Source organism: Streptomyces sp. NPDC058576, from assembly GCF_042718715.1.
Lineage (GTDB): Bacteria > Actinomycetota > Actinomycetes > Streptomycetales > Streptomycetaceae > Streptomyces.
Genome location: NZ_JBHXPF010000022.1, coordinates 1 through 103,940, shown reverse-complemented (window position 1 = coordinate 103,940; position 103,940 = coordinate 1). Strand labels below are relative to the sequence as shown.

Below are 103,940 nucleotides of genomic sequence, written 5' to 3'. Positions count from 1 at the left end.
GCGGCGACCAGTACCAGGGCCCGGCCCCCTCCCCGGGGGGGGGGGGGTGGGGGCGCGCGGCGGGTGGTTCCGGCGGCCCGCGCCCCCCCGATCCCCCGCGTCCTCACTGTGCCGTCGCGACCCCCTCCGGCGCGTCGGCTGCTGGAGGACACCTCGCGTACCCCCGGGGTACCGGCCGGGCCGCCGGGTACGACCCCGGTGGTGGGTCCGACCGTCGCCGACGGTGCGCGGGCGGGCGTGCGGCCGTGCATGCGAGAGGCCGCCCTTCCGCCTCGGGGGGTGGCGAAGGGGCGGCCGGGAACCGGCGCCGTGACCGGCGCCGGGGGTCTCACGGACCAGGGGGGGGCAGCAGGCCCCCCACGGGGTTCAGTCTTTCTCGATGACCGTCTTGATGCGCTCGACGGTGGCCTGGATGTCCTCCGACAGCTTGGCGTTCCACTCCTTCACGAACCGCTCGCGATCGGAGCCGTCGAGCCCGGAGAAGATCTTCGACAGCCCTTCGGTGAGCCGGCCGAGCCGGTAGTGGTGGACCAGGAGCGATCCGCCCTCGGCGGGCTCGATCTCGAACGACCACACACTTTCCTGCCGTCCCCGCGCGGAGTTGAGGATCACCCAGCGGAAGGTGCTGCCCGGGACCGCCTCCAGGACCTCGGCCTCGGTCTGCCAGGGCCCCCGGATCACCGGCGCCCAGGCGACCGTGTCCCGGCCGCGCTCGTTGTCGCCGCGGAAGATGGCGCCCACGGTCCCGGGGGCGCCTTCCACCCACTGCCCGCCACGGCACTCGACGCTCCACTCGCCGCTGCGCGTCAAGTCGCTGACGGTGCCGTAGACCTGGCCGGGCGAGGCCGCCACGAAGATCTCGGAGCGGGCCAGGAACGTCGTTCCACTGTCGTCGACATGAGTATTCATGACGTCATCGTCTCCATCCTTCGGAAATGTGCGAGAGCGCGGAAGGCGATATGTCAGGTCGTTCATCCGCTGCGCGTGAAATCACGGTCCCGGTGCAGCCAGTCGATCTTTTCGTACAGTTCTTCCGTCGAGAATCCGGAAAGCATCGCATTCCGTTCCTTGGCCTCGACGCCCGATGCGTGGTAGATCTCCCGGCCTATTCGCCGGGCCACTTGCTGCGCTCTGGCCGTGCGGGACCGGCGCAGGTTGTTGTACGCCGCCAGTCGCTGCGGCAGATCGTCGTCGGGGGCGCTCGTCGATCCGTCGAGAAGGTCACCGAGCAGAACCGCGTCCTCCAGAGCCTGGCAGGCGCCCTGCGCGGCGTACTGGAGCATGGGGTGCGCCGCGTCCCCCATCAGGGCGACCCGTCCGTCCACCCACCGGTCGACCGGATCCCGGTCGCACAGCACCCAGCGCTTCCAGTCCCGGCCCCGTTCGAGCAGGGAGCGCGCCACGGTGCCCAGGGACTCGAAGGCGGCCAGCACCTGGTCGCGCTCCGCGGTCGCCCCGGCCACCGGCACGGTGGCGCCGTCGTCCAGGGTCGCCGCGAGATTCAGCTCACGGCCGCCGCTGATCGGGTAGTGGACGAAGTGCCACTTCGGCCCCGCCCAGAGGGAGACGGCGTTCGACCGCAGCTCCACCGGGACCCGCTCCATGGGGATGACGGACCGGTAGATGGTGTGGCCGGAGACCCGGGGTTCGCCGTCTCCGACCAGCTGGGCCCGGACGGCGGAACGGATGCCGTCGGCCCCCACCAGGGCGTCGGCGGCCGGCAGGCCGTCGATGGCCGGGAGCGCGGTGACCCCGGTGGCGTCCTGTTCGTAGCCGGTGACGGAGCGGCCGGTGAGCAACTCCACCCCCGGAGTGGTCCGGCAGGCCTGGAGCAACGGCATGTACAGGTCCGTACGGTGCACCACCGCGTACGGGTTCCGGTAGCGCTCCCGGTAGCCGCCCGTGAGCGGCAGCGCGGTGATGCGCTCGTCGCTGGTGCCGTCGAACAGCCGCAGTTCGTCGATGAAGACCGCGCGCGCCCGTACCGCGTCGCCCACCCCGAGCCGGTCGAGGGCGTGGAAGGCGTTGGGGGCCAGCTGGATTCCGGCGCCGAGTTCGCTGAAGCTGTCGCGGCGTTCCAGAACCGTCGCGCGGTGCCCGCGCCGGGCGACGGCGAGCGCGGTCGCCAGGCCCCCTATTCCGCCGCCCGCCACAAGGATGTGTGACATGACCTTCCCTTCCCCTCAGTCCCGGTCGTCCAGATCGGGCCGGACGATCAGCCGGATGCCGCGCAGCCCGCCCTTCTCCATCCGGCGGTGTCCCTCCGCCGCCGCGCTCAGCGGCACCCGTTCGGTGCGGCGCGGCCTCAGCCGCCCGGAGGCCACCAGCCGGTTGATCGCGCCTGCGGCGGCGGCGAGTTCGGCGGTCGTGGCATGCGAGATGACGAAGCCGAGGATGGCCGCGTCCTTCATGTAGAACGGCCCGACAGGCAGTACGGGGCGTGCCCCGACACCCGCCAGCAGCACGATCCGGCCGCGGGGAGCCAGCATGTCCACGGCGGCCGTCAGGTCGTTGGTCCCGAAGGTGTCCACGTACACGCCGACTCCGTCGGGGCAGGCTGCCGACACCCTCTCGGCCAGGGCGGGATCGAGGTAGTCGAAGACCTCGGCCGCACCCAGCGACCGCACCCACGCGGCGTCCGCCGCCGAGGCGCTGGCCACCACCCGGGCGCCGGCGTCGACCGCCATGACCACCAGCGCGCTGCCGACGTTCCCGGCGGCCCCGGCCACGAACACCGTCTCGCCGGGCTGTATCCGGGCATGGACGAAGAGCGCCAGATAGGCGGTGGCACCGGGGTGCAGGACGCCGACCGCGATCTCGGGGTCCACGCCCGGCGGCAGCCGGTAGAGCCGGTCGGCGGGCACGACCGCCCGCTCGGCGGCGGCGCCCTGCCGGCCGCCGTGGCCGAGGCTGTTGCACCACACCCGGTCGCCGGGGGCGAAGCCGGTGGTGCCGGGACCGGCCTCGATCACCGTGCCGACCAGATCCCGGCCGACGGCCAGCGGCAGCGGCAGCGCGGTGCGGAAGACTCCGGAACGGACGAAGGTGTCCACGGGATTGACGGTCGTGGCCGTGACGGAGACGAGTACGTCGGTGGGACCCGGTCGGGGGTCGGGCAGTTCACCGAATCGAATCTCGTCCGGTGAACCGATCTGTTCGATATAGGCGGCACGCATGGCCGCAGAATGTATCCCTCTCTTCGAGGAGGCACGCCGATCCGGCGGAATGTGTCAGGTCATCGCCGGAACGCGGATTTCCTGCGGGGAACCTGACGGACCCTGTGGGTATGCGTTGACCGCATCCGACGGGCCGCTGCGAGTATCCAGGGAAATCACCGGCTCGCATAGGAGTGTCCGCATGAGCAGTGAAAGCCTGGAGGTCTGCATCGTCGGCGGCGGCCCGCGTGGACTGTCCGTACTGGAAAGGCTGTGCGTCAACGAGCGTCACGAGCCCTCCGGTGCCGCGGTGGTCGTGCACGTGATCGACGCGGCGGCCCCCGGCGCGGGCCAGGTGTGGCGGGTCGACCAGTCCCGGCATCTGCTGATGAACACGGTCGCTTCGCAGGTCACGGTGTTCACCGACGACAGCGTCACGATCGAGGGCCCGGTCGAGCCGGGACCGAGTCTGTACGAGTGGGCCACCCAGCTCTCCCTGCTTGGGGAGAGCGGCGACTACGACGAGGAGACCCTGGCGGAAGCCCGTGCCCTGGGGCCCGACACGTACCCCACCCGAGCCTTCTACGGTCACTATCTGAGCGAGTGCTTCCGGCGGATCGTGGCCAGGGCGCCCGAGCACGTGACCGCACGCGTGCACCGCTCGCGTGCCGTCGCGATGGCGGACACCCACGGAGTCACCGGCGGCCCGCAGGGCGTCCGGCTCGCCGACGGGACGCGGCTGAACAACCTGGACGCCATCGTGCTGGCCCAGGGCCACAGCCCGACCAGGCTGACACCGCGCCAGGAGCGCACCGCCGCGCTGGCCCGCATCCACTACCTCACCTACATCACCCCCTCGAACCCGGCGGACGTGGACCTCGGGGACATCGCCCCGGGCAGCCCCGTGCTGCTGCGCGGCCTCGGGCTCAACTTCTTCGACTACATGGCGCTGTTCACCCACGGCCGGGGCGGCAGCTTCGTCCGGAACGCCGACGGCTCCCTCACCTACCGCCCGTCGGGCCGCGAACCGAAGATGTACGCCAGCTCTCGCAGGGGTGTGCCGTACCACGCGCGCGGCGAGAACCAGAAGGGCGCCCACGGCCGCTACCTGCCCCGCCTCCTGACCCCCGACCACGTGGCCGGACTGCGGGCCCGGGCGGAGGCGGGGGAGTGGATCCAGCTGAACAAGGACCTCTGGCCGCTGATCCGCCGCGAGACGGAGGGCGTCTACTACGCCACGCTCCTGACGTCGTGGGGCCGCGGGACCGAGGCGGACCTCTTCACCGACCGCTATCTGGCCCTCGTCGGCGAGGCCGACGCCGACGGGACGCTCACCGAGTCCCTGCTGGACGCGTTCGGCATCGCCCCGGCGGACCGCTGGGACTGGGAGCGCCTCACCAACCCCCTCCAGGGCGAGACGATCACGGACCGGCGGACCTTCGGCGTCTGGCTGCGCGACTACCTCGTGCGCGATCTGCGGGAGGCCCGCGCCGGCAACGTGGACGGACCGCTGAAGGCGGCCCTCGACGTCCTGCGGGACCTGCGCAACGAGGTCCGCCTCGCCGTGGACCACGGTGGACTGGAGGGCAACTCCCACCGGGACGAACTCGACGGCTGGTACACCCCGTTGAACGCCTTCCTCTCGATCGGCCCGCCCGCCGCCCGCATTGAGGAGATGATCGCGCTCCTCGACGCCGGAGTCCTCGAACTCACCGGACCCGGCACCGAGATCCGCTTCGACGTCGCGGAGCCGGCCTTCGTGGCCGAGTCCAAGGTCGTACCGGGCCCCCCGATCCGCGCCACCACGCTGATCGAGGCACGGCTGCCCGAACCCGACCTGCGCCGCACGGAGGACGCCCTGATGCGGCACCTCCTCGCCACCGAACAGGCCGTCCCGTACCGGATACCCGGAACGTGCGGCACCAGTTACGAGACCGGCGGTCTGGCGGTCAGCGAGCGCCCCTACCACCTGCTGGACGCCCGCGGCCGCTCCCATCCCCGCCGGTTCGCCTTCGGCGTGCCGACCGAAGCGGTGCACTGGGTGACCGCCGCCGGAATCCGCCCCGGCGTCGACTCCGTCACGCTCGGCGACTCCGATGCGATAGCGCGGGCGATCCTGTCCCTGCCGCCGGTCACGCGGATCCCCAGCGAGGTCCGCGCGGCCTCCTCCGACACGGACCTGACCGGGGTGATCGTGTGACCACCCCCCACACCGAGGCCGCCCGCACGGGCGGCCCCGGTGAGGCCGGCGGAGCCGACTCCGCCGGGGTGGCCGTGAACGACGCGGCCGAGGCGGACACCGGTCTGCTCTCGCCGGTGCGGGTGGGCACGCCCGCCGAGACCGCGACCGGCGACCGGGCCTGGCTCCAGGCGATGCTGGACGCGGAGGCCGCACTGGCCCGCGCCCAGGCCCGGCTCGGGGCGGTCCCCGAACACGCCGCGCTCACCATCACCCGGGCGGCCCGTGCCGAGGCCATCGACCTGCGCGCTCTCGCCCGGGACTCCCGGGAGACGGCCAACCCCGTCGTCAGCCTGGTCCGCCGGTTCACGGCCGTCGTGGCGGCCGAGGACGAGGCGGCGGCCGAGTACGTCCACCGGGGCTCGACCAGTCAGGACGTCTTCGACACGGCCGCCATGCTGGTGGCCGCACGGACACTCCGGCTGATCCGGGCCGATCTCGACCGGTGCGTGTCGGCGCTGACGGACCTGGCCCGCGCGCACCGGGACACCCCGATGGCCGGGCGCACGCTGGCCCTGCACGCCGTTCCCACCGCCTTCGGGCTGAAGGCCGCGGGCTGGCGTCAGCTGCTCCTCGACGCGGACCGGCGGATCGGGGAGCTGCTCGACGCCGGACTCCCGGTCTCGCTGGGCGGAGCCGCCGGCACGCTCGCCGGGTATCTGGAGTACGCCCGGATCGACGGCGTCGCGGACGAGGGCGACGACGGGGAGGGCTATGCGCGGCGCCTCACCGAAGCCTTCGCCGCCGAGACCGGGCTCGTCGCGCCCGTCCTTCCCTGGCACGGGCTGCGCACCCCCCTCGCGGACCTGGCGGCCGCCCTGGCCTTCACGGCGGGCGCCTTCGGCCGGATCGCGGTGGAGGTGCAGTCGCTGACCAGGACCGAGGTCGCGGAAGTGTCCGAACCCGCCGTCGCGGGACGCGGAGGCTCCTCGGCCATGCCGCACAAGCGGAACCCGGTTCTCAGCACCCTGCTGCGCAGCGCGGCCCTCCAGGTTCCGTCGATGGCGGCCGCACTGACGCAGAGCCTGGTGACGGAGGACGAGCGTTCCGGAGGCGTCTGGCACGCCGAATGGCTCCTGCTGCGCGAGTGCCTGCGCCTGGTGGGCGGAGCCGCGTACACCGCGGTCGAACTGACCGAGGGGCTGGAGGTCCACAGCGACCGGATGCGCGCCAACCTCTCCCTCACCGGCGGCCTGGTGGTCTCCGAACGTATCGCCGCCCGGCTGGCCCCCCTGCTCGGCAAGGCCGAGGCCAAGAGCCTCCTGACGCGCATCTCCACCGCCGCCGCCGCATCCGGCCTGCCGCTCGCCGAGGTACTGGCCACGGCCCCCGAACTCGCCGGCCGTCTGGAGGGGGAGGAGCTGGCCGCGCTCTGCGACCCGGTGAACTACCTGGGCGCGGCAGGCACGTTGGTGGACCGCGCCATCGAGAAGTGACGCCCGGTGCCGGTGCCTTTCTCCTCCCGCCACCCCCTCTTCCCCCACCCCCTCTTCCCCCACGCCCCCTTCTTCGCTTCCTTTCCTCTTCCCGTCCGCCGTCCGCCGTCCGCCCCAGCCGAAGGCTTCCGATGACTCCTTTCACCTTTCCCAGCCTGTCGTTCGAGTTCTTCCCACCCAGTAGCGAGGCCGGTACGCAGAGCCTGTGGAGCGGGCTCCGCCGAGTCGAGGCGCTCTCCCCGTCCTTCGTCTCCGTCACGTACGGCGCCGGCGGCTCCTCGCGCGACAACACGATCGACCTGAGCCGCCGCATCGCGACCGAGACCTCGCTGCGCCCCGTGGCCCACCTGACCGCGGTGGACCACTCCGTCACCGAACTCCGCCACATCATCGGCCGGTACGCGGACGCCGGAGTGCAGGACATACTCGCGCTGCGGGGCGACCCCCCGGGCAACCCCCGCGGCCCCTGGAACCGTCACGCCGAGGGCATCACCTACGCCCACGAGCTCGTCGCGCTCATCAAGGAGCTCGGGGAGTTCTCGGTCGGCGTGGCCGCGTTCCCCGAACGGCACCCCCGCTCGTCCGACTGGGACAGCGACATCCGGCATCTGGTCGCCAAGTGCCGGGCGGGCGCCGACTACGCGATCACCCAGATGTTCTTCCACGTCGACGACTACCTGAGGCTCCGGGACCGGGTGGCCGCCGCGGGCTGCGACACCCCGATCGTTCCGCAGATCATGCCGGCCCTGGACGTCCGGCAGATCAGCAGATTCGCCCAGCTCAGCAACGCCGTCTTCCCCGACGAACTGGCCGGGCGCCTGGAGGCGGCCCGCGACAACCCGGCGGAATCGCACCGCATCGGCGTCGCGTACGCCACCGACATGGCCGCCCGCCTGCTCAAGGAGGGCGCCCCCGGCCTGCACTACGTCACGCTCAACCGGGTCTCGGCCGCACTGGAGATCCATCACAACGTCGGCTCCCCGGCGCAGGCTCCCGCCGCCTCCCCGGCTCTGGCGGCCACCCCGTAGGACGACCGGAGCCGCCGTGGCCCCCCGACGGTCGAAACCCCCGCTGCCCCCGGCGGGGGTTTCGACCGTCGGGCCACGCGTCCAGACGCGGGATGAGGCCGTTCGCGGCCGCGAGGGGCCGGCCGGGCGCTTACGCCGCCACGACGCCGCGCTCGCTAGCGTGCCCCTGGGCGACGAGCTCCGCCGGCGAACCCGGCAGACGAACCCGGCAGACGAAAAGGCCCTCCGATGCGGAGGGCCTCACGGTCGTGCGGTCGGTGGCGCCCCCGGCAGGACTCGAACCTGCGGCCAAGCGCTTAGAAGGCGCCTGCTCTATCCACTGAGCTACGGGGGCCGGGAGTCCTGATCGGTGGTTCCGTGGCCGTGCCGGGACAAGGATAGGGCTCCGATCCCCTGGACCCGGTTGCTTCACCTGCGTGGCACGATGTGGAGGTTCGGTGAAGCGAACCGATAATCGCAGGTAGGTGCGATTCCTGCACCGCTTTTCGCTCCCCTCGCGCCGGGTGTTGTGCACTCGTTATGCCCCCGCCCCACTCGTCCCCTCTGTCCTGACTCTGTCCAGAGGGTGGAACCGCCGCGCAGAGGGGTCTATACGCTTCAAAAAGGCTTCAAAATTGGGCATTCTTCGCATGTGGTGACCATGGACGTACGGCCTCAGCTCATCGACGCACTTTCCGCCCTGCGCGACCGTGTCGCCGCCGTGCGTCTCCCACTGCCCCTGCCGGGGGCCGAACGCGCCCGGCAGACCAGGGTCGAACTCCTCGCCCAGCTCGACGACTACCTCCTGCCACGCCTCAAGGACCCCGAGGCGCCGCTGCTCGCCGTGATCGGAGGATCCACCGGAGCCGGGAAGTCCACCCTGGTCAACTCACTGGTGGGGTGCCGGGTCAGCGAGGCCGGGGTACTGCGGCCCACCACCCGGACGCCGGTGCTGGTCTGCCACCCGGACGATCACCACTGGTTCGCCGGCGTACGGGTGCTGCCGCAGCTCACCCGGATCTGGCTGCCGCCGGGGCAGACGCCCGACCCGGACGGGCTTGACGACCTCGCCGCACGCGGGGAGGACGGGGAGACCGCCCTGCGGGTGGAGACCGCGCTCAGCCTCCCCCGCGGACTCGCCCTGCTGGACGCCCCCGACATCGACTCGCTCGTCGTCCGCAACCGCGTCCTCGCCGCCGAACTCGTCTGCGCCGCCGACGTCTGGGTGATGGTCACCACCGCCTCGCGCTATGCCGACGCGGTGCCCTGGCACCTGCTGCGTACCGCGAAGGAGTACGACGCCGCCCTCGTCACCGTCCTCGACCGGGTGCCCCACCAGGTGATCGCCGAGGTGTCGCGGCAGTACGCGGCGCTGTTGACCCGGGCCGGACTCGGGGACGTACCCCGGTTCACCATCCCGGAGCTGCCCGAGTCCACGGGCGGCGGCAGCGGGCTGCTGCCCGCCAGTGCCGTCGCCCCGCTGAGCGCCTGGCTCGCCCATCGCGCCCAGGACCCCGCCGCCCGGCAGCAGGCGGTGGGGCGCACCGCCTCCGGCGTCATCCAGTCGCTCAACGTACGGATGCCCGCACTGGCCTCCGCCGTCGCCGCCCAGTACGCCGCCTCCGTCCGGCTGACCGGGGTGGTCGAGGAGGCGTACGGCAAGGAGGCCGCCCGGATCCGCCGCCGCCTGGGGAGCGGGGCGGTGCTCTCCGGGGACGCGCGGACCCGGTGGCGCGGCTACCCGCTCTACAGCACGCCCGAGGAACTCCTCGAAGCCCTCGTCGACAGCCTGGTGGCCCTGCTCCAGTGCTCGGTCTCCGCCGCCGACGAACAGATCCGCACCCAGTGGTGCCGCGAGCCCGCCGGTGCGCTGTTCCGGTTCGAGGACGCGGGGCGGGAGGCCGGGGGCTGGGGGCCCGCCGAGGACGTCGAGGGGCGGATCGCCGTCGCCGTACGCCGGTGGCGGCGGGTCCTGGAGGAGCTGGCCGAGGAGGAGGTGCGCCAGCTCGACCGCAGCGTCGCGCCCGCTCCCGAGACCGTCGCCGCACTGCTCGCGGCCGCCCTCCTCGGCGGGCGACGCGCCCGTGCTGCGGGGGAGCAGCTCGCCGAACGCATCGGCGCCCAGGGCGCGCTGCGCCTCCGTGACAAGGGCGGGGAGCTGCTGACGGCCTACCTCGACCAGGTCCTCGGCAGCGAACGCGAACGCCGCCTCGCCCCGCTCGACGCGCTCGACGTCACCCCCGAACCCCAGGCCGAGCTGATCGCCGCGCTTTCCGTACTGCAGAAGGAGAGGTGGCAGCGATGACTGCCGTCACGGACGAGGACCAGGGCAACGACAGCGACAGCGGCACAGGGAAGACGGACGGGCGCGAGGGCGGGCGCAAGGACGGACGCTGGGACGACGGGCTCATCGCCCGGCGCGCGGCCGCGGCCGAGGCCCGCGAGGCCGGGGAGCCGGAGTCCCCCGCGCCCGCCGAGGACGACGCGGAGCCGCAGGTCGAGGCGTACGCCCCCGCCGACGGTCCGCTGCCCCCCCGGCTCGACGCCCTGCGCGAACTCGTCGGGCTCTCCCGGGCCCGGCTCGACCGGGACACCCTCGCCGAGGCGGGACGCGTGCTGGACGAGGCCGCCGCCCGGCAGCGGCTCTCCTCGCGGCACACGGTCATCGCCGTCGCGGGAGCCACCGGCAGCGGGAAGTCGACCCTGTTCAACGCGCTCGCCGGGGCCCCGATCTCCGACACCGGGCTGCGCCGGCCCACCACCTCCCAGCCCATCGCGTGCAGCTGGACCGACGGGGCCGCCGGCCTGCTGGACCGCCTCGCCGTCCCGGGCCGGCTGCGCCGCAGGCCCCACCCGGGGCCGGCCGCCTTCGACGAGGCGCTCCAGGGGCTCGTCCTGGTCGACCTGCCCGACCACGACTCGGCGGCCACCGAGCACCGCGCCCAGGTGGACCGGGTCCTGGCCCTGGTCGACGCGGTGATCTGGGTCGTCGACCCGGAGAAGTACGCCGACGCCGCCCTCCACGAGCGTTATCTGCGCCCGCTCGCCGGACACGCGGAGGTCACCTTCGTCGTCCTGAACCAGACCGACCGGCTGCCCGGCGAGGCGGCCGACCTCGTCCTCGACGACCTGCGCCGCCTCCTCGACGAGGACGGCATCGCCCTCGGCGAGCACGGCGAACCCGGCGCCACCGTCATGTCCCTGTCCGCGCTCACCGGCGACGGGGTGCCCGAACTCCGCGAGATGATCGGCCGGTTCGTCCAGGACCGCACCGCCGCGACCCGCCGCCTCTCCGCCGACGTCGACGCGGCGGCGGCACGGCTGCGCCCGGTGTACGTGGCCGAGGGGCGGCCCGGACTCGGCGAGCGGGCCCGCGACGAGTTCACCGACCGGCTGGCCGAGGCCGTCGGCTCTGCGGCCGCCGGACAGGCCGCCGAGCGGGAGTGGCGCCGGAACGCGAGCCGGGCCTGCGGGACGCCGTGGCTGCGGCTCTGGCGCTGGTACGAGAACCGGGGCCTGCCCGGCAGCCTGGACCGGTTGGGCCAGGCGCTCACCCCGCCCGAGGAGGAGCTGACGGCCCGGCAGCGGGTCGAGCAGGCGGTGCGGATCGTCGCGGACGACGCCGCCGACGGACTGCCGGGACCCTGGGCGCAGGCGGTGCGCGAGGCCGCGTTCAACGGGGCTCGGGGGTTGCCCGAGGCGCTGGACGAACTGGCGGTCAAGGCCGGAGCGCCCGGCGCGTCCAAGCGGGGCGGCGGCAGGGAGGAGGGGCGGAGCACGGTCGGCGGCCCCCCGCTCGTCGGCGCCCCGCTCGGTGGCCGGCCGGCCAAGCCGCCCCGGCCGAAGTGGTGGCCGGCCGCGGTGCTGGCCCAGGTGTCGATGACGCTGCTCCAGATCTTCGGCGGCCTGTGGCTGGTCGGCCAGATCATCGGCGTCCTGGAACCGGGGCTCGTCACGCCCGCGCTCATCATGCTGGCGGGCGTCGTCGGCGGCCCACTGGTGGAGTGGGCCTGCGCCGCGGCCATCCGGGGACCGGCCAGGCGGTACGGGCAGGACGCCGAGCGGCGGCTGCGCGAGGCGGCGGCCGGGTGCGGCCGGGCCAGGGTCCTGGACCCGGTCGCGGCTGAGCTGGTGCGCTACCGGGAAGTGCGCGAGCGGTACGTGACGGTGACGGAGTTTTCCACAACCGGCCGGTAGTCCACAGGCCCCGACGCGATTCCCGCCCGGCGTCCACCATGGAGACCGTACGCACAGCGGCGTCACCCGACGCCGCACGGAGCGAGTCGAAGCGGTTTCGGAGCGCTTCGAAGTGGTTCGGAGCGGTTCGAAGCGTCGACAAGGAAAGCGGGGGCGGGAAATGAACGAGACCTTGGTGACCCTGGTGGGTAACGCGGCGACGGCGGTGGACTTCCGGGAGACGGCCACGGGAGGAATGGCGCGATTCCGTTTCGCCGTCACCCCGCGCCGCTGGGACCGCGAGAAACAGCTCTGGGCCGACGGCCGCACCAGCTTCTACACCGTCTGGTCCTGGCGCACGCTCGCCGCGAACCTCGCCGGTTCCGTTTCGGTCGGAGAACCCCTGGTGGTGCACGGCCGGTTGAAGGTCCGCGAGGAGGAACAGGCCGGTCAGCGGCGGACGTTCGTCGATGTGGAGGCCGTCGCCGTCGGCCACGACCTGAGCCGAGGGACGGCCGCTTTCCGCCGGGCAGCCCGAGCGGAACCAGTTCTGACGGAGCGTCCGGAACGGATCACGGACGGCGATACGGACCACCTTCGCACGGACCGGGAACACGTCGGCGAAATGGCGGCGGTGTCCTGAAAAGACTGTTCGCGGCGGTCGACCTGGGCGATAACGATTCCGATTCGGAATGGTTGGCGAAGGGCGGTACGGGGGAATCACCTTCGCCCGTTCTCTAGGATTCCCAGTGCTCACGGGTCACTTGGGTCTGCTGGCGAGGCATTCCCCCACACGCGCACCATGCGCGAGGGCCTCGCCCGGAGGGGAATTCTGTGCTTTCTGTGTCTTCCGCGTCCGCGGCGCCGTCCGGCACGACAGGGGCGCCCCCCGGCCGCGGGATCCGCCGCCCGGTCGCCGCGCTGCTGCTCTCCGGTCTTGTCGGCACCGCCGCACTCGTCGGCGCCGGACCGGCGGCGGCCGACGAGCCGGGCCGGCACCACGGCGGCGCGGCCGCGGTGCTCGACGGACTGAAGACCTTCGACAGCGCCGTGCTCCGCATCGCGGGGAAGGACCGGGCGCCCGACCGGACCCAGGAACTGCCCGCCGGACTCTTCGAGATGACCGTGGACGGCGGCGGAAAGCTCAAGACCTACGGCATCGACCTCCACAACCCCACCCAGGACCAGGCGAAGTACCTGGAGACCCCCTGGGCCGAGACCTCGCTCGGCGGCAACCGGAACGCCGGGAAGATCCGCTGGATCCTCCAGCACTCCTACCCCCAGGTCGACGACCTGGCGGCGCTCGCCGAGGCGGCCGGCACCGGTCCGCTGACCGAGCGGACCGCCGCCGCCGGGACCCAGGTCGCCATCTGGCGCTACTCGGACAACGCCGACGTCACCGCGTCGGACAGGCAGGCGGAGAAGCTCGCCGACTGGCTGCAGCGCAACGCGCGCGCGACGAAGGAGCCCCGGGCCGCTCTGACTTCGGAGCCGGCCGCCGTCTCCGGCCGGGCCGGTGAGCGGATCGGTCCCGTGACCGTCCGCACCGCCGCGGACCAGGTCTCGGTGTCGCCCCCGGTCGACGCGGCGGCCAGCGGCGTCCAGGTCACCGACAAGAAGGGCGCCCCCGTCACCGAGGCGTCGGACGGGGACCGGCTCTACTTCGCCGTGCCGAAGGACACCGCCGACGGAACCGCCTCCCTGACGCTCCAGGCCACCACGTCCGTGCCGGTCGGCCGGGCCTTCGCCGGGACCGGCCGCACCCAGGCCCAGATCCTGGCCGGCTCCAGCGAGTCCACCGTCTCCGCCCGGGCCACCGCCACCTGGGCCGAGACCGGCGCGGTCCCCGCGCTGACCGCGCGGAAGAACTGCGCGAAGGGCGGTGTGGACGTCACCGCCGCCAACCGGGGCGACGACCCCTTCGCCTTCGAGCCGGCCGGCGTCGAGTACACCGTCGCCGCCGGGGAGACCCGTACGGTGACGGTCCCCGTCGCCGAGGACCAGGCGTACGACTTCACCATCACCGGGCCCGCCGGGTTCGGCCGCACCTTCACCGGGACGCTGGACTGCGCCACCAGCGGCAGCGTCCTGGAGAAGGAGAGCGAGGAGGCGGGCGGCGCGGGCAACGACGTGGGCACGCAGAGCGCCCAGCGGTCCGCCCCGGCCACGACCGGCTCCGGTGCGTCGGGGCTGGAGGGCGACCTCGCCGCCACGGGTGGCTCCAGCGCCACCCCGATGCTCGCCGCCGTCGCCATCGGACTGCTCGTCGTGGGTGGCGGCGCGGTCTTCCTGCTCCGCCGGAGGAAGCCGCACACCGACGGTGAGTGAGCACCCGCGCGCATGAGGTGACCGGGGGTCCGGTGCCGGTGGGTGGACGGGTTTCCGTCCGGGGGCGGGTGTCAGGCAAGATGGGTGTATCTGCCCACACCTCTATTGCTGCCGGACGGTTTCTCTTGGCTGAGTACATCTACACCATGCGCAAGACGCGCAAAGCGCACGGCGACAAGGTGATTCTCGATGACGTCAACCTGAACTTCCTGCCCGGCGCGAAGATCGGTGTCGTGGGGCCCAACGGCGCCGGTAAGTCCACGGTGCTGAAGATCATGGCGGGCCTGGAGCAGCCGTCCAACGGTGACGCGTTCCTGTCGCCCGGCTTCAGCGTCGGCATCCTCATGCAGGAGCCGAAGCTGGACGAGGAGAAGACCGTCCTGGAGAACGTCCAGGACGGCGCCGCCGAGATCATGGGCAAGCTCCACCGCTTCAACGAGGTCGCCGAGCTGATGGCGACCGACTACTCCGACGCGCTGATGGAGGAGATGGGCAAGCTCCAAGAGGACCTGGACCACGCGAACGCGTGGGACCTGGACGCTCAGCTGGAGCAGGCCATGGACGCCCTGGGCTGCCCGCCCGGCGACTGGCCCGTCACCAACCTCTCCGGTGGCGAGAAGCGCCGTGTGGCGCTCTGCAAGCTGCTCATCGAGGCCCCGGACCTGCTCCTCCTCGACGAGCCCACCAACCACCTGGACGCCGAGTCGGTGAACTGGCTGGAGCAGCACCTCTCGAAGTACGCGGGCTGCGTCATCGCCGTCACCCACGACCGGTACTTCCTGAACAACGTCGCCGAGTGGATCCTCGAACTCGACCGGGGCCGCGCGATCGCCTACGAGGGCAACTACTCCACGTACCTGGAGAAGAAGCAGACCCGTCTCAAGGTCGAGGGCCGCAAGGACGAGAAGCGCCAGAAGCGGCTCAAGGAAGAGCTGGAGTGGGTCCGGTCCAACGCCAAGGGCCGCCAGACCAAGTCCAAGGCCCGTCTCGCCCGGTACGAGGAGATGGCGGCCGAGGCGGACAAGATGCGGAAGCTGGACTTCGAGGAGATCCAGATTCCGCCGGGCCCGCGGCTCGGTTCCATCGTCGTCGAGGTCGAGAACCTCTCGAAGGCCTTCGGCGACAAGGTCCTCATCGACGACCTGTCGTTCACGCTGCCCCGTAACGGCATCGTCGGCATCATCGGTCCGAACGGCGCGGGCAAGACCACGCTGTTCAAGATGATCCAGGGCCTGGAGACGCCGGACAGCGGCGCCATCAAGGTCGGCGACACGGTCAAGATCTCCTACGTCGACCAGTCCCGCGCCAACATCGACCCGAAGAAGACCCTCTGGGCCGTCGTCTCGGACGAGCTGGACTACATCAACGTCGGCCAGGTCGAGATGCCGTCCCGCGCCTACGTCTCCGCGTTCGGCTTCAAGGGCCCGGACCAGCAGAAGCCGGCCGGCGTCCTGTCCGGTGGTGAGCGCAACCGCCTCAACCTCGCGCTGACGCTCAAGGAGGGCGGCAACCTGCTGCTCCTCGACGAGCCCACCAACGACCTCGACGTCGAGACGCTCTCCTCGCTGGAGAACGCCCTCCTGGAGTTCCCGGGCGCCGCTGTGGTCATCTCCCACGACCGCTGGTTCCTGGACCGCGTCGCCACGCACATCCTCGCCTACGAGGGTGACTCCAAGTGGTACTGGTTCGAGGGCAACTTCGAGTCGTACGAGAAGAACAAGATCGAGCGGCTCGGCGCGGACGCGGCCCGCCCGCACCGTGCCACGTACAAGAAGCTCACGCGAGGCTGATCGTCTTGGCTCGTCATCTCTACAGCTGCCCCCTGCGCTGGTCGGACATGGATGCCTTCGGCCACGTCAACAACGTGGTCTTCCTCCGCTACCTGGAGGAGGCGCGCATCGACTTCATGTTCCGGCTGGCGCCCGGGGACGGTTCGCCGTCGTTCTCGGGCGGGTCCGTCGTGGCCCGTCACGAGATCGACTACGTACGGCCGCTGGTCCACCGGCACGAGCCGGTGACCGTCGAGTCGTGGGTCACGAAGATAGGCGCCGCGTCCCTGACGATCGCCTATGAGATCAAGGACCCCGAGCAGGTGTACGTTCGCGCCTCGACCGTCGTCGTGCCGTACGACCTGGCGGCGGAGCGGCCTCGGCGGATCTCCGCCGAGGAGAAGCTCTTCCTCCAGCAGTACCTGGCAGAGGAGCCCGCCGCGGCATGACCGTGCCCGTGCAGTCGCTGCGCTTCGCCGACCCGAGGGAGGCGGCGGATCTCGCCGCCTTCCTCGGCCGGCTGCTCCACTACGACCGCGCCGCCGCGGTCCGGTTGCAGGCGGGCGGCGGCGACGCACTGGCCGTGTTCGGCCGTCCGCCCTCCTTCGAGGTCCTCGCCATCCGCACCGCCCGCCTGGCCCGCCCCGAGACGCTCGACGTCACGGTGTCGGCCGGGGAGCTGCTGGAGTCCCTCGACGTTTCCGGTGAGGCCGGAGCGGAGGGGCCCGGTGCCGGTGCGGGGGGTTCGCTGCCCGCGCCCGTCACCGGGCCGCCGTGGACCGGGGTCCTGCCGCCCCGGGGGCCCTGGCGGGAGGAGGCCGGTCTGCCCCGGCCGGACGCCCTGCGCACCGCGCTCGACCTGGCCGTCGCCGAATTCCGTACCCGGGACGAGGCGCTGCCCGAGGAGTCGCGCACCCGCGCCGAGCGGGACCGGATCGGCCGCGAGATCTGGTCCCGGCAGGTCGGGGCGACGGGGCTGCCCCTGCGCGCCGTGCACGCCGCCCAGTCGCTCGGCTTCCTGCGCCCCGACCCCGACTTCCCCGTCTCGCTGCTCTCGGCCGGCGGCGCGGGCGGCTGGCTGCGGCTGCGGACGCCCTTCGGCTCCATCGCGCTGCGCCGCGACCCGGCCGGCGGCCTGGGCGGTCCCGGCGGGCTCAGCCTCTCCGTCGGGCACGGCTAGGGCGTTTCCGCCGCCCCTCGGTCAGCCGGAACCGTCCTGCCCGCCCGCTACTCCTTCTCCGGTGCTTCCTGCGAAGGCCCGCCCTGCGAAGGCCCGCCCCGGTTCTCCGGCGCCCCGTGTGCGTCGGGCCAGACGCCGATGTGGTCCTGCTCCAGCTCCAGCAGCACCCGGTGTTCCATGCCCAGCGTCCGCGTGTAGTCCGCGGGCAACTGGAGCCGTCCCGCCCGGTCGAGCATGGCGTACTCCCGGGCCACCTGCGACTCCTGGCCCGTCGCCGCGTCCACCTCCGTGCGGCGCAGCACCTCGGAGGACGTACGGCCGTCGCGGATGGCGACCGTACGGCGCACCTCGCTCGCGACCGCCTGGTCATGGGTGACGATCACGATCGAGGTGCCCAACTCCTCGTTGGCGCGCCGGAACGCGGCGAAGACCTGCTCCCCGGTGGCCGAGTCCAGCTCACCGGTCGGTTCGTCCGCCAGCAGCACCGACGGGTCGTTGGCCAGCGCCACCGCGATGGCCACCCGCTGCTGCTGCCCGCCGGAGAGCTGCTGGGGCCGCCGGTCGCGGCAGTCCGCGATGTCGAGCATGGCGAGCAACGACTCGGCGCGGGACGCCCGTTCACGCTTGCTCCCGCCGCCGCGCAGCTGCATGGGCAGGGTGATGTTCTGGACCGCCGTGAGATACGGGAGCAGATTGCGGGCGGTCTGCTGCCAGACGAACCCGACCACGTCCCGGCGGTAGCGCAGCCGTTCCTTCGGGCCCATCGACAGCAGATCGCAGCCCGCGACCTTCGCCGAGCCGGCCGTCGGCACGTCCAGCCCCGCCAGGATGTTCATCAGCGTCGACTTGCCGCTGCCCGACGCCCCCACCAGAGCCATCAACTCGCCCTCGGTGACCAGCAGATCGAGGCCCTGGAGGGCCTGCACCTCCACCCCGTCCGTGGTGAAGATCCGCACCACCCGGTCGCAGGCGATCAGCGCGTCGTGCCCGTAGGAAGGGCGGTCCCGGCGGGCCGCGGCCCGCTGCTCCAGCTCCGCCAGCGTCGTCTCGGCCGCGCGGGCCGTGCCTGCCGTCTCGGTGGACGAGGTCATCGGGAGTCTCCTGCCCTGAGTTCGGTGATCGATCCGCGGCGGCTCGCCCACCACGCCTGGACGCCCGCGACCGCCGCGGCGAGTGCCACGACCCCGGCGGCCGGCAGCCCCAGCGACCAGAGGTCGGTGCGCAGCGTGACCGGGCTCGTGTCCGCTCCGGCGACGCCCGCGAGCGCCAGCGGCACGAGGTCGATGCCGGGGGAGAGCAGGGCGATGGTCGCCCAGCCGGTGAGCAGTCCGCCGCCCGCCGCCAGCAGCGCCTGCGGTGTCGCCTCGAAGGCCAGCAGCCGCCTGCCCTGTCCGGTGGTGAGCCCCATCGTCCGCAGCCGCGCCAGCAGTGTCCTGCGCTCCGGCGCGGTCTGGAGCAGCGACAGCAGGACGGCCAGCAGGGCGTATCCGGCGCCCGCCGCGACGGCCGCGAGGTAGATCCGCTCGGCCCCCGCCTGCATCGGGGTGTTCACGTACCGCGCGCGCTCCTCGGAACGCAGCTGTACGACGAAGTCCTTGCCGCTCCCGCCGACCGCCGCGCGGAGTTCCCCGGGGTCCGGGGCGCCGGTGAGCAGCAGGGTGGTGGGCGTTTTCTGCTCCAGGGAGGCGGAGTTGACGACCAGGAAGTTCGTGGAGGCGAGCGAGGCCACGCGCGAGACGGTCCCCACGATCCGGACCTTGAAGTCCCCGGACAGTGTGTCGACCGCGTGCGGCTCCGTGCCCAGCCGTGCCGCCACCGCCGGCGAGGCGATGGCCGGCAGCACACGCCCGGGACCGGACTTCGCGCCCTCGGGGAGCGGGGCCGAGGAGCCGGTGGCCCGCAGCCGGCCGACCGGGAAGTCCGGCAGCCCGGTCGTGCGGGCCAGCCGGGTGTACGAGGCCGGGTCGACGCCCACCAGGGCCGCCGTCCTCGCCCCACCCGAGCCGCCCGCGTCTTCGGCGTCGCCGCCGCCCGTTCCCGTACCCGTCCGCGTACCGGCGTCGGAACCGGTGGCGTCCGCGTCGCCGTCACCGGCCGCCCCCTCCGGCAGGGCCACGCCGTACTCGATCCGTAGCGACGCGGCGCTCCGCACCCCGTCCAGGTCGCGCACCGAGCGGTCCAGCTCGCCGGGCAGCGTCGCCCGCTCGCTCCTGCCGCTGATCCGGGCGTCCGCGCCGACGGCCGTCAGCGCCGCGTCGTCCCGAGCCTCCCCGATCCCGGCGACCACCGAGCCGCCGAGCGCCGCCGGGGCCAACGCCAGCAGCAGGGCCAGCAGCGGCAGCGCCCCGCCCGCCGAGGACCGCCCGGCGCGGGCGAGCGAGAGGAAGCCGATCGCCCCGCGCAGCCGGGCCATGGGGCGCGCGGCGAGCCGCAGGGGCAGCGGATAGAGCCGTACGAGCACGAGTGCCGCGATCAGCGCGACCAGCACGGGCGCGGCGCTGACCAGCAGATCGGTGCCGCCCCCGGTCGACGTGCCGCGTCGGCGCAGCGCCGTCACCGCGCCGACCACGAGCACGAGCAGGGTCAGCTCGGCGACGGTCCGCCGACGCGAGGGCCGGGCACTCACCATGTCCTCGCGGGCCCCGTGCAGCGCGGGCCGGATGTGCTGGAGCGTCGTCCGCAGGGGCAGGGCGACGCACACCAGAAGACCGACGCCGGCCGCCGCCAGGGCCCCCGGCCACCAGCGGCCCTCGCCCACGAGCAGCATCGCGAGCAGCAGTCCCAGTGCGCTCGCGGGCAGCACGGTCACCGCGGTCTCCGCGAGCAGCCGCCCGCCGATGCCGCGCAGCGAGCCGCCGCGCGAGCGCATCAGCGCCAGTTCGGCCTTGCGGCGGGCGGCGATCAGGGCGCCCGTCATCACCAGGACGACGGCGGCCACGGAGCCGATGCCGAGGGCGGCGACCGCGATCACGGGGCTGATCGCGTCGCGCATCCGCGCGTTGGCCTCCACGATGTGGCCGAGGCCGGTGGCGACGTCCGCGGTGCCCCCGGCGATCTCCCGCACCTTCAGCAGCCCGGGGCCGCTCTCCAGCGACGCGATGACGGACGTCAGCCGGGCGCCGTCGGGGCCGGTGAGCTCGGAGGCGTCGGGCGGGATGCGCCAGAAGAGTGTCGGTTCGGTGGGCGTGCTCAGCAGCGCGGGCCCGGCGTCCTCGGCCAGCAGGACGGTGCCGGTCCAGTAGTACTGCGGGAAGGGGCTCTCGGGGTCCGGGACCAGGGACGGGGTGCGCAGCAGCGGATCGGCGGACCAGTAGCCGCCGCGCGGGTCACGGGGGGCGACGATGCCCGTGACGGTCACCATGAGCGGACCGCGGGTCGCGGTGGGCAGCTTCAGGGTCGCGCCGACCCTCACCTTCAGCGCCGCCGCCGTCTCCTCCGTCACCGCGCCCTGCACCGCACGGGAGGATGAGGTCACCTCGGCGGGCGTCGCCGGCCAGGCGCCCGAGACCAGGGTGGCGTGCTCCTTCAGCCCCGTCTGCGCCGTGTACGAGAGCCGCGGCGGCACCGTGTCGGGCCTCGGCAGCCAGGGCTCGGTCGCGAGGACCGGCTTCATGGTGCGTATCCCGTACGCGACGGACGGCGTGTCCGCGCGCAACGGCGCGGGCAGGGCTTTCAGCAGCGCCCCGCCGACCCGCGCCAGCCCGGGGCTCCGCACCTCGGCGTCCCGCTGTTCCCGCGGCAGTTCGAGCCCGGGCTGGGGGCGGGAGACCTCCACGGCGCCGCGGCCCGCGTCGGCCGTCCGGATGTCGTGGCGCAGCCCCTTCGTCTCGTACGCGTCCACGGCTCGCGGGAACGCGGCGGCGAGGAACGCCGTCACCAGGACCAGCACCGCCAGGGCCACCGCCGCGCCGGGCGCGGTGCGCAGCCGGGTCCGTATCCAGGGGGCGTTGGCCGCCCGGTTGCCGTCACTCATGTCAGTGGTCCCCCTGGTGGCGCAGTGTGACCGCCGGGTCCCCGCGGCGCAGCGCCATCGTCGCGACGATCAGGAGCGGCAGGGCGGCCACTCCGGCCAGCAGCGCCGCGACCTGCCCGGCCGGCAGCTCGACCAGCACCGGCGGAACGGGCCGGTCGGCCTGCCCGGTCAGCACGATGAGCGGGACGACGGCCCGGGTCAGCACCGTGCCGATGCCGAGCCCGATCAGCAGGGCGAGGGCGATCAGCACGCCCTGTTCGGCGGCGATCATGCGGGCCAGTTGGCGGCGCGGCGCGCCGAGCGCCCGCAACACGCCGAGTTCCGCGGACCGTTCGCGCCGGGACCCCGACGCGCTGACCGCGAAGCCGACCGCCGCCAGCGCGGCGGCGACCACGGCGACGGCCGGCAGCGCCGACTGCGGCCCCGCCCCCAGCGGGTCGTCCACCAGCCGCTGCACGGCCTCCGCCCGGACCAGCACCTGGGCCGGGTCGGTGTCCGGCAGGGCGCGCAGAGCGGCGGCCACCTTCGCGGCGTCCCCCGGGCCCGCGCTCAGCCACCACTCGGTCGCCTCGATCGTGGCGGTCTCCCGGTGGGCCAGGACCTCGGTGACGGCCTTGAGGTCCAGCAGCAGTGCGCCGCCGCCCGCCGTCGGGTCCGTGGCGCCGGACAGCTCGGCGGCCCCGGTGGTCGGCAGCCGCCGCACCGACTCCGCCAGGGTCACCCGGACGGTGTTCCCGGCCAGGGTGAGGTCGATCTCGTCGCCCAGCTTCGCGCTGGTGCTCTTCAGATAGGCGTCCGTCGCGACGGCCTTGACCACCGAGGCCTTCGGCCGGTCGGCGGTGATCCGCAGGGTGCTGGTGGTCTGCTCCCAGACGTCCTCGCTCTCCACGCCGGTGTCGTACGTGAAGTCCGGCAGGCCCGAGGTCCCGTTGCGCACCGGCGGCTTGCCCGGCCGGCTCTCACCGAGCTCGGTGAGAGCCATCGACGCGTCCCAGCGCACCGATCCGGACGCCGGCACCGGGCGTTCCGAGCCGGAGCCGGAGCCGGAGCCGGAGCCCGTGACCACGCGTACGTCGCTCACCGCGACCCGGCGCTTCTGCGCGCGCTCGAACGGCGGTTCGTCGTCCACCTCGAAGCCGGTCACGGCCAGACCACCCGCCGCCGACACCGGCACGGACACCGGGACCGGGCGGCCGTCCACGGGCACGGGGCCGGCCAGGAAACGGTAGGGGAGGCCGTAGCGGTCCTCCAGGAGCACGGTGACCACCGGCGGATCCTCGCCCGGACCCGCGGCGGACCCGGAGCGCTTCGGCGACACCGTCGTGATCCGCAGGTCCAGCTTCAGCCGGGTGCTGTCCTTCGGGAGGACGAGCCCGGGGCGCGCGGCCCGCTCCGGGGCGATCGCCTCGAAGAGCCGACGCGGGCTCTCGTCGGCGAGGTCGGGGCGCATCAGCATCCGCTCGTCCGCGTGGGCGGTGTCCAGGGCGAGGATCTCGGCCGTGCGCCCCCCGGACGCCTCCACGGTCGCCCGGAAGGCGGGGGCCGCCCGGCGTACCCCTTCCAGGCCGCTGTACGCCCCGGCCGTCGCCGGACCGCTGTCCTGCCCGCCCACCAGCCGGACCGAGGCGCCGGAGCCGAAGTCCGCCTGATCGGACTGCGAACGGTTCCACGAGGCGCTCTGCCCGATCGCGAGCATGCCCATCGCGACCGACAGGACGAGCAGCAGCACCGGCCCAGCGCCGCGCAACGGGCGGCGGCTGAACTGCCAGCCCGCCAGGGCCGCGGGCAGCCCCCGGCCCTTGGCCGCACGCCGTTCGGCGAGTTTCGCGGCGGGCGGCAGCAGGCGCAGCGTGAGGACCGTTCCGGCGAGCAGTGCGAGGGCCGGGGCGGTGACCAGCAGGGGGTCGACCCCGAGGTCGCCCGCCCGGTCGCCGGTGAGCGCCCCGCCGCCGGCCTGCCGGTCCAGCTGCCAGTACGCCACCGCCGCGATCAGGAGCAGCCCGAGGTCCGCGCCCGCCCGCACCGGTCCTGGCAGTGCGGCGGCCCGGGTCCCGCGCCCGCCCGCCCCGGCCGTCAGCGACGGGGCCACCACCGCCAGGGCGCAGGCCAGCGCGACGGCCGCGGAGACCAGCCACACGGTCCCGGTCGAGGCCTCGTCGACCTTCAGTCCGATCCGGGACAGGGCGCTGCGCTCGGCCAGCAGCCCGGTCAGCGGTCCCGCGAGCAGCGGGGCGACCACGGCGGCGGGCACGGCGAGCAACAGCGCCTCGATCGCGGCGAACGAGGTGATCCGGCCACGGGAACCGCCCCGGGCCCGCAGCAGCTCGCGCTCCCCGTCCCGCTCGCTGTTCAGCAGCCGGGCCACCAGCAGCAGGGCGTACGCGGCGAGCAGCACCAGCTGCACCGCGACGATCGTCAGCGTGGAACGGGACACCAGCAGCGCCCGGTCGAGCTGGTCGAGCACGGTCGGCAGCGACGTCCGCGCGGTGACGCCGGACGCGAAGTCCGGTGCGGCCTCCAGAGCCTTCGGGGCGCCCGCCGACGCGTCGCGCAGTCCCTCCATGGAGCCGGTGGTCAGCGTGGCGAAGTCGGCGGCCGCCAGCCAGGACGTCTGCCCGTGCGCGAGCGCGTCGGAGGCGAGGACCGAAGGATCGGTGAGCAGGGGGCCGTACGTCGTGAAGGCGAGCTTGCGCACCCCGCGCCCGCCGAGCGGGTCGAGCTGCCAGTACGGGTCGGACCGGTCGGCGGCCTCGTAGACGCCGGTGATCAGGATCCGCTGCTTCTTGTCGTCGCGCAGCCGGTCGGTGACGGTGAGCCGCGCGCCCGGCTTCAGCTTCAGCGCCTCGGCGGCGACGACGGGCAGGGCGACCTGGACGGGGCCGTCGCCGTCGGGGGAAGCGGCGGGCGCCCTGCCCCCGGTGATCCGCACCCGGTCGCGGTCGAGGGCGGCGAAGTGGGTGAGGTCGGGCTCGCCGCGCCGGGCGGCCGGGTCCTGAAGGCCCCGCGGCAGCGCGTACGACCCCGAACTCTCCAGCTTCCCCACCGTCACGGGCAGCCCGTCGAAGGCGTCGCGCGAGGCCTCGCGGACCGCCGCGTCGGCCTCCGCGCGCTCTTCGTGGTCCACCGAGGCCGAGACGACGAGGGCGGCGGAGGCGGCCGACCGGTGGGTGAGCGTGTGGCGCAGGGCCGCGTCGCCCACCGAACCGGAGAACGCGGTGAGCGCGGCCAGGACGGAGGTGGTCAGCAGGACGGCGAGGACGGCCGCGGAGAGCAGCAGGCGATGAGCCCGCACCCGCAGAAGGACGAAACCCGTCACCTGATCCCCCAGCCCCGGAAAACACACCGCGTGCGCACGCCCCCCGACGTACCGGCGATGCTTTCAGAGGCAACCGGGTTTCGGTAACCGCTTGCAGGTGCACCTTGATGCGATCGTGATCGTTATCCGGAGGTGGAACGTCGAATTCCGGAGTCACCCGGTCACGGACCGCCAACCTGCTCGCTCGCGGGCGGTCCGCCGGCGCCCGGAAGCGATCAGTCCGCGGTGTTGACCATGGAGGCGGCGGCGTACGTCAGGTAGTCCCACAACTGCCGTTCGTGCTCGGGCGCGAGCCCCAGCTCGTCCAGCGCGACCCGCATATGGGCGAGCCAGGCGTCATGGGCCGCCCGGTCCACCCGGAACGGCGCGTGCCGCATGCGCAGCCGCGGGTGGCCCCGGTTGTCGCTGTAGGTGCGCGGGCCGCCCCAGTACTGCATCAGGAACAGCGTGAACCGCTCCTCGGCCGGGCCGAGGTCCTCCTCCGGATACATCGGCCGCAGCAGCTCGTCGCCCGCCACGCCCTGGTAGAAGCGGTGGACCAGGCGCCGGAAGGTCGCCTCGCCGCCGACCTGCTCGTAGAAGGTCTGCTCCTGAAGCGTGTCGCGCGGAATCTCAGTCACCCGTCCATGGTCGCAGACGCACCGGCCGAGGACGGGGGTCCTAGGACCAACGGCCGGGACCCGGCCGCACTCCCTCTGGCCCGACCGGCCCCGGCGCAGGACAGTGGAGACATGGGTGCACACCGGCAAGGCCCCTCCCCGTCCGCCACCGAAGCCGAGGCCGACGCGGCGCGGGCCGCCCTCGTGCGGGAGATCGTCGCGCGGGGCGGACTCACCGACCCCGCCTGGCGCACCGCCTTCGCCGAGGTGCCCCGCCATCGGTTCGTGCCGTTCTACTACGTGCACGGAATCCGCGGCTTCGAACGCCTCTGGAGCGAGGACCCCGACCCCGAACGGCGCTCCCGCTGGCTGCGCGGTGTGTACGCGGACGGGCCGCTGGCCACCCGGCTCAAGGACGGCGAACTCGTCTCCTCCTCCAGCCAGCCGTCGCTGATGGCCCTGATGCTCGACGCCCTTGACGTGGCGGACGGACAGACGGTCCTGGAGATCGGCACCGGCCCCGGCTACAACGCGGGGCTGGTCGCCCACCGGCTCGGCGACTCCGCGGTGACCAGCGTCGATCTGGACCCGGAGATCACGGAGTCGGCGCGCGGGCATCTCGCCGCGGCCGGGTACCGCCCGACGGTGGTCACCGGGGACGGGGCCCGGGGCTGTCCGCGGTACGCCCCGTACGACCGGATCATCGCGACCTGCACCCTGCCCTCCGTACCCCGGAGCTGGCCGGAACAGTGCCGTCCGGGGGCGCGGATCCTCGCGCCGCTCGCCACCGGCCTGGTCTCGCTCCAGGTCCGCGCGGCGGCGCACGGCCCGCGCGCCGAGGGGCATTTCCTGCACACCCCGGCGTACTTCGTGCCCCTGCGCGGGGCGCTCCCGCTCCCCGGCGGGCTGCCGCATCTCGGCGGACTGCCGCGCCGGGTGGCCGGGGACGACCTGTTCCGGTTCCTCCTGACGCTGACCGCGGGCACCCTCGATCCGCACGAGGCCCTGTCCCTCTGGGAGCGCGAGGGGCGCCCGCAGCGGGAGAGGTACGGCATCACGGTCGGCCGGGAGGGGCAGTGGGCCTGGCTCGACGACCCGCAGGGCCCGTACACCTGGCCGCTCGCCGCCGGGTGAGGCGGTGTGCGGCCAGGTGCACGGGCCCTGGCGGAATCGGTCCGGGCGGCCTCGGCCTCAGTCCCGGCGGACCGTGATGGTCGTCCATGCCCCGACGTGCACCTGGTCGCCGTCCTGGAGCGGTACGGGAACGTAGGGCTGGATCGGCTCCTCGGCGCCGTTCAGCGTGGTGCCGTTGGTGGAGTTCTGGTCGACGACCGCCCAGCCGCCGTCGGGCTGCTGCACGAGTACCGCGTGCTGGTGCGAGACACCCGGGTCCTCCGGGGGCACCGACAGATCGACGTCGGGGGACTCGCCGGTGCTCTGCCGGCGACGCCCGATGGTGATCTGGCTGCCGGTCAGCGGAAGGCGCTGCTCCGGGGAGTACGCGGGCAGGTTCAGCCCGGTCGCCTCGGGGCCGCTGCGCTGCATCATCGCGAGGAAGTACGCCCGGTCCGGAGCGATCACGGCGGTCCAGGAGGCGGCCTGCTGGGGCCGGCCCTGGCCGGGCACCCCACCGTGCTGCTGACCCTGGTCGTACCCCTGGTCCTGGCTCTGGCCCTGCTGGCCCGGGTGCCCCTGGTGTCCCTGTCCCGGGTGCGCCGGTCCCTGGCCCTGGTGTCCCGGTCCCGGGCCCTGGTGGGGACCCGGCTGCTGGAACTGCTGGGGCGGCTGCGGCGGCTGGGCCTGCGAGGGCGGCGACAGCATCCAGTCGTCCCCGCCGCCGGTGTGCCCCGCCGACTGCGGCGGCGCGGGCGGCGCCGACTGCTGCTGCGCGAAGGGCGAGGCCTGCTGGGGCTCGAACGGCGAATGCGCCGGGGGCGCCGACTGCTGCTGCTCGAACGGCGAATGCGCCGAGGGCGCCGACTGCTGCTGCTCGAACGGCGAGCGCGTCGAGGGCTCTGCCTGCTGCTGCGGCGGGGGGCCCTGCTGCTGGAACGAGGGCGGCGGCGGGGGGCCCTGCTGCTGGAACGAGGGCGGCGGCGGGGGGCCCTGCTGGAACGACGGCGGCGGAGGCCCGCCCTGGCCGCCGCTGCCGTGCGGGCCGTTCTGCTCGGGGGTGAGCGGCTCGGCGGGACGGTTCATCTGCGAGGGGCGCGAGCCCTGGTAGTCGAACGGGTCGCGCTGCTGGGGCGCACCGGGCGGACCGCCCTGCCCACCGGGACCACCGGGGCCGGGCCGGCCGCCGGGGCCGCCCTGCCCGCCGGGGCCGTGCGCCTGGAAGCCGGGCGGCAGGTTGAGGCCGGGCGGCGGGCCGCTGGGCGTGCTGTGCTGCGGGGCCAGCGGGGTGTAGGAGGTCGCCGTGTTCGTGAGGAAGTTCCAGCGGCACTCCTCGCAGTACGGCGCCATCGCCTCACGCGGCGTGCGGCACTGCGGGCAGAGCTCCGCCTGCATGGTGGGCTGTCCGCCGCCGGTGCCGGCGCCCGGCTGCGGGTAGCCGTATCCGGGCGCGGGCGGCGGAGGGGGCGGCGGGGGCACCGCGCCCGCGGGCGCACCGCCGGTCGTCATGCGGTGTCCGCAGACCTCGCACCAGTCCTCGGAACCCGACTGGTGTCCGTTCGGGCAGGTCGGCATGTCGGCGCTTCCCCCTCTCCTCTTCCGGCCGCGGAGGCCGTCATGCTGTCGATCGCGGCGTCGTTGCTCAGCGAATGCGGGTGACTTCTCTGTGTTCACGGCGCGGTGGTCATCGGATGACCGCGCCGTGTTACTTCTTGACGCGAACGGTCTTGGTGGAGCGCGTTTCGAGGGTCATCTCGTCCGCTTCCGCGACCTTCGCCTTCAGTCGCACAGTACCTGTCGCGGCGTCGACGACGTCGACCACCTTCGAAAGCAGTTTCGCGGTGTCCTGGTTCCCGGACGCCGAAGCCAGTTGCACCGCACGCCCCAGTTTCGCCGTCGCGCCGTCGAAGTCGCCCGACTTGCGTGCGTCCAGGCCCTGCTGGATGACTTGTGCCAGTTCCGCCTGACCCGTGTAGTGCGCGACCTGCGGATTGATCGAGGTCGACGCCACCATGTCGTCCGTCCACACGGCCCGTACGAGACCCTGCGACAGCGTCTGCGGGGCGCCCGCGCCCGAGGGGTCGGGCAGGATCAGCGAGACCCGGGCGGCCAGCATCTCCTGGCCGATCCCGGCCTCCGGCACCAGGACGCACACGTGGTAGTCGCGGGACTCGTCGCCCCAGGAGCCGGTCGGGTAGTCCCCGGCCCGGGGGCCCGCCTCGGTGCGCCGCCCGGTCAGGTCCGCCACGGTCGGTGCGACCTGCTTCACGAACCGGATCTCCACCCCCACCGGCGTCCAGAGCCGCAGCGCCACGTCAGCGACCTCCTTGCCCATGGCGTTCTCCATCATCCGCGTGAAGTCCGCGGCCAGGCCGGAGGGGTCGGCGACGATGTCGGCCGTGCCGAGGAGAGCGGCGGCGACGGCGGTGACCTCCTTCACCTCCCAGTCGGTGCCCACCCCGCGGGCGTCGCAGGTGAACCGGCCCGCACAGGAGTCCAGGGCCGCCCGCAGATCCTCCGGGGCCTCGTGCTCGTTGCGGCCGTCGGTCAGCAGGATGCCGTGCCGGATGCCCGGGTCGGCCGTGCCCAGCAGCCGGTCGGCCAGCCGCAGCCAGGTGCCGATCGCGGTGCCCCCGCCCGCGCTCAGCCCCCGCAGGGCGTTCTTGGCCTGGGCCTTCGTCCGCGCGTCGGCGACCGCGAGCAGCCCGTTGCCCGGATAGACGTCCTTGGCCACATGCGTCCCGGCGACCACGGCGAACCGGGTGCCCTCGCGCAGGGTGTCGATGGCCGCCGCCGTCGCGTCGCGCGCGTTGCGCATCTTCGTCGGCGGGTAGTCCATCGAGCCCGAACAGTCGACCATCAGCACCACGGCCGCCCCGGGCCCCGCCCCGTACGCGGGTGAGGCAGGGGAAGAGGGCGCCGAATCGGCGAGCGGTATCCCGCCGGTGGTGCCCCCGCCGGTCGAGGTGACGGTGACGATCGCGTTGACCTCACGTCCGCCCTCGGGCAGGAACGCGTTCTGGTACACCTCGACGGAGAACTGCGGCACGTTCGACTTGGAGAAGTTGGCCATCTGGTCGGCTCCTTGAGGCTCCACAGGGGATCAGGCGAAGAGGGGACGCGGACGGTGGGGGCCCGGGGCGGGAAGGGGGCAACGGGTCCGGGCAAGGGCCGAAAACCGGCTCAAACGGTGTCGCAGGCCGATCCTGCCCCTTGCGGCCGTACGGCGAACGGCAGAAGCGCCACTGTTACGTTGTCGTGGCCCCCGCCGTCGAGCGCGTGTCCGACGAGCACCTGGGCCCCGCGCAGCGGGTGCCGGTGGGCGTCGGCCGGGACGGCGGCGGCCATCTCCTCGGCGGACTCCGCGTAGTTCCACAGGCCGTCCGTGCACACGACCACCAGGCCCGGCCGGTCCGGCTTGAACGCGGCGGTGTGCGGCTCCAGTTCGTACGCGTCGGCGCCGAGCCAGCCCGTGATGGCGTGGGCGCGCTCGTCCGCGTACGCCTCCGCCTCGTTCATCAGGCCGGCCGCCACCATCTGCGCGGCCCAGGAGTCGTCCTCGGTGAGCCGGGCGGTCGGCTGGGTCCGGTCCTCCGGCACCCAGTAGACGCGGCTGTCGCCGACCCAGCCGACGATCAGCAGCTCGCCCGCCATGATCGCGCCGACCAGGGTGCAGGCCGGGGCGTTCTGGTGGCGGTGCGCGTCGTGCTCCATCGCCCCGGCCGGTTCCTGCGCCAGGGCGTTGACCGCTTCGGACGCGGCGACGATCGCCTCGTGCATCGCCTGCTGCGGATGCGTACCGCGCGGCAGGGACTCCAGCAGGGCCTCGTTGGCGGCGCTCGCGGCGGCCGTCGACGCCTCGTCGGGCCGGCTCGCCGAGGAGACGCCGTCGCAGACGATCGCGACGACGGCGGGCGAGCCGTCCGGCAGGGCGGTCGAGGACACCGCGAAGGAGTCCTCGTTGCGGTGGTGGCGCAGGCCCCGGTCGCTCACCGCGGCCACCGCGTCCAGCTCCTGCTCCATGTGGTCGCGCTCACGGGGCTGGGCGTGCCCGCAGTTCTCGCAGTAGCCGTCGGGGTCCACCCGGCCGGAGCGGCAGGCCACACAGACCTTCGCCCCGGCGGCGGGCGCGGCGGGGGTCGCGGCGGCGTGTTCCGCCGTACGGGGGTCGGGCGCGGCCAGCGCGAAGTCACCGGAGTGCTCCGCGCTGTCCGGGGCCGCCCGGTCGTCGTGGCGCACCGGAACGGCCGAGGACTCAGGCCCGACGAACGGTCCCGGCCCCGGCTCGGGCCCGGCTGCCACGCCCTGCCCGGACGCCACGCCTTGCCCGGACGCCACGCCCTGCCCGGACGCCACGCCCTGCGCCGGCACCGGCTCCCGGCCGTGTTCCGGCTCCGTCAGCGGCCTGCCGCCCGAGTCCGTCCCCGGCAGGTCCGCCGGACGGTGCACGGGCGCGGGCACGTCCGAGCTGTCGGTCTCCGCGGCGGCGGGCCACTGCACGGCCTCGGAGGCCGGCGCGGCCGACGCCGCCGGGCCGGCCGCGGGCACGGTGATGGCCATCGTGGGCCGGTCACCGGGGCGCGCCGGAACGGCCGAGAGGTCGTAGCCGCACGCCCCGCAGAACAGGTCGCCCGCGTCCAGCGGTTCCTCGCAGCCGGGGCACTTCGACAGGGCGGGCTGCTGGTGGCTCTGTGACATCTTCACACCCACGTCCGGGGGCGGAAACGGTTGGCCCGCTCCACCAGTTCGATCCTCTCGTCGCCCCGCTGCGCGAGCCGGGCGAGCATCCGGTACGAGCGCTCCAGCCCGAACCGCAGTCCCCGCTCGTTCAGTTCGGCGCCGAGCAGCTTCCGTGCATCCGGCGGCCCGGCAGCCGGGCCACCCGGCCCCGGGACACCGGGACTACCGGAGAGTACCCAGTCCAGCGCCTTGCCCAGTACCTCCGTCGACAACTGCTCGTGCCGCACCGGGTCCAGACCGAAGGCTCCCAGCGCCGCCACCTGGATCCCGGCGGCCGTCAGATCGGCCAGCAGCGGCTCCCGGTGCGAGCGCTCGCGCAGCCGCGCCCGGACGGTGGCGACCCGCGCCGCCGTGTAGTGGATCGAGGCCTCCGGCACCGACTCCAGGGTGCTCACCGCCTCACCCCGCTCCCCGGCGGCGATCTGCACCCGGGCCAGGCCGAACGCTGCGCTGACGAATCCCGGATCGGTCGCCCACACCAGGCGGTAGTACTCGGCGGCGTTGTCCAACTGGCCCAGCACCTCCGCGCAGATCCCGAGCGCCAGCTTGGGCGCCATCTCCCCGGGAAAGGCGTCGTAGACCGCGTCGAAGGAGAGCGCCGCCGTCTCGTGGTCGCCGGTCACCAGCGAGGTGACTCCCCGATACCAGACGACCCGCCAGTCGTCCGCGTGTTCACCCTCCAGGGTGGTCAGCGCACGGGCGGCCGAATCCAGCTCCCGCATCTCCAGCCGGGCCCGCAGCTCCCGCAGCCGGGTCTCCAGCGAGGGGGCCGGGACCGCGTGCACGGCGGTGATCAGCTCCGCCGGGGCGGAGGCCATCAGACCGGCGAGGAAACCGGCGTTCGGGTCCGTCGCGTCGACCCGGGGGACCGGCAGCGCCAACGAGGTGGCCCGGGTGTCGAACAGGGCGAGCCGGACACCCCCCGCAGTCGTTCCGAAGGGGCCGTACGGTCCGGTCGGGACCTGCGATCCGGCCGTGGCGACCGGGTCCCGCTCGGCCGACCGGGGCGCCGGAACAGGGGCGTGCGCCGGGGGAGCGTACGGGTGCGGAGCCCCGCCGCCCGGCACGGAGCCCCGGACATGGGTCGGCGGCGCCGCCAACGGAGCGGCCCCCGCCGGACCCGCCGCGCGAGCCCCCGCGGGACTCGGCTCGCGAGCACCCGCCGGGCCGGGCGGCTGCGCGCCCACCGGCAGCGCCCCGGCCACCGCGGACGTCACGGCCCCCGGCGCGACCGGAGCCGTACCGCCGTGGGCCCGCCATGTGCCGCCCTGCGCCGGAATGCCGGACTGCCCGCCGCCGCGGCCCTTGCGGCGGCCCAGCAGCCCGCCCCGCGCGGCGCCGGTGTCCCGGCCGCCCAGCTGCGAGACGTCGTCCGTCTGCGGAGCGAACAACTCCGTGTCGACCAGGCGGAGTTCCGCGCCGAACAGCGTCGACAGGGCCGGGCGCGGCCGACCGGTCTGCAGCGCCACGACCTCCCGCAGCACCCCCGTCAGCTGCTCGGCCATCTCCGCCGCCGAGGCGAAGCGGCGCGCCGGGTCCGGGTCGGTGGCCCGCACCAGCAGCCGGTAGAACGACTCGTAGGTGCGGAACACCGCGATGCTGTCCGGATCCGGCAGCGAGTCCACGAAGACGTTCGTGTACCCCTGGAAGTCGAAGGTGAGGACCGCCAGCGTCCGGGCCACCGTGTACAGGTCGGAGGCGACCGACGGGCCCACCTCCGCGACCTCGGGGGCCTGGTAGCCGACCGTGCCGTAGATCGCGGACTCCTCGTCGTCCATCCGCCGCACCGCGCCCATGTCGATCAGCTTGAGCTGGTCCTCGGTCTGGATCGCGTTGTCGACCTTGAAGTCGCAGTAGAGCAGATTGCGGCTGTGCAGATGGCCGAGCGCCTCCAGCGCCTCGATCCCGTACGCGCAGGCCTGCTCCACCGGCAGCGGGTCGCGCTTGCCGGCCGGGGTGCGGCGCTCGTTGGCGATCTCCTTGAGCGCCTTGCCGCCGACGTACTCCATGACGATGTAGCCGTCGAGCGAGCCGGTCCGCTGGTCCAGGTGCTCGACGAAGTTGTAGATCCGCACGATGTTGGAGTGCTCGATCTCGGCGAGGAAGCGGCGCTCGGAGATCGCGGCGGCCATCGCGTCCTGGTCGCCGGTGTCCAGCAGACCCTTGAGGACCACCCAGCGGTCGGAGACGGCCCGGTCCACCGCGAGGTACACCCAGCCGAGCCCGCCGTGCGCCAGACAGCCCACGACCTCGTACTGGCCGTGCACGATGTCGCCGCCGGTCAGCTTCGGCACGAAGGAGTACGGGTGGCCGCACTTGGTGCAGAACCCCTCCGTGCGGCCCGGCCGCTCGCCACGCGAACGGCCCACCGGGGCCCCGCAGTCCGAACGGGAGCAGAACCGCTTGCGCTCGGGCACCTCCGCCCGCTCCATCACCGCCGTACGCGGGTCGGGCCGGGGGACGTCCGGGACCTCCACCAGACCCACGCCGAGGCGCCCCCGGGCCGAGGCCGCCGACGTCGAGCCGGAGGAGCGCACCGAGACCGAACGGGAGGTGGACGCCCCGGACAGCGAGCGCGACAGCCGGCCGGAGACCGAACGGCGCGAGGTCGACGAGCGGGACGAGGACCGTGCGGAGGCGCGGGAGCCGGAGCCCTGCGAGGAACTGCCCCGGCTGCTCGCCCGGCCGCCCCCGGCGATCCCGGTCGGCGGCGAGGAGACCATGCCCGTCGGCGAGACGACCGGAGCCAGACCGCAGGTGTCGCAGTACAGCTCACCGCCGCCCATGTCCTCGTAGTTGCCCTCGCACGCGGGGCGCTGGCACTGCGTACTCATCGTGTCTCCCCCTGTTCGCCCGCACCCCGACGCGGCGGCAGCACTTCCGCGACCGCGTGCTGGTAGCGCAGCACGGCCTGCTCGGCGACCCGCAGATCGCACGGCGCACTCCACAGCATGCGGCGCGCCGCGTCGTACCGCTCGATCAGCAGCGGATCCTCCGCCAGACCGTGCCGGGCCACCTTCGCCTTGTACGCGTCGAGCCGGCCGCGCAGCTCGGCGCGGACCGCCAGCGGGGCGGTCACCGAGGTCAACGACTCACGGGCGCGCAGCAGTTCGTCCTCGGCCTCCTGCTCCAGGGACTCCAGCAGCGGCGAGAGCCGGTGCCACTGGGCGTGCCTGCGGTGGTCCGACGCGGCCGCCAGGCGCTCCTGGAGGGCGGTCGGCGGACCGCTGACGGCGGGCACCTCGGAGGCGGCGATCTTCGCCAGCACCTCGCCGCGCGCCGCCCGCGCCTCCGTCAGGGTGCGGTCGGCCCGCGAGAGCACGTCCCGCAACCGCACCAGACGCGCCTCGGCGTCCTGCCGGACCGCGAGCACCGCCTCGATCTCCCGCCGCACGTCCTCCAGGGCGCGGGCCGCCCGGTCGTAGCGCGAGGTGTCGGGGCGGCCGCCGCCGGGCGCGGCGCTGCCGGGACCCGGCAGCCAGAACGCCAGCGGATCCGAGATCACCTGCACCCGCAGGGTGGTCAGCTCCTCGGTGATCTCCGCCAGGTCGTCCCCGGCCGGATGCTCACCGGGCCGCACCCCCACCGAATGCGCCAGCGAACGCGTGCGGTGCAGCTCGGCGGCGAGCAGGTCGATCCGGGCGGGCAGCGCCGACCAGACGGAGTCGGAGGCGACGACCATGTCCAGGGACCTGGCGTACAGCTCGTTCATCCGGGCGACCAGCTCCTGGAGCGAGAACCGCTCGGAGAGCCGGGCCGGACCCGCGAGGGAAGGCGGCGGCACCGCCCCCGGGTTGGCGACGGTGACCGCCTCGCCGCGCAGCAGGTCGGTCAGCGCCGTGAGGTCCTCCCGGTTCGGGTGGCGGCGGCGCGCACGGATCTCCCGTGCCTGGGTCAGAGCGCCCGCGTACGCGTCGAAGTACCCCCACAGCAGGGTGATCGACCGCTCGGTCGTGTCCCAGCGCTCCCGGGTGACGCCGGTCAGCTCGGCGCCCTCCAGGAGCCGGCGGCCGGCATGGTCCTGGAGCGCGAGGAGCGAGGTCTCGATGGCCTCGTGCTCCGCCCCGAGCCGGGCCAGCGCACGGTCAGCCTCCTCCCGGTCCATGACCGGGCCGGGGGGCCTCCCCGCGAAGCCGGGGAAGGATCCCGCGACGCCCATCGATCACCTCTCCGCTCTCCCCGCCGGGCCGGTGGCCCGACGGGATCGGTCTGCTTCGGTCTGCTCGTTCCGGTCCGTACGTCGCTGTGGTGCACGGTGCCGCGGCGCAGATGCCGCGGTGCCAGGGTCAGTCGGTGCGGTACTTGGGCTCGGGCGGTGCGGTGATGCCGGGCAGGCCGGTCGCCAGCCACTTGCCGTAGGACCGCATCCAGGCGCTGCCCTCGCCCCCCGCCCGGTAGTCGACGAGGACCTTGTTGACCCGGGCCACCAGATCGTCGGCGCCCTTCTTCGTGGCGACGCCGTAGTACTCGGTGGTGAACGGCTTCTTCCCCTTGAGCTCCACCGCCGGGTCCTGGGCGGCCTGGCCGGCCGCCAGGGCGTTGTCCGTGACGACCGCGTCGACCTCGCCGAGCTGGAGCCGCACCAGGCAGTCCAGCTGGTTGGGCACGGTCAGCAGGTCCGGGTCGCGCCCTGTGCCGTCGAAGTCGTCCTTGTAGAGCGCCCCGAAGGAATTCTTCTCCAGCGCCTCGTACGCCGTGGAACCCTCGGCCGAGCAGACCCGCTTGCCCTTCAGCGAGGCGTCGTAGCCGGTGATCGTCGACTCCTTCGGAGCGAGCACCTGCTGTCCGACCTCGAAGTACGCGGTGGAGAAGGAGACCTGCTCCAGCCGCTTGCAGTTGATCGTCATCGTCCGCACGACGACGTCGACCCGGTCGTTCTCCAGTGCGGCGATGCGCTGGTTGGTGGGGATCGCCCGGAAGATCACCGCGTCCGGGTCGCCCAGGAGATCCGCGGCGACGGCCCGCACCAGATCGATGTCGAACCCTTCCAGGTCTCCGCTCTCCGGATTGCGGTAGCCCCAGCGGAAGCTGTTCTGGTCGACGCCCGCTATCAGCTTGCCGCGCTCCTTGATCTTGTCGATGTTCGGCCCGTCGTCACCCGACGCGGGCAGGCTCGCCTCCGGCTCGGTGCACGCCTCGGCCCTCGTCCGGTCGGCCGTCACCACCCCGCCGCCCGGAGCGTCCGCCCCGGCCGCCCCGCCGCTGTGACGGGCCAGCGGCAGCAGGGTGACCGCGGCGGTGACCGCGCACGCCACCGCCATCCCCGTCACGCCGCCCCAGCCGCGCAGGCCGCCGCGCCCGGGCCGGTCCTTCGGCCTGCTCATCGCTGCCCCTCTCACCGGTACTCCGAGAGCCTGCGGTTGACCCCGACGATCACGGCGATCGCCCCCAGCACCGCCAGAGCCGCGGCTCCGGTCGGCAGGCCCCCCAGGGCCCCGCGCCCGTCCTGCGCCGCCGAGGTGAACTCGCCCTGCTCATGGGCGAGCGCCTTCTCCAGCGCGGCGTCCACCTGCTGGAAGGACTGCCCGGTGGACTTCTTCGTCCCGATGATCTGGTCCAGCGCACCGTCGTAGTCGCCGCGGTCGTCCGTGGCCCGTGCCTCGCGGTGCCGGACCTGCCACTGGGTCACGCCGTCCGCCGCCCTGGCCACCGGCGCGCTCCCGCTGTCGTCGTCCGCGAGCCGCTCGGCCTTCGTCAACTGCGCCTTGAGGGACGCCATCCCCGTGCTGTAATCCGCCTCGTACTGGTCGGCGGAGCCGTCGGGGGTCAGCACCGCGCCCCGCGCCACCAGCGTGAGGTTCTCGTTGGCGCGCGCCTTCAGGGAGCTGATCCGCGCGTCGTTGAGCACATCCAGCGACGCCTGGCCGTGCACCATCGCCGAGCGCAGCTCCGTACGGGCCACCGCGTGCCCCACGGCCAGCCAGAGCACCACCACCGAGGCGGCGGCCGTCGCCGCCAGCAGCCCGTGGTTCAGCACCCGGTTCGTCCGGCGGTAGGTACGTCGCTGCATCCACACCAGCGCGCCCAGCACCACGACCCCCGCGCCGACCGACAGCAGCGGCCACTGCCGGGCGTCGGCGGAGTCGCTCGCCAGCCGGCCCGTCTCCGCCGCGTACAGCCGCTCGGCGGCCGGCAGCATCTCGCCGGTCATCTTCTGGTTCGCGTACCGGAGATAGGCGCCGCCCAGCGGCAGGCCCTGGCGGTTGTTGGCACGGGCGCGCTCGACCAGGCCCGTGTAGACCGGGAGCAGCTTGTTGAGGGTGGCTATCTCACGGCTGGACGCGCTGTCGGAGTCGGTGCTCCCCGACGCCTTCACCAGCAGCCGGGCCGCCTCCTCGATGTCCTTCCGATACTGCTCCTGCACGTCCTCGGGCTCCTGCGCACCCGCGAGGAACCCGCTCGCCGCCGTCGTGTCGGCGTCCGCCAGGAAGCGGTAGATGTCCGCGGCGTCGGCGCTGAGCGGCTGGCTGCGGCTGACGACGTCGTCGGCCGAGGAGGCCCGCTGCGAGATCTCCAGCGTGGTCACCGCGCCGAACGCGACGACCAGCAGGGCCAGGACGGCCCCGATGATCTGGAGCCGGCCGGGCTCGGTCGTCGCCACGGCACGCAGGCGCCCCGCCTGCGCGGCCCACGTGGTGTGGCGCTGCGCGGGAACGCCGGCGTGCGCGGCCACCGGGTCCGGCGTGCGCAGCGTGTCTGAGCCGCCGCTCGGCGGGTGTGTCACTCGACCTCCCCCTCGGTCACTGACAGTGGGTCCCCGTCCCCGTTCCCGTCATCAGTCCCCGCATTCGATCAGGGCGGACGCGGCCGATCAAGGCAAGCAGCACAACGTGCCCGGATACATCCCCATAAGCGAACGGACTTCCCATCAGGTACACGTTCCAGAGGCCCGATCGGTTCCCTCGCGCCCCTCGTACGCCAGGCGTTCACCCGTACGGGGAACGAACGGGAGCGTCCCCCCACGCCTGTCGCGTGGGGGGACGCCCCGCCGGGTTCCGACCGGTCCGGGCCCTCAGGCGTACTGCCCGCGCAGCCTCCGGCGGACCTCCGGCGCCGCGCCCGTGCGGTCCAGGCCCAGCAGGGCCGCGCCCAGCACCGGCGGCTCGGTCACGACGCGCACCTCGGCCTTCGGGGCGCGTACCGCGAGGAGTTCGGCGATCCGGTCGTTCAGCCGCGGATGACGCGCGGCCAGCACACTGCCGCCGAGCAGCACCGGAACCTCCTCCTCCAGCAGACCGAGCCGGTTCAGCGCGACCGAGGCCATCGCCACCACCTCCTCGGCCAGCCGCTCCACCAGCGCGGCCGCCACCCGGTCCCCGCCGGCGGCCGTGGCGAACAGCACCGGCGTCAGCTCGTGCCGCCGCTCAGGCGGGATCGCGCCCCGGTGCAGCGCCTCGATCAGCCCGTACATCGAGTCGAGCCCGAAGTGGCCCGGCAGCGCACGGGCCAGCTCCGACGGCTCGCCCCGCCCGTCCTCGGCGCGCGCGGCGAACCACAGCGCTTCCTCCGCGAGCCCCGAACCGCCGCCCCAGTCACCGGATATCCGCCCGATCGCGGGGAAGCGGGCGGTCCGCCCGTCCGGGGTCATGCCCGCGCAGTTGATCCCGGCCCCGCACACCACCGCGACGCCCCGGGGCTCGTCCACCCCGGCACGCAGGATCGCGAAGGTGTCGTTGCGCACCTCCACCGAGGAGCCCCACCCACGGGTCTCCAGGGCTGCGGCCAACTCGGCCTCCTCGACCGGCAGATCGGCGTTGGCCAGACACGCCGAGACATGGCCGGAGAGGGCGAGCGGAGCCGGCAGCTCCGCGATCGCCCGCTCCAGCGCGGCGGCGAGCACGTCGATCGCCGGCTCCACGCCGACGACCGGCGGCTGGAATCCGCCGCCGCGCGCGGTGGACAGCACCGTGCCGTCCTCGCCGATCAGTGCCACGTCGGTCTTGCTGTTGCCCGCGTCGATGGCGACGACCGACACGTTCACGCCCACGCCAGGTGCTCCCGGTTGTGCGCGATCAGCCGGTCGGTGAGGCCCTCGGCGTACGCGTACTGGCCGATCAGCGGGTGGGACAGCAGCGCCTTGAAGACCCGGTCCCGGCCACCGCGCAGCGCGGCTTCCAGGGCCAGGTCCTCGTACGCCGTGACGTTGGCGATGAGACCGGCGTACAGCGGGTCCAGCGCCGGGACGGCCAGGGGCGTCGCGCCGTCGCGCCCGACCCGGGCCTGCACCTCGATCACCGCGTCGTCCGGGAGGAACGGCAGCGTCCCGTTGTTGTACGTGTTGACCACCTGGACCGGGGAACCGCCGTCGCCCAGCAGGGACGCGGCCAGGTCCACGGCCGCCTCGGAGTAGAACGCGCCGCCCCGCTTGGCGAGCAGCTCGGGCTTCTCGTCCAGGGCCGGGTCGCCGTACATCGCGAGCAGTTCCTTCTCCATCGCCGCGACCTCGGCGGCCCGGGACGGCTTGGTGCCGAGCTCCTTCACCACCTCGTCGTGGGAGTAGAAGTAGCGCAGGTAGTAGGAGGGGACGACCCCGAGCCGGTCGATGACCTGCCGGTCCATCCGCAGGTCGTCGGCGATCGTGTCGCCGTGCTGGGCGAGCAGCTGGGGGAGGACGTTCTCGCCGTCCGGTCCGCCGAGGCGCACCCCCAGCTCCCAGCTCAGGTGGTTGAGCCCGACGTGGTCGAGGTGCACCTGGCCCGGCTCCACCTCCAGCAGCCGGGCGAACTTCCGCTGGAAGCCGATCGCCACGTTGCACAGGCCGACGGCCTTGTGTCCGGCCTGGAGCAGGGCGCGGGTGACGATGCCGACGGGGTTGGTGAAGTCGATGATCCAGGCGTCCGGGTTGGCGCGGCGGACCCGCTCGGCGATGTCCAGGACGACCGGGACGGTGCGCAGTGCCTTGGCGAGGCCGCCGGCGCCGGTGGTCTCCTGGCCGACGCAGCCGCACTCCAGCGGCCAGGTCTCGTCCTGGTTGCGCGCGGCCTGTCCGCCGACGCGCAGTTGGAGCAGGACCGCGTCGGCGTCGGCGACGCCCGCGTCGATGTCGGTGGTCGTCGTGATCTTCCCGGCGTGGTCCTGCTTGGCGAAGATCCGCCGGGCAAGGCCTCCGACCAGCTCCAGGCGGTCGGCCGCCGGATCGACGAGCACCAGCTCCTCGATCGGCAGCGTGTCCCGCAGCCGGGCGAATCCGTCGATCAGTTCAGGGGTGTAGGTGGACCCGCCACCCACTACTGCGAGCTTCATGTCAGCCCTTTACTCCGGTCAGTGTGACGCCCTCGACGAATGCCTTCTGGGCGAAGAAGAAGACGGCGATCACGGGGGCCATGACCAGAACGGTCGCGGCCATGGTCAGGTTCCAGTCGGTGTGGTGTGCGCCCTTGAAGGATTCCAGGCCGTAACTGAGCGTCCAGGCGGCCGGGTTCTCGGAGGCGTAGATCTGTGGTCCGAAGTAGTCGTTCCAGGCGGCGAAGAACTGGAAGAGGGCGATGGCCGCGATCCCGGGCTTCGCCATCGGCAGGACGACCTTCATCAGCGTGCGGAACTCGCCGCAGCCGTCGACCTTCGCGGCGTCCAGGTACTCGTTCGGGATGGTCAGCAGGAACTGCCGCAGCAGGAAGATGGAGAACGCGTCGCCGAAGGCCATCGGGATGATCAGCGGCCACAGGGTGCCGGACAGGTCCATCTGCTTGGCCCAGAACAGGTACATCGGGATGATGACGACCTGCGGCGGCAGCATCATCATCGAGATGACGAGCATCAGCGACAGCTTGCGGCCCCGGAAGCGGAACTTCGCCAGCGCGTACGCCACCGGGATCGACGAGACGACCGTGAGGACGGTGCCGACGCCCGCGTAGAGCAGGGTGTTGCGCCACCAGGTCAGAAAGCCGGGGGTGGTGAAGACCCGCTCGTAGTTGCCCCACTCCCAGGTGTCGGGGGTCAGGTCGCGGGTCAGCGCCTGCTGGTCGCTCATCAGCGAGGTCAGCACCACGAAGACGAACGGCAGCACGAAGAAGAGCGCGGCCGCGATCCCGAGCGCGTGCACGGCGATCCAGTGCAGCAGCGCCTTGCGGCGGGCGGTGCGTGCGGCGGGGGTCGGCACCGGGGCGGCCGGGGCGGCGGTCTTTTCGAGGAGGTGGGTCATGGCTCAGTCACCCGCCGAGATCAGGTTGTTGCGGCCCCGCATCAGCAGCGCCGTGAACGCCATGGCGAGGGCGAACAGGACGAGGGCGACGACACAGGCGGCGCCGTAGTCGAAGCGCTGGAAGCCCAGGTTGTAGACGAGCTGCGGGAGCGTCAGTGTCGACTTGTCGGGATAGCCGGGTTCGAAGGACTGACCGGAGCCGCCGATGACTCCGGAGGCGACTTTTCCGGCGACGAGTGGCTGCGTGTAGTACTGCATCGCCTGGATGACGCCCGTCACCACCGCGAACAGCACGATGGGCGAGATGTTCGGCAGGGTCACGAAGCGGAACTTCTGCCAGGCGGACGCGCCGTCCAGCTCGGCCGCCTCGTACTGCTCGGTCGGCACGTCCAGCAGCGAGGCCATGAAGATGACCATCAGGTCCCCGATGCCCCAGACCGCGAGCATCGTGAGCGCCGGCTTGGACCAGGAGGCGTCGTTGAACCAGCCGGGCGTCGGCAGCCCCAGGTCCCCGAGGATCGCGTTGACGGGCCCGGTGCCGGGGTTGAGCAGGAAGACGAAGGCGAGCGTGGCGGCGACCGGCGGGGCCAGGTAGGGCAGGTAGAACAGCGTCCGGAAGACCCCGGTCCCCGTCTTGATCCTGGTGATCAGCAGTCCGATGCCGAGGCCGAAGACGACCCGGCAGGTGACCATGACGAGCACCAGCCACAGGGTGTTGCGCAGCGACGGCCAGAACATCGGGTAGTCGCTGAAGACGTACGTCCAGTTGGTCAGCCCGTTGAAGACCGGCGCCCCGAAGCCGTCGTACTGCGTGAAGGAGAAGTAGACGGTCGAGACCATCGGGTAGGCGAAGAAGACCGAGAACCCGATCAGCCACGGCGACATGAAGGCCGCCGTCCGCAGCGCCGACCTGCGGCGCTTCGAGCGGAGCATGTGCGTCGTCATCGGGGGCTACTTCGCCTTGGCGATGTCGGTGTCGATCTGCCGCGCGGTCTTCTCCAGACCGGCCTGGAGGTCCTTCACCGCGCCCTTCTCGTACTGGTAGCCGAAGTCCTGGAGGGTCTGCTGGTACGTGGAGCCGTTGACGGCCCCGTCGGGGGTGTTGGACTTCGGGTGCTGGGCGATGTCCAGGAAGGTCGTGAAGCGCGGGTCGAACTTCAGGTCCGGGGACTTCAGCGCCTCGAAGGTGGAGGGCACGTTGCGGATGCCGTTGGCGAAGTCGACGACCGCCTTGGTGTCGCTGGTCATGAACTCGACCAGCTCCCATGCGGCGTTCTGCTTCTTGCTGGCCGGGGCGATGCCCACGATGGTGCCGGAGAGGAAGCCCTTGCCGTAGCTGTCGGCCTCGTCGTCGGCGACGGGCATCGGCGCGACGCCGATCTCGAAGCCGGGCTCGGCGTCCTCGGCCATCCCGAGCCGCCACTCGCCGTCCAATTGCATGGCGACCTGCCCGGTGTGGAACGGGTGCTTGGCGCCCCACTCGTCACCGAAGGTGCCCCGGTACTTCTCCAGCTTCTCGTAACCGCCGAGGGTCTCCACGAGCTTCTTCTGGTACGTGAACATCTCCGCGAACGCCGGGTCCTTGGCGATGCTGGACTTGCCGTTCTCGTCGAAGTACGTGTGGTCCCACGAGGACAGGTAGTGGTCGGCGACGGTCTCGTAGCCGTGGAAGGTCGGCATGAAGCCGAGCTGCTCGTAGCTGTCGCCCTTCTCCACCGTCAGCTTCTCGGCGACGCTCGCCAGCTCCGACATCGTCTTCGGCGGCGCGGTGATCCCGGCCTTCTTGAACGCGTCCTTGTTGTAGTAGAGGCCGTAGGCGTCGGTGAGCAGCGGCAGGGAGCAGCGCTTGCCCTCGAACTGGGTGTAGTCCAGAAGGACCTTCGGGAAGGTCTTCTCCAGATCCAGCTGCGACTTCTCGATGAACGGCTTGAGGTCGGCGAACGCGCCGGACGAGCAGAACTTGCCGACGTTGGCGGTGGTGAAGGAGGAGACGACGTCGGGCCCGTTCGAACCGCCCGCGCGCAGCGCCTGGTTGAGCTTGTCGTCGTTGATGTTGCCGGAGACCTTCACCGTGATGTTCGGGTGGGCCTTCTCGAACCGGTCGATGTTGTCCTGGACCGCCTTCACCTCGGCGGGCGCGCTCCAGCCGTGCCAGAAGTTGATCGTGGTCTTCGCGTTCGGGTCGTCGGAGGCGCCGGCCTCGGACTGGCCGGTACACGCGGTGGCGAGCACCGATATCGCGGCGACGGCGACAGCGGTGGCGGTGAGACGGCTGGTGCGCATGACAAAACTCCCAGGGACGGGGAAGAGATTCAGACGACAGGGCGGGGAAGGGCGGAGGGGCAGGGCGTGGTTCAGCGCGAGGTTCAGCGCGAGGTGTCGAACACCTCGTCGCGGGTGTCGGCGAGCGCCCGCTCCAGGGCGCCGCGCAGGACGGGCGTACGGTCGATCTCGCCGACCACCAGGCGCGGCCGGGAGGCGGCCAGCTCGGCCAGCTCGGACTGGATCAGGGAGCGCAGGATCTCGCCGCCCGCCGCGACCGCGCCGCCGGAGAGCACGATCAGCCCGGGGTCCAGGACGGCGGTGACGGAGGCGAGGCCGGTGGCCAGCCGCTGGGCGTACTGGCGCAGCAGTTCGGTGAGCGGCTCGTCCTCCTCGTACGCGTCGGCCGCCCGCGCCAGCAGTTCGGCGGCGACCTTCGCGTACGGCTGCTGCGGGGTGTCGATGCCGAGCGCCTTCGCGAGCCGGGGCACCGCCTGGGCGCCCGCCAGCTCCTGGAAGCCGCCGCTGTTGGCCTTGACCACCTGGCGGACGAGAGGGGTGCCCGGCACCGGCAGGAAGCCGACCTCGCCCGCGCCGCCGGTGAAGCCCCGGTGCAGCCGGCCGTTGATGACGAGGGCGGCGCCGAGGCCCTCCTCGTTCCACAGCAGCACGAAGTCCTCGTGGCCGCGGGCCGCACCGAGGCGCTGCTCGGCGACCGCGACCAGGTTGACGTCGTTCTCGTACTCCACCGGCATCGGCAGGAACGCGGCCAGCTCGTCCAGCAGGGTGGGGGAGTGCCAGCCGGGCAGGTGCGAGGCGTACCGCAGCCGCCCGGTGCCGGGGTCGAAGGCGCCCGGCGTGCCGACGACGATCCGGTGGACGTCCGCGCGGGTGAGCCCGGCGTCCTTCACCGCCCCGTCCAGCGCGTCGGCGACCTGCCGCACCACGCTGTCGGCGCGCCGCCCCGGGGTGGCCAGCTCGAACTGCCCGACGGTCCGCCCGGTCACGTCCGCTACGGCGGCGATGATGCGCTGCCCGTTCACGTCGAGCCCGGCGACATGGGCGGCGCGCGGGTTCACGGTGTAGAGCTGCGCGTTGGGCCCCGGCCGCCCCTCGCTGGTCCCGGTGGCGACGACGAGCCCGGCCGCCTCCAGCCGGGCCAGCAGCTGGGAGGCGGTGGGCTTGGAGAGCCCGGTCAGCTTCCCGATCCGGGTCCGGGAGAGCGGCCCGTGCTCCAGCAGCAGATCGAGGGCGGCCCGGTCGTTCATGGCCCGCAGCACGCGCGGGGTGCCCGGTGTGCCGGATGCGCCGGGTGAGCCGGGAGTGGGTCCCGCCATCGTGGATGCACCGCCCTCTGTCAGGAACTCGCGTCCCCGACTCTGTTAGGAAAGTTTCCTATTCGGTTGAGAGGACGGTAGGGCGCGGGTCACCGGGGCGTCAATGGGTGACCCGCGTCCGGCAATCAAAGTGTTACCTCGCACGCCGACGCCCCCGGCCGCCGTCCTGGGGTCCAGGCGCGGCAGGGGGCGTCGGTGGAGGGGCTTACTTGCTCAGGTTCGTCGGCGGCGGGATCGGGGACGTCGCCATCGACTGCGGGGAGGTCGCCGAGGCGTACGCGGAGGGCGCCGCCATCGCCGCCGTCGGGTCCGCCGTGGACTCGCCGTCCTGCTGGAGCGGGACCACGCCGATCATGCGGATGCCCGCGTCGTCCAGCGCCTGCTTGATGCGCCAGCGCAGCTCGCGCTCCACGCCGAGCGACTTGCCGGGCATCGTCTTCGCGGTCACCCGGACCGTCATCGAGTCCAGCAGCACCGCGTCCAGGCCGAGCACCTCCACCGGGCCCCACAGCCGCTCCGCCCAGGGCTCTTCCTTGGCCATCGTCTCGGCGGCCGCGGTGATCGCCTTGCGGACCTGCTCCAGATCCTCGGTCGGGCGCACCGTGACGTCGATCCCGGCCGTGGACCAGCCCTGGCTGAGGTTGCCGATCCGCTTCACCTCGCCGTTGCGGACGTACCAGATCTCGCCGTTGTCGCCGCGCAGCTTGGTGACGCGCAGGCCCACCTCGATGACCTCGCCGGAGGCGACGCCCGCGTCGATCGTGTCGCCGACCCCGTACTGGTCCTCCAGGATCATGAAGACGCCGGAGAGGAAGTCCGTGACCAGGTTGCGGGCGCCGAAGCCGAGTGCCACACCCGCGACACCGGCCGAGGCGAGGAGTGGCGCCAGGTTGATCTTGAAGGCGCCCAGGACCATCAGGGCGGCCGTGCCCATGATCAGGAACGAGGCCACCGAGCGCAGCACCGATCCGATCGCCTCCGAGCGCTGGCGTCTGCGCTCCGCGTTCACCAGCAGCCCGCCCAGCGCGGTGCCCTGAACCGCCTGGGCGCTGCGGTTCATCCGGTCTATCAGATTGGTCAGCGCGCGCCGGATCAGATAACGCAGCGTGATCGCGACCGCCACGATCAGCAGGATGCGCAGTCCGGTGCTCAGCCAGGTGGACCAGTTCTCCTCGACCCAGCCCGCGGCGTTCCCGGCCTGTTCGGCGGCTTCGTCCAGCGAGCCACCCGGCTCGGGAGACGGGGCTGCGGCCAAGAGGACGGACAGGGACACGGCAGGGACCTCCAGGGGGACGACGGCTGGTCAACCACACTAACGAAGCCGGGGGAGTGGATCGTTGCCGTCGCGGAAGGAGAGACGGGTCTCACCGGGAACACCTTCGCTGTGGCCGATCGCACAGCGCGGACGGCCGCCCAGGTGAAGCACCTGTTCGGCACCGCGGAACGGCGCGCGGAGCCCGGGGTGAGAAAAATCCTCCCGGCCCGTTACCCGTACGTGGTGGCGCTTTGACCAGGCATGAGGAGAGACTGAGATCGGATCGTCCCGGCGCGAGCCACGCGCCGCCGGCGTACAAGGAGGCATCCACCGTGCCGCACGTCCTGGTTCTCAACGCGTCGTACGAGCCGCTCGGCGTCGTACCGCTCCGCCGCGCGCTCGTCCTCGTCCTCGAAAACAAGGCCATCTGCCTGGAGGAGACCGGCTCCTTCCTGCACAGTGCCACCCGTGCCGTGCCCGCACCCAGTGTGGTCCGGCTCAAGCGCTTCGTCCGGGTGCCCTACCGGGGCCCCGTACCGCTGACGCGGCGGGCGCTGTTCGCCCGGGACGGCGGGCGCTGCATGTACTGCGGGGCCGCCGCCACCAGCGTCGACCACGTCATCCCGCGCAGCCGCGGCGGACAGCACGCCTGGGACAACGTGGTGGCGGCCTGCCGCCGCTGCAACCACGTCAAGGCCGACCGCCATCTGCCGGAGCTGGGCTGGCGGCTGCGCCACCAGCCCGCCCCGCCGACCGGCCTGGCCTGGCGGATCATCGGGACCGGACACCGCGACCCGCGCTGGCTGCCGTATCTGCAACCGTTCGGCGCGGACGACGTGATGGCCCGGATCGACGGCGTGTCCGCCTGAGTCCGGGCCTCCGTCGTCCCCGGGACCCTGCTCGTACGGGCTCGGGTCGGTCGTGCCCGGACCGCCGCACGGCTCACTCGTCCGCGACCGCGTACGCCTCCACCGACCACAGCGAGTAGCCGTAGCTCGTCGCCCGGCCATCGCCCTGCACCCGGATGAACCGGGTGTCCTTCGCGTCCATCCGGACCGACTCGCGCCCGCCCCGGCCCTCCGCCACCGTCGCGGCCGTGCGCCAGACGCGGCCGTCGGCGGAGACCTGGACGCGGTAGCGGGAGGCGTAGGCGTCCTGCCAGCTCAGCACCACCTGGCCCAGCCGCACCGGCTCCGGCAGCTCGGTCTGCCACCAGGCCCCGTCCTCCACCGGCGAGGACCACCGGGTCTCCGGATCGCCGTCGGAGGCCGCCGACGCGGGGAAGTCCGGGGTCTCGTCGCCCGACGATGAGGCCTGCGCGGTACGCGCCAGATCCGGGCCGCCCGTACGCGGGAAGGCCCGCACGGTCAGCGTGGACTCCTGGCCGCCGAAGGCCAGCGGCACCTCGTACTCGCCCGCCGGGGTGTCCGCCGGGACGGTGATGTCCACGGGCACCTCCGTACGCGATCCGCGCGGCACGGTCGTCTGCTTCGGGATCCGCACCTCGATGCCCTTCGGGGCCTTCGCCGTGAGTTTGCCCTTGACCTCGACCGGACGCCGGCCGGCCAGCCGTGCCGCGACCCGCTGGGGCTCGCCGCCGATCTCCGCGTCCGTCTCCCCGTGCTTCAGGTCGAGCGTGGCGGCGGGCTCGTCGCCGAACCACGGCACCAGCGCCCGCACCTGCGGGGGCCCGGGCACGACGGCGGGGGCGGCGGGCAGGCTGGGGCTCAGATACGGGGGCCGGGCGGCCCGGGCCGCCTCCGGCACGGTGACCCGTACGGCGTCCGCGCGCAGCCCCTTCGCGGCGGTCTGGGTGAAGCCGCTCGGCGAGAGCCGCCCGAGCGGCCGCCACCCCTCACCGGGCACATGGGCCTCCACGACCGCGCCGGCGAGGGCGGAGCCGGGCTCGGCGAGCGCCGTGACGGCCTCCACCGGGCGGGGCCCGTCCAGCCGGACCGTATGGCTGTGGGCGTCCTTCGTGACCCGGCCCGAGGCCCGGTCGGTGCCGTTCCACCCGGCGGCCACTTTCGCCGCCCTGTCCAGGAAGGGGTCCAGCACGCCCTTGCCGACCGTGGCCCGGCTCGCCCCGATCTCCTCGCGCAGCGGCTCCAGGTCCAGTTGGACGCGCCAGGCGGTGGCGCCGTCCCCGGCGGCCTGGGCCTGGAGCAGGTCCACCGCCAGCTCGCCCGCCCGGCCGTAGCGGGCCAGCTGCTCGGTCCAGGGGCGCACCTCGTCGTTCAGCCGGCCGCCGGCGGGCGTCTTCAGCCGCTCCGGGGCCTGCCGCATCACGGAGAACGCCGCGCGCAGCTCGCCCGCCGCCCGGTCGCGGCGGGAGGCGTCGGCGCGGGAGTTCCAGAAGGCGTCGAACAGGGGCTGGAGGTAGGCGGACTCCTCCGCGCCGAGCACCGAGCCCGCACTGTTCCCGGCCAGCGCGACCAGCGCGTCCCGGGCGGACGCGTCCCCGTCCGCCAGATCGTCGATCGCCGCCCGCCAGGACGCGCCGGGGTCGTACCCCTTCGGGTTCCAGGCGAAGTCGGCGGCGGTGAACAGCGGGATCCGCGAGGCGGACGGCTGCTCCATCGCATTGGCCAGCAGCGCCGCCGAACCGCTCGCCACCGCCGGGTCCCGGCCGGTGTACGGGCCGAGGAAGATGCGGTCCTGGGCGTAGTCGTTGACCGGGTAGTTGTCCATCGTCACCAGCGGGTGGCGGAACGCGGCGCGGGCCCCGGCCAGTTCACCCCCGGTGATCTTCTTCGGCACCACCCCGACACCGGTCCAGGCCACCTGCACCCGGCCGTCCAGCTCGGCCGCCAGCGCGGTGCGGTAGTCGGTGGCCCCGTCCTGGTAGAACTCCGTCGGCAGGACGGACAGCGGTGCCGCGTCCGGGTGCCGCTCCTCCAGATGCCGGGCGAGGGCGCCCGCGACCCGGGCCTGGGCGCGGGCCGCCGCCTTCGGACCGCTGCCGAAGGTCTCCGCGTCCAGGTCGCAGTGCCACTCGCTGTAGCTGACGTCCTGGAACTGCAGCTGGAAGACCCGGATGCCCAGCGCCCACATCGCGTCGACCTTCTTGGTCAGCGCCCTGACGTCCTGGTCCGAGGCCATGCACATCGCCTGACCGGGGGAGAGCGCCCAGCCGAGCGTGACGTGCTCGGCGCGCGCCCGCTCGGCCAGCGCCCGGAAGTCGGCCCGCTTGTCGGCCGGATAGGGCTCGCGCCAGCGCGCCAGCCGGTAGGGGTCGTCGCCCGCCGCGTAGAGATAGCGGTTCTGCTTGGTACGCCCCATGAAGGCGATCTGGGCGAGCCGGTCCTCACGCGTCCACGGCTGTCCGTAGAACCCTTCGGTCATGCCGCGTACGGCGGTTCCCGGCCAGTCCCGTACGGTCACACCGGCCACGGAGCCGTCGGTGACCAGTTGGCGCAGGGTCTGCACGGCGTGGAAGAGGCCGTCCCCGCCGAGCCCGTCCAGTGCGACGGTGGCGCGCCCGGCGACCTCGCCGACCGCGATCCGGTAGCCGCCCGACGGCAGATCGGCCCGGTCGGGAGCGCGCAGGGCACGCAGCGCCTCGCCCGCGCCGTTGCCGCCGAGCCGGACCACGGGGCCGTCGCCGGGCAGGCTCTCGTGCAGGGTGCGGACGCCCGCCGAGCGCAGCAGGTCGCGCGCCTGCTCGACGGCGTACGGGTCGGCGTCCGGCGCGGCGACGAGCGTGGCCTCGGAGCCGAGCGGCACGGCGCGCCCGGTGGTCCTCATGCTCTGCGGGCGGGGCCAGACGGACGGCGTCCGTGCACTGTCGGCACGGTCGGGGGCGTCGGCGACGGGCCTGCCGGGCTCGGTGGGAGCGGCGGGGGCGGCCGCCGCTGCCGGAGCGACGGAGACGGATCCGAGGAGTCCGCCGATCACGGCGGCGGCCACGGCCGTCGCCTGCCTTCTGCGCCCGATCCGCACGTCGCGCTCCCCTTCCGTACGTATCCCACACCCCTGGCGGGGTCCGAGCCCACCACCCGGGCGCAAGGGTGTCAATGCGCTTGGTCGTTCTGCCCGGAAACGCCGGGAATAGTGGCGCCTTCGGGCTCGGTGGGACGGGTGGGGCGGCCGGGAGTGGCTTAAAACGGCCCATACCTGCCGTGCGGGGGAACGGAATGTGACCCGGAGCACGTTGGGCTCGTTGTCATAACGCCTGCATCACGTCCACGTCTGCGGTGGCGAGGCCTGGGTAGGTCTGCTGTGTCCTGTTCTCCATGGCCAGGAGGCCACCATGCCCGCTGCCGCGCAGCTTCTGCTCTCCGCCCTCTCCAAACAGGTACCCGCCCAGCCCGCATCCGCGCCGCTGACCAGCGAACTTCCCCTTGCCGATGTCGCCCACCTGATCAGCGGGCCGCCGCTCGCCGATGTCTCCCTGCTGCTCGGCGAATCCTCGTTCGCCGATTCCGCGCCGCTGACCAGCGAGCCGCCGCTCGCCGATGCCACCCCTCTCACGAGCGAGCCGCCGCTCGCCGCCGTCGCCCCACTGACCAGCGAGCCGACCGCACCCGGCACCGCGGGGGGCATGGAGTTCCCAGGAGTCTGAATGGGCTTGTCCCGGCTCGCCGCACTGCACGGTGTCGCCACCTCCTACTCCCCGTCGCCGGATGTCACGGTGTCCGTCCCCGACGACACGGTCATCGCCGTGCTCGCCGCGCTGGGCGTCGACGCCGGCACTCCGGCGGACGTACGGACGTGCCTCGCCGCCGCGGAGTCCCGCTCGCGCCTGCTGCCGCCGACCGTGGTGGTCTGGGCCGGCGAGCCCCTGCCGCCCGCCCTGGCCGGGCTGCCCCCCGGCTCGACCGTCACGGTCGAGCCGGAGCCCGCCGAGGCCCCGGGACACCCCTCGGGCCGCCCGCCCGCCCCGCTGAGCATGCGCTCCCGGGCGGCGGCCCCGGCCTGGGCCGTGCGGCTCCCGGGAGACGGCGAGGCGGGTTCCGTGCCGGTCTCCGGAAGCGCCGCTGCGGCTCCGCTTCCGGGTAACGCCGCCCCCGCTCCGGCTCCGGCCGACGCCGCCATGGGGCCCGTCCCGGCACCGGGCGACAGCGCCCCGGGTCCCACTCCGCCCGACGGTCACCGCGCCACCGCCTCCGGCGACGCCGCCACGGCCCACGTGCCCGCCCCCGGCGACAGCGCCACCGCTCCCGTGCCGCCCGCGCAGCCCCCGGGCCCAGAGCCGGACGCCCTGCCCGCCTGGTGGATTCCGCCGCCCTACGGCGTCCACCGCATCCACGTCCGTACGCCGGACCACCGCCGGGCCACCGCCACCCTCGTCGCCGCCCCGGCCCGCGTACCGCAGCCGCCCGAGCGCACCCACGGCTTCCTGGTCCAGCTCTACTCCCTGCTCTCCGCCCGCTCCTGGGGCATGGGCGACCTCGGGGACCTGGCCGACCTCGCCGCCTGGGCCGGGCGCAGCATCGGGTCCGGGTTCGTGCAGGTCAACCCGTTGCACGCGGCCGTTCCCGGGAAGCCCACCGACCCGTCGCCCTACCGCCCCTCCTCGCGCCGCTTCCCCGACCCGGTGCACCTGCACGTCGAGTCGATCCCCGAATACGGGCACGTGCGCGACCGCGCCACCCTGGACGACCTCCGGCAGGAGGCCGCCGCCCTCAGCGAGGCCGTGCTGAACAAGGGCGCGCTGATCGACCGGGACGCCGTCTGGGGGCTGAAGCGGCAGGCCCTGGAGCTGGTCGTCGAGGTGCCCCTCACCCCCGGCCGTCGCGCCGCCTACTGCGACTTCCTGGCCGAGCAGGGCCAGGCGCTGGAGGACCACGCCCTGTGGTGCGCGCTCGCCGAGGTGCACGGGCCCGACTGGCACGCCTGGCCCGAGGCCCTGCGCGACCCCCGCTCCCCGGGGACCGCCCGAGCCCGCGCCGAACTGCTCGACCGGGTCGACTTCCACTGCCGCCTCGCCTGGCTGACCGCCACCCAGCTCGCCGCCGCCCAGCGGTCCGCCGAGGACGCCGGGATGGCCGTCGGGATCGTCCACGACCTGGCCGTCGGCGTGCACCCGGCCGGCGCCGACACCTGGGCCCAGCAGGACGCCTTCGCCCACGGCATGTCCGTCGGCGCTCCGCCCGACGCCTTCAACGCGCGCGGCCAGGACTGGGGCCTGCCGCCCTGGCGCCCCGACACCCTCGCCGCCACCGGTTACGCCGCCTACCGGGGCCTCCTGCGCGGCCTGCTGGCCCACGCCGGGGCCCTGCGCATCGACCACGTCATGGGCCTGTTCCGGCTCTGGTGGGTGCCCGAGGGCCGCCCGCCCACCGACGGCACGTACGTCGCGTACGACGCCGACGCGATGCTCGCCGTCCTCGTCCTGGAGGCCCACCGCGCCGGGACCGCCGTCGTCGGCGAGGACCTCGGCACCGTCGAGCCCGGGGTCCGCGAGGCGCTCGCCCGGCGCGGCGTGCTCGGTACCTCGGTGCTCTGGTTCGAGCGCGACTGGGAGGGCGACGGCCGGCCGCTCGCCCCGCAGGAGTGGCGCCGGGACTGCCTGGCCACCGCCACCACCCACGATCTGCCCTCCACCGCCGCCCGGCTGACCGGCGATCATGTGACGCTGCGCCACCGCCTGGGCCTGCTCACCCGTTCGCTGGAGGAGGAGCTGACCGCCGACCTCACCGACACCGCCGAGTGGCTGGCCCTCCTGGCCCGGCTGCGGATGCTCCCCGAGGGCGACGGCGACGAGGAGGCCGCCGTCCGGGCCGTCCACCGCTTCCTGCTGCGCACCCCCGCCCGGCTGACCGGCGTCTGGCTCCCCGACACGGTGGGCGACCGCCGCCCGCAGAACCTCCCCGGCACCTGGGACCAGTACCCCAACTGGCGGCTCCCGATCGCCGACGCCGAAGGCCATCCGGTCACCCTGGAGGAGATCACCGCCTCGCCCCGGCTGCACGCGCTGATGGACGTCCTGAGGCCCCGGAAGCCTCATACGGCACCCCCGGGCGAGCGCCGCCCCTAGGCGTTCGCTACGTTGGGGTCCGTGGACAAGAAGAACGCTATGCGCGCCGGCGTCGTTGCGGCCGGGACGACGCTGATGATGCTGCTCATGTCGGCCCCGGCGCTCGCGCTCACGCCCGACGACGGTGACGACCCGGCTCCGCGCCTGAGCGCGATCGAGACCATCGGTCTCTACGTGGTCGCGCCCATCGCCCTGTTCGCGGTGATCACGGCCCTGGTGATGGTCCTGGACAAGTCCAAGAAGCAGGTCTGACCCACACGCGTACGCCATGCGTGAAGGGTGCGCCGCCGGTAGCAGCTACCGCGCGGCGCATCCGTGCGTCCGGCCCCGGACGGGCCCGCCGTGGCGAGGACCGGGCCGGTAGGTTGCGCCCATGACCGAGTGGGACGTCAAGAAGCTCCGCATCCTGCGCACCCTGCGCGACCGGGGCACGGTCACGGCGACCGCCGAGGCGCTCCTGATGACCCCTTCCGCGGTCTCCCAGCAGCTCACCAACCTGGCCAAGCAGCTCGGCGTGGACCTCCTGGAGGCCCAGGGCCGCCGCGTCCGCCTCACCGACGCCGCCCACCTCGTCCTGCGCCACGCGGAGGCGGTCTTCGCCCAGCTGGAGCGGGCGGAGGCCGAACTGACCGGCTATCTGCGCGGCGAGGCCGGCGAGGTCAGGGTCGCCGCGTTCTCCACCGCCGTGCCCGCCCTCGTCGTCCCCGCCGTCCGGCTGCTGCGCGCCGAGGACCGCCCGGGGCCCGACGTACGCGTCCGGGAGGCCGAGGCCGCCCAGGCGTACGAGCTGCTCACCGCGGGCGAGGTGGACCTGGCCCTGTCGCTGGCCGCCCACGCGCCGACCGCCCGCGACCCCCGCTTCAGCCTCTTCCCCCTGCTCGCCGACCCGCTGGACGTGGCGCTCCCCGCCGACCACCCGCTGGCCGGCGCACCCGCCCTGCGCCTCGCGGACCTGGCCGCCGACCGCTGGATCTTCGGCGGCTCCGGACCCTGGTCCGAGATCACCACCGCCGCCTGCGAGGCGGCCGGCTTCGTCCCCGAGCAGGCCCACAGCGCCGCCGGCTGGACCGCCATCCTCGCCCTCGTCGAAGCGGGCATGGGCGTCGCGCTGGTGCCCCGGATGGCCGCCCGGGAACGCCGCGAGGGCGTGGTGATGCGGGTGCTGGAGGCGGACCGGCCGCGCCGCCATGTGGTGGCGGCGGTCCGGCACGGGGCGGAGAGCGGACCGGCGGTGGCCCGCGTCCTCGCGGCGCTCACCGAGACCGCCCGTTCGTTCGGCTGAGCACGTTCTTTCAGCAGAACTGAACAATGTCTGCGAAAACTTTCGATGGACCTGATGGGTCCGGTGGCGTCAAGGTAAGAGACATGACCTTCGACGCGAGCGAGACCGCATTCCAGGACCCCGACACCGACCCCCACGCCAATGACGCCGCGCCCTACGGCGGCGGCGACCCCTACGCCGACTACCGCGAAGCCGGAGACCTCCCCTTCACCGAGCTGGTCGACCTCGCCGACCGCCGCCTCGGCGCGGGCGTCATCGCCGCCAACGACGAGTTCTTCGCCGAGCGCGAGAACCTCCTGATCCGCGAGCGTGCCGTCTTCGACCCCGAGCACTTCGGGCACAAGGGCAAGATCATGGACGGTTGGGAGACCCGCCGCCGCCGCGGCGCGGACGCCGACCACCCCTTCCCGGCCCCCGGGGACCACGACTGGGCGATCGTCCGCCTCGGCGCCCCCGGGATCGTCCGCGGCCTGATCGTCGACACCGCCCACTTCCGCGGCAACTACCCGCAGCGCGTATCGGTGCAGGCCACCTCCGTCGAGGGCGCACCGAGCCCCGAGCAGCTGCTCGCCGACGACGTGAAGTGGGAGGAGATCCTCCCGCCCACCCCCGTACGCGGCCACGCGGCCAACGCCTTCGAGATCACCGGCGGCCGCCGCTACACCCACCTGCGCCTCTGCCAGCACCCCGACGGCGGCATCGCCCGCCTCCGCGTGCACGGCGAGGTCGTCCCGGACCCGGCCTGGCTCGCCGCGCTCGGCACGATCGACCTGATCTCGGTCCTCAACGGCGGTACGTACGAGGACGCCTCCGACCGCTTCTACTCCTCGCCCACCCAGATCATCCTGCCGGGCACTTCCCGCAAGATGGACGACGGCTGGGAGAACCGCCGCCGCCGGGTCCGCGACACCAACGACTGGGTCCGCTTCCGGCTCCCCGCCCAGGGCGCGGTCCGCGCGATCGAGATCGACACCGCCTACCTCAAGGGCAACTCCGCGGGCTGGATCGCCCTCCAGGGCCGCAACGGCGACACCGGCGAATGGTTCGAGATCATCCCGCGCACCCGCCTCCAGCCCGACACCCTGCACCGCTTCGTGCTGCGCGCCCAGGCCGTCGTCACCCATGTCCGCCTCGACGCCTTCCCCGACGGCGGCGTGGCCCGGATGCGGCTGCACGGCGCCCTCACGGAGTCCGGAGCGGCCGAGCTGAACCGCCGCTACGAGGAGTCGGGCGCGTGACCCCGTAACCTCCCGGCCCCCAGTTCCCGCCCGGCGGACGGTTGCGCTCCTGCGCCCGCCCGCCGGGCGGTCTCCACCGGGCCGGGCGGCTCAGGCGACGTACGCGGAGAGGTGCAGTGTCTTCGCCAGCACCCGCCAGGTCACCCAGGCGAACGCCCGGTTCACCCCGTTGCAGAGGACCTCGCCCGTGCAGTCGGTGGGCCGGTCCTGCCAGGCCCGGACCGTCATCGTGTGGAAGCCGAGGGTCCGCGAGAACGCGAAGCGGATGTGCATGCCCCGTCCCAACTGGTGGCCCGGCAGCGTGTTGATCTGGAAGAAGTCGCTCCCGATGTACTCGACCTCGACCGGGTTGCCGCCCAGCAGCTCGCACCGCGCCCCGGCCCGGATCCGCCCCGCACAGCCGCCGCTGACCGGGAACAGCCAGAAGTGGTCGGTCATCTGCTCCCGAACGGCGTCCGCACCGGTGAACGGATGCAGCCCGAGGCTGTAGCCGTAGGTGTAGAGGTCGTAGCACCCCGCCGGACCGGCCCGGCAGTCGGCTGCGGGCGACGCGGCGGCGGGCGGCGCGGGGGAGGGGCCCGCCACCAGCCCCGCGCACAGGGCCAGCGCGACCGGCACGGCGGCGAAGCCGGGCATCCGAACCCTCCCGTGGCCTGCGACCGAAGCTTCCTGCGACGACCCTTCGGACCGTAGGCCACGGGAGACACACCCGCGCGCGGGCGTACGGCAAACGCGCGCCGGCGCAGAGCACGGGGGCGCGTGCGTACGCCGAAGGGGACGCCCCCTCCGCCGGAGCGGAGAGGACGCCCCCGGGGCGCGTCCGTGTCAGGCCGTGGCCGCCGCCGCGTCCGCCGCCTGGGCCTTCAGGGCCCGCTCCACACCGGACCGCGACTCCGACATCAGCCGGCGCAGGGCCGCGCTCGGCTCGGCCGTGGCCAGCCAGGCGTCCGTGGCGTCCAGCGTCTCCCGGGAGACCTGGAGGGCCGGGTAGAGGCCCACGATGATCTGCTGGGCCATCTCGTGGCTGCGCGAGTCCGAGACCTCCTTCACCGAGGCGAAGTACTTCTCCGTGTACGGGGCCAGCAGCTCGCGCTGGTCCGTCTGGACGAAGCCGCTGATGACCGCTTCCTGGAGCGAGTTCGGCAGCTCGCCGGACTCCACGACCTCGGCCCACGCCCGGGCCTTGGCCTCCTCGGACGGCTGGGCCGCCCGCGCGGAGGCCGCGTGGCGCTCGCCCGCCGCCGTCTTGTCCCGCTCGTACTCCGCGGTGATCTCCTCCTCGTCCAGCAGCCCGGCCGCCGCCAGCCGCTGCACGAACGCCCACCGCAGCTCGGTGTCGACGGCCAGGCCCTCGATCGACTCGGTGCCGTCCAGCAGCGACTGGAGCAGGTCCAGCTGCTGCGGGTTGCGGGCCGTGGCCGCGAAGGCGCGGGCCCACGCCAGCTGGTGGTCGCTGCCCGGCTCGGCCGTCTGCAGGTGCGCCAGCGTTGCTTCCGTCCACTGGTTGAGTGCGGCCTGACGGGTCTCCGGGGCCGCGTACAGGTCCAGCGCCAGCTTCACCTGGCGGTGCAGCGACTGGACGACGCCGATGTCCGACTCCTTGCCGATGCCCGAAAGCACCAGCGAGAGGTAGTCGCGGGTCGCCAGCTCGCCGTCGCGCGTCATGTCCCACGCCGATGCCCAGCTCAGCGCACGCGGCAGCGACTCGGTGAAGTCGCCCAGGTGCTCGGTGACGACCCGCAGCGATGCGGCGTCCAGGCGGACCTTGGCATACGACAGGTCGTCGTCGTTGAGCAGGACGACCGCCGGGCGGGCCTTGCCCACCAGGGCGGGCACGTCGGTGCGCTCGCCGTCGACGTCCAGCTCGATCCGGTCGGTGCGCACGAGCTTGCCGTCCGCGTCGAGGTCGTAGGCGCCGATGGCGATCCGGTGCGGGCGCAGCGTCGGCTCGCCCTTCGCGCCGGCAGGCAGGGCCGGGGCCTCCTGGAGCACGGTGAAGGAGGTGACGACGCCGTTCTCGTCGGTCTCGATCTCCGGGCGCAGGGTGTTGATGCCGGCCGTCTCCAGCCACGCCTTCGACCAGGTCTTCAGGTCGCGGCCCGAGGTCTTCTCCAGCGCGCCCAGCAGGTCGGAGAGGCGGGTGTTGCCGAAGGCGTGCGCCTTGAAGTACGCCTGCACGCCCTGGAAGAACGCGTCCTTCCCGACGTACGCCACGAGCTGCTTCAGGACGGAGGCGCCCTTGGCGTACGTGATCCCGTCGAAGTTGACGAGGACGTCGTCCAGGTCGCTGATGTCCGCCATGATCGGGTGCGTGGACGGCAGCTGGTCCTGCCGGTACGCCCAGGTCTTCATGGAGTTGGCGAACGTCGTCCAGGAGTGCGGCCACTTCGAGCCCGCCGCGTCCGCCTGGCAGGCGATCGAGGTGTAGGTGGCGAACGACTCGTTCAGCCAGAGATCGTTCCACCACTCCATCGTCACGAGGTCGCCGAACCACATGTGGGCCAGCTCGTGCAGGATGGTCTCGGCCCGCACCTCGTACGCCGCGTCCGTCACCTTGGAGCGGAAGACGTACTGGTCGCGGATGGTGACCGCGCCCGCGTTCTCCATCGCGCCCGCGTTGAACTCCGGGACGAAGAGCTGGTCGTACTTGGCGAACGGATACGCGTAGTCGAACTTCTCCTGGAACCACTCGAAGCCCTGCCGGGTCACGGCGAAGATGTCGTCCGCGTCCAGGTACTCCGCCAGCGAGGGGCGGCAGTAGATGCCGAGCGGGACGGACTGGCCGTCCTTCTCGTACGTGCTGTGCACCGAGTGGTACGGGCCGACGATGAGGGCCGTGATGTACGTGGAGATGCGCGGCGTCGGCTCGAAGGTCCAGACGTCGCCCGCAGGCTCCGGCGTCGGCGAGTTCGAGATGACCGTCCAGCCGGAAGGAGCCTTCACGGTGAACTGGAAGGTCGCCTTCAGGTCCGGCTGCTCGAACGAGGCGAAGACGCGGCGGGCGTCCGGGACCTCGAACTGCGTGTACAGGTAGGCCTGCTCGTCGACCGGGTCGACGAACCGGTGCAGTCCCTCGCCGGTGTTGGTGTACGAGCAGTCGGCGACGACCTTCAGCTCGTTGGCGCCCTCGCGCAGCTCCGGCAGCGCGATCCGTGAGTCACGGAACACGGCGGCCACGTCCAGGTTCTTGCCGTTCAGCACCACGTCGTGGACGGACGGGGCGACCAGGTCGATGAAGCTCTCCGCACCCGCCTCCGCGGAGTCGAAGCGCACGGTGGTCACGGACCGGTAGGTGCCGCCCTCCTGCGCTCCGGAGAGGTCGAGATCGATCTCGTACGCGTCCACGGTCAGCAGGCGCGCCCGCTCCTGTGCCTCTTCGCGGGTCAGATTCGTGCCAGGCACGCGGTCATCTCCTTTGATGGTGACGTTTCGGATCATCCTTCCATGTCCGGCCCTGCCGGACGACGGGTAGCGCCTTCTTTCCTACCAGTGGTAGCATCCCTGGTATGAAGATCAGTGTGAGTCTTCCCCAGGAGGATGTCGCCTTCGTCGACGAGTACGCGGCGAAGACCGATGCCGATTCCCGCTCCGCCGTCATACACGCGGCTATCGAGTTGCTGCGTACCGCAGGCCTGGAGGCGGAGTACACCGAGGCGTTCCAGGAGTGGGACGCGAGTGAGGACGCCGCCCTGTGGGACCGCACGGTGGCCGACGGGCTCACGGATGCGTAGGGGTGACATCCATCTCGTGGACCTGGAGCCCGTGCGGGGGAGCGAAGCCAACAAGGTGCGACCGGCGGTGGTCGTCTCCAACAACGCCGCCAACCGGTCGGCCGAGGTGTCCGGCAGGGGCGTCGTCGCGGTGGTGCCCCTGACCTCGAACACCTCGCGGATCCTCAGCTTCCAGGTGCTTCTCACCGCGGCCGAGAGCCGCCTCCCGCAGAACTCCAAGGTCCAGTGCGAACAGATCCGGGCGGTGTCCCCCGACCGGATCCTGAAGCGCCTCGGTGAGGTTCCCCGCCAGCGCATGGCGGAGATCGACAGGGCTCTGCGCCGGCACCTGGCTCTCTGACCCGCACACACGAAAGGGCGGCCACCGCTGTGCTCCGGTGGCCGCCCCTTCCGCTGGGCGTACGCGTGACGCCGCTGGTCAGCCCTTCAGCTCGGCCGCCACCAGCTCCGCGATCTGCACGGCGTTCAGCGCCGCGCCCTTGCGGAGGTTGTCGTTGGAGACGAAGAGCGCGAGGCCGTTGTCCACCGTCTCGTCGACCCGGATGCGGCCGACGTAACTGGCGTCCTTGCCGGCCGCCTGGAGCGGGGTCGGGATCTCGGACAGCTCGACGCCCTCGGCGTCCTTCAGCAGTTCCACGGCGCGCTCGACGCCGATCGGGCGGGCGAAGCGGGCGTTGATCTGGAGCGAGTGGCCCGAGAAGACCGGGACCCGGACGCAGGTGCCGGACACCTTCAGCTCCGGGATCTCCAGGATCTTGCGGGACTCGTTGCGGAGCTTCTGCTCCTCGTCCGTCTCGAACGAGCCGTCGTCCACGATGGAGCCGGCCAGCGGCAGCACGTTGAAGGCGATCGGGCGCTTGTAGACGGCCGGCTCGGGGAAGTCCACCGCCTCGCCGTCGTGGGCCAGCTTCTCGGCCTCGGCGACGACCTTGGACGCCTGGCCGTGCAGCTCGGCGACCCCGGCGACCCCGGAGCCGGACACGGCCTGGTAGGTGGCGACGGTCAGCGCTTCGAGACCGGCCTCGTCGTGCAGCGGGCGCAGGACGGGCATCGCGGCCATCGTCGTGCAGTTCGGGTTGGCGATGATCCCCTTGGGGCGGACCTTGGCCGCGTGCGGGTTGACCTCGGAGACGACGAGGGGGACCTCGGGGTCCTTGCGCCAGGCGGAGGAGTTGTCGATCACCACGGCGCCCTGAGCGGCGACCTTCTCGGCCAGCGCCTTCGAGGTGGCGCCGCCGGCGGAGAACAGCACGATGTCCAGGCCCGTGTAGTCGGCCGTGGAGGCGTCCTCGACGGTGACGGCGGAGCCCTGGAAGTCGATCGTGGAACCCGCGGACCGGGCGGAGGCGAACAGCCGCAGCTCGTCGACCGGGAAGGAGCGATCGGCCAGGATCCTGAGCATGACTGTGCCGACCTGACCGGTGGCGCCGACGATTCCGACCTTCACGAGGACTCCTCTGTTCTGTACACCTGGTGCGTCTGTGCGGTCCGTATGCCGCTCCATGATGCGTATGTCCTGGCCCGCCTTGTCCAATCCATTGTCCGACCTGCGGACTCCTCGCGCGAGGACCGCAGATTCTGCAACATCCGTGCCCGCGGGGGGAAACACTTGCGGCGGCCACCGGGGCCTGTGACGAGGAACACGCACGGCGGGGCGGGTGCTCGTGAGAGCGCCCGCCCCGCCGTCGTACCAGAGGGGTCGTTACGGCGTGACCTTCTCGATCACGACGCTGCCGGTGCCCGCGGCGGTGCCGCGCGCGTTGACCAGCTGGACCTCACCGAAGAACTGACGGCCCTCGGGAGCCGCCCCGGCGACCACGACCTCCGCGCCGACCTGGGCGGACGCGCCGCTGGCCAGGTTCACCGCCTTGGTGGAGTCGACCTTGATCGTGCCGAGCGACGCCGCGTAGTACACGTCGCGGTAGTCGTACGTGGTCGACCCGGCCGGGACCGAGTAACCGTCGACGACGACCGTGTACGTGCCCGCGGCGGGCTTCAGCAGGCTGACCGCCTCCTCGGAACCGGCGGTGGTGCCGCTGCCGACCTGCGTGGCGCCCCGGAAGACGTACAGGTCGAGGTCGGCGTTGGCGTCCGACGTGCCGCCGATGGCGAAGTCGAGCTTCTCGACGCCCGCGCCGATGGTCACCGTGGTCTGACGGGTCTCACCCGTGGAGATCGACGGCTTGTCCACCTTGGCGGAGCCGAGCGAACCGCCCTGGAGCTTGCCCTGGAGGGCGGCGGCGGTGTTGGTGACCTTCCAGTCCACCGCGGCCGGAGCGCCGATCTTCGCCTCGGCGATGGTCCGCACCGCCGGGTCGAACTCCACACCGAGCAGCGCGACGTCCAGCTTGTACGGGTTGTCCAGCAGCGGCGACGTACGACGCGACTCGACCTCGATCTCCCACACGCCGGGCTGCGGGTCCTTGTAGGAGCGCGCGTCCGGGCGGCAGGTGTTGGCCGGGTTCTCGTAGTTCGGGTAGCAGTTGACCGTGGAGGTCGGGTCGATCGGCGTCCCGTACGGGTGCAGGGCGATGAACCGCGTCTGGCTGCCCGAGCGCAGGGCGCTGAGGGCGACCTCAAGGGTCTTCGCGCCCTCGGGCACGTTGACGAAGTACGACGTGGTGCCGTTGCGCTGGACCGAGCCGGAGGCCTTGTAGGCGTAACCGGGCTGCTGCAGCTCCTGCGCGATGACGACCGTGGTCATGATCTGGTGGTCGACGCCGGAGGTCTTCTTGTCGTCGACCTGGAGGATGGCGCTGTGCACCCCGGCGGTCTTCGCCTTGGCCCTGACCTTGAGCTTGACCGGGGTGTCGAGCGGCAGCGAGACGTACTCGGGGCTGCTGAGCTCGAAGGTGCCGTCGTTGTTCTTCCACGTCAGCTTGTGCTGGACGTCGCGGTCCGGGCCCGTGGTGCGGGTGACGACGACGTCGTAGACCTTGGACTCGCCGACCTTCAGGCCGCCCTCGCGGTCGTAGAGGCCGGTGCCGAAGCCCGGGTCCTTGAGCGCGAAGTCGATCGCGGTGTCGACCGGGGCCTTCACCGAGAACTCGTGCGCGGGCTTGCCCTGCTTGGCGATCTGCTTCCACGCCTTGACGATGTCGATCAGACCGGAGCCCTGGACGTGCGCGGGCACGTCCTGGATGTGGCCCGCGGTGCTGGTCAGCGCCACCCGCAGGTCGGCCGGGGGAAGCTCGATGCCCTTCTGCTTCGCCGCCGACAGCAGCAGCGCGGCAGCGCCCGCGGCCTGCGGGGAGGCCATCGAGGTGCCCTGGAGCATGGAGTAGCCGGCCGGCAGGTCGTAACCCGCCTCCTTGACCGGACCGCCCGGCGCCCAGGTCTGGGTGGTGTTGATGGACGCGCCCGGCGCCGAGATGATCGGCGTGAAGCCGCCGTCCTCACGCGGACCGCGCGAGGAGAAGGGCAGCATGTCGTACTTCTTGGTGACGTTGGAGCCGTAGTTGGCCGCCCACGTCTCCTTGGAGATCGACGCGCCGACCGAGATCACGTGGTCGGCGAGCGACGGGTCGCCGATGGTGTTGAGTCCCGGGCCGCTGTTGCCGGCCGAGATGACCAGCTGCACGCCGTAGATGTCGACGAGCCGCTTGTACAGCTCGGCGCGCGCGTTGTTGCCGTCGTTCAGCGGCGGCAGGCCGCCGATCGACATGTTGACGATGTCGACGCCGCGGTTGACGACGAGGTCGATCATGCCCTCGGTCAGCGCGATGTTGGTGCAGCCGCCGGACCAGGTGCAGGCGCGCGAGGAGACGACCTTGGCGCCGGGAGCGGCGCCGTCCATCTCGCCGCCGAACAGCCCGTTGGCCGCGGTGATGCCCGCGACGTGCGTGCCGTGCGAGCCCTCGATGACACCGATGTTGACGTAGTCGGCCTTGGCGCCGGCCGCGTTGTAGACCACGTTCTTCCGGGTCTCGACGACGAACGGGATGCGCTCGACGACGGGGGTCCGCGGGTCGTCCTCCCCGAAGTAGGAGACCTGGAACTTGTCCTTGTACGGCTTGAGGACCGTGTCGTCGGCGAAGTCCGCGTTGCTGTTCAGGTCGACCCGCGTGGTGCCGGTCACCTGGTCGTACAGCACGCCCCAGACGTCGGTGGTGTCACCGTCGCGGTTGAGGTCGCCCGCCATGTCGCCGCCCGTGGTGGCCGACTCGGCGAAGGTGGCGAACTTGTAGCTGCCCGCCGGGGCCGCGTACGTCTTGCCGCCGGAGGTGAACGTCGGGCCGGTGACGGTCTGCGACATCTGCAGCCAGGTGCCGTCGCCGTCGCTCACCGGGTCGGTGGCGGTCACCCAGTCGACGATCTTGCGCTCGCCGGTGGTGGTCTTCTTCAGGGCCGGGTGACCGAGGTCGACCCCGGAGTCCAGGATGCCGATGGTGATCCCGCGGCCGTCGGCCTCCGGGTTCTTCTCGACGAAGTCGACCGCGCCCGTCTCGAACGACGGGTTGTACGGGTTCTTCGCCGGGGTCTTCTTGTTCGGAGCCGCGTAACTGCCCGTGGCCTTCGGCTGCTTGGCGCCGGCGGCCCGGTCGCCCTTGGGCGTCGGGTCGTCCAGCTTGATCTCCTGCTTGAGATCGATGCCGAGGACGGAGGAGAGCTTGGAGGCCGCCTTGATGGTGGACTCGGCGCTCCGCGTCGGGACCGTCGCCCGGACGTAGCCGAGCTTGTCGTAGGTCTGGCCGAGCACGGAGCCGTCGACGGCGTCCAGCTGCTTGCTGACCTGCTCGGTCGCCCCCGGGGTGGTGGCGATCATCATCGTGACGTTCTTCTCGCCCTTGGCCTCCGCCTTGGCGAGAACCTCGGCGTCGGCCGTCCCGAGCTTGTCGCCCCGGTCGCTCGTGGCGGCCGGTTTGACGGGGGCCGGGGCCGGCTCGTCGGCGGCGAACACCGGAGTGGCACCGGTGGCGGCGAGGGCGGCCGCAAGGCCCGCCGCGGCCGCGATGCGGGCCGCTCGTCTCGCGCCAGGTATGGAACTGGGGGATTCCTTGGTCATCAGCATCCCTGTAAGTGAAAGAGAGAGTCCGGAATTCGGTACCGGATGACCGCTCACCCTGTCGTAAATGACAGAGGTTTGTGGAGAGTTGACGGAGACGAGTTGGTGACATGGCGCAGATCCGCCACGGGGGGCAATGCGCCACCAGGGATGAATGAGGCGAAGTCGCCCGCAGGAAGCGCTGGTTCGGGAACAGTGGTCCGGACCAGCCAGCCCCTGGTCCGGACCAGTCTCCCCGTGGTCCGGACCGGCCTCGCTCGTGGTCCGGACCGGCGCCGGATCAGCGCCGGGCCGGTCGCCCTGCCGCCGGTGGCCTTCCCGCCCCGCTCAACGCGGCAGCACCATCACATACGCGGCCGGCTCCCGGTCCGCCGCCGCCATCAGCGCCGTCCGTACCACCGTCGCCTGCTGGTCCGGCGCCTCGCGCAGCTTCCTGGGCGTGAGGCGGACGACCGTGACCCCGAGCCGCTCCAGATGCTCCCGCTTCGCGGCGTACGCGGACCACTGCGGGTCCTCCTGAGCCCCGCCGCCCCGCCGCCCGGGCACGCCGTGCCGGGGCGCCCGGGCGTCCAGCTCCACCGCCACGGCGTGGTCGGGCCAGTAGGCGTCCACCCCGCCGAGGCCCGGCCCGCCCGGCAGCCGCAGCTCCACGTTCCACACCGGCTCCGGCAGCCCGTGCTCGCGCACCATCGCGTACAGCCGCGCCTCCGCCACCGCCCGCCCCTCGGCCAGCAGCGCGTCCACCGCGCCCACCACGGCGGGCCGCCCCAACAGCTTCGCCTCGCTCAACTCACGTACCAGGGAAGCCGGTTCGCAGTGACCCTCGCGGACCGCCTCGGTCAGCAGCCGCCGGACCTCCGTCGCCTCGGCCGTGCCCGCCACCGCGTCCGCCAGCGCCCGCTCCACCGGGGCGACGGGCACCTCGCCCACCCGCACCGCGCCCGGCATCGAGGCGGTCCGCAGCACCTCCACGAACCGGGTGGACCGCAGCCGCCGGGTGCGGGGGACCAGCACGTCGATCCGGTGCAGCGCCCCCAGCTCCCCGACCGCGGCGAAGCCGTGCAGCGCGAGCGCGGCGGCTCCGGTGACCATCGCCTCGCCGTACCCCGCGTCCACAGGGCCCGCCGGAGCGCGCCGCGCGGAGACCGGCGGCCGCCCCGCGTACAGCAGCGCCCCGCGCAGCCGCTCCTGGCCGGTGGGCGGGCCCGGGTGCAGCAGGTAGACCCCCGGCAGCAGGTGCTGCCAGGGGCCGCCCGGCAGACACTGGGCCGACGTCTGCGCGGCGGACACGCCCCGCGCCCTCAACTGGGCGGCGGACAGGACACGCTGCGTCACCTCATCGGGGTGAAGGGGGACGCGGGGGAGACGGGAGGAGAGCGGGGTGTTCTGGGTCATGCCCCGGGGTTTCCCGCTGATGGAGGGGGCCCTAACCTCTGTTACACGCCCGTCGACATTCCCGGACAACGCCGTCCTAAAGTACGGACGTTCGACAACCGAAAAGGGCCGACGCGCCGGGAATTGAGGGAGGGGTGCATCGGGCAGGTGTGCGAGCGCCGCTTTCGCGCCGCACACACGCCCCACCCGAGCGCCCCTCGGTCACGCCCCCGCGTGGTTACGCGGCGCGGTCGCGCTCCTGCCCGCGCAGCGCCCGCGCGAGATCGTCCCGGGCCTCCAGCACCAGCCGCCGCAGCGCCGGGGCCGCGTCCTCGTGCTCGCCCAGCCAGGCGTCGGTCGCCGCGAGGGTCGCGGGGCTGTCCTGGAGACCGGGGAACATCCCCTTCACCACATGCATGCCGATCTGGATGGACCGCTCCGCCCAGATCTGCTCGATCACCTCGAAGTAGCGCTTGGCGTACGGGGCCAGCAGCTCCCGCTGCGAAGGCTGCCCGAAGCCCGCGATGGTCGCCTCGACCAGCGCGTTGGACAGCTTGTCCGACTCCACGACCGCCGCCCACGCCTGCGCCTTGACCGCCTCCGAGGGACGCGAGGCCAGGCACCGTACGTGGTGGCGCTTGCCGGACGCCGTGTCGTCGCGGGCCAGTTCGGCGTCGATGGCCGCCTCGTTCGCGGCCCCGTGCGAGGCCAGCGGGGAGAGGAAGGCCCAGCGCAGCTCCTGGTCGACATCGAGCCCGTCGATCCGGGCCGTGCCGTCCAGCAGCCCGCCGAGCAGCTGGAAGTCCGCCTCGGACGAGGCGACCGCCGCGAAGAAGCGGGCCCAGGTCAGCTGGTGCTGGCTGCCCGGCTCCGCGGCCCGCAGCGCGCGCAGCGCGCCCTCGGCGGCCGCCCGGCCGCCCTCCTCGCGCCACTGCGGCGCCGCGTAGTTGACCAGCGCCGACTGCGTCCAGGCGTGCAGCATCTGGAGCACGCCGATGTCGCTCTCCCGCCCGGCGTGCGTCAGCACCAGCGCGACGAAGTCGCGGGCCGGCAGAGCCGCGTCCCGGGTCAGGTTCCACAGGGCCGACCAGCACAGGGCGCGGGCCAGCGGGTCCGTGATCTCGCCCAGGTGGCCGCGGAGCGTGGCCAGCGACCCCTCGTCGAAGCGGACCTTGCAGTACGTGAGGTCGTCGTCGTTGACCAGGATCAGATCGGGCCGCTCGGAGCCGGCCAGCGCCTCCACCACGGTCCGCTCACCGGCCACGTCCACCTCGGCGCGCGCGTAACGCGTCAGCTCGCCCTCCGGCGTACGCCGGTACAGGCCGACCGCGACGCGGTGCGGGCGCAGCTCCGGGTGCGAGGCGGCGGCCTCCTGGACGACGGCCAGCTCGGTGAGGACGCCCGCCGCGTCGTACGTGGGCACCGGAGTGAGCACGTTGACGCCCGCCGTCTGCAGCCAGGAGCGCGACCAGGCGGTCATGTCCCGGCCCGAGGTCTCGGCGAGCACCGACAGCAGGTCGCCCAGGCGCGTGTTGCCGTAGGCGTGGCTCTTGAAGTAGCGCCGCGCGCCTTCGAGGAACGCCTCGCGCCCCACGTACGCCACGAGCTGCTTCAGGACGGCGGCGCCCTTGGCGTACGTGATCCCGTCGAAGTTCAGCTTGGCGTCCTCCAGGTCACGGATGTCGGCCGTGATGGGGTGTGTGGAGGGCAGCTGGTCGGCGCGGTAGGCCCAGGCCTTGCGGTTGTTGGCGAAGGTGATCCAGCCGTTGGTGAAACGGGTCGCCTCGACCATCGAGAAGGAGCCCATGAAGTCCGCGAAGGACTCCTTCAGCCACAGGTCGTCCCACCACTCCATGGTGACCAGGTCGCCGAACCACATGTGCGCCATCTCGTGCAGGATGACGTTGGCCCGCCGCTCGTAGGCGGCCGAGGTGACCTTGCCGCGGTAGATGTACTCCTCGCGGAAGGTGACCATGCCCGGGTTCTCCATGGCCCCGAGGTTGTACTCGGGCACGAACGCCTGGTCGTACTTCCCGAAGGGGTACGGGTAGTCGAAGTGGTCGTGGAAGAAGTCCAGGCCCTGCTTGGTGATCAGGAAGACGTCGTCCGCGTCGAAGTGCTTGGCGAGCCCCTTGCGGCACATCGCGCCGAGCGGGATCTCCAGCGTGGTGCCGTCGTCGAACGTACGGCTGTAGTGATCGCTCACGTAGTGGTACGGGCCGGCGACGACGGCCGTGATGTAGGTGGAGATCGGCTTCGTCTCGGCGAAGGTCCACACCCCGCCCTCCCGCGACTCCTCGGCCCCGTTGGACCACACCCGCCAGCCCTCGGGAGCGGTGACCCGGAAGCGGTAGGGGGCCTTGAGGTCGGGCTGTTCGAAGTTGGCGAAGACGCGGCGGGCGTCGGCCGGCTCGTACTGCGTGTAGAGGTAGACCTCGCCGTCCTCCGGGTCGACGAAGCGGTGCAAGCCCTCGCCGGTCCGGCTGTACGCGCAGCGGGCGTCGACCACAAGCACGTTCTCACCCTCGACGAGGCCGTCCAGCGCCACCCGCGTCCCGTCGAACACGACGGCCGGGTCGAGTGCCGTCCCGTTCAGGGTCACCGCGTCCACACCCGGCGCCACCAGGTCGGCGAAGGTCGAGGCGCCCGCACGGGCGGCGCGGAACCGGATCGTGGTCAGCGAGCGGAAGGTCCGCGGACCGGCCTCCCCTTCGCCCCCGTCGGCCCCCTCGGGCTCGCCGACGGCGGACCGCAGGTCGAGAGCGACCTCGTATCCGTCGACGGTCAGCAGCTCGGCCCTCTTCCGGGCCTCGTCGCGGGACAGGTTTTCACCGGGCACGGGCACTCCTTCGTGACGCGCGTCATGTGTCGTGTTCGAACCCATTGATCCTTGCACGCGTCTTCCGGCGGTGGCAGCCAGGGAATGGGCCGACCCTCGGAGGCGTTCTCCCCCGCAGGTGGAACACGCGGTCCGTGGAACACACCCAGCTGTGGAACACGCCTTCTGAGGAGAGACATGTCCGAGAACACCCCGGCGAACGGCAAGACCCCGGTCGACTTCTGGTTCGACCCGCTCTGCCCCTGGGCGTGGATGACCTCGCGCTGGATGCTGGAAGTGGAGAAGGTCCGCGATGTCGAGGTCCGCTGGCACGTGATGAGCCTGGCCGTCCTGAACGAGGACAAGCTGGACGAGCTGCCCGAGGACTACCGGGACATGCTGGAGAACAGGGCGTGGGGCCCGGTCCGGGTCGTCGTCGCCGCCCAGCAGCTCCACGGCGACGAGGTCGTCGGCCCCCTTTACACCGCGCTCGGCACCCGCTTCCACAACAACGGCGAGGGCCCCACCCGCGAGGCGGTGGCCGCCGCGCTGAAGGACGTCGGCCTGCCCGCCGACCTCGCGGAGTACGCCGACTCCGACCGGTACGACACCGAGCTGCGGGCCTCCCACAAGGAGGGCATCGACATGGTCGGCCAGGAGGTCGGCACCCCGGTCATCGCCGTCCCGGGCACGGACGGCGAGCAGGTCGCCTTCTTCGGCCCGGTCGTCACTCCCGCCCCCAAGGGCGAGGAGGCGGCGAAGCTCTGGGACGGCACCCTGCTGGTCGCCTCCATCCCCGGCTTCTACGAGATCAAGCGGACCCGTACGCAGGGCCCGATCTTCGACTGACGCCTGCCGAAATCCGTGGGTGCGGGTATCCGCATGGGGAAGACTGGCCCCATGCGGATACGCGCGGGCGAGGCGGCCGAGGCCGCCGCACTGACGGAGCTGGCCCTGCGGTCGAAGGGCCACTGGGAGTACGACGCGGAGTTCCTGGCCGCGTGCCGGGAGGAGCTGACGATCCGGCCCGCCGACGTGGCGGCACGGCGGACGGCCGTGGCCGAGGAGGACGGCCGGATCCTGGGCTTCACCACCCTGGACGGACAGCCCCCGAAGGGCGCGCTCGGCATGATGTTCGTCGAGCCGGACACCATCGGCCGGGGCGTCGGGCGACGGCTGTTCCTCCACACCATGGACGAGGCCCGCCGTCTGGGCTTCACCCGCCTCACCATCGACGCCGACCCGAACGCGGAGCCGTTCTACCGGGCCATGGGCGCGGTCCGGATCGGCGCCACCCCCTCCGGCTCCATCCCGGGCCGCGAGCTGCCGCTGCTGGAGGTCGCCCTGGTCTGAACGGCCCCACTGGACCCCCTGCTGCGAGGGTGTTGTCAGTGCTGCGCCGTACGGTGAGGAGCATGCGAATCTCACCGGAGATGATCACGATCGACTGCGCCGACCCCCAGACGCTGGCCGCCTGGTGGGCCGAGGCGCTGGGCGTCGAGGACGTCCAGGACTACGACGCGTTCGTCGTCCTCGCGGCCACCCCGCTGGTCCTCGGCTTCCAGCGGGTGCCCGAGCCCAAGGCCGCCAAGAACCGGGTGCACGTCGACTTCGCCTCGCCCGACCGCCCGGCCGACGTGGAGCGCCTGGCGAAGCTGGGCGCGACCGTGGTCGGCGAGCAGTCGATGCAGGGGACGACCTGGACCGTCCTGAAGGACCCGGAGGGCAACGAGTTCTGTCTGGCGGACGCCGGCAGCCACTGACCGGGCCGCGGGCCCGGGCCGGGGCCCTCAGGTCGCGCTGACCCCGGGGCGACCGGCCCCGGGATCCACTGATCCGTCCGGGGTTTTCCGCTACTTGATGCCGAGGATCTGCTCCACCGGGTCGATGAGGAAGTAGACGAGGAAGAGCGCCGCGGTGCCCCACAGCAGCCAGTGGACCTCGCGCGCCTTGCCCAGGCACGCCTTGATGACCACGTAGGCGACGAAGCCGGCGCCGATGCCGTTGGTGATGGAGTAGGTGAACGGCATGACGACGATGGTGAGGAAGGCCGGGATGGCGATGTCGTAGCGGTCCCAGTCGATGTGCTTGACCTGGGTCATCATCAGGAACCCGACCACGACGAGGGCGGGCGCCGCCGCCTGCATCGGCACGATGGTCAGTACGGGCGTGAGGAAGAGGGCGAGCGCGAACAGCCCGCCGGTGACCATGTTGGCGAAGCCGGTGCGGGCTCCCTCACCGACACCCGCCGCGGACTCGATGTAGGTGGTGGCCGACGACGAGGACGCGGCGCCACCGGCGACGGCGGCCGCGCCGTCGATGAGCAGGACGCGGCCGAGACCGGGCACCTGGCCACGCTCGTCGAGGAGGCCGGCCTCCGCCGTGACACCCACGACGGTGCCCATCGTGTCGAAGAAGTCGGACAGGATCAGGGTGAAGATGAGCAGGACGACCGTCAGAACGCTGACCTGACCGAACGATCCGAACAGGTCGAACTGGCCCAGCAGCCCGAAGTCGGGTGCGGCGACGGGGTTGCCGGGAATCGAGGGCGACGTCAGGCCCCACGCCTTGATGTCGGCGATCTCGTTGATGACGATGGCGACGACGGTCATCAGGACGATGCTGATGAGGATCGCGCCCTTCACCTTCCGGGCGACCAGGACGATCGTCAGGAGCACGCCGAGGCAGAAGACGAGCATCGGCCAGCCGGTGAGCGTGCCGGTGCCGAGCTGGACGGGCACGGTGGAGTTCGCGGCATCGGGGATACGGGTGACGAACCCGGCGTCCACGAAGCCGATGAAGGCGATGAACAGGCCGATGCCGACGCTGATCGCCTGCTTGAGAGGTTGCGGGATGGCGTGCATGATCGCCTCGCGCAGCCCGGTCACCACCAGAACACAGATCAGCAGGCCTTCGAGCACGATGAGGCCCATCGCGTCTTCCCAGCTCATCAGGGGCGCGATCTGGAAGGCCACGACGGCGTTGATCCCCAGACCCGCCGCCAGAGCCAGCGGCAGGTTGCCGCCCACACCCATGATCAGCGTCATCACCGCGGCGACCAGAGCCGTGGCGGTGACCAACTGCACGCTGTCCAGCTGCTCGCCGAACTTGTCCTCGGCCCCGCCGAGGATGATCGGGTTGAGCACGAGGATGTATGCCATCGTGAAGAACGTGGCGAATCCGCCGCGTATCTCCCGGACGTAGGTCGAGCCGCGTTCGGTGATGCGGAAGAACCGGTCGACGGCGCCCCCCGATCCGGCGGGCTTCGCGTCGGGCGGCGGCGGGCTGGTCGGACTGGGGTGCATGACGGAGTCTCCTGGGCCTGCGAACGACGGGGGAAAGGGAGGGGCCGGTGCTGCCCGCAGTGCGTGGCAGGCACTGTGCGAACGCACATGCGGCACCTTGCGAGCGGATCATACGCGGCACCCACGGGATCGCAACTACCCGCGTAGAGCGTCTAGTTGGTACCTTTTCGCTCCTGTGCGTTCCTACGGAATCGACGGCGACCTTTTCCGTCAAACCGGCAGGCAGCCGACAGTGGCCATGGAAGTGACGGTGACAGCTCCCCTACGCTCCGTATGTGCACCCACCACTCCCCTTCAACGCGCGGGCAGCGCGCGCTCTGCGCGAGAAGCTCGGGATGGCCCCCGGTCATGTCGCCTACGGCATGCGCGCGTCCTTCGGGACGTCGCACATCACCCCCGAGCACGTGGTCGCGTGGGAACGCGGGACCCATGTGCCGGACGCGGGTGAACTGACCGCCCTGGCCGGAGCGTTGTGGTGTCAGCCCAGTGAACTCATGGGCCGTCCCGGCACCCTGCTCGAACACCGCATCGCACGCGGCGTCTCGGCCGAGGACGTCGCCCGCGGCACGGGCCTGACCCTCGACGCGTACCTGTTCATGGAGGAGGCCGGTCAGTGGACCGGCGACAAACGGCAGTCCGTCAAGCTCGGCGAGGTCCTCAGCCTCCCTCCGCGCGACTTCATCGCCATCACCGGGCTGGAGGGGGAACTCGCCCGTCTCCTCACCGAGGCGGTCTCCACGCGCTGGCAGGCGCACATCCGCGACATCGCCAAGCTCGTCTCCACGGACCGCCGCGACCTGAAGGCCCCCTTGCAGGCCATGCAGCAGGAGTACCAGATCCTCATGGCGGCCACCCTGAGCCGGGCCGGCGGCACCACCGCGTCCGGCGAGGACGGACGCCGCTACATCGAGACCATCGTCGACCACTTCTGGTCCCGGCTGCCGGGGTCCTCCTGAGGGACGCCCGGCGGGCCCGGCCGGTGGCTTCCGGGCACCCGCCGGGCCGCGCCGTCGCTACCGCGCGTCCCGCGCCGCCGCCTTCTTGAAGACCTCGAACACCGCCAGATAGTTCGACCCGCCGTGGCCGTCCCTGACCGCCTGCGCCGCGATCTCCCGCATCAGCCGGGGCTGCCCGGAGTGCACGCCCTGCTCCTCACAGGTGAGGGCGATGTGCTCCAGGGCGTTCAGGTTCATCTCCATGGTGCCCAGGTCGCCCGGGTAGTGGCCCGCGTCGAGGTCCGGCGCCTGCTCGACGAGGGTCGCGTCCACCACCGTGGGCAGGAACCGGTTCACCGCGAGCTCGGCGAATTCCGCGGCCGGGACGCCCGCCGAACCGACCAGCGCGGTGGCGTGCAGGAAGCCGTTCATCGTCGCGTACATCAGGCCGAGCAACGCGGCGTTGTGGAGCACCGCGAGCCCGTGGTCGGAGCCGAGGTACCGGGGATCGCCCAGGTTCGCCAGCGTGTCCCGGTGGGCGTCGAAGACCTCGCGCGGACCGCTGTAGAGGAAGACGGACCGGGGGTCCCCGACGAGCGGCGGCGGCACCATGATCGCCCCGTCCAGATAGGCGGCGCCCCGCTCGGCCGCCCAGGAAGCCGCCGCGTGCGCTTCCTTCGGCGTACCGGAGTTGAGGTTGACCAGGGCCCGGCCCGCCGACGCGCCGCCGGCGGGATCGAGCACCTCGTACAGCGCCGTGTAGTCCTTCAGACAGACGAGGGTGAGAGGACTGGCGGCCACGGCGTCGGCCACGGACGCCCCGAGCCGCGCGCCCCGGGCGACGAGATCGCGGGCCTTGTCGGGGGTGCGGTTCCAGACGGTGGTGGGATGGCCGTTCTTCAGCAGGGTTCCGGCGAGGGCGAGCCCCATGGGGCCGAGGCCGATGACGGTCACGGGGCTGATCTGCGGGCGTATGGAGGGCTGTTGATGCGTCATGCGGAATAGACTGGTGTCTCACACCGGTGTGAGAGTCAACCGAACGTGGTGGTCGTCATATGCGCATGGGGGAGTTCTCCCGCCGGACGGGCGTCAGCCAGCGGTTGCTGCGCTACTACGAGGAGCAGGGCCTGCTGTCGCCGGCCCGCCGCCCGAGCGGCTACCGCGACTACGAGGACGCGGACGTCGTCGCCGTACGGGGCATCCGCATGCTGCTGGCCGCCGGTCTCAACACGGCCACCATCGCCGAACTGCTGCCCTGCATGGTCGACGAAGACCGCATCCTGGAGCCAGCCTGCTCCAGCATGCTCCCCGACCTGCACCGCGAACGCGCGCGCATCGACGCGGCCGCCGCCGCCCTCCTGGCCGCACGCGACCGGCTGGACGCGCTGATCGAGGTCACGGCGGTGTCGGGGGTGACCGACGATGAGGCGTGCGCGGCGATGCCCAGGGGCGGCGAAGCGACGTGATCACCCGGGCATGAGCGGCCCGAGGTAGGTGCCCCCGGAGACGTCGATGGCCTGGCCGGTGATCCAGCGCCCCCGCGGGCCCGCCAGGAAGCCCACCACGTCGGCGACGTCCTCCGGCAGGCCCATCCGTCCGAGCGCGGTGATCGACTCAAGGGCGGCCACCGCCTCGGGAACCGTGGCGTAGTCGCCGATCATGTCGGTCAGCACCACTCCGGGTTCGACCGTGTTCACGGTGATGCCCCGCCGGCCCAGTTCATTGGCGAGCGACGGGCCGAGAGCGGCCAGTGCCGCCTTGCTGACGGTGTAGCCGATCTGCACGGGGTTCGCGATCCGGGTGGCGGCCGAGCCCATGTTGATGATCCGCCCGCCGTCCCGCAGCAACGGCAGCGCCCGCTGGACGACGAAGACCGGAGTGCTCACGTTGATCGCGAGCACCCGTGCGAACTCCTCCTCGGTGAGCTGCTCGATCGGACTGACCGAATGGGTGCCCGCGTTGTTGACGAGGATGTCCAGGCCGTCCGCACCGTGGTCCTTCAGCCCGGCACCGAACCCCTCGAACAGCCGGTCCACCGCCCCGCTCTCACCGAACCGGGCCCGCACCGCGAACGCCCGCCCGCCGGCTTCGGCGATCCGCGCCACGGTCTCGGCCGCTCCCGCTTCGTTGCCACCGTAGTGGACCGCGACCAACGCCCCCTCGGCGGCCAGCCGCAGGGCGACCGCCCGCCCGATCCCCCGCGAGCCGCCCGTCACCAGCGCGGTCCTGCCGTCCAGTTCCCCCATGATCGCTGCTCCCCTCGCGATGCCGGACCCCTGGCCGGACCCGGGAACGACTCAGTCTAGGCGGCTCGGTGCAGCGCGATGGTGAATCGGCCGGGTCGTCAGGGACCCTCGGTCTCGCGGACGTTGCCGACTTCCTCGGCGGTGAGCTGCCGGACCTCACCGTGGATGCGCTCGGCGATGAGGCCGCCGAGGGGGTCCGTCACGGCCCAGGAGTGCGGGCCGGGGTGATGGTCGACGTGCGCGCACGAGGTGACGGTGCGGGTGACCAGGTCGCGCAGGAGGGCCGGGCACAGGGGAAGGGTGGCGAACCGGTAGACGCGGTGGGCGCAGGCCCCGGCCGGACTCCTCGTCGTCGGTGGGCTTGCGGAGCTCCGTCATCAGCCACTGGTAGGAGTCGGCGACCTCCAGGCTGCCGGCTTCGGAGTGGCAGGCGGCGCACATGACTTCACACTTCGTGATCTATCACTTCGGGCCCGAACCAGCGCCCGCCGCGGTCGCGTTCGACGGCACTACGAGCACGGTCATCATCGAGGATCTGGAGGAGATGGCTACGCATGCCCAGATCTTCGAAGCGCTTCGCTCCTCTGCCCTGACGCCCGCACAGACCCTCACGTTCCTGCGCGAGTGCCTCGCCGGCCTTCCCGAGTCTGAGAAAGAGCCGACATGAACAGCCAGAAGATCGTCACGGAGTTCAAGAAGTTCAGCGCCTCGCAGGGCGGGCAGCAGAACCCTGTGCCTCCGCAGCCGGGCATCGCGGATCACGCTCAGTCGGCATCCCACTCCGCTTGCAGCCGGCCGAGTTGCGCCTCGCTGAGGGGCGGCTCGAATCCTGCCGGGAACATGAGCATGCGGGGCTGCGGCCACATGCTTTCGGGTCCGTGTTCTGCACAGTGCAGAGCCACGAGATGCGCGCCGTCCCCGCAGGCCTCGTGCTGATAGGCGCGGTCGTGAGCCTGGCAGAAGTACCAGAACGTCGCACAGTCGTCCTCGTCGGTCGCCTCGTGGAAACCGGGGTCACGAACGATCAGCGTCACCGGCTCCTGGCGGTTGAACCGGGGGATGGGCCGGGGGTCACGCCACAGCAGCCGATGAGGAAGCACACGCCCATTCTGTCCCGGCCCGCCGCGAAGGGGACAGGGCAAAGCGGTGGCGTTCGGCGGAGAGATCAGGAAGGCTCACCCGCATGATCTCGGTACTGCAGAACGTGGCGATCGACTGTGCGGACGCCTATGAGCTGGCCCGCTTCTGGAGCGGTGTGACAGGTCGTCCGATGGATCCGGAGGACCGGCCCGGCGCCCAGGAGACCCAGGTGCTGCTGGCGGAGGGCCCGGTGCTGTATTTCAACCAGGTGCCCGAGGCCAAGACGGTCAAGAACCGGATCCATCTGTGTCTGCGCCCTGACACCTCGCGCGACCGGGAGGTGGACCGGCTGCTGGACCTCGGTGCCACCTTCGTCGCCGATCACCGGAATCCCGACGGCTCGGGCTGGGCCGTCCTCGCTGACCCCGAAGGCAACGAATTCTGCGTTCTGCGCAGCGAGTCCGACCGGGCCGCAGCGCACTCCTGACGCTCTCACGCCGATCGGGCCGGTGTCCTGGGCGGCTCAGGGCGTCTCCGGCGCCGCCGCCTCCAGCTCGGCCACCGTGCCCGACATCACCGTACGGATGTGGCGCGTCAGGTGGTCCGCCGGCCAGTCCCACCAGGCCACCGCCAGCAGGCGCGCGATGTCCGCCTCCTCGTACCGGGTACGGATCAGGCGGGCCGGGTTGCCGCCGACGATGCCGTAGTCCGGGACGTCCGAGACGACCACCGACCGCGAACTGATGATCGCGCCGTGTCCGATGCGGACGCCCGGCATGATCACCGCCTCGTAGCCGATCCAGACGTCGTTGCCGATCACCGTGTCGCCCCGGTTGGGCAGCCCTGTCAGCAGGTCGAAGTGGTCGGCCCAGGAGCCGCCCAGGGTCGGGAACGGGAAGGTCGACGGGCCGTCCATGCGGTGGTTGGAGCCGTTCATGATGAACCGCACCCCCGTGCCCAGCGCGCAGAACCTGCCGATCACCAGGCGCTCCGGGCCGTAGTGGTAGAGCACGTTGCGGGTCTCGAACTCCGTGGCGTGCTCGGGGTCGTCGTAGTACGAGTAGTCGCCGACCTCCACCAGCTCCGACGTCACCAGGGGCTTCAGCTGCACCACGCGTGGCTGGCCGGGCATCGGGTGCAGGACGGTGGGGTCCGCCGGGACGGGCGCGGGCGCAGAACTCATGGAGGTCGCTTCCGGGGAGAGGGCTGATGCGAGGGCGTACGGGCAGGCGTGCCAAGGTCATCGTGACATCCGGGCCCGGCCGGCCGCGGGTATTTTTCCGCCCGGCCGGGATGGGACGATGCAGAAGTGCTGAACGCGATTGCCGCAGTGGACTGGAGCCGCGTACCCGGCCCCGCCGGCCTGTACGAGCCCGACCGCGCCGCCACCGGCCTGCGCGCCCTCGCCACCGCGACGGGTCTCGTCCGGGCCGCCGACGCCGGCTCGCTCCTCGCGGGCGGCGGGCTCGTCCACGACCACAGCGGAGCGGTCTTCCCCTCGGCCGTCGTCGCGGCCCCCTTCCTCCTCGCCATCGTGCGGCACGGTCACCCGGAGGCCGGAGCGACGGCCCTGGGGCTGCTCGACGACGCCCTCGCGTTCGCCGCCCGCGACGAGCGCACCCGGGTGGCGACCCCGTACGCCGAAGCCGTCCCGATCTGCTGCGCCCTCGCGGATCACCTCAGGGGCGAAGCGGACCTACTCGCCGCGTCGGGGCCCGAGGGCAGGCGGCTCCTCGCCGACGCCGCCGAGCACGGGCGGTTCGACGCCCAGGAGGCCGTGGCCGACCCGGTGTGCCCCGCTGCCGACGCCCGGTGACAGCCCTGCGCCCACCGCCCGGGCAACGGGCCTACGCTGCCCCCGCCCCGCACCCCAGCCGGAACGGCTCCCCCGGCGACCAGTCCGCCGGCACGCCCCGCATCACCAGCGCGCTGTCCAGTACCGCGCTGCCCGGCGGGAAGCGGTCCAGGTCCTCGAAGAACGAGGAGCGTACGGAGCGGGGACGGCCCGCCGTCACCTTCCAGGCGTCCGTGGACAGTTCGAGGACGTCCAGGTGGCTGCCACCGGCGTTGGGGGAGAGGCCCCGGCTGCCGAGCCGGAAGAACTCCGACGCCTCCGCCAGGTCCGAGAACAGCTCGCTGCCGCGCAGTTCGTCAGCCGCCTCCACCGTCGCGTCGACCTCCACCTCGCCGTCCCGGGTCGCGAAGGCCACCCGTACGGCATCGGCCTCCTCCCGCACCGTGAAGTCCGCCCGGCCGTGCTCGCCCGGGTAGATCCGGCCGCCCGCGAAGGCGTTGAGGCGGGAGGCGGTGTCGCGGCGCGGGATGTAGACGCCGCGTTCGACGCCGCCTGGTCCGTCCCACTCGACGGAGATCCGGTGCGCCGCGTTCTCGCTGGTCAGCCCGGTCGCCGCCGGGGCCCAGCCGGGGCGGACGCCGCCGATCCGGAGCAGGCAGATCCCGGCCACCGCCTGACCGCGCACCAGGTGGGGCCGCAGCGGCGCGGGCAGCAGGGCGGCCGCGACGTACGGGTCGACGCGGTAGTTCACCAGGAGACGGCGTTCGATGACGCTGGAGAGCCGGGGTCTGATCATGAGGCGTCGCCTTCCGGCGCGGAGCGCCACCTGGTGTTGCGGAGGACGATCTGCTCGGGGCAGACCGTGCTGAGGAAGCGGCCCACGCACAGGGCGAGCCGCTCCTCGGCGAGCGAGTAGAGGATGCGGTTGGCGTCCCGGCGCTCCGTGACGAGCCCGGCCCCCTTGAGCACGCCCAGGTGGCGTGAGATGGACGGGGCGCTGATCGAGAACCGGCTCGCGATCTCCCCGGCGGCCAGCTCACCGTCCCGCAGGTCCTCCAGGATCTGGCGTCGGGTGGGATCGGCGAGCGCGCGGAAGGCGCTCGCCTCGTCATCGGCCGGAACGGCGGGTGATTCCATGGGTGCATGTTTAGCACATGAGCTAAATATCTAAGCAGGTGCCATGGAAGAGCCCCCGCGAGTCATGTCCTCGCGGGGGCTCTTCTTTCATCCGCCTGCCGAAGTGAAGGTTGAGAAGACGATCACGAGGCAGGACGTCTGTGGTGCGCCGGCGTCAATCAGGGCGCGAGCAGCAGCACGTTCACGCGCTCCTTGGCCGCGGCGTAACGCTTGGCCACGTCCTGCCAGTTGACGACCCGCCACATGGCCTCGATGAAGTCCACCTTCTGGTTCTTGTACTGCAGGTAGAAGGCGTGCTCCCAGGCGTCGAAGACCAGGATCGGGACCGAGCCCTGGCCGACGTTGCCCTGGTGGTCGTAGACCTGCTCGACGATCAGCTTGCCGCTCACGGGCTCGTACGCGAGCACGCCCCAGCCGGAACCCTGGGTGGTGGCCGCGGCCTTCGTCAGCTGGGACTTGAAGCCCGCGTAGGAGCCGAAGGACTCGGTGATCGCGTCGGCCAGGTCGCCCACGCCGTCCGCCGCGAGGGGCTCGCCGCCGCCGTCGCCGGTCATGTTGTGCCAGTAGATCGAGTGCAGGATGTGGCCGGAGAGGTGGAACGCGAGGTTCTTCTGGAGGCCGTTGATCGCTCCCCAGGCCTCCTTGTCGCGGGCCTCTTCCAGCTGCTCCAGGGTGTCGTTCGCACCCTTGACGTACGCGGCGTGGTGCTTGTCGTGGTGCAGCTCGATGATCTGCGGGTTGATGACCGGTTCGAGCGCCGCGTAGTCGTACGGGAGTTCCGGGAGCGTGTACGTGGCCATGGTTCGAACCCTCCGACTGCTGGGAATGCCGTCCAGTTGTTATTGCAACCTATATGCAGGAGCAATCTAGGAGCAGGCTAACAGCAGGAAGGTCCGCGAAGTGATCAGCCCTTCGGCCTAGGACCTGCGGCGCGGCGGGGCGGGAACGCGGATCGCCGGGCGTGCGGGGCGGGCCCGGCCGGTGAGGGTGGCCGGGCCCGCCCGCTGGGGTGGGTGGCTCAGTGGGTGGGGTCGCTGCCCTTCCGCTCCTGCGGGTCGACGCCCGTATGGGCGGACGCGTCCTTCTCGCCGCTGGGACGCCGGGACCTGCCCCGCCGGCCGGTGTCGCGCATGTCGGCGTCCTTGCCGCGGTCCTCGCCGCTCCGGGTGGCGCCCTCTGACGTGGTGCCTTCCAGTGAGGCGCGCTTCTCCTCGTCGGTCGGCTTCTTGCGCGGCCTGTCCGGCTCCGGGGCGTAGGTGTCCGGGTGGAAGGAGCGGTGCGCACTGGGGTTGGCCTGCTGGGACTCCTCGTCGACATCGGGGGACCAGCCGTGCTGCCCCTCGCCCTTGAATCTGCTCGGCCCCTCGCCGTGCCGGGGCGGTTTCTTCGACATGGTGAGCCTCTCGCTCTCGTCGGGTGTCCTATTATCCTCCCTTTTCTTGCTATAAAGGCGTTCCGTCGTCTCGCCAGCCTCTCTCCGCGGGCGCCCAGGTTTGGACGCCGCTTCCCGGGGGACCCGGCCATGCAGCCGGGCGGCTGGGGGCGGGGACCGCAGGTGTGCCGCTCGCCGCCCGCCCCACCGATCAGGAGGACTTGATGGCACCCCCCAACGCCCCCGAAGCGCCGGACGGCCCGGACCGCGGCCGTGATCCGAAGCTGGCCCCGCCCCTCGCGGAGGCGGCGGGCTGGGGGCCGCTCGACGTCCGCGCCGTCGACACCGTCCGGCTGCTGGCGGCCGACGCCGTGCAGAAGGCGGGCCACGGCCACCCGGGCACCGCGATGAGCCTGGCCCCTCTGGCGTACCTGCTGTTCCAGCACGTCATGCGGCACGACCCGGCCGACGACCAGTGGCTCGGCCGGGACCGCTTCGTGCTCTCCTGCGGCCACTCCAGCCTCACCCTCTACATCCAGCTGTACCTGAGCGGGTACGGCATGGAGCTGTCGGACCTGGAGGCGCTGCGCACCTGGGGGTCCAGCACCCCCGGCCACCCGGAGTACCGCCACACGCGGGGCGTCGAGATCACCACCGGCCCGCTGGGGCAGGGGCTGGCCTCCGCCGTCGGCATGGCGATGGCGGCCCGGCGCGAGCGCGGCCTCCTCGACCCCGACGCACCCGCCGGCACGAGCCCCTTCGACCACCACGTGTACGTCGTCGCCTCCGACGGCGACCTGATGGAAGGCGTGACGAGCGAGGCCAGTTCGCTGGCGGGACACCAGGAGCTGGGAAACCTGGTCGTCTTCTACGACTCCAACCACATCTCCATCGAGGACGACACCGACATCTCGTTCAGCGAGGACGTCACCGCCCGCTACGCCGCGTACGGCTGGCATGTCCAGACGGTCGACTTCACCCGGACCGGCGACTACGTCGAGGACGTCGACGCCCTGCTCGCCGCCGTCGAGGCCGCGAAGAGCGAGAGCGGCCGGCCTTCCCTGATCCTGCTGCGCACGATCATCGGCTGGCCCGCGCCCACCAAGCAGAACACCGGCAAGGCCCACGGCTCCGCGCTCGGCGACGACGAGGTCGCCGCCACCAAGAAGCTGCTCGGCTTCGACCCGGACGCCGACTTCACCGTCGAGGACGACGTACTGGCCCACGCCCGCGCGGTCGTCGAGCGCGGGGCCTCGGCCCACCGCGCCTGGGAGCCCCGCTACCAGGTGTGGCGCGCCGCCCACCCCGAGCGCGCCGCACTCCTCGACCGGCTGCGGGAACGCAAGATGCCCGACGGCTGGGCCGACAGCCTCCCCGTCTTCGACCCCGACCCCAAGGGCATCGCCACCCGCAAGGCCTCCGGCGATGTGCTCACCGCGCTGGCCCCCGTGCTGCCCGAGCTGTGGGGCGGCTCGGCCGACCTCGCGGGGAGCAACAACACCACCATGGAGGGCGAGCCGTCCTTCGTGCCGGAGTCCAAGCAGACCGGCGAGTTCCCGGGCAACCCCTACGGCCGTACGCTCCACTTCGGCATCCGCGAGCACGCCATGGCCGCGATCCTCAACGGCATCGCCCTGCAGAGCCTCACCCGCCCCTACGGCGGTACGTTCCTGATCTTCAGCGACTACATGCGCCCGGCCGTACGGCTCGCCGCCCTGATGAAGCTGCCGGTCACCTACGTCTGGACGCACGACTCCATCGGCCTCGGCGAGGACGGCCCCACCCACCAGCCCGTCGAGCAACTGGCCGCCCTCCGCGCGATCCCCGGCCTCGACGTCGTACGGCCCGCCGACGCGAACGAGACCGCCGTCTGCTGGCGCACCGTCCTTGAGCACCACGACCGGCCCGCCGGACTCGCCCTGACCCGGCAGCCGCTGCCCGTCCTGGAGCGGGGCGAGGGCGACGGCGCGCACGCCTCCGCCGAGGGGGCCGCCCGCGGCGGCTACGTCCTCGCCGACAGCGCCAAGGGCACCCCGGACGTCATCCTCGTCGGCACCGGGAGCGAGGTCCACATCGCCCTGGAGGCGCGCGAGTTGCTGGCCGCCGACGGGCACGACGCGCGGGTGGTCTCCATGCCCTGCCGCGAGTGGTTCGCCGACCAGCCGTACGCGTACCAGGACGCGGTGCTGCCGCCGGAGGTCCGGGCCCGGGTCAGCGTCGAGGCCGCCGTCGCCCAGGGCTGGCGGGACGTCGTGGGCGACGCGGGCCGCATGGTCAGCCTGGAGCACTTCGGCGCGTCCGCCCCCTATCAGCGCCTGTACGAGGAGTTCGGCCTCACGCCCCGCGCGGTCGCCGAGGCCGCACGGGAGAGCATCCGCGCGGCAGCCGGCCCCGTCCGGCCCGGCGGCGAACGCCCCGGCGCGACCCCGACCGGGGGCGGCACCGGGGACGCCGGCTAGCCCCGGCCTCCCGTCGCTCCCCGAAAACCACCACCGACCGATCGTCGCCAGAAAGAATCGTCTTCAGGAAGAGGAGCTCATGGCCCCCGCACGCACCCCCCGCTACACCGTCCCCGGCCTCGGCGTCGACGAGGGACGACGGATCATCGACCTCCTGACGCTGCGTCTGCACGCGCTCAACGACCTCGCGCTCACCCTCAAGCACATCCACTGGAACGTCGTCGGACCGCACTTCATCGCCGTCCACGAGATGCTCGACCCGCAGACCGCCGCCGTACGGGACATGGCCGACGCCGCCGCCGAGCGCATCTCCGCCCTCGGCGGCGAGCCGACCGGCACGCCGGGCGCCCTGGTCAGGGAGCGCACCTGGGAGGACTACAGCGTCGGCCGCGCCGACGCCATCGCCCACCTCGGCGCCCTGGACCTCGTCTACACGGGGATCATCGAGAGCCACCGCGAGGCGGTCGAGAAGGCCGGGGAGATCGACCCCGTCACCGAGGACCTGCTCATCGAGCACCTGCGCGGCCTGGAGCAGTTCCAGTGGTTCGTCCGGGCCCACCTGGAGTCCAGCTCCGGCACCCTGTCGAACGCCGGAGCCGAAACCGAGAAGGCGGCGGCCGAAGCGGCGTCCCCGAAGCGGGCCGCCGCCAAGCGCACCCCGGCCAAGAAGACGGCGCTGCCCACTCCGGCGAAGACGACCGCCAAGAAGGCGGTCAAGAAGACCACGTCGAGCCGGCGCACCACCCGCTGAGAAGCGCCTGCCGGACGCTACGCCCGCAGGTCGTCCCTGGCCTGCGCGGCGATGTCCGGGAAGTCCGTCACCACAGCGTCCACGCCCTGCCCGTAGTGGAAGGCGTACTCGGCGAAGGCGTCGCCGAACGCGTTGGGGTCGGTGCCCCGGCGGTACGCGGCCGGGAGGTACTGGTTCTCCGCCCGGAAGGTGTACGCGCCGACCTTCAGGCCCGCCGCGTGGGCGTCCGCCAGCAGGGTGTTCGGCGGGACCAGCGAGGACTTGTCCGGGCCGATCCAGTCGGCGTACGAGGCGATCTCGCGCAGCCCGGCCGGGGTCATCATGTCCCGGTAGGTGATGCCGTGCCCGTACGGGCCGCCGCTCGTGCCCAGCGCCTGCCACAACGGCAGACCGAGGCGGGCGGCGGCCACCCGGCGCAGGCTCGCGGGCTCGAAGGACTGCACGACACAGTCCCGGGCGGTCAGCCGGTTGCGGCGGATCACCCGGATCAGCTCCTCCTCCAGCGGCAGCCCGATCGAGCGGAAGTACGTCGGGTGCTTCGTCTCGGGGAACACCGCGATCCGCCGGCCCGACTCCCGCGACAGCCGCCGGGCCAGGTCCACGACCTCCTGGAACGTCAGCACCCGGCCCCGCCCGTCGAAGACCGTGTTGCGGTCGCGGACCAGCGGCAGCCGTTCCACCGTGCGCAGCGTCCGCAGCTCGCGCAGCGTGAAGTCCTCGGTGAACCAGCCGGTCACCGCCTTGCCGTCGACCGTCTTCGTGGTGCGGCGGCCGGTGAACTCCGGGCGGTCGGCGACGTCGGTGGTCCCGCCTATCTCGTTCTCGTGCCGCACGACCAGGACATGGTCCTTCGTCGGCACGAGGTCCGGCTCGATCCAGTCGGCTCCGGCCCGTACGGCGTAGGTGTACGCGTCGGCGGTGTGCTCGGGCCGCCAGCCCGCCGCCCCGCGGTGCCCGATGACCAGCGGGCCCGACGGGTGGTGGGGGCGCCGGCCCGCGGGGGAGGCGGCGACGGCCGGGGCGGTGGCCGCGGCGGTGACGGCGGCGGTGGCCAGGAGGATCGAACGACGCCTGGGGGCAACGGACATGACGGCTCCTCGGGTGGGTGGAGCCACCACGGAAGCGAGGGCGGATGACGGCCCGGCGTACGGCACCCGGCCCGGCGATGTCCTGTTGGTCACGGGTACCCGCCGCACCGGAACCGCACACCGGAGCGCGAGACGCCGAAACGCCGGGCTCCGCCCCGATCGTACGAGGAGGAGCCCGGCGTTCGTAGAGGCCGTGCGGGAACTACTGCCGCTGCGCCGGGATCTCGCCCGCGGTGCCCGTGCCGTCGCCGGTGCCGCCGCCGCCCCGCCGCCGCTGTTGCAGGAGGCCGAGGCCGATCAGCACCAACGTCAGCGCCCCCGTGGCCAGCAGCTGGTCCCGGGTGTCCGGCTGGCGCAGCATCAGCAGGAAGATGCCCACCATGGCCGCCAGCGCGACGATCGTGCCGATGGGGAAGAACCACATCCGCACGACCAGCGTCGCAGGCGCCTCCCGCTCGGTGCGGCCGCGCAGGATCAGCTGGGAGGCCGCGATGAAGATCCACACCACCAGGATCACCGCGCCGATCATGTTCAGCAGCCAGGGGAAGACGTCGTCCGGCCGCCAGTAGCTGAGCAGCACGCACAGGAAACCGAACACCGAGGAGAACAGCACCGCGTTGCGCGGCACCCCGGAGGAGATCTTCCCGAGGACGGACGGGCCCTGGCCACGGGCGACCAGCGACCGGGCCATGCGGGACGCGCCGTAGATGTTGGCGTTCATCGCCGAGAGCAGCGCGATGAGGATGACCACGTTCATGATCTGCGCGGCGCTGCCGATGCCCAGGTGGTCGAGCATCGCGTAGAACGGGCCGACCTCGGCGACCTTCGGGTCGTCCCAGGGGACCAGCGTGACGATGACCGCCATCGAGCCGATGTAGAAGACCGCGATGCGCCACATCGCCGTACGGACCGCCTTCGCGACGCCCTGCACCGGGTTCTCGGACTCGGCCGCCGCGATCGTGACGGTCTCCAGACCGCCGTACGCGAAGACGGAGGCGAGGAGCCCGATGATGAAGCCGTCCGTGCCCTTGGGGAGGAAACCGCCGTCCCCCGTGAGGTTGCTGAGGCCCGGCGCGTCCGTGTCGGGCAGGACGCCGAGGATCGCCAGCAGGCCGAGCACCAGGAACAGCGTGATCGCGATGACCTTGAGCGCGGCGAACCAGAACTCGAACTCGCCGAAGTTCTTCACGGCGGCCAGGTTCGTACCCAGGAAGATCACCATGAACAGGGCGACCCAGGCCCACTCCGGGGTCCCCGGCAGCCAGCCGCTGACGATCTGCGCGGCCCCGATGCCCTCCAGGCCGACGGCGACGCAGAGCAGGAACCAGAAGGACCAGCCCGCGGTGAACCCGGCCCACGGGCCGATCGCCCGCTCGGCGTGCACGGAGAAGGAGCCGGACGCGGGGTTGGCGGCCGACATCTCGCCGAGCATGCGCATCACCATCATGACGAGCAGCCCGGAGATGGCGTACGCGACGATGATCGAGGGCCCGGCCGCGGCGATCCCGGCGCCCGAGCCCACGAAGAGCCCGGCGCCGATCACCCCGCCGAGGGCGATCATCGAGAGGTGACGCTGCTTGAGGCCGTGGGTGAGCGCGGAGTCCGTCGAGGGCCCTGCGGGGGCCGCGGAGTCAGCGGTGGGGGGAGACGCGGAGGTCCGAGGCATGGACGAGCTCTGTTCGGTAGCCGAGACATGGGGACGAACCCACAGTCTGGGCATCCGTACCGCTCACACGGAATGGCTGTCCGCTATACGGTCACCAGGCTCACACAAGGTGCACACGCGCCTACCGATCGGTAAACGCCGGGCCCTCGCGCTCATGCCCCGGCCGGGGCCCCTTGCGCTCCCGCCTCTGACGCCCCACCGCCACCAGCAGCACCAGCGCCGTCGCGCCGCCCGACCACAGCACCTGCGGGCGTGCCGCGTCGTCGGTCAGCATCAGCAGCAGGACCCCGAACAGCCCGGCCAGCGTCACCCAGGTCAGATACGGGAACCACCACATCCGCAGCGCGAGCGCGTCGGGAGCCTCCTGTTCCAGCCGGGCGCGCAGGCGCAGTTGGGAGGCGGCGATCAGCGCCCAGACGAACAGCAGCACCGCGCCGACCGAGTTGAGCATGTAGAGGAACACCGTGTCCGGCCACAGCAGGTTGAGCAGTACGGAGACGAAGCCGAAGGCCACCGAGGCCAGCACCGCCCGCCGCGGCACACCGCCCGCCCTTTCCCGGGAGCCGTCGGAGCCGCCGTTCTTCGAGGCGCCCCCGCCCTTCGAGCCGCCGCCCGAGACCTTCAGCAGACCGCGCGGGGCCTCCCCGCGCTCCGCCAGCGAGAAGATCATGCGCGAGGAGCCGTACAGATTGGCGTTCAGCGCGGAGAGCAGCGCCACGAAGACCACGATGTTCATGATCTGCCCGGCCGACGGCACCCCGATCGCGTCCAGCACCTTCACATACGGGCTCAGCCCGGCCTGCTGCGCGGTCCACGGCAGCACGGTCACGATCACCAGCATCGAGCCGACGTAGAAGAAGAGGATGCGCACCACCGCGCTGCGCACCGCCCGCCCCACCGCGCGCGCGGGGTCGTCCGTCTCGGCGGCGGCGATGGTGACGACCTCAAGACCGCCGAAGGCGAACACCACGGTCAGCACACCGGAGACGACCCCGCCCCAGCCGTTCGGCAGGAAGCCGCCCTGCCCGGTCAGGTTGGTCATCCCGACCGGGTCGGTGTCCGGGAGCCACCCGAGGACCGCCAGCAGTCCGAGCACCAGGAAGACGACGATCGCGCCGACCTTCAAGGAGGCGAACCAGAACTCGAACTCGCCGAAGTTCTTCACCGCAGTCAGGTTCGCCGCGGTGAAGACCACCATGAACAGCAGCACCCACGCCCAGGGTTCGATGCCCGGCACCCAGCCGTGGGCGATCTGCGCGGCCGCCGTCGCCTCCACGGCGAGGACCACCACCAGCAGGAACCAGTAGAGCCAGCCGACGCTGAACCCGGCCCACCGGCCGAGCGCCCGCTCCGCGTGCACGGAGAACGACCCGGAGGCGGGCATCGCGGCGGACATCTCACCCAGCATCCGCATCACCAGCATCGCGAGCGCCCCCGCGATCAGATACGAGACGACGATCGCGGGCCCCGCCACCGCGATCCCGGCGCCCGATCCCACGAACAGCCCCGCCCCGATCACCCCGCCGAGCCCCAGCATCGTCAGATGGCGCTGCTTGAGCCCGTGCGACAGCGGCTCGGCGGGAGGCGCGGGGGCCGCGGCGGGGGTGGAGGAAGCCTCGTGCATGGGGTGCGGTTCACTCTCGGATCATTTATGGGGAACCTACAGTCTGCGGCCGCGATCCCTCTGCCGCCAAAACGGACCCCCACCCGCCCCACCTCAGTGACGAGCGTCACGCGGGAACGCGATTGCGCCGCAGGGTTTGTGTGAATCCCACCAACCCATCAACCGCCGCTTTGTGGGCGGCTGATGGTGATCGAGCGTTCACTCGTGGGCTAACGTCGGCGGAGCCCGACCCCACCCCGACCGCCGGGGGCCGCCCCGGCCCACCTGCCCTCACCCGCGGAGTCCCGATGAGCACTGCTGCCGCCCCCGTCCGCTCCGGAGCGGTCCTCGCCGACCTGCTGCCCGCAGCCCGGCACCGCTACGCCGTGGACGCGGCCCTCGTCCTCGGCGGCGCGGCCCTGACCGGCATCGCGGCCCAGATCGCCGTCCCGGTCCCCGGCTCCCCGGTCCCGGTCACCGGCCAGACCTTCGCCGCGCTCCTCATCGGCACCGCGCTGGGCGCCCGCCGCGGCTTCCTCTCCCTCGCCCTGTACGCGCTCGTCGGCATGGCCGGCATGCCGTGGTTCGCGGAGGCCTCCTCGGGCTGGAGCATGCCGTCCCTCGGCTACGTCTTCGGCATGCTCCTGGCCGCCACCGTCGTCGGCGCCCTCGCCCGCCGCGGCGGCGACCGCTCCGTACTGCGCACGGCGGGCACGATGGTCCTCGGCTCCGCGATCATCTACGCCATCGGCGTGCCCTACCTCGCGCTGTCCACCGGGATGTCGCTGAGCGCCGCCGTCGCGGCCGGCCTCACCCCGTTCCTGATCGGTGACGCCCTGAAGGCGGCCCTGGCCATGGGCCTCCTGCCCACCACCTGGAAGCTGCTGGGCCGCCGCGGCTGACCAGCCCTCAGCCCTCGTAAGGACCCCCGAAGAGGCCCGCCGGATCGAACTGGGAGACCAGACCGGCGAGCCTCTTCGCCGTCTCCGGCTCATGGAAACCGGCGGTGCGGTCCCCGCCGCCGAAGCAGAAGTTGGCCGCGCGCCCCTGGACGAGCGGCCCCAGCACCCCGGACACCTCCCGGTACAGCGAGCGCACCGACGGCACGTCCGTACCGTCCAGCGGCGACAGCAGCCGCAGCAGGAAACCCGCGTCGCGGTAGGGCACCGCGCTCGCCACCCGAGGCCGCTCGGCAGACGCCCCGCCGAGGTGATTGAGCTGCACCACGTTCATCGTCGGCGCCCCGGGCCCGGTCAGCTCCAGCACCCGCGCGGCCCGCTCCGCGTCCAGTCCCCGGAGCATCAGCCCCTCCCCGTAGTACGCGTGCGGGAACGGCGGGTCGTTGTGGATGGTGGGGCTCTCCGGGTACGGCATCTCCCGGAACGAGTCCTCCAGGGCGGGCCCGATCGCCCGCAGCGGGGCCACCAGCCGCTCACCCTCGGCCGCGTCCCCCGTGAAGGCGACCCGCACGGAGACGACGTACCGCCCGCGCCTCTCCTCGGGCACCTGCGGCAGATCCGGGTAGGGCAGCGCGGCCAGTGAGGACGTCAGGCTCTCCGGCACGCTCCGGGTCCACTCCAGATAGCGGGCCGCCACCTCGGCCGCCCGTTCCCCGTCGAAGGCGATCGACCCCCCGTACAGCCGCTCCACCGCCACCAGGCCGATCTCCAGCGAGGTCACCACCCCCAGCCGGCCCCCGCCGCCGCGCAACCCCCAGAACAGCTCCGGCTCGCGCTCCGGCGTGACCCGGCGCGGAACACCGTCGGCGGTCACCACCTCCAGCGCCCGGACATGGTCGGCGGCGTACCCGAACTGCCGGGCCAGAATGCCCAGTCCGCCGCCCAGCGTGTACGAGACCGCGCCCACCGAGGGCGACGAGCCGTTGAGCGGGGCGAGACCGTGCGGGGCCGCCGCCGCGGTCACCGCGCCCCAGGTCGCTCCCGCGCCGATCGTGGCCGTGCGGGCGACCGGGTCGACGGTGACGGAGTCCAGGGCGCGGGTGACCACCAGGACACCGCCCTCGACCGCTCCGGGCAGCCCGTGCCCGGTGGCGTGCGCGGTCACGCGGAGCCCGCGCTCGGCTGCGTACGCCACGGCCTCCCGCACGTCGTCGGGGGTACGGGCCTCGACGAGCCGGTCGGGGCGGATCGGGAAGCCGGTCTGGAAGCTGGCGGGGGCGGACCCGCCGGGCCGGGACGACAGGGAAAAGCTCTCCTTCGCTCGCGTTTCTGCGGTGCGAAGGAGAGCTTCTCCCGGCATACCTGACAACGCCTGTCAGGTATGGACGACGATTCGTGGCGGACGGCCGACGGTCACTTGGTGACGGTCTTGCGGCCGCGCATCTGCCGGACCAGCGAGATGCCCACCACCAGGGCCGCGACCAGCAGCGACAGCACGACCTGCTCGCGGGCGGTGTCGTCGGTCAGCATGTAGACCAGGACGAAGGAGATCGCCGCGATCGTCGCCCAGGTGAGGTACGGGAAGAGCCACATCCGTACGACCAGCTTGCCGGGGGTCTCGCGCAGGATGATCCCGCGCATCCGCAGCTGGGTGAAGCAGATGACCAGCCACACGAAGAGCGCGACCGCGCCGGAGGAGTTCAGGAGGAACTGGAACACCGTGTCGGGCCACTGGTAGTTGAAGAACACCGCCACGAAGCCGAAGACCACCGAGGACAGGATCGCCGCCTGCGGCACACCGCGCTTGTTGACCTTGGCGAAGGACTTCGGGGCGTCCCCCCGCTCGCCGAGCGAGAACGCCATCCGGGAGGCCGTGTACAGACCGGAGTTGAGGCAGGACAGCACGGCCGTCAGCACGATGAAGTCCATGACGTTGCCGGCCTGCGGGATCCCGATCGAGTCGAGGGCGGCGACATAGCTGCCCTTCTCCATGATCGACGGGTCGTTCCACGGCAGCAGCGTCAGCACGACGAAGATGGAGCCGAGGTAGAAGACGGCGATACGCCAGATCACGCTGTTGGTGGCCTTCGAGACGGCGCGCTGCGGGTCCGAGGACTCGCCGGCGGCCAGCGTCACGATCTCACTGCCCATGAACGAGAAGACGACCATCAGCACACCGGTCAGGATCGCGCCCGGCCCCTCGGGGAAGAACCCTCCGCTGTCCGTCAGATGCGCCAGACCCGACCCCGGGTTGTCCGAACCGGGCAGGAACCCGAAGACCGCGAGGAAGCCGACGACCACGAACGCGGCGATCGCCACGACCTTGATCCCGGCGAACCAGAACTCGAACTCGCCGTAACTGCTCACCGAGACCAGGTTGGTGGCGGTCAGCACGACCATCACGATCAGCGCCCAGGCCCACTGGGGCACGCCCGGAATCCAGCTCTCCAGGATCTTCGCGCCCGCCGTGGCCTCGACGGCCAGGACCACGACCCAGAAGAACCAGTAGAGCCAGCCGATGGAGAAACCGGCCCAACGGCCGAGCGCCTGGTCGGCGTAGGCGGAGAAGGAGCCGGAGCTCGGCCGGGCGGCCGCCATCTCGCCGAGCATCCGCATCACGAGGACGACCATCAGGCCGACCATCGCGTACGAGATCAGGATCGCCGGACCCGCGGCCGCGATGCCCGCGCTCGATCCCACGAAGAGCCCGGCGCCGATCACGCCGCCGATCGCGATCATCGAGAGGTGGCGGTTCTTCAGGCCTGCCTGAAGCCCGCCCGACGAGTCCGGCCGGTCCGGCTCGCCGGGCTCCTGGCCCGGCTTCGCCAGCGTCGTCTGCGACGTCATGGGGGGATTCCTTACCTTTTCGAGCATGAGGGTGTGCCCTGCTCCGCCGTCGGGTGGTGCCCGTGGGGTGTGCGAAGACAAGGCCACGCATTCAAGCCCGATACAAGGCGGAAGGGGAACCCCCTCTTTCGGATCGTTTGCCGGATCGTTGCCCAAGTGGCGTTCGCCACACAAAATCGGGCTCAGGCCTGCGAATCATCGGATGGGGTCGCAGGCCCCGCTGACGGATACCCCGCGAAGTTCGTGCCACACTTCGCACCATGCGCGTGTACCTCGGATCCGACCATGCCGGCTACGAACTCAAGAACCACCTCGTCGAGTGGCTCGGCGCCCACGGCCACGAGGCCGTCGACTGCGGCCCCCACATCTACGACGCCCAGGACGACTACCCGCCGTTCTGCCTGCGTGCCGCCGAGAAGACGGCCGCCGACCCGGACAGCCTCGGCATCGTGATCGGCGGCTCCGGCAACGGCGAGCAGATCGCCGCCAACAAGGTCAAGGGCGTCCGCGCCGCACTGGCCTGGAGCGAGCAGACCGCCGCCCTCGGCCGCGAGCACAACAACGCCAACGTCGTCGCCATCGGCGGCCGGATGCACACGGTCGAGGAGTCCACGAAGTTCGTCGAGATCTTCCTCTCCACCCCGTACTCCGGCGAGGAGCGCCACACGCGCCGCATCGAGATGCTCTCGGCGTACGAGACCACCGGCGAGCTCCCCCCGATCCCGGCCCACCACCCCCAGCAGGGCTGACCCCGCCCCACCCCACTTCCGTGGGGCGCGGGGGCCCCCCCCCCCGCCCCGCCGGGTACCCCCCCCCCCCCCGCCCCCGCACCAACCGCACCCGCACCCCCCCGCACGCGGGGCCCACAACCACCCCCCACCCGCCCCCCCCCCCCGATCCCGGCCCACCACCCCCAGCCGGGCTGACCCCGCCCCACCCCACTCCCGGGCCGCGGGGTCCCGCCCGGCGCCACGGTCATGTCACCGCCCACCCCGTCGCCCGTATCTCCACGAGGAGCAGCCCGCCGTGCCCGAGGGACACACCATCCGCCGCCTCGCCGACGACCACGCCGAACGGTTCGCGGGCGCACCGGTACGGGTGAGCAGTCCGCAGGGCAAGTTCTCCGACAGCGCGGCCCTGCTCGACGGGCGGACCCTCACCGCCACCGACGCCCACGGCAAACACCTCTTCCTCGGCTTCGGGGACACCGGCTGGGTCCACATCCACCTCGGCCTCTTCGGCAAGCTCGGCTTCGGCGCCGCCCCGCCCCCGCCGCCCACCGACACCGTCCGCCTCCGCCTGGTCAACGCCGGCCACTACGCGGATCTGCGCGGCCCCACCACCTGCGCCCTGCTCACCGGGCCCGAGAAGCACGCGATACACGAGCGCCTGGGCCCGGACCCGCTGCGCGGCGACGAGGACGGGGAGCGCGCCTGGCAGCGGATCTCCCGCAGCCGGACCACCATCGCCGCGCTGCTGATGGACCAGAAGGTCATCGCGGGCGTCGGCAACGTCTACCGCGCCGAGGTCCTCTTCCGGCACGGCATCGACCCGTACCGCACGGGCCGCGACCTCACCCGCGCCGAGTGGGACACGATCTGGGCGGACCTCGGCGACCTGATGCGCGAAGGCGTGCGGAACAACCGCATCGACACCGTCCGCCCCGAACACCTCCCCGAGGCCATGGGCCGCCCGCCCCGCAAGGACGACCACGGCGGCGAGGTCTACGTCTACCGGCGCGCGAATCTGCCCTGCCACCTCTGCCGTACGGAGATCCGCACCGCGGACCTCGTCTCCCGCAACCTCTTCTGGTGCCCTCGGTGCCAGCCGCCGGCCCCCTCCGGCGGCGGAAAAGGCTGAAAGCCGTCCGAAGAAGGCGGACGGGAACGCGTGGACGACCCCGTTTCGAGCGCATTGTCACCGGGGTCCCCCTGCACCGGAGGCGTTCGGGTGGATAAGGTCCCGGCAGTGGCCAGTAGCGGAGGAGCAGACGACTTCTGGGCCCGGTGGCGCAGAAAGATGCACCGGGTCCGCATCGGTGTGCGCAAATCCGGGGTCGACTACTTCCGCGGCGACGGTTCCGACTGGATCGCCCTGGCCGGTCTGCTGCTGACGATCCCGGCCATCACCTTCGCCACCGTCGCCAGCCCGCTCTGGATCGACCCGGCCGCCCTCGCCCTGCCCATCGTGGCGGGCGGCCTCGTGCTGCGCCCCGCCAGCCTGCTGGGCCTGTACGCGACGGCCGCCGTAGCCCTGATCATCGAGGCGCTGACCCTCGGCCCGTACCTGGACGGCCCGGCCAGAGTCACCCCGGGCACCGTCCTCGTGGTCGCCGCCTGCGGGTTCTTCGGGCTGGTCCTCGCCCAGTTCCGGGCCCGGGTCGGCGTGCCCTGGCGGGGCGGCGGCACGATGCTCTTCGACCTGCGCGAACGCATCCGGGTGCAGAGCTCCCTGCCCCGGCTGCCGCAGGGCTGGCACCGCGAGATGGCGCTGCGCCCGGCCGGCGGCCAGTCGTTCTCCGGGGACTTCGTCGTCGCGGCCCGCACCCACGGGGGCCGCACCCTGGAGGCCGTCCTCACCGACGTCTCCGGCAAGGGCATGGACGCGGGCTCCCGGGCCCTGCTGCTGTCCGGCGCCTTCGGCGGGCTCCTCGGCTCGCTGGCCCCGCACGCCTTCCTGCCCGCCGCCAACGGCTATCTGCTGCGCCAGGACTGGGACGAGGGCTTCGCCACCTCCATCCACCTCGTGCTGGACCTGGAGTCGGGCGACTACGAGATCTACTCCGCGGGCCACCCGCCCGCCCTCCAGCTGCACGCGGGCAGCGGGCAGTGGGAGGAGAAGTCGGGGGAGGGGCCCCTGCTCGGCGTCTACGACGGGGCCGAGTTCGACGCGGTGAAGGGCTCGCTCGCACCCGGCGACGTCCTGATGCTGTTCACCGACGGTCTGGTGGAGGCCTCCGACCGGGACATCGCGGAGGGCATCGACCGGCTGACGGGCGAGGCCGACCGCTATGTCTCGACCGGCTTCGAGGGCGCTGCCTGGCATCTGATCGAGGCCTGCGCCAAGGACGTCAACGACGACCGGGCCCTGTTGCTGCTCTCCCGCCGGGCCTAGAGCTCTAGCACGGACGCCGTTCCCACCGGCCCCTGAACGGCGGAGAGGCGCCCGTCACCCGGGGGCCGGGTATCGGGGCGCCTCTCCGCCGTCCGGTGGTGCTGAGCCGTGCGGCTCGGCCGGTGGTGCTCAGACCGACACCGGAACCTGCTCCTGGTCCTGGTGGTCGTCCTTGTTGCGGCCGCCCGGCAGGATGCGGGCCAGCCAGTGCGAGCGTCCGGCGGCCAGCGGCGCGAGGACGGCGAGCAGGAGGACGTAACCGGCGATGAACGGCGAGAGCCGCTCGTCCAGTCCGGCGGCCGCCGCCATCGTGGCCAGGATGAGCGCGAACTCACCGCGGGCGACCAGCGTGGTGGCGATGTTGGAGGTGGCCTGCGCGCCGAAGGAGTAGACCTTCGCCGCCGCGAGTCCGGCCGCGATGTTCATGGCGAGGGTCAGCACCACGGCCGCCACCACCGGCCACAGCACGCTCGGAAGGTCGCCCGGATCGATGGAGAGGCCGAAGGCGAAGAAGAAGATCGCGCCGAACGCGTCCCGCAGCGGGTGGACCAGCTTGAGGATGCGGTCGCCGGACGAGGTGGAGCCGAGCATCAGGCCGACCATGAACGCGCCGATCGCGTCGGCGACGCCGAACATCTCGGAGACACCGGCGACGAAGACGGCGGCGCCCAGGAACGAGATGACGAGCAGTTCGTCGTCCTTGGTGTTCATGAGCTTGCCGATGAGCTTGGTGCCGAACCGGGCCGCCAGCGCGAGCAGCAGCAGGAAGCCGAAGGCCTTGCCGCCGTCGATCAGCGCGGCCGAGAGGCTGTCCGCACCGGACAGGATCGGCTGGAGCGCGGCGAGGTACAGGGCGAGGAAGATGTCCTCGACGACGATGATGCCGAGGATCGGACGGGTCTCCGGATTCCCGATGCGCCCGAGGTCCACCAGGATCTTGGTGACGATCGCGGACGAGGAGATGCCGAGGACGCCGGCCAGGACCAGCGCCTCCGAGGTGCCCCAGCCCAGCGCGAAGCCGAAGACGAGACCGGCGCCGACGTTCAGGACGAGATACGTACCGCCCGCGATGGCCATCTTCCGGCCACCCGTCTTGAGGTCGTCCATGTGGAACTCGAGCCCCAGGTAGAAGAGCAGGAGGACGAGTCCCAGCGCGGAGAGCATCTCCAGGTCGTGCGGGTTGGAGAGGAGCGTGTATCCGGGGGTGTGCGGGCCGAGGAGGATTCCGGCCAGGATGAACAGGGGGATCGTCGGCAGCCCGATACGGCCGCCGAGGCGGGCGAGGACGGCAGCGGCCAGGAAGGCGCCGCCCATGGCGATGAGGGTGTCTGCGTGTCCGATGAGCCTGGTCCTTCGGGGTCGGTCAAGAGCTGGTCAAGGGGGCATCAAGATTCCATCAGTAATTAGTTTACCGAATGATTGACGCTGCAACTATGCCTCCGTCAGATTGTCAGCTTTTGTCCGCTTGGTTCGCGAGGGTGCCGCGTCAACAGCCCCAGGGGCGGAGCGGGTTCGGTCGCGGCCCCGGGCGCGGTCGTAGGCTCAAGCCCATGACTGGACGGCATCTGAGCGTCTCCGAGGTGGAGGCCATCGCCCGCGAGGCCCACGCGCGGCAGACCGACAAGGCGGGCCGCCCGTACGTGGAACACCTGGCGGCGGTGGCCGAAGGCGTACGGGTACGCGGCGGCGACGACGGGCAGATCGCGGCGGCCTGGCTGCACGACGCGGTCGAGGACGCCGCGCTCTCCGCCCGGTGGCTGGCCGCCGCCGCCCTGCCGCAGGAGGTGAAGGACATGGTCCTGGCGGTGACCAAGCGGCCGGGGGAGGAGCTGTCCTCGTACGCCGCGCGGATCCTGGCCACCCCGGGGGCGCTGCTCATCAAGGAGGCGGACCTCGCCCACAACGCGGATCCCGCCCGCCTCGCGGTCCTGGACGCGGCGACCCGTACCCGGCTGGCGGCGAAGTATGCGCAGGTGCGAGGGCTGCTGGGGCTGGTCGGCGACGAATCACCCCCGGACCGAAAGAATCCGGCCAACCCGGAGACGCACTGATCCACCCGCGCCCCGGCTGCGGGTGGATCAGGGAAAAGCGGCGGGGGGAGCGCCGGCCGGCTCCGTGCGGCGGCGGGCCCTGCGAGGTCTCAGCGCTTCGCGGTCCCCTTGCGGAACGCCCAGTTCATGTCCGGCTCGGTGGCCCACTTCAGCGCGCGGCCCACCAGCGGGGTGCACATGAGCGTCACGGCCACCGCCGCCACGAGCGAGACCACGACGAGGCCGACGGGATCGGAGAGCCAGGTGTAGCGGTCGAACAGGCCCGCGTATTCGGCCCCCTTGATCAGGAAGCCGTGCAGCAGATAGCCGCAGATCGTTCCGGCGCCGAGCACCGTGAACCACCGCGCCCTGCCGGGCACCCAGGCCAGGAAGCCGATCGTCAGCACCAGGGCGCAGCCGAACATCGCGAGCGTCATCACCGCGCCCGACCACCACGGGGCGTCCATCTCCTGCGCGCTGTTGGCGCGGTAGAGCCAGCCGAGCTGCATGCGCGGGGCGATCCAGTACGCGAAGAGCAGCGCACCGGCGAACAGCGGCACGGACAGCAGCCGCACCTCGCGCCGCCTGACCAGCTGGAAGTGCTCGGGCTTCATCAGCAGCCCGAGCACGAAGAACGGCAGGAACTGCAGCACCCGCTGGAGGTCGAGGTCGTCGCCGATGTCGGGGGAGACGGAGGCGAGCATGGCGATGGCGAGCGCCACCGGCAGCGGATGGCGAATCGTCTGCCAGATCGGCGTGGTCACCCGCCAGATGAACAGGGCGATCAGGAACCAGGTCAGGAAGAACGGGTCTATCAGGCTGATCGCCATGTCGGGCGCATCGTCCGCGTACCGCTTGAAGAGCGAATAGGCCGTCTCGAACAGCACGTACGGCACCGCTACCGAGGTGATCAGCCGCTTCACCTTGGGTGCCGTCATGTCGAACGACCGGGAGAAGTAGCCGGAGATGAGGATGAACGCCGGCATGTGGAACATGTACACGATCATGTACAGCGCCCGGGCTGCGCGACTGCCGTCCATCACGGGTTCCCAGGCGTGGGCCACCGCGACGAGGACGATGGCCAGATACTTCACATTGTCGAAGTAGGGATCGCGCTTCTTCGCCGCCGCGGGCGCCGGAGCGGCGGCGGCCGGAGCGCTGGTCCCGGGAGCGGGCCGGGCGGCGGTGGCGGTGAGCGTCCGCTCAGGTCTGGGCTCCGACTCCCGGGTCGCCGGGGGGAGCGGGGCCCTCTGAAATAGGCTCGGAGCTTGGAACATCTCAGGCACCTTAGACCGGTCGATTGCCTTGCGTAAAACCGCGGGGAGATATCGCGTGTTCCCCTCTATTCGAATGCGAAACCGTCGAACACCGCCCGCTATGACACACTTGATCCCGCTTAAATAGGGCATATCGCCAGGATGTTGGCCGGAGTGAATTACATCGCATCCACGCCGTCAATTGGCTGTGAACGAAGTGTGGGGATGCGGAAACGATCACTGCGGTGGATATTCGGCCGCCGGGATTTCACAGCCGACGCACAGGGAGCCCGAGGGTGACGCGGCTCCCGCGCGCTTCCCGGGCCCCGGGCGGCGCGGGCCCCCGCCCGGCGCCCGTCACCGCGCCGGCGCCGACCGTGAAGGATGGCGGGATCCCGTCAGTCCGTTCCGTCACCCGGCAGCAACCACGGGGGAGTTGGTGGCACGATGGAGGCGACGGGGCGCGCGGTGGTGCACGCTTCCGGGCCGGCAAGGCGGACCGACCGAGGGTGTGATCAGACGTGGCTATTTCACTGTCTATGGTGCTGCTGTTCGCGGTCATCCTGGTGGTAATGATCCGTGGCGGCTCCATCAAGGCCGGTCCCGCGATCGTCGCCGTGCTCTTCGGCTTCTTCCTGGCATCGACCGGCATGGCCCCGTCGATCAACAGGTTCATGAACTCGATAGCCGACACCATCAACCAGATCAGCTTCTGAGGCACCGCGAAGCAGCGAGAAGCACGAGGGCCGGGCCGGAGAATCACACACCGGCCCGGCCCTCGACTGCATGGAGCGGGCGACGGGAATCGAACCCGCGTAGCTAGTTTGGAAGACTAGGGCTCTACCATTGAGCTACGCCCGCAAGCGCCGCACCGCAGGTCCGTGGACCGCGGCACGAAGAGCATCGTAGCGGGTCGGCGGCGGTGCCCGCACACCCGTTGTGCCGGCCGCCCGACCGGTCCCGTGCCGGAACCGGACCCGACCCGGTGGAGCCGCTCCGTAAAGCGGCGGATCCACGGTCGCCGTGCATGTACCCTACGTGTCGCACCGACGGGGTGTGGCGCAGCTTGGTAGCGCGTCCGCTTTGGGAGCGGAAGGTCGTCGGTTCGAATCCGGCCACCCCGACCACCAGCAAGATCGCATTGTGGGAGTCCTCCCCCTTGCCGTTACTATGCAAAATGCGTGCCCGTGTGTCTGATGTACCGGGCTCGGTCCGCGAAGCCGCCACTCGGCGGCCCAGCAGAACCCCAAGAAGTCAGCCACCAAGGAGACCGAACCGTGAAGAGCGCCGTGGAGACCCTGAACCCGACTCGGGTTCGGCTCAGCATCGAGGTGCCCTTCGAGGAGCTCAAGGACAGCCTCGACGCGGCGTACAAGAAGATCAACCAGCAGGTCACGGTGAAGGGCTTCCGCAAGGGCAAGATCCCCGCCCGGGTCATCGACCAGCGGTTCGGCCGCGGTGCGGTGCTGGAGGAGGCCGTCAACGACGCCCTCCCGAAGTTCTACACCGAGGCGGTCAACGAGGGTGAGCTGAACGTCCTCGGCCAGCCCGAGGTCGACATCACCGAGCTGAAGGACGGCGAGCTGCTGGCCTTCACCGCCGAGGTTGACGTACGCCCCGAGATCGAGATCCCGGACTACTCCGGCATCGAGGTCACCGTCGACGCCCTTGAGGTCACCGACGAAGAGGTCGAGAAGGCCGTGGAGCAGCTCCGCGAGCGCTTCGCCTCCACCAACCCGGTCGAGCGCGCCGCCGCCGACGGCGACGTCGTCACGATCGACCTGGAGGCCAAGGTCGACGGTGAGGTCCTGGAGGACGGCGTGGCCGCCGGTGTCTCGTACACCATCGGTTCCGGCGAGCTCCTCGACGGCATCGACGAGGCCGTGACCGGCCTGGAGGCCGGTGGCGAGGCCACCTTCACCTCCGAGCTGAAGGGCGGCTCCGCCGAGGGCAAGGCCGCGGAGGTCACCGTCAAGGTCACCGCCGTCGCCGCCCGTGAGCTCCCCGAGCTGGACGACGACTTCGCCCAGATGGCCAGCGAGTTCGACACGCTGGAGGAGCTGCGGGCCGACAGCCGCAAGCGCCTGGAGACCACCAAGCAGTACGACCAGGCCACCCAGGCCCAGGAGCGCGTCCTGGAGGAGCTGCTGAAGCTCGCCGAGGTCCCGATCCCGGAGAAGCTGCTCGCGGACGAGGTCCAGACGCGCAAGCACAACCTGGAGCACCACCAGCTCGGTCAGATGGGCCTCGACCTCGAGAAGTACCTCGAGATCCAGGGCAAGACCCTGGAGGAGTTCGAGAACGAGACCTCCGAGCAGGCCATCAAGGGCATCAAGACCCAGTTCATCCTTGACGAGCTCGTCAACAAGGAGAAGCTGAACGTCAACCAGGAGGAGCTCACCGAGCACCTCATGCGGCGCGCCGCCTCCTCCGGCATGAGCCCCGACCAGTTCGCCCAGGCCGTCGTCGAGGGTGGCCAGGTGCCGATGCTCGTCGGCGAGGTCGCCCGCGGCAAGGCGCTCGCCGTCGTCGTCGAGGCCGCCAAGGTCGTCGACACCAACGGTGAGGTCGTCGACCTCGAGGACGACGAGGACACCGCGGACACCGCGGACACCGCCGAGACCACGGAGACGGCCGAGGCCGCCACCGAGGAGAAGGCGGACGACAAGGCCGAGGAGAAGAACGAGGCCTGAGCCTCGCCCTGATCCCCAGGACAGCCTCGCGCTGACCGGTACGACGGGCCCCGGACGCATCGCGCGTCCGGGGCCCGTCGCCGTATCCCCGTCGCATCCCGCCCGCCGTATCGCTGTGCGGCCCCGGAACCCTTGTGCCCACTGCGGACCTTGCGCTCCCAGCGAACAGTTGCGGAAGCGGGATGGCGTTGTCCCACCTGCGCGTTAGGGTCCATGAAGAGGAAGGGTGGAGCAGTGGCTTCACCCGCCCGGTACGAAGACGCTGAGACGGCCGGAGCCGTCAGAGACGAGCAGGTGGATACGTGACGAATCTGATGCCCTACGCCGCCGGAGAGCCGTCCCTCGGTGGAGGCCTCGGTGACCAGGTCTACAGCCGACTGCTCGGCGAGCGCATCATCTTCCTCGGTCAGCAGGTCGACGATGACATCGCCAACAAGATCACCGCACAGCTTCTCCTCCTTGCCGCCGACCCGGACAAGGACATCTACCTCTACATCAACAGCCCCGGTGGTTCGGTGACGGCCGGCATGGCGGTCTACGACACCATGCAGTACATCCCCAACGACGTCGTCACCATCGGCATGGGCATGGCCGCCTCCATGGGCCAGTTCCTGCTCACCGGCGGCGCCGCGGGCAAGCGCTTCGCGCTCCCGAACACCGACATCCTCATGCACCAGGGTTCGGCCGGCATCGGCGGCACGGCCTCGGACATCAAGATCCAGGCCGAGTACCTGCTCCGCACCAAGACGCGGATGGCGGAGATCACCGCCCGCCACTCCGGCCAGACCGTCGAGACGATCATCCGCGACGGCGACCGCGACCGCTGGTACACGGCGGAGGAGGCCAAGGACTACGGCCTCATCGACGAGATCATCACGTTCGCGTCGGGCATCCCGGGCGGCGGCGGCACCGGTGCCTGATCCGGTATCCACCGGACCGTCGGCACCACTCCCGCACCACCGTCTCCCACGCCGAGACCTCCAGCCCCAGAACGCCACCAGGATGGTGAACACCCACATGAACAACTTCTCCGGCGCCTCCGCGAGCGGCCTCTACACCGGCCCGCAGGTGGACAACCGCTACGTCGTCCCGCGCTTCGTGGAGCGCACCTCGCAGGGTGTGCGTGAGTACGACCCGTACGCGAAGCTCTTCGAGGAGCGCGTGATCTTCCTCGGCGTCCAGATCGACGACGCCTCGGCCAACGACGTCATGGCGCAGCTCCTGTGCCTGGAGTCGATGGACCCCGACCGCGACATCTCGATCTACATCAACAGCCCCGGCGGCTCGTTCACCGCGCTCACCGCGATCTACGACACGATGCAGTTCGTGAAGCCGGACATCCAGACGGTCTGCATGGGCCAGGCGGCCTCCGCGGCCGCCGTCCTGCTCGCCGCGGGCACCCCCGGCAAGCGCATGGCGCTCCCGCACGCCCGGGTGCTCATCCACCAGCCGTCCTCGCAGACGGGCCGCGAGCAGCTCTCCGACCTGGAGATCGCGGCCAACGAGATCCTCCGCATGCGGACGCAGCTGGAGGAGATGCTGGCCCGGCACTCGACGACCCCGCTGGAGAAGATCAGCGAGGACATCGAGCGCGACAAGATCCTCACGGCCGAGGACGCCCTCGCGTACGGTCTGGTCGACCAGATCGTTTCCACCCGCAAGACCACCGCGGGCGCATCGCTCTGACGTCGGTCTTTCCCCTTGGCACATTCCGTTTGCACGACCACGGCCGTGTGAACCGTGCCAAGGGGGGCCCGAACGGGGGCCCAGGCAAGGTACCGTCGGATAGAGGCACCAGGAGCCGCTGAACCAGGCGTCTCCCAGGCGAAGGGGAAGCACCTCGTGGCACGCATCGGTGATGGCGGCGACCTGCTCAAGTGCTCGTTCTGCGGAAAGAGCCAGAAGCAGGTGAAGAAGCTCATCGCGGGACCCGGTGTGTACATCTGCGACGAGTGCATCGATCTCTGCAACGAGATCATCGAGGAGGAGCTCGCGGAGACGAGCGAGGTGCGCTGGGAAGAGCTTCCCAAGCCTCGCGAGATCTACGAGTTCCTGGAGGGGTACGTCGTCGGGCAGGAGCCCGCGAAGAAGGCCCTCTCGGTCGCGGTGTACAACCACTACAAGCGGGTCCAGGCCGGGGAGAACGGCGGCGGCGCCAATCGTGAGGACGCGATCGAGCTCGCCAAGTCGAACATCCTCCTGTTGGGCCCCACGGGTTCCGGTAAGACGCTCCTCGCACAGACGCTGGCCCGCATGCTCAACGTCCCGTTCGCGATCGCGGACGCGACGGCGCTGACGGAGGCCGGCTACGTCGGCGAGGACGTCGAGAACATCCTGCTCAAGCTGATCCAGGCGGCCGACTACGACGTCAAGAAGGCCGAGACCGGGATCATCTACATCGACGAGATCGACAAGGTCGCCCGCAAGAGCGAGAACCCGTCGATCACCCGCGATGTCTCCGGCGAGGGCGTGCAGCAGGCCCTGCTGAAGATCCTGGAGGGCACCACCGCCTCCGTCCCGCCGCAGGGCGGACGCAAGCACCCCCACCAGGAGTTCATCCAGATCGACACGACGAACGTGCTGTTCATCGTGGGCGGCGCGTTCTCCGGCCTGGAGAAGATCATCGAGTCCCGGGCCGGCGCCAAGGGCATCGGCTTCGGCGCCACGATCCGCTCCAAGCTGGAGATCCAGGCGAGCGACCAGTTCCAGGAGGTCATGCCGGAGGACCTGGTGAAGTTCGGGATGATCCCCGAGTTCATCGGCCGTCTCCCCGTGCTGACCTCGGTCCACAACCTGGACCGCGAGGCCCTGCTCCAGATCCTCATCGAGCCGCGCAACGCCCTGGTCAAGCAGTACCAGCGCCTCTTCGAACTCGACGGTGTGGAGCTGGACTTCGAGCGCGAGGCCCTGGAGGCCATCGCCGACCAGGCGATCCTGCGCCAGACCGGAGCGCGCGGACTGCGGGCGATCATGGAGGAAGTCCTCCAGTCCGTGATGTACGAGGTCCCGTCCCGCAAGGACGTCGCCCGCGTCGTCATCACGCCCGACGTCGTCCGCAACAACGTCAACCCGACGCTGGTCCCGCGCGAGCCGCGCACGATCGGCAAGAACGACGGCGGCCGCCACGAGAAGTCCGCGTAGCGACACCGCCACCGCTCAACGCCGAAGGGGCGCCCACCGGATGAACCGGTGGGCGCCCCTTCGGCGT

At 72.1% G+C, this 103,940-nt stretch carries 83 protein-coding genes and 3 tRNA genes; 40 read left to right on the top strand and 46 right to left on the bottom strand.

Annotation, left to right across the window (positions count from 1 at the left end; translation table 11 throughout):
• Nucleotides 1-366: 366 nt before the first annotated feature.
• From ACFWRV_RS17875 to ACFWRV_RS17865, 3 genes are all read right to left on the bottom strand, one after another.
• Nucleotides 367-909, bottom strand: a complete 543-nt coding sequence (locus ACFWRV_RS17875; protein ID WP_384335331.1) for an SRPBCC family protein — start codon at nucleotides 907-909, stop codon at nucleotides 367-369.
• A gap of 62 nt (nucleotides 910-971) precedes the next feature.
• Nucleotides 972-2,168 (bottom strand): 3-hydroxybenzoate 6-monooxygenase, encoded by a 1,197-nt coding sequence (locus ACFWRV_RS17870; RefSeq protein WP_384335328.1) that lies wholly within the window; start codon nucleotides 2,166-2,168, stop codon nucleotides 972-974.
• Between the two features lie 15 nt (nucleotides 2,169-2,183).
• Nucleotides 2,184-3,176 (bottom strand): NADPH:quinone reductase, encoded by a 993-nt coding sequence (locus ACFWRV_RS17865; protein WP_384335325.1) that lies wholly within the window; start codon nucleotides 3,174-3,176, stop codon nucleotides 2,184-2,186.
• A gap of 181 nt (nucleotides 3,177-3,357) precedes the next feature.
• Here ACFWRV_RS17865 and ACFWRV_RS17860 point away from each other — a divergent pair, with 181 nt between their 5' ends.
• From ACFWRV_RS17860 to metF, 3 genes are all read left to right on the top strand, one after another.
• Nucleotides 3,358-5,355: an FAD/NAD(P)-binding protein gene (locus tag ACFWRV_RS17860; protein WP_384335322.1), complete on the top strand. Its 1,998-nt coding sequence runs from the start codon at nucleotides 3,358-3,360 to the stop codon at nucleotides 5,353-5,355.
• 68 nt (nucleotides 5,356-5,423) lie between these two features.
• Nucleotides 5,424-6,830, top strand: a complete 1,407-nt coding sequence (locus tag ACFWRV_RS17855) for an adenylosuccinate lyase family protein (protein ID WP_384335369.1) — start codon at nucleotides 5,424-5,426, stop codon at nucleotides 6,828-6,830.
• Between the two features lie 131 nt (nucleotides 6,831-6,961).
• Nucleotides 6,962-7,858 carry a methylenetetrahydrofolate reductase [NAD(P)H] gene (metF, locus tag ACFWRV_RS17850; RefSeq protein WP_384335319.1) on the top strand — a complete coding sequence of 299 codons (897 nt, stop codon included), beginning with the start codon at nucleotides 6,962-6,964 and terminating at the stop codon, nucleotides 7,856-7,858.
• A gap of 258 nt (nucleotides 7,859-8,116) precedes the next feature.
• Here metF and ACFWRV_RS17845 read toward each other — a convergent pair.
• Nucleotides 8,117-8,192: transfer RNA gene (locus tag ACFWRV_RS17845), tRNA-Arg, on the bottom strand.
• 306 nt (nucleotides 8,193-8,498) lie between these two features.
• On the opposite strand from ACFWRV_RS17845, the gene ACFWRV_RS17840 reads away from it, so the two are divergent.
• The 7 genes from ACFWRV_RS17840 to ACFWRV_RS17810 all read left to right on the top strand — a co-directional run bounded on the left by ACFWRV_RS17840 (nucleotide 8,499) and on the right by ACFWRV_RS17810 (nucleotide 17,290).
• On the top strand, nucleotides 8,499-10,142 hold the full coding sequence (locus tag ACFWRV_RS17840) for an ATP-binding protein (protein ID WP_384335317.1): 1,644 nt from the start codon (nucleotides 8,499-8,501) through the stop codon (nucleotides 10,140-10,142).
• Nucleotides 10,139-12,034 carry a GTPase gene (locus ACFWRV_RS17835; protein WP_384335314.1) on the top strand — a complete coding sequence of 632 codons (1,896 nt, stop codon included), beginning with the start codon at nucleotides 10,139-10,141 and terminating at the stop codon, nucleotides 12,032-12,034. The genes ACFWRV_RS17840 and ACFWRV_RS17835 overlap by 4 nt, the downstream gene beginning before the upstream one ends.
• 160 nt (nucleotides 12,035-12,194) lie before the next feature.
• The gene (locus ACFWRV_RS17830) at nucleotides 12,195-12,656 is read left to right on the top strand and encodes a single-stranded DNA-binding protein (protein WP_384335311.1); all 462 of its coding nucleotides are present in this window, start codon (nucleotides 12,195-12,197) and stop codon (nucleotides 12,654-12,656) included.
• 191 nt (nucleotides 12,657-12,847) lie between these two features.
• Nucleotides 12,848-14,341, top strand: coding sequence for a TQXA domain-containing protein (locus ACFWRV_RS17825; RefSeq protein WP_384335308.1), 1,494 nt, complete (start codon nucleotides 12,848-12,850; stop codon nucleotides 14,339-14,341).
• A gap of 125 nt (nucleotides 14,342-14,466) precedes the next feature.
• Nucleotides 14,467-16,131 carry an energy-dependent translational throttle protein EttA gene (gene ettA / locus ACFWRV_RS17820; RefSeq protein ID WP_384335305.1) on the top strand — a complete coding sequence of 555 codons (1,665 nt, stop codon included), beginning with the start codon at nucleotides 14,467-14,469 and terminating at the stop codon, nucleotides 16,129-16,131.
• A gap of 5 nt (nucleotides 16,132-16,136) precedes the next feature.
• A complete protein-coding gene (locus tag ACFWRV_RS17815) occupies nucleotides 16,137-16,559 on the top strand; it encodes a thioesterase family protein (RefSeq protein WP_003969105.1) in 423 nt (140 codons plus the stop codon).
• Complete coding sequence (locus ACFWRV_RS17810) at nucleotides 16,556-17,290, top strand: hypothetical protein (RefSeq protein WP_384335302.1); 735 nt, start codon at nucleotides 16,556-16,558, stop codon at nucleotides 17,288-17,290. Before ACFWRV_RS17815 ends, ACFWRV_RS17810 begins: the two co-directional genes overlap by 4 nt.
• A 47-nt stretch (nucleotides 17,291-17,337) precedes the next feature.
• On the opposite strand, the gene ACFWRV_RS17805 is transcribed toward ACFWRV_RS17810, so the two are convergent.
• The 4 genes from ACFWRV_RS17805 to ACFWRV_RS17790 all read right to left on the bottom strand — a co-directional run bounded on the left by ACFWRV_RS17805 (nucleotide 17,338) and on the right by ACFWRV_RS17790 (nucleotide 25,199).
• A complete protein-coding gene (locus ACFWRV_RS17805; RefSeq protein ID WP_384335299.1) occupies nucleotides 17,338-18,381 on the bottom strand; it encodes an ABC transporter ATP-binding protein in 1,044 nt (347 codons plus the stop codon).
• Nucleotides 18,378-21,263: an ABC transporter permease gene (locus tag ACFWRV_RS17800; RefSeq protein WP_384335296.1), complete on the bottom strand. Its 2,886-nt coding sequence runs from the start codon at nucleotides 21,261-21,263 to the stop codon at nucleotides 18,378-18,380. Before ACFWRV_RS17800 ends, ACFWRV_RS17805 begins: the two co-directional genes overlap by 4 nt.
• A gap of 1 nt (nucleotide 21,264) precedes the next feature.
• Nucleotides 21,265-24,579 carry an FtsX-like permease family protein gene (locus ACFWRV_RS17795; RefSeq protein WP_384335293.1) on the bottom strand — a complete coding sequence of 1,105 codons (3,315 nt, stop codon included), beginning with the start codon at nucleotides 24,577-24,579 and terminating at the stop codon, nucleotides 21,265-21,267.
• 215 nt (nucleotides 24,580-24,794) lie between these two features.
• A complete protein-coding gene (locus tag ACFWRV_RS17790) occupies nucleotides 24,795-25,199 on the bottom strand; it encodes a globin (protein ID WP_384335290.1) in 405 nt (134 codons plus the stop codon).
• Between the two features lie 111 nt (nucleotides 25,200-25,310).
• Here ACFWRV_RS17790 and ACFWRV_RS17785 point away from each other — a divergent pair, with 111 nt between their 5' ends.
• Complete coding sequence (locus ACFWRV_RS17785) at nucleotides 25,311-26,312, top strand: methyltransferase domain-containing protein (protein ID WP_384335287.1); 1,002 nt, start codon at nucleotides 25,311-25,313, stop codon at nucleotides 26,310-26,312.
• Nucleotides 26,313-26,369: 57 nt separating this feature from the next.
• Here the strand turns inward: ACFWRV_RS17785 and ACFWRV_RS17780 are convergent, their stop codons facing one another.
• The 14 genes from ACFWRV_RS17780 to ACFWRV_RS17715 form a co-directional block, all read right to left on the bottom strand.
• Nucleotides 26,370-27,866: an FHA domain-containing protein gene (locus ACFWRV_RS17780; protein WP_384335284.1), complete on the bottom strand. Its 1,497-nt coding sequence runs from the start codon at nucleotides 27,864-27,866 to the stop codon at nucleotides 26,370-26,372.
• Between the two features lie 130 nt (nucleotides 27,867-27,996).
• Nucleotides 27,997-29,364: a VWA domain-containing protein gene (locus ACFWRV_RS17775; protein WP_384335281.1), complete on the bottom strand. Its 1,368-nt coding sequence runs from the start codon at nucleotides 29,362-29,364 to the stop codon at nucleotides 27,997-27,999.
• A 110-nt stretch (nucleotides 29,365-29,474) separates the two neighbouring features.
• The gene (locus ACFWRV_RS17770; RefSeq protein ID WP_384335278.1) at nucleotides 29,475-30,989 is read right to left on the bottom strand and encodes a protein phosphatase 2C domain-containing protein; all 1,515 of its coding nucleotides are present in this window, start codon (nucleotides 30,987-30,989) and stop codon (nucleotides 29,475-29,477) included.
• A 2-nt stretch (nucleotides 30,990-30,991) separates the two neighbouring features.
• Nucleotides 30,992-33,865 carry a tetratricopeptide repeat protein gene (locus ACFWRV_RS17765; protein WP_384335275.1) on the bottom strand — a complete coding sequence of 958 codons (2,874 nt, stop codon included), beginning with the start codon at nucleotides 33,863-33,865 and terminating at the stop codon, nucleotides 30,992-30,994.
• Nucleotides 33,862-35,190, bottom strand: coding sequence for a hypothetical protein (locus tag ACFWRV_RS17760; RefSeq protein WP_384335272.1), 1,329 nt, complete (start codon nucleotides 35,188-35,190; stop codon nucleotides 33,862-33,864). The genes ACFWRV_RS17765 and ACFWRV_RS17760 overlap by 4 nt, the downstream gene beginning before the upstream one ends.
• A 127-nt stretch (nucleotides 35,191-35,317) precedes the next feature.
• Nucleotides 35,318-36,355: a glutamate ABC transporter substrate-binding protein gene (locus tag ACFWRV_RS17755; RefSeq protein ID WP_384335269.1), complete on the bottom strand. Its 1,038-nt coding sequence runs from the start codon at nucleotides 36,353-36,355 to the stop codon at nucleotides 35,318-35,320.
• Nucleotides 36,356-36,366: 11 nt separating this feature from the next.
• Nucleotides 36,367-37,755, bottom strand: coding sequence for a hypothetical protein (locus ACFWRV_RS17750; RefSeq protein ID WP_384335267.1), 1,389 nt, complete (start codon nucleotides 37,753-37,755; stop codon nucleotides 36,367-36,369).
• A 288-nt stretch (nucleotides 37,756-38,043) separates the two neighbouring features.
• Entirely contained in the window at nucleotides 38,044-39,018 is a 975-nt protein-coding gene (locus tag ACFWRV_RS17745; protein ID WP_384335264.1) for an N-acetylglucosamine kinase, read from the bottom strand.
• Nucleotides 39,009-40,274, bottom strand: a complete 1,266-nt coding sequence (locus tag ACFWRV_RS17740; RefSeq protein WP_384335261.1) for a 6-phospho-beta-glucosidase — start codon at nucleotides 40,272-40,274, stop codon at nucleotides 39,009-39,011. Before ACFWRV_RS17740 ends, ACFWRV_RS17745 begins: the two co-directional genes overlap by 10 nt.
• Before the next feature lies 1 nt (nucleotide 40,275).
• Nucleotides 40,276-41,172, bottom strand: a complete 897-nt coding sequence (locus ACFWRV_RS17735) for a carbohydrate ABC transporter permease (protein ID WP_384335258.1) — start codon at nucleotides 41,170-41,172, stop codon at nucleotides 40,276-40,278.
• A 3-nt stretch (nucleotides 41,173-41,175) separates the two neighbouring features.
• Complete coding sequence (locus ACFWRV_RS17730; protein WP_384335255.1) at nucleotides 41,176-42,117, bottom strand: carbohydrate ABC transporter permease; 942 nt, start codon at nucleotides 42,115-42,117, stop codon at nucleotides 41,176-41,178.
• 6 nt (nucleotides 42,118-42,123) lie between these two features.
• Nucleotides 42,124-43,455: an ABC transporter substrate-binding protein gene (locus tag ACFWRV_RS17725; protein WP_384335252.1), complete on the bottom strand. Its 1,332-nt coding sequence runs from the start codon at nucleotides 43,453-43,455 to the stop codon at nucleotides 42,124-42,126.
• 83 nt (nucleotides 43,456-43,538) lie between these two features.
• Nucleotides 43,539-44,771: an ROK family transcriptional regulator gene (locus ACFWRV_RS17720; RefSeq protein ID WP_384335249.1), complete on the bottom strand. Its 1,233-nt coding sequence runs from the start codon at nucleotides 44,769-44,771 to the stop codon at nucleotides 43,539-43,541.
• A 205-nt stretch (nucleotides 44,772-44,976) separates the two neighbouring features.
• Entirely contained in the window at nucleotides 44,977-46,044 is a 1,068-nt protein-coding gene (locus ACFWRV_RS17715; protein ID WP_384335246.1) for a mechanosensitive ion channel family protein, read from the bottom strand.
• A gap of 314 nt (nucleotides 46,045-46,358) precedes the next feature.
• Between ACFWRV_RS17715 and ACFWRV_RS17710 the strand changes: the two genes are divergently transcribed.
• Complete coding sequence (locus ACFWRV_RS17710; protein ID WP_384335244.1) at nucleotides 46,359-46,895, top strand: HNH endonuclease; 537 nt, start codon at nucleotides 46,359-46,361, stop codon at nucleotides 46,893-46,895.
• A gap of 73 nt (nucleotides 46,896-46,968) precedes the next feature.
• On the opposite strand, the gene ACFWRV_RS17705 is transcribed toward ACFWRV_RS17710, so the two are convergent.
• Nucleotides 46,969-49,968, bottom strand: a complete 3,000-nt coding sequence (locus ACFWRV_RS17705; protein ID WP_384335241.1) for a beta-N-acetylglucosaminidase domain-containing protein — start codon at nucleotides 49,966-49,968, stop codon at nucleotides 46,969-46,971.
• Nucleotides 49,969-50,278: 310 nt separating this feature from the next.
• Here ACFWRV_RS17705 and ACFWRV_RS17700 point away from each other — a divergent pair, with 310 nt between their 5' ends.
• The 5 genes from ACFWRV_RS17700 (at nucleotide 50,279) to alc (ending at nucleotide 55,528) form a co-directional block, all read left to right on the top strand.
• The gene (locus tag ACFWRV_RS17700; RefSeq protein ID WP_384335238.1) at nucleotides 50,279-50,590 is read left to right on the top strand and encodes a hypothetical protein; all 312 of its coding nucleotides are present in this window, start codon (nucleotides 50,279-50,281) and stop codon (nucleotides 50,588-50,590) included.
• Complete coding sequence (gene malQ / locus ACFWRV_RS17695; RefSeq protein ID WP_384335235.1) at nucleotides 50,591-53,008, top strand: 4-alpha-glucanotransferase; 2,418 nt, start codon at nucleotides 50,591-50,593, stop codon at nucleotides 53,006-53,008.
• 39 nt (nucleotides 53,009-53,047) lie between these two features.
• On the top strand, nucleotides 53,048-53,260 hold the full coding sequence (locus ACFWRV_RS17690) for a hypothetical protein (RefSeq protein ID WP_384335366.1): 213 nt from the start codon (nucleotides 53,048-53,050) through the stop codon (nucleotides 53,258-53,260).
• Nucleotides 53,261-53,381: 121 nt separating this feature from the next.
• Nucleotides 53,382-54,290, top strand: coding sequence for a LysR family transcriptional regulator (locus ACFWRV_RS17685; protein ID WP_384335232.1), 909 nt, complete (start codon nucleotides 53,382-53,384; stop codon nucleotides 54,288-54,290).
• An 83-nt stretch (nucleotides 54,291-54,373) separates the two neighbouring features.
• Nucleotides 54,374-55,528 carry an allantoicase gene (alc, locus tag ACFWRV_RS17680; protein ID WP_384335228.1) on the top strand — a complete coding sequence of 385 codons (1,155 nt, stop codon included), beginning with the start codon at nucleotides 54,374-54,376 and terminating at the stop codon, nucleotides 55,526-55,528.
• 90 nt (nucleotides 55,529-55,618) lie between these two features.
• Here the strand turns inward: alc and ACFWRV_RS17675 are convergent, their stop codons facing one another.
• Together ACFWRV_RS17675 and pepN (ACFWRV_RS17670) are read right to left on the bottom strand one after the other, a co-directional pair.
• Complete coding sequence (locus tag ACFWRV_RS17675; RefSeq protein WP_384335225.1) at nucleotides 55,619-56,164, bottom strand: hypothetical protein; 546 nt, start codon at nucleotides 56,162-56,164, stop codon at nucleotides 55,619-55,621.
• 189 nt (nucleotides 56,165-56,353) lie between these two features.
• Complete coding sequence (pepN, locus tag ACFWRV_RS17670) at nucleotides 56,354-58,930, bottom strand: aminopeptidase N (protein WP_384335222.1); 2,577 nt, start codon at nucleotides 58,928-58,930, stop codon at nucleotides 56,354-56,356.
• A 104-nt stretch (nucleotides 58,931-59,034) separates the two neighbouring features.
• Between pepN (ACFWRV_RS17670) and ACFWRV_RS17665 the strand changes: the two genes are divergently transcribed.
• Both ACFWRV_RS17665 and ACFWRV_RS17660 read left to right on the top strand, forming a co-directional pair.
• Complete coding sequence (locus tag ACFWRV_RS17665) at nucleotides 59,035-59,259, top strand: ribbon-helix-helix domain-containing protein (RefSeq protein WP_015608544.1); 225 nt, start codon at nucleotides 59,035-59,037, stop codon at nucleotides 59,257-59,259.
• Entirely contained in the window at nucleotides 59,252-59,599 is a 348-nt protein-coding gene (locus tag ACFWRV_RS17660) for a type II toxin-antitoxin system PemK/MazF family toxin (RefSeq protein WP_384335219.1), read from the top strand. Before ACFWRV_RS17665 ends, ACFWRV_RS17660 begins: the two co-directional genes overlap by 8 nt.
• A gap of 78 nt (nucleotides 59,600-59,677) precedes the next feature.
• On the opposite strand, the gene ACFWRV_RS17655 is transcribed toward ACFWRV_RS17660, so the two are convergent.
• The 4 genes from ACFWRV_RS17655 to pepN (ACFWRV_RS17640) form a co-directional block, all read right to left on the bottom strand.
• Nucleotides 59,678-60,706 (bottom strand): aspartate-semialdehyde dehydrogenase, encoded by a 1,029-nt coding sequence (locus ACFWRV_RS17655; protein ID WP_384335216.1) that lies wholly within the window; start codon nucleotides 60,704-60,706, stop codon nucleotides 59,678-59,680.
• Nucleotides 60,707-60,961: 255 nt separating this feature from the next.
• Nucleotides 60,962-64,270, bottom strand: a complete 3,309-nt coding sequence (locus ACFWRV_RS17650; RefSeq protein WP_384335213.1) for a S8 family serine peptidase — start codon at nucleotides 64,268-64,270, stop codon at nucleotides 60,962-60,964.
• A 321-nt stretch (nucleotides 64,271-64,591) separates the two neighbouring features.
• A complete protein-coding gene (locus ACFWRV_RS17645) occupies nucleotides 64,592-65,659 on the bottom strand; it encodes a hypothetical protein (RefSeq protein WP_384335210.1) in 1,068 nt (355 codons plus the stop codon).
• 217 nt (nucleotides 65,660-65,876) lie between these two features.
• Complete coding sequence (pepN, locus tag ACFWRV_RS17640) at nucleotides 65,877-68,477, bottom strand: aminopeptidase N (RefSeq protein ID WP_384335207.1); 2,601 nt, start codon at nucleotides 68,475-68,477, stop codon at nucleotides 65,877-65,879.
• Nucleotides 68,478-68,654: 177 nt separating this feature from the next.
• On the opposite strand from pepN (ACFWRV_RS17640), the gene ACFWRV_RS17635 reads away from it, so the two are divergent.
• The 3 genes from ACFWRV_RS17635 to ACFWRV_RS17625 all read left to right on the top strand — a co-directional run bounded on the left by ACFWRV_RS17635 (nucleotide 68,655) and on the right by ACFWRV_RS17625 (nucleotide 70,219).
• Entirely contained in the window at nucleotides 68,655-69,305 is a 651-nt protein-coding gene (locus ACFWRV_RS17635) for a DsbA family protein (RefSeq protein ID WP_384335204.1), read from the top strand.
• Nucleotides 69,306-69,356: 51 nt separating this feature from the next.
• Nucleotides 69,357-69,809, top strand: coding sequence for a GNAT family N-acetyltransferase (locus ACFWRV_RS17630; RefSeq protein WP_384335201.1), 453 nt, complete (start codon nucleotides 69,357-69,359; stop codon nucleotides 69,807-69,809).
• Between the two features lie 62 nt (nucleotides 69,810-69,871).
• Entirely contained in the window at nucleotides 69,872-70,219 is a 348-nt protein-coding gene (locus ACFWRV_RS17625) for a VOC family protein (RefSeq protein ID WP_384335198.1), read from the top strand.
• A gap of 90 nt (nucleotides 70,220-70,309) precedes the next feature.
• On the opposite strand, the gene ACFWRV_RS17620 is transcribed toward ACFWRV_RS17625, so the two are convergent.
• Nucleotides 70,310-71,761 (bottom strand): NCS2 family permease, encoded by a 1,452-nt coding sequence (locus ACFWRV_RS17620; protein ID WP_384335195.1) that lies wholly within the window; start codon nucleotides 71,759-71,761, stop codon nucleotides 70,310-70,312.
• 335 nt (nucleotides 71,762-72,096) lie between these two features.
• On the opposite strand from ACFWRV_RS17620, the gene ACFWRV_RS17615 reads away from it, so the two are divergent.
• Entirely contained in the window at nucleotides 72,097-72,717 is a 621-nt protein-coding gene (locus ACFWRV_RS17615) for an XRE family transcriptional regulator (protein ID WP_384335363.1), read from the top strand.
• Between the two features lie 57 nt (nucleotides 72,718-72,774).
• Here the strand turns inward: ACFWRV_RS17615 and ACFWRV_RS17610 are convergent, their stop codons facing one another.
• A complete protein-coding gene (locus tag ACFWRV_RS17610; RefSeq protein WP_384335192.1) occupies nucleotides 72,775-73,692 on the bottom strand; it encodes an NAD(P)-dependent oxidoreductase in 918 nt (305 codons plus the stop codon).
• Nucleotides 73,693-73,751: 59 nt separating this feature from the next.
• Here ACFWRV_RS17610 and ACFWRV_RS17605 point away from each other — a divergent pair, with 59 nt between their 5' ends.
• Entirely contained in the window at nucleotides 73,752-74,162 is a 411-nt protein-coding gene (locus ACFWRV_RS17605; RefSeq protein WP_384335189.1) for a MerR family transcriptional regulator, read from the top strand.
• Here the strand turns inward: ACFWRV_RS17605 and ACFWRV_RS17600 are convergent, their stop codons facing one another.
• Complete coding sequence (locus ACFWRV_RS17600; RefSeq protein ID WP_384335186.1) at nucleotides 74,163-74,942, bottom strand: SDR family NAD(P)-dependent oxidoreductase; 780 nt, start codon at nucleotides 74,940-74,942, stop codon at nucleotides 74,163-74,165.
• 409 nt (nucleotides 74,943-75,351) lie between these two features.
• On the opposite strand from ACFWRV_RS17600, the gene ACFWRV_RS17595 reads away from it, so the two are divergent.
• Nucleotides 75,352-75,609: a Scr1 family TA system antitoxin-like transcriptional regulator gene (locus tag ACFWRV_RS17595; RefSeq protein ID WP_384335360.1), complete on the top strand. Its 258-nt coding sequence runs from the start codon at nucleotides 75,352-75,354 to the stop codon at nucleotides 75,607-75,609.
• 97 nt (nucleotides 75,610-75,706) lie between these two features.
• On the opposite strand, the gene ACFWRV_RS17590 is transcribed toward ACFWRV_RS17595, so the two are convergent.
• A complete protein-coding gene (locus tag ACFWRV_RS17590) occupies nucleotides 75,707-75,976 on the bottom strand; it encodes a hypothetical protein (protein WP_384335183.1) in 270 nt (89 codons plus the stop codon).
• Between the two features lie 149 nt (nucleotides 75,977-76,125).
• Here ACFWRV_RS17590 and ACFWRV_RS17585 point away from each other — a divergent pair, with 149 nt between their 5' ends.
• Complete coding sequence (locus ACFWRV_RS17585) at nucleotides 76,126-76,509, top strand: VOC family protein (RefSeq protein WP_384335180.1); 384 nt, start codon at nucleotides 76,126-76,128, stop codon at nucleotides 76,507-76,509.
• 36 nt (nucleotides 76,510-76,545) lie between these two features.
• Here the strand turns inward: ACFWRV_RS17585 and ACFWRV_RS17580 are convergent, their stop codons facing one another.
• Nucleotides 76,546-77,205, bottom strand: a complete 660-nt coding sequence (locus ACFWRV_RS17580) for a CatB-related O-acetyltransferase (RefSeq protein WP_384335177.1) — start codon at nucleotides 77,203-77,205, stop codon at nucleotides 76,546-76,548.
• A 126-nt stretch (nucleotides 77,206-77,331) separates the two neighbouring features.
• Here ACFWRV_RS17580 and ACFWRV_RS17575 point away from each other — a divergent pair, with 126 nt between their 5' ends.
• Nucleotides 77,332-77,838, top strand: a complete 507-nt coding sequence (locus ACFWRV_RS17575) for a hypothetical protein (protein WP_384335174.1) — start codon at nucleotides 77,332-77,334, stop codon at nucleotides 77,836-77,838.
• A 31-nt stretch (nucleotides 77,839-77,869) separates the two neighbouring features.
• On the opposite strand, the gene ACFWRV_RS17570 is transcribed toward ACFWRV_RS17575, so the two are convergent.
• The 4 genes from ACFWRV_RS17570 to ACFWRV_RS17555 form a co-directional block, all read right to left on the bottom strand.
• Nucleotides 77,870-78,613: a DUF2071 domain-containing protein gene (locus ACFWRV_RS17570; RefSeq protein WP_384335171.1), complete on the bottom strand. Its 744-nt coding sequence runs from the start codon at nucleotides 78,611-78,613 to the stop codon at nucleotides 77,870-77,872.
• Nucleotides 78,610-78,954, bottom strand: a complete 345-nt coding sequence (locus tag ACFWRV_RS17565; protein WP_384335168.1) for a metalloregulator ArsR/SmtB family transcription factor — start codon at nucleotides 78,952-78,954, stop codon at nucleotides 78,610-78,612. The genes ACFWRV_RS17570 and ACFWRV_RS17565 overlap by 4 nt, the downstream gene beginning before the upstream one ends.
• A gap of 158 nt (nucleotides 78,955-79,112) precedes the next feature.
• Nucleotides 79,113-79,754, bottom strand: coding sequence for a superoxide dismutase (locus tag ACFWRV_RS17560; RefSeq protein WP_200742969.1), 642 nt, complete (start codon nucleotides 79,752-79,754; stop codon nucleotides 79,113-79,115).
• A 218-nt stretch (nucleotides 79,755-79,972) separates the two neighbouring features.
• The gene (locus tag ACFWRV_RS17555; RefSeq protein WP_384335165.1) at nucleotides 79,973-80,347 is read right to left on the bottom strand and encodes a hypothetical protein; all 375 of its coding nucleotides are present in this window, start codon (nucleotides 80,345-80,347) and stop codon (nucleotides 79,973-79,975) included.
• A 203-nt stretch (nucleotides 80,348-80,550) separates the two neighbouring features.
• Here ACFWRV_RS17555 and tkt point away from each other — a divergent pair, with 203 nt between their 5' ends.
• The gene (tkt, locus tag ACFWRV_RS17550) at nucleotides 80,551-82,785 is read left to right on the top strand and encodes a transketolase (protein WP_384335162.1); all 2,235 of its coding nucleotides are present in this window, start codon (nucleotides 80,551-80,553) and stop codon (nucleotides 82,783-82,785) included.
• Nucleotides 82,786-82,864: 79 nt separating this feature from the next.
• On the top strand, nucleotides 82,865-83,536 hold the full coding sequence (locus ACFWRV_RS17545) for a Dps family protein (RefSeq protein ID WP_384335159.1): 672 nt from the start codon (nucleotides 82,865-82,867) through the stop codon (nucleotides 83,534-83,536).
• A gap of 17 nt (nucleotides 83,537-83,553) precedes the next feature.
• On the opposite strand, the gene ACFWRV_RS17540 is transcribed toward ACFWRV_RS17545, so the two are convergent.
• From ACFWRV_RS17540 to ACFWRV_RS17530, 3 genes are all read right to left on the bottom strand, one after another.
• Nucleotides 83,554-84,624, bottom strand: a complete 1,071-nt coding sequence (locus ACFWRV_RS17540) for a glycerophosphodiester phosphodiesterase family protein (protein ID WP_384335156.1) — start codon at nucleotides 84,622-84,624, stop codon at nucleotides 83,554-83,556.
• 202 nt (nucleotides 84,625-84,826) lie between these two features.
• A complete protein-coding gene (locus ACFWRV_RS17535; protein ID WP_384335153.1) occupies nucleotides 84,827-86,290 on the bottom strand; it encodes an amino acid permease in 1,464 nt (487 codons plus the stop codon).
• A 121-nt stretch (nucleotides 86,291-86,411) separates the two neighbouring features.
• Entirely contained in the window at nucleotides 86,412-87,914 is a 1,503-nt protein-coding gene (locus tag ACFWRV_RS17530) for an amino acid permease (RefSeq protein WP_384335150.1), read from the bottom strand.
• A 287-nt stretch (nucleotides 87,915-88,201) separates the two neighbouring features.
• Between ACFWRV_RS17530 and ACFWRV_RS17525 the strand changes: the two genes are divergently transcribed.
• Complete coding sequence (locus ACFWRV_RS17525) at nucleotides 88,202-88,795, top strand: biotin transporter BioY (protein ID WP_010062978.1); 594 nt, start codon at nucleotides 88,202-88,204, stop codon at nucleotides 88,793-88,795.
• Nucleotides 88,796-88,802: 7 nt separating this feature from the next.
• Here the strand turns inward: ACFWRV_RS17525 and ACFWRV_RS17520 are convergent, their stop codons facing one another.
• Complete coding sequence (locus ACFWRV_RS17520) at nucleotides 88,803-90,095, bottom strand: FAD-binding oxidoreductase (RefSeq protein WP_384335357.1); 1,293 nt, start codon at nucleotides 90,093-90,095, stop codon at nucleotides 88,803-88,805.
• A gap of 110 nt (nucleotides 90,096-90,205) precedes the next feature.
• A complete protein-coding gene (locus tag ACFWRV_RS17515) occupies nucleotides 90,206-91,639 on the bottom strand; it encodes an amino acid permease (RefSeq protein ID WP_384335147.1) in 1,434 nt (477 codons plus the stop codon).
• A 260-nt stretch (nucleotides 91,640-91,899) separates the two neighbouring features.
• Here ACFWRV_RS17515 and ACFWRV_RS17510 point away from each other — a divergent pair, with 260 nt between their 5' ends.
• From ACFWRV_RS17510 to ACFWRV_RS17500, 3 genes are all read left to right on the top strand, one after another.
• Nucleotides 91,900-92,388, top strand: a complete 489-nt coding sequence (locus tag ACFWRV_RS17510) for a ribose-5-phosphate isomerase (RefSeq protein ID WP_384335144.1) — start codon at nucleotides 91,900-91,902, stop codon at nucleotides 92,386-92,388.
• Between the two features lie 277 nt (nucleotides 92,389-92,665).
• Nucleotides 92,666-93,499, top strand: coding sequence for an Fpg/Nei family DNA glycosylase (locus ACFWRV_RS17505; RefSeq protein ID WP_384335141.1), 834 nt, complete (start codon nucleotides 92,666-92,668; stop codon nucleotides 93,497-93,499).
• Between the two features lie 159 nt (nucleotides 93,500-93,658).
• Nucleotides 93,659-94,753 carry a PP2C family protein-serine/threonine phosphatase gene (locus tag ACFWRV_RS17500; protein ID WP_384335354.1) on the top strand — a complete coding sequence of 365 codons (1,095 nt, stop codon included), beginning with the start codon at nucleotides 93,659-93,661 and terminating at the stop codon, nucleotides 94,751-94,753.
• A 129-nt stretch (nucleotides 94,754-94,882) separates the two neighbouring features.
• Here ACFWRV_RS17500 and ACFWRV_RS17495 read toward each other — a convergent pair whose 3' ends face one another.
• The gene (locus ACFWRV_RS17495) at nucleotides 94,883-96,067 is read right to left on the bottom strand and encodes a cation:proton antiporter (protein ID WP_384335138.1); all 1,185 of its coding nucleotides are present in this window, start codon (nucleotides 96,065-96,067) and stop codon (nucleotides 94,883-94,885) included.
• Between the two features lie 236 nt (nucleotides 96,068-96,303).
• Between ACFWRV_RS17495 and ACFWRV_RS17490 the strand changes: the two genes are divergently transcribed.
• Nucleotides 96,304-96,804, top strand: a complete 501-nt coding sequence (locus tag ACFWRV_RS17490; RefSeq protein WP_384335135.1) for an HD domain-containing protein — start codon at nucleotides 96,304-96,306, stop codon at nucleotides 96,802-96,804.
• Between the two features lie 89 nt (nucleotides 96,805-96,893).
• Here the strand turns inward: ACFWRV_RS17490 and ACFWRV_RS17485 are convergent, their stop codons facing one another.
• Complete coding sequence (locus ACFWRV_RS17485; RefSeq protein ID WP_384335132.1) at nucleotides 96,894-98,060, bottom strand: acyltransferase family protein; 1,167 nt, start codon at nucleotides 98,058-98,060, stop codon at nucleotides 96,894-96,896.
• A 500-nt stretch (nucleotides 98,061-98,560) separates the two neighbouring features.
• On the opposite strand from ACFWRV_RS17485, the gene ACFWRV_RS17480 reads away from it, so the two are divergent.
• Nucleotides 98,561-98,755 carry a hypothetical protein gene (locus ACFWRV_RS17480; protein WP_026290750.1) on the top strand — a complete coding sequence of 65 codons (195 nt, stop codon included), beginning with the start codon at nucleotides 98,561-98,563 and terminating at the stop codon, nucleotides 98,753-98,755.
• 71 nt (nucleotides 98,756-98,826) lie between these two features.
• Here ACFWRV_RS17480 and ACFWRV_RS17475 read toward each other — a convergent pair.
• Nucleotides 98,827-98,900, bottom strand: a tRNA-Gly gene (locus ACFWRV_RS17475).
• Nucleotides 98,901-99,089: 189 nt separating this feature from the next.
• Between ACFWRV_RS17475 and ACFWRV_RS17470 the strand changes: the two genes are divergently transcribed.
• The 5 genes from ACFWRV_RS17470 to clpX all read left to right on the top strand — a co-directional run bounded on the left by ACFWRV_RS17470 (nucleotide 99,090) and on the right by clpX (nucleotide 103,873).
• Nucleotides 99,090-99,166, top strand: a tRNA-Pro gene (locus ACFWRV_RS17470).
• Nucleotides 99,167-99,316: 150 nt separating this feature from the next.
• Entirely contained in the window at nucleotides 99,317-100,732 is a 1,416-nt protein-coding gene (tig, locus tag ACFWRV_RS17465; protein ID WP_384335129.1) for a trigger factor, read from the top strand.
• A gap of 314 nt (nucleotides 100,733-101,046) precedes the next feature.
• Nucleotides 101,047-101,652 carry an ATP-dependent Clp protease proteolytic subunit gene (locus ACFWRV_RS17460; protein WP_366817271.1) on the top strand — a complete coding sequence of 202 codons (606 nt, stop codon included), beginning with the start codon at nucleotides 101,047-101,049 and terminating at the stop codon, nucleotides 101,650-101,652.
• Nucleotides 101,653-101,734: 82 nt separating this feature from the next.
• On the top strand, nucleotides 101,735-102,418 hold the full coding sequence (locus ACFWRV_RS17455) for an ATP-dependent Clp protease proteolytic subunit (RefSeq protein ID WP_006124415.1): 684 nt from the start codon (nucleotides 101,735-101,737) through the stop codon (nucleotides 102,416-102,418).
• A 156-nt stretch (nucleotides 102,419-102,574) separates the two neighbouring features.
• On the top strand, nucleotides 102,575-103,873 hold the full coding sequence (gene clpX / locus ACFWRV_RS17450) for an ATP-dependent Clp protease ATP-binding subunit ClpX (RefSeq protein ID WP_007448932.1): 1,299 nt from the start codon (nucleotides 102,575-102,577) through the stop codon (nucleotides 103,871-103,873).
• Nucleotides 103,874-103,940: the final 67 nt, after the last annotated feature.

Coding starts and splice junctions, on each gene's coding strand:
- ACFWRV_RS17635 (WP_384335204.1), top strand. CDS start 68,655: ATGTCCGAGAACACCCCGGCGAACGGCAAGACCCCGGTCGACTTCTGG.
- ACFWRV_RS17740 (WP_384335261.1), bottom strand. CDS start 40,274: ATGAAGCTCGCAGTAGTGGGTGGCGGGTCCACCTACACCCCTGAACTG.
- ACFWRV_RS17765 (WP_384335275.1), bottom strand. CDS start 33,865: ATGAGTACGCAGTGCCAGCGCCCCGCGTGCGAGGGCAACTACGAGGAC.
- ACFWRV_RS17785 (WP_384335287.1), top strand. CDS start 25,311: ATGGGTGCACACCGGCAAGGCCCCTCCCCGTCCGCCACCGAAGCCGAG.
- ACFWRV_RS17770 (WP_384335278.1), bottom strand. CDS start 30,989: ATGTCACAGAGCCACCAGCAGCCCGCCCTGTCGAAGTGCCCCGGCTGC.
- ACFWRV_RS17625 (WP_384335198.1), top strand. CDS start 69,872: ATGCGAATCTCACCGGAGATGATCACGATCGACTGCGCCGACCCCCAG.
- ACFWRV_RS17835 (WP_384335314.1), top strand. CDS start 10,139: ATGACTGCCGTCACGGACGAGGACCAGGGCAACGACAGCGACAGCGGC.
- ACFWRV_RS17455 (WP_006124415.1), top strand. CDS start 101,735: ATGGTGAACACCCACATGAACAACTTCTCCGGCGCCTCCGCGAGCGGC.
- ACFWRV_RS17675 (WP_384335225.1), bottom strand. CDS start 56,164: ATGCCCGGCTTCGCCGCCGTGCCGGTCGCGCTGGCCCTGTGCGCGGGG.
- ACFWRV_RS17735 (WP_384335258.1), bottom strand. CDS start 41,172: ATGACCCACCTCCTCGAAAAGACCGCCGCCCCGGCCGCCCCGGTGCCG.
- ACFWRV_RS17535 (WP_384335153.1), bottom strand. CDS start 86,290: ATGCCTCGGACCTCCGCGTCTCCCCCCACCGCTGACTCCGCGGCCCCC.
- ACFWRV_RS17830 (WP_384335311.1), top strand. CDS start 12,195: ATGAACGAGACCTTGGTGACCCTGGTGGGTAACGCGGCGACGGCGGTG.
- ACFWRV_RS17525 (WP_010062978.1), top strand. CDS start 88,202: ATGAGCACTGCTGCCGCCCCCGTCCGCTCCGGAGCGGTCCTCGCCGAC.
- tkt (WP_384335162.1), top strand. CDS start 80,551: ATGGCACCCCCCAACGCCCCCGAAGCGCCGGACGGCCCGGACCGCGGC.
- ACFWRV_RS17700 (WP_384335238.1), top strand. CDS start 50,279: ATGCCCGCTGCCGCGCAGCTTCTGCTCTCCGCCCTCTCCAAACAGGTA.
- ACFWRV_RS17530 (WP_384335150.1), bottom strand. CDS start 87,914: ATGCACGAGGCTTCCTCCACCCCCGCCGCGGCCCCCGCGCCTCCCGCC.
- ACFWRV_RS17865 (WP_384335325.1), bottom strand. CDS start 3,176: ATGCGTGCCGCCTATATCGAACAGATCGGTTCACCGGACGAGATTCGA.
- ACFWRV_RS17510 (WP_384335144.1), top strand. CDS start 91,900: ATGCGCGTGTACCTCGGATCCGACCATGCCGGCTACGAACTCAAGAAC.
- ACFWRV_RS17580 (WP_384335177.1), bottom strand. CDS start 77,205: ATGAGTTCTGCGCCCGCGCCCGTCCCGGCGGACCCCACCGTCCTGCAC.
- ACFWRV_RS17570 (WP_384335171.1), bottom strand. CDS start 78,613: ATGATCAGACCCCGGCTCTCCAGCGTCATCGAACGCCGTCTCCTGGTG.
- ACFWRV_RS17650 (WP_384335213.1), bottom strand. CDS start 64,270: ATGCTGATGACCAAGGAATCCCCCAGTTCCATACCTGGCGCGAGACGA.
- ACFWRV_RS17645 (WP_384335210.1), bottom strand. CDS start 65,659: ATGACCCAGAACACCCCGCTCTCCTCCCGTCTCCCCCGCGTCCCCCTT.
- ACFWRV_RS17760 (WP_384335272.1), bottom strand. CDS start 35,190: ATGGGCGTCGCGGGATCCTTCCCCGGCTTCGCGGGGAGGCCCCCCGGC.
- metF (WP_384335319.1), top strand. CDS start 6,962: ATGACTCCTTTCACCTTTCCCAGCCTGTCGTTCGAGTTCTTCCCACCC.
- ACFWRV_RS17810 (WP_384335302.1), top strand. CDS start 16,556: ATGACCGTGCCCGTGCAGTCGCTGCGCTTCGCCGACCCGAGGGAGGCG.
- ACFWRV_RS17610 (WP_384335192.1), bottom strand. CDS start 73,692: ATGACGCATCAACAGCCCTCCATACGCCCGCAGATCAGCCCCGTGACC.
- ACFWRV_RS17755 (WP_384335269.1), bottom strand. CDS start 36,355: ATGAGCAGGCCGAAGGACCGGCCCGGGCGCGGCGGCCTGCGCGGCTGG.
- ACFWRV_RS17780 (WP_384335284.1), bottom strand. CDS start 27,866: ATGCCGACCTGCCCGAACGGACACCAGTCGGGTTCCGAGGACTGGTGC.
- ACFWRV_RS17560 (WP_200742969.1), bottom strand. CDS start 79,754: ATGGCCACGTACACGCTCCCGGAACTCCCGTACGACTACGCGGCGCTC.
- ACFWRV_RS17545 (WP_384335159.1), top strand. CDS start 82,865: ATGGCCCCCGCACGCACCCCCCGCTACACCGTCCCCGGCCTCGGCGTC.
- ACFWRV_RS17585 (WP_384335180.1), top strand. CDS start 76,126: ATGATCTCGGTACTGCAGAACGTGGCGATCGACTGTGCGGACGCCTAT.
- ACFWRV_RS17660 (WP_384335219.1), top strand. CDS start 59,252: ATGCGTAGGGGTGACATCCATCTCGTGGACCTGGAGCCCGTGCGGGGG.
- ACFWRV_RS17800 (WP_384335296.1), bottom strand. CDS start 21,263: ATGAGTGACGGCAACCGGGCGGCCAACGCCCCCTGGATACGGACCCGG.
- ACFWRV_RS17620 (WP_384335195.1), bottom strand. CDS start 71,761: ATGCACCCCAGTCCGACCAGCCCGCCGCCGCCCGACGCGAAGCCCGCC.
- ACFWRV_RS17630 (WP_384335201.1), top strand. CDS start 69,357: ATGCGGATACGCGCGGGCGAGGCGGCCGAGGCCGCCGCACTGACGGAG.
- malQ (WP_384335235.1), top strand. CDS start 50,591: ATGGGCTTGTCCCGGCTCGCCGCACTGCACGGTGTCGCCACCTCCTAC.
- ACFWRV_RS17460 (WP_366817271.1), top strand. CDS start 101,047: ATGCCCTACGCCGCCGGAGAGCCGTCCCTCGGTGGAGGCCTCGGTGAC.
- ACFWRV_RS17490 (WP_384335135.1), top strand. CDS start 96,304: ATGACTGGACGGCATCTGAGCGTCTCCGAGGTGGAGGCCATCGCCCGC.
- ACFWRV_RS17515 (WP_384335147.1), bottom strand. CDS start 91,639: ATGACGTCGCAGACGACGCTGGCGAAGCCGGGCCAGGAGCCCGGCGAG.
- ACFWRV_RS17600 (WP_384335186.1), bottom strand. CDS start 74,942: ATGGGGGAACTGGACGGCAGGACCGCGCTGGTGACGGGCGGCTCGCGG.
- alc (WP_384335228.1), top strand. CDS start 54,374: ATGACCTTCGACGCGAGCGAGACCGCATTCCAGGACCCCGACACCGAC.
- ACFWRV_RS17555 (WP_384335165.1), bottom strand. CDS start 80,347: ATGTCGAAGAAACCGCCCCGGCACGGCGAGGGGCCGAGCAGATTCAAG.
- ACFWRV_RS17615 (WP_384335363.1), top strand. CDS start 72,097: ATGGCCCCCGGTCATGTCGCCTACGGCATGCGCGCGTCCTTCGGGACG.
- ACFWRV_RS17730 (WP_384335255.1), bottom strand. CDS start 42,117: ATGACGACGCACATGCTCCGCTCGAAGCGCCGCAGGTCGGCGCTGCGG.
- ACFWRV_RS17775 (WP_384335281.1), bottom strand. CDS start 29,364: ATGGCCAACTTCTCCAAGTCGAACGTGCCGCAGTTCTCCGTCGAGGTG.
- ACFWRV_RS17725 (WP_384335252.1), bottom strand. CDS start 43,455: ATGCGCACCAGCCGTCTCACCGCCACCGCTGTCGCCGTCGCCGCGATA.
- ACFWRV_RS17805 (WP_384335299.1), bottom strand. CDS start 18,381: ATGACCTCGTCCACCGAGACGGCAGGCACGGCCCGCGCGGCCGAGACG.
- ACFWRV_RS17500 (WP_384335354.1), top strand. CDS start 93,659: ATGCACCGGGTCCGCATCGGTGTGCGCAAATCCGGGGTCGACTACTTC.
- ACFWRV_RS17485 (WP_384335132.1), bottom strand. CDS start 98,060: ATGTTCCAAGCTCCGAGCCTATTTCAGAGGGCCCCGCTCCCCCCGGCG.
- ACFWRV_RS17875 (WP_384335331.1), bottom strand. CDS start 909: ATGAATACTCATGTCGACGACAGTGGAACGACGTTCCTGGCCCGCTCC.
- ACFWRV_RS17665 (WP_015608544.1), top strand. CDS start 59,035: ATGAAGATCAGTGTGAGTCTTCCCCAGGAGGATGTCGCCTTCGTCGAC.
- ACFWRV_RS17720 (WP_384335249.1), bottom strand. CDS start 44,771: ATGGCGGGACCCACTCCCGGCTCACCCGGCGCATCCGGCACACCGGGC.
- ACFWRV_RS17540 (WP_384335156.1), bottom strand. CDS start 84,624: ATGTCCGTTGCCCCCAGGCGTCGTTCGATCCTCCTGGCCACCGCCGCC.
- ACFWRV_RS17870 (WP_384335328.1), bottom strand. CDS start 2,168: ATGTCACACATCCTTGTGGCGGGCGGCGGAATAGGGGGCCTGGCGACC.
- ACFWRV_RS17690 (WP_384335366.1), top strand. CDS start 53,048: ATGCGCGCCGGCGTCGTTGCGGCCGGGACGACGCTGATGATGCTGCTC.
- ACFWRV_RS17860 (WP_384335322.1), top strand. CDS start 3,358: ATGAGCAGTGAAAGCCTGGAGGTCTGCATCGTCGGCGGCGGCCCGCGT.
- ACFWRV_RS17840 (WP_384335317.1), top strand. CDS start 8,499: ATGGACGTACGGCCTCAGCTCATCGACGCACTTTCCGCCCTGCGCGAC.
- ACFWRV_RS17605 (WP_384335189.1), top strand. CDS start 73,752: ATGCGCATGGGGGAGTTCTCCCGCCGGACGGGCGTCAGCCAGCGGTTG.
- ACFWRV_RS17685 (WP_384335232.1), top strand. CDS start 53,382: ATGACCGAGTGGGACGTCAAGAAGCTCCGCATCCTGCGCACCCTGCGC.
- ACFWRV_RS17565 (WP_384335168.1), bottom strand. CDS start 78,954: ATGGAATCACCCGCCGTTCCGGCCGATGACGAGGCGAGCGCCTTCCGC.
- ACFWRV_RS17495 (WP_384335138.1), bottom strand. CDS start 96,067: ATGGGCGGCGCCTTCCTGGCCGCTGCCGTCCTCGCCCGCCTCGGCGGC.